This is a genomic window from Lachnoclostridium sp. Marseille-P6806, assembly GCF_964238185.1.
Classification (GTDB): Bacteria; Bacillota; Clostridia; order Lachnospirales; family Lachnospiraceae; genus Brotaphodocola.
The window spans coordinates 57,672-173,014 of sequence record NZ_CAXSLG010000005.1 but is presented as its reverse complement, the minus strand read 5'-3'; the positions used below and the strand labels follow the sequence as shown (position 1 = coordinate 173,014).

The following is a 115,343-nucleotide window of genomic DNA, read 5'->3' as shown; positions in this document are numbered from 1 at the left end:
GTATTAACGCGGCTTGTAATGTGAAGCCCCTGCTCATGAGACATATCCTGTTCAAAAAAGGTGCCTACATGTCCAACAGCAAGCCGGATCAGGTCAGATGGTGATCCAGTAAAGAGGATGGAGCCGTGGTGGATAACAATCAGCTGGTCACAGACAGACTGTACATCCTCAATGATATGGGTGCTTAAAAGTACCAGACGTTCCTGAGCAGCTTGGGAAAATAAATTGCGAAAATGGATCCTTTCTTCGGGGTCTAATCCTACCGTTGGCTCATCAAAAATCAAGAGTTTTGGATTACCTAAAAATGCCTGAGCGATTCCAACACGCTGACGTTGACCGCCGGACAGCGTTCGAATCCGGGCATTGGATTTTTCTGTAAGGTTGACTTCCTGGATCACTTTAGCCAAAATGGTTTTTGTGTTGGATAATCCCTTTAAAGCAGCCATATAGTCCAAGAACTGATAAACAGTCAGCTCTTCATAAAGCCCAAATGTCTGGGGAAGGTATCCCAAATGACTCTTTAGCAGGCGTTCCTGTTTCAAAAGTGGCTGTCCATCTACAAGGATACTTCCGTTTGAAGGAACCAGGGCAGCTGTCAAAAGCTTCATTAGTGTGGATTTTCCAGCACCGTTTGGTCCCAAAAGCCCGATCATGCTGGGAGCTTTTAGTTCCAGATTCAAATTTGAAAGAGCTTGTTTCCCATTGGGATAGGTCATACTTAAATCCTGAATGCGAATGTCCATGTTGTTATATCCTTTCGTTTTTAGATTCCTGCATTTTTAGGTTGGACAGCTTTTGTTCCACCCTGCATTTCACATCATCACTCAGTGGGATGGAATCGGCGGCAGCCTTTAACTGTTCTGCAATATAATCATCCAATGGATCCTGACCGGGAATATAGTTGGATGGAATGGTATTTGGGTTTTCTTTTGTCATAAGCGGCCTCTCTTTCTGTTGGTATTTTATATCAGAGTTCCATGATCCAGTTTCAAAATGTGATCAGCTGCTTGAGCGACTTCCCTGCTGTGGGTAACAACGATGACACATTTACCAAGCTCATGGGCTGTTTGTTTTAGGAGTTCAATAATCTCTCCCGTTGTGGTTTCATCCAGGTTCCCAGTTGGTTCATCAGCAAGAAGAACCTTTGCTTCACTGGCCAGAGCACGGGCAATCGCCACTCTTTGCTGCTGACCACCGGATAACTGGAGGACATTCCGGTTCCAGGCATCCTGTGGGATATTTACTTTGGTGAGAAGTTCTCTGGGATCTTTGGTTCCGCCCAGCTTTACGTTTTCCTGGGCGGTAAGATAATCAATCAGGTTATAGTTTTGAAATACCAGAGAAATATGGTGTCTGCGATGGAAATTAAGTCCACATTTTTGAATATCCTCCCCATCGTATTGGATCACTCCTTCGCCAGGAGTGTCCAGTCCGGCAAGAAGGGAGAGAAAGGTGGTTTTTCCGGATCCGCTGGAGCCTATGATGGAATAAAATCTGCCTGCTTGAAATCCGGCGGATATTTGGTGCAGCACAGGGATGTTTTTTTGTGTTCGGTAAGTATAACTTATATGGTTTGCTTCCAAAATCATTGCAAGACCTCCTAACTCATTTCGCTCAAAATTTCTCTTGGCTTTTTGCGGAGCATCGTAATTCCTGCAAGAGAAACAGATGATAAGGTTAACAGTGTGATGCTGATGCCATCAGCACAGAACATGGATGAGGACAGAGATATCTGTACATCCGTTACTGTCAGCTCTGGGGCAACATATTCAGTCTGTATTTGATTTGCCGTTTGATCTTCTTGAAGCTGTGCCTGTTGTTCCTGTTGAACGACCAGGTATTCAGCCGCAGTTTTGGAAACCATAGGAGCAGCCAGAAAAGAAAGGCTGACGGCAATAATTCCGATGAAAAAGGCCTCCAGAATCATTTGAAAAAGGATTTCCAGCTTTGAGATTCCTAAGGACATCAGGATCCCTATTTCATGGGTTCGGCTTTTCATCCAGAAAACAAAAATAAGGGATAAAATAATGAAACTGGCACCAGCAATAATGAGTAAAAGCATTTGGCTGATATGCTCCAGGTCATTAAAATTGGATGCCATAGTATCCAGATTTCCATTGTTATCAATCAAATCATACCGTTCCCAGTTGATGTCAGTCTGTTGGATTCGTTCCTTTACTGCTTCGTATTCATCGACCTGTTCAACTTTGAAATAGGCTTTTTCAAACAGTGGGGAATCCTGTTCCGCTTTTGCCGGAAAGTCCAGATTTGTAAAAATAATATTTTCGGAGCGGTAGGTGTCGCCGGACATATAAGGAGTCATAGGTTCCCTGACCTGGTAGATACCTACAATCTCTGCATATTGGATTGGACCTTCCTGCTTAACAGGGGAAAAGCCGATCCGGTCACCGACTGTAAGATTATTTAAAAGGGCAAGTTCTTCTGATATTACACAGACATCCTGGTCTTGGGGGACAGTCATACGCCCATCTTTTATGGTTACGACTCCATTTAAGACATTAGAATCCAAATTCATCGTGCGGTTGCCTACCAGGGAAACACCTTTAGAATCATAGGTTTGATCTTTGTCCGGATCTTCAATTCGGGAAAAGCCCTCTGGCTTTACAGGAGTTGGAACCGTTGTAATATTGTAATCAGAGATTCCGGAAGCAGCAGCTATTTTTTCAATGTCTTCCCGGACGAGGGATTCAAAAGAATGATCCGTCCACACATATCCGGAGGGCTGTCCATTGCTGATGATCGTTTCTGCATGAACGCCTTGATAACTGCCGCTTTGTCCGACTCCGAACTTTTCTTCGATTGCTTCAAATGCTTCCTGAAGACGCTTGTTCCGATTTTCCGGGTTCCCTTCTAACAGGAAACCGGCCCCGATTGCCTGCCGGGTGCTGTCTTTTGCTGCAACATTAGCAGAGCGGCTTGCCATACCAGACAGAAACAGAAGACTGATCGTACCGATTACAAGAAGCAGAAGGATGCTTTTGACTGGTTTTCTGAGGCAGGATCGGATGGCTCTTTGAAATAGATTCACATTATCCCTCCATTCTGGATAAGATATCTTTTGGGTTGGTAGTTAAAACGGGAACCAGGGACAGCAGCACTGCTGTCAAAATTACCAGGCTGCCAGTTGCAAACAGAACGACAATTTCTTTCATCTGAAGGCTTGGTGTCATGACAAGTGCGAGTTCCGAGACTGAAAGGATGGCCTGCACTACATTAGCACTGAGAGTTCCAAGACAGCACGCCCCTACGGCAGCCAGGAGAAAGATCATGACAGATTCCAGAAAGGTCTGGAGAAAGATGGCTCCCTTTGACTCTCCAAGACTGATGAGTACAGCCATTTCCATCTGACGGCTTCTCATCCACATACACAGAAGCAGAGAAACAATAACGGTTCCGGACAAAAGTGTGAAGGTCATCATAAGTTTTGTAATCCGAATGATCTGTTCCAGAGGGGCTTTCATCTGCTGGTATAAGAGATCGGAGGATGTAACCTTTGCCTTTTCTCCCAACAATTCCTGCAGTTTCTCAGCCAGAGTCTCTGTCTGCTCTGGCTGATCGGTATAAACAATCAATCGGTTAAACCGATCGGCACCGAATAGGGTTATATAGGATTTGGCATCGATAAAAATCTGATTTTCGATACGGTACAGGGAATTCAGAGTATTGTCCTGTTGGTGTTCATTTCCGGAAAGAAACAGGCCACAGACGGTTGCGGAAATGGTTTTTCCATGCTCATTTTCCAGACGAATCCGATCTCCGATGGAAATACCATTGATTGTGGCAAATGTTTCATTTATGACTGCACTGGAATCAGACTGCGGATTGATCAGTTTTCCACCGGTCAGGCGATAGTTCTGTGTGGCAAAGGGACCATCTTTTTCTAAATCGTCATAAGCGGTTAAACGAATCTGTGAATTTTCCGGTTTCTGAGAATCACTGGCTGTAATGGGTAAGAAATCGGAAAGATAACCTGGGCTTTCTGCATGACGGTTCAGGAATGTGACATGAGGCAGCTGTGTTGCAGCAGAAATATCCTGACTGGAAAGCTGGTATGTATCCTGCGTGATCTCACAGACTGCTTTCGCCTTTGATTTTTCCTGCATAGACACTTTGGTTGTTTGGGCGGCATGAAGAATCATGACAGTGCCGAGGATCATACTGTTTACCAGTAAAAGGATCAGAAATAATAAAACAGTTTTTGACCGTTTGCGGAACAGGTATAAGCAGGCTCTGTGATAAAATGACATGATAGTTTCCTCCCTGCTTATTCGTAACGGATCAGGAAAATCTGCTTGGCCAGAATCGCTCCGGATTCGTCTGCTTCACCATAGACAGCGATAGATGTTTCTTTTTTGATATCTGCGGCACTTGCGGTTTCCAGTGCAAGTGCTCCGGTAGATTGGTTGATGCGGGCAAGCTGGAACGTGCAGTTTTCCAGATAGTTGACAGTAAGGAGATTTTCCGCATTTTCTGAATCAACGGCCATGATGGCAGCCCCGGCATCCGTTACTGAGAGCGGGTTAAGGGTCAGCCCCGTATCGGAAAAAGCAGTTACCTCACCAGAGGTAGTGGCAGAATCCAGTAATTCTTCTGCATTGGCAGGCACATTGTTTGGATGTGTTTCTGAGGATTCCTGTTGAGCTTGTTCTGTTTGGGGCTCAGATACAGCACCGGTCTGCTGCATTTCGGTTTCTGCCTTAACAGGCTGATTCTGAGGTTTACCCTGACACCCAGCCAATGAGAAAATACATAAGAGAGTTGCGAATCCTACTGTTATTTTTGTGTGTTTCATGTGATATCCACCTTTCTGTTATTTCTATAAGGCTTGAAATGCCCATAGATTACTAATTTGATGTTCCAGTGTTTGATAATCCCAAAGCTGATTGCTTCGCTCTTTACTGTTTGGATCCTTTATGATAAATTTTCCATCCTTGAGTCCCGTGATAACAATGAAATGCCCAGTTGTTGTAAAATCACCGGGACGCATACTGCAGATGATTGGCTGTCCAGATGACAAGGCGTTTTCCATTGCTGATTGAGAGAGAGTCAATTCTTCTCCGATAATACCGAAATGGGATGCACCATCGCTCATCAGAGACCAGCTGGTGCCCGAATCTGGGGCATAATACCCTTGCTGCGTGGCATAGCTGGCTATTGTATAGGGGGTAATGGTGTTTTTGCCGGTTAGACCAGCAATTACCATAGACAGGCAAGTAGGACCACATCCGTTTACCGCTATTACATCGTCTCCATAGAATGCGTATCCCCATCGTGGATCGTATTGCAGAAGGAGCGGATAGGTTCCAAGTTTTACATCACCGATGGTATCAGAGAAAACCTCTCCTTTTTTATTGGGATACTCCAACACAAAGTCCAACATATCCAGATTTTTGGATAACATTTCGAGGAGTTCGGAGGGGTATTCCTGAAAGTGATCGATAATGTCCTGTATTTTTGGCTCCTGTTTTTTCAATGTCTGTAGGGTCTGTAGCAGATCCGCATCCGTAGAATCTTCTGTCGGAGTATCGGATGCATTGCTATTTCCATCCGCCGCTATGACCATACAGTCAGAATCTGAACTAGGTGGTGGGGCAGATCGGTTCTTGTAAAAAAGACGGACGGCACATATGCTGATAACCGAAATAAGTGACAGACCTAATATTATGCGGTGGATGTTTCGACTATGGGATTTTCTCCGCCGTTTTCGAGGTCGTTGTTGAGAGTCCAATTGAGTTCCTCCTTTGCTGTTTTCTGCATACCATTTTATTCAAAAACTTATCTAAAACTCCTCTAAGAAAAAGAAAGATTTTGATGGATTTTTAGAGGACTTTTAGAGATTTTCTTTGTTATATTTGATATACTAAACCGTGAAAAAGAAAGGGATGATTTATCGTGAAGATACTTATATTGGAAGATGATATAGAGCTGAGTTTAGCAATGAAGCAGGAACTCCTGAAAAATGATTATATGGTGGATTGCTGCCACGATGGAGAAACAGGGCTTCTCTATGCACTAAATATAGAATTTGGATATGATCTGGCGATTGTCGACCGGATGCTGCCAGTTATTGATGGCTTGACAATTATTAAAGCCATGCGTAAAAAAGGCATTTCGATTCCGGTAATCATTATTACAGGGATGTCCTCTATTGATGATCGGATTGACGGTCTGGATGGTGGGGCAGATGACTATCTGGTTAAGCCATTCTATATCCGTGAATTATTGGCAAGAGTACGGGCTTTGACTAGAAGACCCCATGAAATGAAAGAACAGGATACTCTTACCTACCAGGATTTAAGACTGGAACATTCCAACCGGAAACTTCAGGCGAATGGAAAAGAAATCCTGTTGACAGCGAAGGAATCGGAACTTTTGTACACCTTGCTCAAATCACCAGAAACTCTTCTGACAAGAGAACAACTGGTTCTAAAAGTCTGGGGAACTGATTCGGATATTGAACCTGGAAATGTAGATAACTATATTTCCTTTCTTAGAAAACGGTTAAAGGAATTGAACAGCATATGTGAAATAAAAACCATTTATGGAAGCGGCTATCAGTTGAGGTGCGGTCTATGTTGAAGCAATTATATCGAAAACTGCATTTAGTCTTTGTTGTGACAATCATGGCGATTGTTACAGGGGTAATTGGATTTTCCTTTTCTAATCATGTAAAAGTAAGTGAGGCAGAACAAGTAACTCTTTTACAGAGAATGACCTCCTTAATCGTCAGCCAGTTGGAGAAAGAAGGAGCGGATCCTGAAGAAGTTCTTTCTGCCTATGAGAAAGATATGTCTATAACATCAAAATTGACGGATGCATATGGTGAGCTTCTCTATCAAAGTGCAGATGGTCTGGAGGATGTTGAGGGGAAGCTGAATAATGTGGGGATGCAGGTCATTACTTATTCGGCAGAAGGAGACGGTGATCCAGCAGAACTTTCGGTTTCAGAGGGAATGTCTGAGGTGGAAGGTGATAATCATGAGAGATACTTGCTCAATTTGACACATGTTACTTCTGAGGATGATAAAAATCATTCATTGATACTGGTTTATGAGCAGAGACCCATATTTCAAATGCTTTTGGAACAGTTTCCGATGTATCTTGCAGTCTGGATTTTGACCTTGCTTTGCGTTAGCCTGGTCAGCCGATTTCTATTGAAGAAAGCATTTGAGCCAACGGAACGTATGTTGCAGAGCCAGAAAGAATTTGTTGCTTCGGCTTCTCATGAACTAAAAGCACCACTGGCTGTGATCGTGGCCAATGTAGAGAGTATGCAGCATGAGGCACAAAACGAAGGATTTCAGGGAAATCTAAAAGTTATTGATTCGGAGTGTATGCGTATGTCACGTTTAATTAAGGATATGCTTCTTCTAGCGTCATCTGATGCAGAAAAATGGACACTCCATACTTCTGAGGTCAATGTGGATACACTTCTGATTTCTTTGTATGAAGCCTATGAGCTGCGGTGTATGAAAAAGAAGATAAAATTGGTTTTGGATCTGGGAGAAAATCTGTTTCCAACTATTACGACAGATCAAGAGCGGCTGTTTCAGCTGCTTAGTATCTATCTGGATAATGCATTGCATTATAGTCCAGCAGGAAAAGAAATTCAGATTCGAGTGGATGTGTCTTTAAAAGAATTGACATTCTGGATTGTAGATCATGGAATCGGTGTGGAAGAAAAGGACAAACCGTTTATTTTTGATCGGTTTTATTGTGCAGACCAGTCGCATACGGATAAATCGCATTTTGGGCTGGGGTTAAGCATTGCAAAGGAACTGGCGCAGATGTTGCATGGAAAGCTAGGTATGGAAGATACGACAGGAGGAGGAGCATCCTTCTTTTTCACATTGTCATTGAAATAAGAAATATAGGATTTATTGAAGGGTGGAGTTATATGAATAGTATTGATTGTAGATGATGATAACGAACTCTGCACTTTGATTAAACAAAGTGTGCAAGTGGAAAACATAGAAGCAGATTATATTGTTCAGTCTGCTGGTTCCATAGCGCTTACCGGAAATTCATCCTTACAAGGTACGAAAGAAAAAGGAATTAATGATTATACCAGAAGCTATACAGTCAACTATGAGGATTTTTCAGATACAGAGTATTTGTTCGGAGGAACTTCCATAAAGAGAGAAGCCAGTAAGGAGCTGTCTATTGATTGCACTTTGGAGATTATGGAAGGTACTGCAAAAGTATTTTGGATTTCTGGATCGGATGAAGCAATCACTTTGATTGAAGCAACCAGAACTTATAGTGACACAATTACATTTCCTGCTGGTGGAAATTATATCGGCATTGAGTGTGAGGACTTTACTGGAAACATTGAATTGAATATTGAATAACATTCTGCCGGACGACGGCAAAAGAAAAAAGCCGTCGTAAAGCAGACACATTTCCACGCGCCTATGAAGCGGCGGTTTTGAGAAATCAGAGCCGCCGTTTCTTTTCGTCTACGCTAAACCAACGACGACCTAACACCGTGTAAATCCACGGCGGCACATAGGAGGATTGCCGCCGTGTCTATTTTTGCCTTTTTTCACAGTGCCCATGATCTGCACCAGCTAAAAAAAGCCTGTTCCCAGCAGCGGAGCAATGCGGTCAGAAGTATGCACTATACCATGTAACTAAACAGCAAAATATACCCTATTACGCTCGTATGGCTTTATGCCGTCCGGGCGATTTTTTGTCCCTATGGAGCCGGAACATCGGGTCAGCATGGCCCGAACTTTATCCCCGGTGCCGTTCTCCGCCGCCCCATTCAGATTTTCCCGAAAAAATCTGAATGGAGGAAAGGCAGATGGAAGTTACCATCAATTATAACGGACAAGCTGTGGCCGTGGAGGTCACGCTGGAAGTCTATGAATTTCTTGACCGGGCCGATCACAAAACGGAGAACCTGTTCCATGAACAGCGGCGGCATTGGGATGGCCGGGAGTTTGACGAGTACATCATTACCACCGAGGGCGTAGGAGCCTACGGCGAAACGCCGGAAGAATACCTTTGCCGCATGGAAACGCTTCATGAGCTGATGGCTGTTCTGGGCACCTGTACCGAGGCCCAGCGCCGCCGCTTCCTGCTCTATGCGCTTGACGGGCTGAGCCTTGCAGAGATCGGTGTGCTGTGCGGCTGCTCCAAAGTGGCTGTGTATCAAAGTGTGGAGGCGGTCAGAAAAAAATTTATAAATTTCTTTGAGAACAGGCTTAACGAATGACCTGTTTTCTGGCTACCAAGTGAAAGGGATCATTTCCCTTATCTCAGCGAGGGGCGGACAGCGGACGAGCTGCCCGCCTCTCCGATTTTCAGGAGGTAAGCCTATGAAAACAATCAATCTGCGGTGGATGTATCCCCACTACCGGCATGACGAGTTTGTGGATGTTACAGACGAGGTATGGGCAGCGATGTATCAGGCCCAGCGGGAGATGGAGAACTATGAGCGCCGGAAAGTCTACCACCGCGCCTACTACTCTCTGGACGCATACAGCTGGCTGGAAAATTACGCACTGGAACACAGCAGATCGCCGGAAGATATTTTGCTGGAACGAGAAGAAATGACCACCCGCCTGCACCTGATAGCAGCTCTGCCGGTGGCTCTGGCTCATGCCACTCCGACACAGGCCCGCCGTGTTCACGCCTACTATATTGACGGTATCAAGCAGCCGGAAATCTCCCGGAGAGAGGGTATCCATAGCAGTAAGGTCAGCGTTGCCATCCACCGGGGGCTGCGGAATATGCGCCGTTGCTATGATGACCTTTTTCAAACAGAGTGAGGGCGTGCCTATGCAGACCATCAATCTCAAACAATATTATCCATTTTGCAAAGAGGACATTTTTGTGGAGGTGTCCGATGAGATCGTCGAAGCGTTTCTTCTGGATAAGAGAGCCGAGGCCGCCAGAGAACGCAAGATGTTCCGGTATAAGGCGTTTTACTCCCTCGATTGTAACGACGGAATCGAAAATGCCGCAATCGGCTGGGCGCAGCCATCGCCGGAGGATTATCTGATAGAAAAAGAAGAATTAGCCGAATACGAAGAACTGATACGGCGATTGTACGAAGCCATTTCTTCCCTGCCACCTATGCAGGCCCGCCGTGTCCATGCCCGCTATATGCTGGGTATGAAAGTGAAAGATATTGCCGCAATGGAGGGTATCACACCATCACAGGCGGGAAAATCCATCCACGCCGCACTGCGGAGGCTGCGCCGGTACTTTGCGCGTCAGAAATGGACGGTCAATCTATGAGCGTTTCCAAAGAAAAGAGGTGCATGACATGAACGAAAAAATTACAGCACACCCCCAAAAAGAAGAACGAGAGAAAGTCCTGAAGGAGATCCGGCAGCTTGAAAACCGAAAGAAGATTTTGGAGAACAAGCAGCGGAACGAAGAACGCAGGGTTCGCACCCGCCGTCTGATTGAGCGTGGAGCCATTTTGGAGGGGATTTTCCCGATGGCTCCCAACCTTTCCGGCGCAGAGGTCAAAGCATTTTTGATTGCCCTGTCCCATCTTCCGGGGGCTGCGGAATTAACCGCAAATCTGCCAAAATCCGGGGACACACCATAAGTCCCTTGTTTACAAGGGCGCACTTATACACCGTCGCCGGTGCTGTGCGCCCTGCCGGGGGCGTTGCGTACTTCGTCCGCGATGGGAAGCTACGCTCCCCAAACCCCTTGTGCGCTCTGCGCAGCCAAACACCCGCTTTGCGTTTGTCCGGCTCCACAGAGCCTGTTATCCACTCACTGAAAGGAGGTGTTCCCCATAGATTTCTGTCATATCCCCGTCAGTATCATCAAGCGCAGCGAGGGCCGTTCCGCTGTTGCCGCAGCCGCCTACCGCAGCGGAACAAAGCTGACGAATGAATGGGACGGCCTTACCCACGATTACACCCGCAAGGGCGGCGTTGTCCATGTGGAGATCATGCTGCCCGCCCACGCCCCGCCGGAATTTGCAGACCGCTCCACCCTTTGGAACAGTGTGGAGCAGATCGAGAAAGCCAGGGACAGCCAGCTTGCCCGCGAGATCGAGGCGGCTTTGCCCCGCGAACTGTCCAGGGAACAGCAGCTTGCCCTTGTGCGTGCCTATGTGAAGGACAACTTTGTGGACAAGGGGATGTGCGCTGATTTTTCCATCCATGACAAGGGAACCGGCAACCCCCATGTCCATATCATGCTGACCGTCCGGCCCTTAAAAGAAAACGGCGCATGGGGCGCGAAGTGCCGCAAGGCATACGACCTGGACGAAAACGGCCAGCGCATCCCGGACGAGAGAGGCGGCTGGAAGAACCACCGGGAGGACACCACTGACTGGAACGACAAAGGGAATGTGGAGATTTGGCGAGCAGCATGGGCGGCTTATATCAACCGGGCATTGGAGGCGGCCGGTCAGCCTGCCTTGGTAGACCACCGCAGCTACAAGCGACAGGGCATTGATAAAATCCCCTCTGTCCACCTGGGGCCAGCGGCCAGCCAGATGGAGAAGCGCGGCATCCGCACCGACAAGGGGGAAGTCAACCGGCAGATCGCCGCCGACAACAAGCTGCTGAAAGAAATCAAGGCCCGCATTACCCGCCTCTACAACTGGTCGAAGGCCGAGGCCGAGAAGCCGGAGGGCCAGCAGCCCAGCATGATTGACTTGTGGGAGGCCCAGCAGCAGCTCAAGCGGCCCGACACCCGCACCGGCAAAATCCGGGCTTTACAGGAGAGCGCCGCCCTGTTCAGCTTTTTGCAGGCAAACGGCATCCAATGCATGCAGCAGCTCCATGAAAAAATCGCAGATATGAACACCCGTTACTATGACCTGCGGCGAGAGATCGTCAAGGCTGAGCGCCGGATCGCTGTCCTCACCGAGCGCGGGGAGATGTGGGCGCAGTACAACGAGTATAAGACTGTCCACAAGCAGCTTGCCAGGGTAAAGCCGGAGAAGCGGGAACTGTTCGAGCAGCGCCACAGCCGGGAACTGATCCTGTATGATGCAGCAGCCCGGTATCTGAAAGAACTGAAAGACAGCGGCGAGGGGATAACCACGAAGGCATGGCAGCGGGAGATCGACCAGCTGACTGCCGGAAAGCAGACGGATACGCTTGCCATGAAATCCATGAGGGAGGATTTGAAATCAGTGGAACGGCTCCGCAAAACCGCCGAGCAGCTGTCCCGACAGGAAAGGGACAAGTCTCACGACCGTGGGCTGGAGCGGTAAAGGCTACCGCGTTTTGGCGTACCCCTGTCAAGTGTGTCGCGTTTCACGACATACCTTTGCATACAGAAAAACCGCCGTACAGGTTTCCCCATACGGCGGCAGACTGTTTATTTGCCGAACAAGTCGCTGTGTGTGCCGGTGCGGGCCAGCGTCAGCACCAGAACATCATCCTCTATGCGATAGATAAGCAGCCAGTCCGGGAGAATATGACATTCCCGATGACCTGCCCAATCGCCGGACAGGTCATGGTCGCGGTTCTTATCCGGCAGCGGTTCGCCCATTGCCAGCAATGCTACGACCTGCTCCAGCAGCTCGATCTTCAAGCCACGCTTGATGGCTCGTTTGTAGTCTTTTTTGAAACTGGTCGTGTACTTGACGGTATATTTGGTTTCTTTCATCTTTTCAGGTCAGCAAACAACTCGTCAAGGTCATTATAGCCCTTTACAGACGGGTCTTTTGCAATCCTTTCCGCTTCCAGCATGGCAGCAACCGTTTCTTTGTTCGGCTGTTCCAGCCTTACCTCAAAGGGAATACCGCCTTCACGAAGCGACTGGCGCACAAAGATGTTAAACGCCGTAGTCAGGTTCATGCCAAGTTCCGTAAACAGTGCGTCCGCCTGCGCTTTCAAATCTGCGTCCATGCGGATACTGATGTTTGTGGTATTTCCAGCCATACGATCAACCCCTTTCTGCTGGCAATTATAGTATATGCCATTTGCACGAAGAAAACAATACTTTGCACGAATATTTAACAATAAATTCATTCAAGGAGGTTAGCTGCACTATGAAAGAAATCATTTATGAAGAACAACAAGACTGAACCTATCCCCGTCATGGATTACCGCCAGTACCGCAGAGCGCGGAGGCTGGTGCATGAGTGCTGCAACTACATCGACGGAAACTGTATCGCTCTGGACGATGGGGAGGAATGTGTTTGTGTCCAGTCTATTTCCTACTCCCTGTTGTGCAGGTGGTTTCGGGCGGCGGTATTACCGCAGGATAAGGAACTGGAAACGGCGCTGTTCCACCGGCTGAATGCTAAGAAATGCTCCGTATGTAGGGCGCTGTTTACCCCCGGTTCCAACCGGGCCAAATACTGCCCGGAATGTGCCGCACGCATGAAGCGGATCAACGCCGCAAAGCGCAAGCGGAAACAACGGGAGAAATGTCACGCTTTAGGGGCTGAAAAACCCTTGTAAATCAAGGCTTTCTTCGGGGGTGTCAAAGGCAGTCTGATAGATTTATCCTCTGCCCCCTAAAATAGCCTTAAAATGCGTACAGAATCCCAAGAGAACCCCAAGGAGGAACCCTATGTCAGACAATCGAAAATATTATTACCTGAAACTCAAAGAAAACTATTTTGATGATGATTCCATCGTGCTGCTGGAAAGTATGCAGGACGGTGTGCTGTATTCCAACATTCTGCTCAAGCTGTATCTGAAATCGCTGAAACATGGCGGGCGGCTCCAGCTTGACGAGGACATCCCTTACACGGCGCAGATGATCGCCACCATTACCCGCCAGCAGATCGGCACTGTTGAGAGAGCCTTGCAGATCTTTTTGAAGCTGGGTCTTGTGGAAGTGCTGGACAGCGGCACATTCTACATGAGCAACATCGAACTTTTAATCGGCCAGTCCTCTACCGAGGCTGAGCGAAAGCGGGCTGCGAGGCTCCAAAACAAGGCTCTTTCTGCGCTCCGGATAAGTGGCGGACATTTGTCCGACATTCGTCCACCAGAGATAGAGATAGAGTTAGAGAAAGAGATAGAGATAAAGAGAGAGATAGAGAAGGTACGCCCTGAAACGGGGCACCCTTCCCACACTTATGGCCATTACCAGAATGTTTTCCTGACGGACGGGGAACTGGCAGACTTACAGGCCAGCTTTCCCACTGTATGGGGCCAGTACATCGAAAAGCTGTCCGAGTACATGGCTTCTACCGGCAAGCGTTATCAGAGCCATGTCGCCACCATCCGGCGCTGGGCCGGTGAGGACGCGAAGAAAGCAGCCCCGCCCTCTCGCAACCGGGATTACAGCGTAAAGGAGGATGAAACCGTATGATTGAGATTACCGCAGAAATCCGGGCGCTGATTGACAAGGCAGCCGCCGGTGTGGAACTGGCTGAGGACGAGTATATAGACCTGTCAGACGGTCTCATCCACTGTAAGAAATGCGGCGGCCAGAGGCAGACCGTTGTGCCATGCTTCGGGAAATCCGGCTACTTTATGCCGCGCTGCATCTGCCAGTGCCAGCGGGAGGCTGAGGAGCAGCGCAAGGCTGCTGAAGAACGGCAGCGCCGCATGGAGCGTATCAAACGCCGAAAGGCACAGGGTTTGCAAGACCGTTATCTGTACGACTACACATTTTCCAATGACAACGGCCAAAATCCCCTGATGGACAAGGCCCGCGCCTATGTGGAGAACTGGAAGGAGGCATACAGGAACAACACCGGCCTGCTGTTGTTTGGGGATGTGGGAACCGGCAAGTCCTTTTTCGCCGGTTGTATCGCCAACGCCCTGCTTGACCGGGATGTGCCGGTGCTGATGACGAACTTTCCTACCATCCTGAACCGCCTGACCGGGATGTTCTCTGAGGACAGGTCGGAGTTTATTGCCAGCTTTGATGAGTATGACTTGCTTATCATTGATGATCTGGGTGTAGAGCGCAGTACCGAATATGCTATGGAGCAGATGTTTTTTGTCATCGACAGCCGCTATCGCAGCCGCAGACCCATGATTATCACAACAAACTTGAAACTGTCCGAGTTGAAAAACCCGCCTGATCTGGCTCACGCCCGTATCTATGACCGTATTCTGGAACGGTGTGCGCCGATTCTCTTTGACGGGAAGAATTTCCGGGAAGAAAATGCCGGTGCTACCCGACAGGCAGCAAAAGACATTGTAAACAGTAAGCACGATTGATTTTTTACCGGGCGGCACAGACCCGTTCGGAGAAAGGAGCGCCATGAACAAAGAACCCCGTACTATGCAGGTGGCAGACGCCGCTACTGCGTCCAGAGCGCCGGAAAACACGCCAGCGATGGTAAAGAAAATCGGCAAGACGACCTACAAGGTTCATGTCCATTTCAGCAATACCAGCACAGAAACCATGAGCGATAAAATCAAGCGTATGCTCAAAAATGAAATTCAGCAGATGTGACAGACTGATAAACGAAGCCGCCTTGTGCTAAACTGATGATGGTACACACCAAAATTTTTGTCAAGGAGGACACGAAAATGCTTTACACAGAAAAAGAGAAACATGAAATTGAGCGAGTAAAGGAGGCCTTTGCGGAACATCTGCGGCAAAGCCCTGATTTTGAACTGCTCTGGTCGGATAAGGTGGGCTATGTCTGGCTGACGATTGGCGTAAATCCGCTTTATGTGGATACCGGTATCAGGATAGAATCAGCCGCCGATCTCTGCGGCAGGTGTTTGGACGATGTTGCTACGGATGTTTTGTATATGACGGGCAACGATCATGCACTGGAAGCAGCCGACCCGCTGGAATTGGCCGAAATCAAGCGGCGTTGGGAGCCATATATCAACCAGCTGCCAGACTACGCGTATCTCTGCAAAGACCTGCTGAACGGAAAAATGTAATCTGTCAAACGAGGTGTCAGGAGCCATACAGTGCTTCTGGCACCTTTTTTGTAGATTTTTTGTGAATTTGATGAAAAAGTCCTTGACAATTTGTCTCTGGAAAAACAGCCAAGTCGATCCTGATTTCCTGTGGTGCGCGCCTTGCGGTATTCGACATTGCAGAGCTGCGTGAGGTCACGGCCTATGATGAGCTGGAGCTGGACACTCTGGGAGACCGGAAAACTGCCCTGTTCCTCATCATGAGTGATACTGACGATAGCTTCAACTTCCTTATTTCCATGTGTTATACCCAACTTTTCAACCTGCTCTGCGAAAAAGCCGACGATGTGTATGGCGGCAGGCTCCCGGTCCATGTGCGCTGTCTCATTGATGAAGCCGCCAATATCGGGCAGATTCCTCGTCTGGAAAAGCTGGTCGCCACCATCCGAAGCCGTGAGATCTCCGCCTGTCTGGTGTTGCAGGCGCAGAGTCAGCTCAAGGCGATCTATAAGGACAATGCAGATACCATCATCGGCAACATGGATACTTCCATTTTCCTGGGCGGTAAGGAGCCAACCACCCTCAAGGAGCTGACTGCCGTGCTGGGCAAGGAAACCATTGACACCTACAACACCGGAGAGAGCCGTGGACGGGAAACTTCCCACTCGCTCAACTATCAAAAATTGGGGAAAGAGCTGATGAGCCAGGATGAGCTTGCGACGATGGATGGAAACAAGTGCATCCTCCAGCTGCGTGGCGTGCGTCCTTTCCTTTCGGATAAGTACGACATTACCAAGCACCCCAATTTCAAGTACACTGCCGACGCGGATGACAAGAACGCTTTTGACATTGAAGCATTCCTGTCCGCAAGGCTGAAACTCAAGCCCAATGAGGTCTGCGATGTATATGAAGTAGACACAAAGGGCGCTTAACTTCGTTCCGCTTTTGAAAGGAGTGATCTTATCTATTCGCCGCACCTGCCCTCTACGGGCCATTGGCGTACAAAGCGGACAATCGCAAGAAAAATAATGAAAAAGGAGGACAGCCGGAATCATGCCCCCGGAAACCGGGCGGCAGATTGTTCCGGCTTTTGTATGCCTATGAAACATGACAAACCTATTTTTTAATCAGATTCCGGCTAACAAACTATATGGCATTTTTTGAACAGGCAATCACCGTTCTTCAGACCCTCGTTATCGCGCTCGGTGCCGGTCTCGGTATCTGGGGCGTTATCAACCTGCTGGAAGGTTACGGCAACGACAACCCTGGTGCAAATGCTCATGTGCGGTAAAGTAACACACAAGAATTTGAACAGGCAGCAGCCCATTATTCCTAAAAAATCTTGACAACTATTGAACAGATGATTATACTTATCCTGTAAATTGAATAAAATCTTCAGGGCAGGGTGCAATTCCCTACCGGTGGTATAGCCCACGAGCCGCAAGGCATGATTCGGTGAAACTCCGAAGCCGACAGTATAGTCTGGATGAAAGAAGATTAAGAAGCGCAGGAAAGTTTTCTTTTCTGCGTGTAAAGCGATTGCTCTGGGATATTTTATATTCCAGAGCTTTATATTTGCACAGGTATTCCCTGCGCTCTTTTGCTTTTGCCTTGAACGATTTTGTTCAAGGCATTTTCTATTTGTGGAGGTGATACTGTGAATGACAGTGATTATATGAAAATCGCATTACAGCTTGCAAAAAAAGGATGCGGTTTTACTTCTCCTAACCCTATGGTAGGAGCTGTCATTGTAAAGGAAGGACGGATAATCGGGCAGGGTTGGCACGAAAAATATGGCGAAGCTCATGCAGAACGTAATGCGTTAGCGGCATGTACAGAAAATCCAAAAGGTGCGACCATGTATGTGACTTTAGAACCTTGCTGCCATTATGGAAAGCAGCCGCCCTGCATCAATGCAATCATGGAAGCAGGCATTGAACGGGTAGTAATCGGTTCTGGTGACCCCAATCCCCTTGTCAGCGGAAAAGGAATACAAATTCTAAAAAAACAAGGGATTTTGGTGACAGAACATATTTTACAGGAGGACTGCGAGAGGCTCAATGAAGTGTTTTTCCATTACATTCAAACCAAGCGTCCTTTTGTAGTGATGAAGTATGCCATGACAATGGACGGAAAAATTTCAACTAAAACAGGAGCGTCAAAATGGGTCACGGGCGAAACGGCACGACGCCATGTCGCACAGCAGCGTCACCGATATGCTGCAATTATGGCAGGAATCGGAACAATATTGACAGACGACCCACAGCTTACCTGCCGGATAGAGGGTGGAAAAAATCCGATTCGCATTATTTGTGACACCACGCTTCGCATACCTCTAAGTGCGAACGTTGTTTCCACAGCAAAGCAGATTCCTACAATAATTGCAACCTGTTGCAGGGACGCAGAAAGATGTGCCTTGTATGAGAAAAAAGGCTGCCATGTCCTGCTTGTCGAGGAAAGAAACGGTCATGTGGATTTAGAACAGCTTATGTATTTATTAGGGGAAAAACAGATTGACAGCATTTTGCTGGAGGGTGGAGGGACGTTAAATTGGGCAGCTCTTTCCAGCGGTATTGTACAGAAAGTGCAGGCTTATATCGCACCTAAATTATTTGGTGGACAGGCTGCAAAAACTCCGATAGAGGGAGAGGGCATTTGCTATCCTACTGCGGCTTTCCGATTAAAGAATAGCTGTGTTCTTCCGCTGGGTGAAGATTTTCTGATTGAAAGTGAGGTAGAGCAAAGTGTTTACGGGAATCATTGAGGAAATCGGAACGGTTCATAAAATCAAAAAAGGACAGCTTTCCGTCGTCCTTGAAGTTTGTGCGAAAACAGTGCTGGAGGATATGAAAATAGGGGATAGTATTGCAGTAAATGGAGTTTGTCTAACTGTTACAGCCCTGTACTCAGGCTCATTTGTTGCGGACGTTATGCACGAAACCTTAAACCGTTCTGCACTGGCAGCCCTTATCCCTGGTGGTCATGTGAATCTGGAACGAGCAATGTCGGCAAGCGGAAGATTTGGAGGACACATTGTCTCCGGACATATAGATGGCACAGGCAAAATCGTGTACATACAAAAAGATGATAATGCGGTCTGGTTTACCATACATACAAACCCGGAAATCATGAGGTATGTTGTAGAAAAAGGTTCTGTTGCAATCGACGGTATCAGTTTGACAATTGCCAAAGCCGACAGAGATAGATTTTCTATTTCAGCGATTCCCCATACCGTCAGACAAACAGTATTGAATGAGCGAAAAGAGGGTGATTCTGTCAATCTGGAAGCAGATATAGTTGGAAAATATGTTGGAAAATTCTTGTCTTTCAAACAGAACACGGACAGTCATATCACAAAGGAATTTTTAGAGAAATATGGTTATTAGGAGGATGTCGCATGGCAGCGTTTCATAAAATCGAAGAGGCACTTGAAGATTTGAAAAAAGGAAAAATAATTTTAGTAACAGATGATGCGGAACGGGAAAATGAAGGGGATTTTATCTGCGCAGCACAATTCGCAACAACGGAAAATATTAACTTTATGGCGACCTACGGAAAAGGGCTGATTTGTATGCCTATGTCAGAGGACTATGTAAGCAAGCTCAAAATTCCGCAAATGGTAGAAAGAAATACCGATAACCATGAAACGGCTTTTACTGTTTCTATTGACCATGTAACAACTTCTACCGGAATTTCTGCTGCTGAACGCTCAATCACCGCCCTTGCATGTGTGGAGGAAAATGTAAAGCCAGAGGATTTCCGTAGACCTGGACATATGTTTCCACTGCTTGCAAAGAAAAATGGTGTGTTAGAGAGAAACGGGCACACGGAAGCAACTGTAGATTTATGCCGGTTGGCTGGATTAAAAGAATGTGGATTATGCTGTGAAATCATGCGTGAAGATGGAACGATGATGAGAACAACAGAGCTTTTTGAACTGGCAGAGCGTTTTGGAATAAAATTTATTACCATACAAGATTTGCAAAATTACCGTAAGTGCCATGACCATTTGGTCGAGCGGGTAACAACTGTAAAAATGCCGACCAAATATGGGGATTTTATCGCATATGGTTTTGTAAATAAGCTAAATGGAGAACATCATATTGCTCTTGTAAAAGGGGAAATCGGAGATGGGAAACATATTCTATGCCGTGTTCATTCGGAATGTTTGACCGGTGATACCTTTGGCTCCCTACGCTGTGATTGCGGACAGCAATTTGCTTCAGCCATGACGCAGATTGAAAAAGAGGGACGGGGTATCTTGCTCTATATGCGGCAGGAAGGACGGGGTATCGGGCTTATCAATAAGCTGCGTGCCTATGAGCTGCAAGAGCAGGGAATGGACACGTTAGAAGCAAACCTTGCATTAGGCTTTTCAGGCGATGAACGGGAATATTATATCGGCGCACAGATTTTACGGGATTTGGGCGTATCAAGTATGCGGCTTTTAACGAATAATCCAGATAAAGTTTATCAGCTTGCGGAATTTGGGCTTGAAATCACGGAACGTATTCCGCTCCAAATGGACGCTACGGCGCACGATTTGTTATACCTCAAAACCAAGCAGAAACGTATGGGACATATTCTAAAATACTAAATCGCAGGAGGAAAATACGATATGAAAACATTTGAAGGAAAACTTGTGTCAAAAGGAATCAAAGTTGGGATTGTAGCGGCAAGGTTTAACGAATTTATCACTGCTAAGTTGTTGGGAGGGGCTATGGACGCTTTGCTCCGTCATGACGTAGAAGAAAAAAATATTCATGTGGCGTGGGTTCCCGGAGCATTTGAAATCCCTCTAATTGCGTCCAGAATGGCAAAAAGCGGAAAGTATGACGTAATAATTTGTTTGGGGGCGGTTATTCGCGGCTCAACCAGTCATTATGACTATGTATGCAGTGAGGTGGCGAAAGGGATTGCTACTGTTTCTCTGGAAAGCGGTATACCCGTACTGTTTGGTGTACTTACTACTGACAGTATTGAACAGGCGATTGAGAGGGCAGGAACAAAGGTGGGAAATAAGGGATATGATTGTGCTGTCAGTGCAATCGAAATGGTAAATCTTATTGAGGAAATTGAAAAATAAATATTTTTCCATAGCAGAATCAGCCGAGCCAGTCAACGGCAAGTGAATGGGCTGCGCCCACCGTTGACAGCCCCGTCTGTCCTTGCTGGTGGGTAATCAAGGGGCGACAGTAAAAAGTGCTACCGCCCTTTCCCATAATCGAAGAAAGGGGGATTTTCCATGACTGAACAGGAATCCTATCAAGAACATATCCGCTATACCCATGATACCTATTGCCGGATTGTTATTCGCCATGCGTCCTTTGACGCTGCCCGTATGCTGGCGGCGAGGTGGAAACGGGAAATCTCCCTTGAATATCTGACCGAAGAAAAGTTTGTCCAACTAAGCACCACAGACGAGTATTTTCAAGTGCCGGACTATGGCGAAACTTATCCGTTCTCTGTCCGGGGGAAGACGATATTTTTAGATAGCTATTCCCTTGCGGCGGCTCTTGTCGAACTGCCGGAACAGACGCAGGAGGAAATCTTTTTGTATTACTTCCAGCACTTGACACAGAAAGAAATCGGAGAACAAAGCGGCTGGACACGCAGCACAATCGGGCGGCATATCCAGCTTGCCTTAAAGCGGCTGAAAGAAGAAATGGAGGTGTTGTTCCATGAGCAACCGACTTCTCCCCTATGACACGATAATAAAAGCACATGAAGGCGACCCCATAGCGATACAAACTGTCCTTGACCGATATGCCGGATATATCCGCTATTTCTCCAAAATGAACGGCTATTATAATTCTGATATGGAGGACTACATTAGAACAAAGCTGATTGAAAGCCTGTTCAAGTTCCGGCTGGACCGATAACATAAAAACTGAATATCCCGCCGCCCCGCAGCGGCACACGAAGCAGTAAATCCGAAAAAGATTTGCTGCTTTTTTTGCGCCCATTTTTGGCAAATTTCCAAAAGTTCCGTATTAGATAGTGAAACCAAAAAAGGCTGCCGTTTTTTCAGACAGCGGGCAAAACGCAGCTTCCGAAACGCCTTATTGTCGGGAAAGACCGAGCCGCTGGAAAAGTTCTTGCCGGAAAGTCCGTCCATTCTGCTCTTTTGTGGTTTGTAGGGAGTAAGGGGAAGAACGCCAGCCCGCAGCCTTTTATAAAAAAGCTGGTTATAGATTTCCCGAAAAAGTGGCAGTAGGAAGTGAACGGCAGTCCGGCAGTTTCTTAGAGCAAGATTCTACCGCAGTACCAAAATTCGCTTATCGCTCATTTTGCCCCTGCGGGAATCTTGTTGGGGAGTGCCTTCCCCAAACCCTGCCATGCGGCTTACGCCGCTTAAAAATCCCTCAAAATATTTTTTCGGATTTTTCAAAAACAGTTCCGCTTTACACCCTGTTTTTCTCCTATTAGTGAGAGAACACCACGCACAGAAAGGAGGTTTTACCATGCGAAAACGATACAACACGCCCCACCGCAGCCGGGTAGTCAAAACACGCATGACCGAGGAAGAATACGCCGAGTTTGCGGAAAGGCTTTCTGCCTGCAACATGAGCCAAGCCGAGTTTATCCGGCAAGCCATAACCGGGGCAGCCATACGCCCCATCATAACTGTTTCCCCCGTCAATGACGAGCTGCTTGCCGCTGTCGGGAAGCTGACCGCCGAATACGGCAGGATCGGCGGCAACTTAAACCAGATAGCCCGGACGCTGAATGAGTGGCACAGCCCCTACCCGCAGCTTGCCGAGGAGGTACGGGCGGCGGTTTCCGACCTTGCTGCCCTGAAGTTTGAAGTTTTGCAGAAAGTGGGTGACGCTGTTGGCAACATTCAAACATATCAGCTCTAAAAATGCCGACTATGGCGCAGCGGAAGCCTACCTCACATTTGAGCATGACGAGTTTACCATGAAGCCCACCCTTGATGAAAACGGGCGGCTGATACCGAGGGAGGATTACCGCATTTCTTCCCTCAACTGCGGGGGCGAGGATTTCGCTGTTGCCTGTATGCGAGCCAATCTCCGCTATGAGAAAAACCAAAAACGGGAAGATGTGAAAAGCCACCATTATATCATCAGCTTTGACCCACGGGACGGGACAGACAACGGCTTGACCGTAGACCGGGCGCAGGAGCTGGGCGAGCAGTTCTGTAAAGAGCATTTCCCCGGACACCAAGCCCTAATCTGCACCCACCCGGACGGGCATAACCACAGCGGCAATATCCATGTGCATATCGTCATCAACTCCCTGCGGATTTATGAAGTCCCGCTTCTGCCCTACATGGACAGACCAGCCGACACACGGGAGGGCTGCAAGCACCGCTGCACCAATACCGCTATGGAATATTTCAAGAGTGAAGTCATGGAGATGTGCCACCGGGAGGGGCTTTACCAAATCGACCTCTTGAACGGCAGCAAGGAACGGATAACCGAACGGGAATACTGGGCGGCAAAGAAAGGGCAGCTTGCCCTTGATAAAGAGAACGCCGCCAGAGAAGCCGCAGGACAGCCGACCAAGCCCACCAAGTTTGAAACGGACAAGGCGAAGCTGCGCCGGACGATACGGCAGGCACTTTCCCAAGCTGGCAGCTTTGACGAGTTTTCTTCCCTTTTGCTGCGGGAGGGTGTGACCGTCAAGGAGAGCCGAGGGCGGCTTTCCTACCTCACGCCGGACAGGACAAAGCCTATCACAGCCCGGAAGCTGGGGGACGATTTTGACAAGGCTGCTGTCCTTGCCCTGCTCACGCAGAACGCCCACAGAGCCGCCGAACAGACCAAAGCCATACCCGAATACCCTGTCGCAGTTAAAAAGCCGTCACAAGGGGAAAAAACCGCAAAAACCACCCCGGCAGACAACACCTTGCAGCGCATGGTTGACCGGGAAGCCAAGCGAGCCGAGGGCAAGGGCGTGGGCTATGACCGCTGGGCGGCAAAGCACAACCTAAAGCAGATGGCGGCTACCGTTACCGCCTACCAGCAGTACGGCTTTTCTTCCCCGGAGGAACTGGACGAAGCCTGTTCTGCCGCCTATACCGCCATGCGGAAAAGCCTTACGGAGCTGAAGCAGGTGGAAAAGACACTGGACGGGAAAAAGGAGCTGCAACGGCAGGTGCTTGCCTATTCCAAGACCCGCCCTGTCCGGGACGGGCTGAAACAGCAGAAAAACGCCAAAGCAAAAGCAGCCTACCGACAGAAGCACGAAAGCGACTTTATCATAGCAGACGCAGCCGCCCGCTATTTCAGGGAGAACGGCATTTCCAAGCTGCCGAGCTATAAAGCCCTGCAAGCAGAGATTGAAACCCTTATCAAAGAGAAAAACAGCGGCTACAACGATTACCGGGCAAAACGGGAGGAATACCGCCGCTTACAGACTGTCAAGGGCAATATCGACCAGATTTTACGCCGGAGCGAGCCGCAGCGCAGAAAGGAGCAGAGCCATGAACGGTAATATCCCCCGCATGGACTACCGCCAGTACCGGGCAGCCCGCCGCCTTGTGCATGAGTGCTGCAACTATGACAGCGGGAACTGCCTGCTGTTGGAGGACAGTGAGCCTTGCGTGTGTGTGCAGAGTATCAGCTATTCGCTGCTCTGCCGCTGGTTTACTGCCGCTGTCCTGCCCCTTGATGAAGCACTGGAAGCCGCCCTTTTGCGCCGGGAAAGCCGGAAACGCTGCGCTGTCTGCGGGGCGTTCTTCTTCCCCAAGTCCAACCGGGGGAAATACTGCCCGGACTGCGCCGGACGCATGAAGCGGATAAATGCCGCCAAACGGAAGCGGAAACAAAGGGGGAAATGTCACGCTTTAGGGCATTTCAAACCCGCATAAATCAAGGCTTTTTTGGAGGGTGTCAAAGGGTGCGTGATACATTTATCCTTTTCCCTTAAAAACGCCCCCTAAAAGCGTAACAGAACCCACAGACAGACACCACAAGGAGGTGAACCCTATCGCCGATTATATGACCGCAGGAACGGAGCTGCCCGCTTACCTGCCTTACCCCCGTTTCCTGCTGGAAACAGACCTATCCCATACCGCAAGAGAGTTATATTCGCTGCTGTTAGACCGTTCCACCCTTTCACAGAAGAACGGCTGGCAGGACAGCGAGGGGCGGACATACATTGTCTACCCCATAGCGGAAATGGCGGAAGTGATGAAAAAAGGCAGCACCACCATAAAGGGGGCACTGAACGAACTGGACGCTGCGGGGCTGTTGGAGCGCAGGCGGACGGGCTTCTCTTGCGCCAACCGTCTGTATGTGAAAGTGCCTGCCCCAGTGGTACAGTTTCCCGACCAACTGACGGACGGAAAACCGACCCTCATAAGGGCAGGAAACCGACCAACTGACAGCCGGAAAACTGACCTTATGACGGTCGGAAAACCGTCCCCTAACCAAACTAATATAAACAACCTAATAGAGAGCCAAACAAAAAGAGCGAGTGAGGGGCAGCCCCCTGCCGCTTATGGCAGATATAAAAATGTATTCCTTTCTGACGCAGACCTTTTGGGACTGGAAAAGGACTTTCCCGGCAAGTGGGAGTATTACCTTGACCGCCTATCCTGCCATATCGCTTCTACCGGGAAGCGGTATAAAAGCCATGCAGCCACCATTTACAAGTGGGCGCAGGAGGACGCCGCCAAAGGGAAGCCCAAGAAAGGCATACCGGACTATTCATTCAAGGAGGGAGAAAGCCTATGACCGATACAATCCACAACACCATACTGCCTATGACTGATACCACTGTCACACCGGAGGATTACACCGGGGAGGACGGGCTGTTATACTGCGGCAAATGCCACAAGCCCAAAGAAGCCTATTTCCCGGAGGGCAAGACCTTTTTCGGGCGTGACCGCCACCCGTCAGAGTGCGACTGCCAGCGGGCAGCCCGCAAGGAACGGGAAGCTGCCGAAAAGCAGCGCAGCCACCTTGAAACGGTGGAACGACTGAAACGGCAGGGATTTACCGACAAGACCATGCAGGACTGGACATTTGCCAACGATAACGGAAGCTGCCCGCAGATGAAGAACGCCGCCGGATATGTGGCACGCTGGGAGCAGATAAAGGACGGGAACTACGGGCTGCTCTTGTGGGGAAAGGTAGGCACTGGAAAAAGCTATTTTGCCGGGTGTATTGCAAATGCCCTCATGGAGCAGGAAGTCCCGGTGTGCATGACAAACTTTGCAGCGATACTCAACGACCTTACCGCCAGCTTTGCGGGCAGGAATGAATATATTTCCCGGCTTTGCAGCTTCCCCCTGCTCATCATTGACGATTTTGGAATAGAGCGTGGCACAGAATACGGACTGGAACAGGTCTATAACGTGATTGACAGCCGCTACCGGAGCAGGAAGCCGCTGATTGTGACGACCAACCTCACGCTGGAGGAATTGCAGCACCCGGAGGACACCGCCCACGCCCGGATTTATGACCGGCTGCTTGAAATGTGTTCCCCCCTCTGCTTTACCGGGGAGAATTTGAGGAAAGCCGCCGCACAGGGGAAAATGGAACGGCTGAAACGGCTGCTTGCCGGAAAGGAGATTTGCCTATGACCGACACCCAAAGAAACAAACGCCCTGCCCGCCGCCCGGACTGCGTGACCGAAACAAGGATAGGCAACACAATCCTTGTGGTGTCCGGCTTTTTCAAGGAGGGGGCGACCGACACCGCCGCTGACAAGATGATGAAAGTGCTGGAAGCAGAAGCCGCCGCCGGATATTTGAGCTGCGAGAAGCCTAATTGAAAAACCGCCATTTTTACCGACTGTAAAGAAGCAGATTTGACGCTTTTGCCGCTATACAGACAGCCGCCCCATGTGGTACAATCAAGGTACGGAATAGTGGGGCTTGCTGTCGGAAACGGAGGAATTTATGTTAAGACAGACCACCCAGCAACTCATTACCGCCCTTTACCCAAGACTTTCCCATGAGGACGAACTGCAAGGCGAGAGCAATTCCATTTCCAACCAAAAGCGGATTTTGGAAACCTATGCCAAACAGAATGGATTTTCCAATCTGCGCTGGTACACCGACGACGGTTATTCCGGTGCAAACTTTCAAAGACCCGGATTTCAAGCCATGCTTGCAGACATTGAAGCCGGGAAAGTCGGGACAGTTATCGTCAAGGATATGTCGAGGTTAGGGCGAAACTACTTACAAGTGGGAATGTACACCGAAATGATTTTCCCACAGAAAAACGTCCGTTTTATTGCTATCAATGACGGCGTTGACAGCGCACAGGGGGAAAATGACTTTGCCCCTCTGCGGAACATCTTTAACGAATGGCTGGTGAGAGATACGAGCAAGAAAATCAAGGCAGTAAAACGCTCTAAGGGCATGAGCGGCAAGCCCATCACAAGCAAGCCTGTCTATGGCTACCTCATGGACGAGGACGAAAACTTTATCATTGACGAGGAAGCCGCCCCGGTGGTACGGCAGATTTACAGCCTTTGCCTTGCCGGGAACGGTCCGACCAAGATAGCCCGTATGCTGACCGAGCAGCAAATCCCCACGCCGGGGACACTGGAATACCGCAGGACGGGAAGCACCCGCCGCTACCACCCCGGCTATGAGTGCAAGTGGGCGACAAATACAGTGGTTCATCTGCTGGAAAACCGGGAATATACGGGCTGTCTGGTAAACTTTAAGACCGAGAAACCGTCCTACAAGCTGAAACACAGCATAGAAAATCCCCCGGAAAAACAGGCAGTTTTTGAGAACCACCATGAGCCTATCATTGACCGGGAAACGTGGGAACGGGTGCAGGAGTTACGCAAGCAGCGCAAACGCCCCAACCGTTATGACGAAGTGGGCTTGTTCTCCGGCATACTCTTTTGTGCCGACTGCGGCAGCGTCATGTACCAGCAGCGGTATCAGACGGACAAGCGCAAGCAGGACTGTTATATCTGCGGCAGCTACAAGAAGCGCACCGCCGACTGTACGGCGCACTTTATCCGCACCGACCTCTTGACTGCCGGTGTACTCTCCAATCTGCGGAAAGTTACCAGCTATGCGGCAAAGCATGAAGCCCGGTTTATGAAGCTCTTGATTGAACAGAATGAGGACGGGGACAGACGCAGGAACGCCGCCAAGAAAAAGGAACTGGAAACGGCTGAAAAGCGTATCAGCGAACTTTCTGCTATCTTCAAACGGCTGTATGAGGACAGCGTGACCGGGCGCATATCGGACGAGCGTTTCACAGAGCTGTCGGCAGACTATGAAGCCGAGCAGAAAGAACTGAAAGAACGTGCCGCCAAACTGCGGGAAGAACTTTCCAAAGTGCAGGAAGCCACCGAAAACGCTGAAAAGTTTATGAACGTGGTACGCAGGCACACCACCATTGAAGAACTTACCCCTACTCTGCTGCGGGAGTTTGTGGAGAAAATCGTTGTCCATGAAAGCGTTGCCCTTGACGGGAAACGCCGGGGCAAGTTACGCAGACAGGAAATTGAAATCTATTATTCTTTTGTCGGCAAGGTAGAATTGCCCGACACCTAACCGCCCGACCTATCCGACATACCTCATGTGCCGGATAGGAACGGCAAAATTTTTTACACTTCTTTTACTTCTTTATCTCACATGAACTAAATCACAGGGCATGAAGCAGCTCATGGCCGGCGCTGGTGTAGCCGTAGTCGGCATGGTTCTTGTACCTCTGCTCTCCGGGCTTTTCTCTGTCTAAGCGTCCCTGTATGAAATCCTTGCCGCTCCCGCAGTTTTGCGGGGGCGGTGGAAAGGAGGTTGACACCGTATGGATTTCTTACTTGAAGCCCTGACAAATTGGCTGAAAGAAATGCTGGTGGGCGGTATTATGAGCAACCTTTCGGGGATGTTTGACAGCGTAAACCAACAGGTCGCGGATATATCCGTACAGGTCGGCCAGACCCCACAGGGATGGAATGGCAGCATTTTCAGTATGATTGAGAATCTGTCCAACTCCATCATGGTGCCGATTGCAGGCGTGATCCTGGCTATTGTGATGACCGTAGACCTGATCCAGATGATCGCAGACAAAAACAACCTGCATGATGTGGACACCTGGATGATTTTCAAGTGGGTGTTCAAGAGCGCCGCCGCTATTTTGATTGTCACTAACACTTGGAATATCGTGATGGGCATCTTTGATATGGCGCAGAGCGTGGTGGCACAGGCGGCAGGGATTATCAATTCGGATGCGTCCATTGACATTTCCTCAGTTATGACCGATCTGGAACCGAGGCTGATGGAAATGGATTTGGGACCGCTGTTCGGACTGTGGTTCCAATCCCTCTTTATTGGCATTACCATGTGGGCGTTGTATATCTGTATCTTTATCGTTATTTATGGCCGTATGATCGAGATCTACCTTGTAACTTCGGTGGCTCCCGTTCCAATGGCTGCCATGATGGGCAAGGAATGGGGCGGTATGGGACAGAATTACCTCCGATCCCTGCTGGCGCTGGGTTTTCAGGCGTTTCTCATTATTGTCTGCGTGGCAATTTATGCTGTGCTGGTGCAGAACATCGCTCTGGAAGATGACATCATCATGGCAATCTGGAGCTGCGTGGGCTACACCGTACTGCTATGTTTTACGCTGTTCAAAACCGGCAGTCTCGCCAAATCAGTCTTTCAGGCGCACTAAAACGGAAGGAGGTTTCTACATTGGCTTATGTACCCGTACCCAAGGACTTAACAAAAGTCAAAACAAAGGTCATGTTCAATCTGACCAAGCGGCAGCTTATCTGCTTCACGGGCGGATCGCTTATTGGCGTACCGCTTTTCTTTTTGCTCAGAAAACCTACCGGAAACAGTGTAGCGGCTATGTGTATGATGCTGGTTATGCTGCCCTTCTTTATGCTGGCTATGTACGAAAAGCATGGACAGCCCCTGGAAAAGATCGTGGGCAACATTCTCAAAGTAGCTGTGATCCGTCCAAAGCAGCGACCTTACCAGACCAACAACTTTTATGCCGTATTAAAGCGGCAGGAAATGCTCGATAAGGAGGTGTATGACATTGTTCACCGCAATGAAAAGCTGGCTGCGCCGTCTGCTGGGAAAACCGGAAGAAAAGACCGTGCAGCCGGTAAAGACAAAGAAAAAGCTGTCCCGCGCCGATAAGAAGCAGATTGAAGCGGCCATTGCCCGCGCCAACCGCACGGACAAAAAAGGAAAATCGGCACAGGACAGTATCCCCTATGAACGGATGTGGCCGGACGGGATCTGCCGTGTATCGGACAACCACTACACAAAGACCATTCAGTTTCAGGACATCAACTATCAGCTCTCCCAAAATGAAGATAAGACCGCGATCTTTGAGGGCTGGTGTGATTTCCTCAATTATTTCGACAGCTCGATTCACTTCCAGCTGTCTTTTTTGAACCTTGCGGCATCGGAGGAGACCTTTGCAAACTCCATTTCCATCCCTCCCCAGGGGGATGCCTTTGACAGTATCCGTGAGGAATACACCACGATGCTGCAAAATCAGCTGGCCAGAGGAAACAACGGTCTCATTAAGACCAAATACCTGACCTTTGGTATCGACGCTGACAGCATCAAAGCTGCCAAGCCCCGTCTGGAGCGTATTGAGACCGATATACTCAACAACTTCAAGCGTCTTGGCGTAGCCGCCAGAACACTGGACGGTAAGGAAAGGCTTTCCCAGCTTCATGCGGTATTCCACATGGATGAACAGCTCCCGTTTCAGTTTGAATGGGACTGGCTGGCTCCTTCCGGTCTGTCCACGAAAGATTTTATCGCACCAAGCTCCTTTGAGTTCCGCACCGGCAAGCAGTTCCGTATGGGCAAGAAATACGGGGCTGTTTCTTTTTTGCAGATCCTTGCACCGGAGCTGAATGACCGTCTGCTGGCTGATTTTCTGGATATGGAAAGCTCGCTCATTGTGAGTATGCACATTCAGTCGGTAGATCAGGTGAAAGCCATCAAAACGGTAAAGCGCAAGATTACCGACCTGGACCGCAGCAAGATTGAGGAACAGAAAAAAGCAGTCCGCGCAGGGTACGACATGGACATCATTCCAAGTGACCTTGCCACCTACGGTAGCGAGGCGAAAAAGCTGTTGCAGGATTTGCAGAGCCGAAACGAGAGAATGTTCCTGGTCTCCTTTTTGGTGCTGAACACAGCGGACAATCCCCGTCAGCTTGGCAACAACATCTTTCAGGCAGGCTCCATTGCCCAGAAGTATAACTGCCAGCTGACCAGACTGGACTTCCAGCAGGAAGAAGGGCTGATGAGCTGTCTGCCTCTGGGACTCAATCAGATCGAGATCCAGCGAGGGCTGACCACCAGTTCTACGGCTATCTTTGTACCGTTCACCACACAAGAATTATTCCAGAACGGCAAGGAGGCGCTGTACTACGGCATCAATGCTCTGTCCAACAACCTCATCATGGTGGACCGAAAGCTGCTGAAAAACCCCAACGGCTTGATTTTGGGTACGCCGGGTTCCGGTAAGTCCTTCAGTGCAAAACGAGAAATCGCCAACTGCTTTTTGCTTACCAGTGATGATGTTATCATCTGTGACCCGGAGGCGGAGTACGCACCTCTTGTTGAGCGTCTGCATGGGCAGGTCATCAAGATCTCGCCTACCTCAACCAACTACATCAATCCGATGGACCTGAACCTGGACTACTCGGATGATGAAAGCCCGCTGTCCCTCAAGTCTGACTTTATCCTCAGCTTGTGTGAGCTGATCGTGGGCGGTAAGGACGGATTGCAGCCGGTGCAGAAAACCATCATCGACCGTTGTGTGCGTCTGGTCTATCAGACCTACCTCAATGACCCGCGCCCGGAGAATATGCCCATACTGGAGGACCTATATAACCTGCTCCGTTCACAGGAGGAAAAGGAAGCCCAGTATATCGCCACGGCCCTTGAAATCTATGTAACCGGCTCCCTCAATGTGTTCAACCACCAGAGCAATGTGGACATCAACAACCGCATTGTCTGTTATGACATTAAGGAGTTGGGCAAGCAGCTGAAAAAGATCGGTATGCTTGTGGTACAGGATCAGGTATGGAACCGAGTTACCATCAACCGTGCCGCCCACAAGTCCACCCGTTACTACATCGACGAGATGCACCTGCTTTTGAAGGAGGAGCAGACCGCCGCTTATACGGTGGAAATCTGGAAGCGATTCAGAAAATGGGGCGGCATCCCCACCGGAATCACGCAGAATGTCAAAGACCTGCTTTCCAGCCGTGAGGTGGAGAACATCTTTGAAAACTCGGACTTCGTGTATATGCTCAACCAGGCAGGCGGAGACCGTCAGATTCTCGCCAAGCAGCTGGGCATTTCCACGCACCAGCTTAGCTATGTGACCCACTCCGGTGAGGGCGAGGGTCTGCTGTTCTATGGCTCCACGATCCTGCCGTTTGTAGACCACTTCCCGAAGAACACCGAACTTTATCGCATTATGACCACCAAACCCCAGGAACTGAAAAAGGAGGATGAATGATGATGAACCCCAACATTTTGAATAAAAACCCGCTGATGTTTTTTGACAGGGCGGTAAATGCCCAGCGCAGCCAGCTGCTTACAGTCATGGCCGATGCGGTAAGTGAGTGCCGCACGGCGGCAGATCAGGCAGCCGAACTGAATGAGACCGGTCAGGTGGGGCTTCTCCGTCTGGCAGAGGTCTGGAGCGCCATCCGTGCCAAGGAAGGCATGGGCGGTCTGGTTCTGGAAGGAACCGAAGCGAAGATCCTGTCCGATGTGGTGGCACAGTTTTATGCCTACCTGTCCGGCTGTATGTTCAATGATCCTGTGGGGATGGCCATTTATGCAGAGCTGCACTACATGATGTCCTCCCTCATGCTGGGAGAATGGTTTGAATAAGGAACTGCGCCTGCGTTTTACCGATGAGGAACGGGCTGACCCTGCACTGGAAAAGCCAATCCGTAAAGCGGAGAAAGCTGCGGCCAGAGCAGATAAGGCGCAGGCCAATATTCCAAAGAAAAAGGTCATGCAAACGGTCATTGACCCGGATACCGGAAAAAAGACCTCGAAGCTGACCTTTGAGGATAAGAAAAAGCCACCCTCCAAAGTTTCTCAAGGGGTCAAGGAAGCACCCATCCATCTGGTCGCAGGCAAGCTCCACAAAGAGATCCGGGAAACAGAACAGGACAATGTGGGCGTGGAAAGCGCCCACAAGTCCGAGGAGGCGGTGGAGACCGGCGCTTATCTGGTGCGGGAGGGCTACCGTAGTCACAAGCTGAAGCCGTACCGCAAAGCAGCCCAGGCAGAGCGTCAACTGGAAAAGGCTAATGTAAATGTCCTGTACCAGAAATCTTTGCAGGAAAATCCTCAGTTTTCCAGCAATCCTCTTTCCCGCTGGCAGCAAAAGCAGGCCATCAAAAAGCAGTATGCCTCCGCCAAGCGCACCGGTCAGACTGCCGGAAATACCGCCCAGGCTGCGTCCAAAACAGGAAAGGCCGCAAGGACGGTAAAAGAAAAGGCACAGCAGGCAGGGGCATTCGTCATGCGCCACAAGAAGGGCTTCCTGATCGCAGGAGTTTTGTTCCTCATCGCCTGTATGCTGATGAATACCATGTCCTCCTGCTCCATGATGGCGCAGAGCATCGGTTCCGTTCTCTCCGGCACCACCTATCCGTCAGATGACCCGGAAATGCTGGCGGTGGAGGCAGATTATGCAGCCAGAGAAGCCCAGTTGCAGGAGGAAATTGACAACATCGAAAACAGCCACCCAGGGTATGACGAGTATCGCTATGACCTTGGCATGATCGGCCATGACCCTCATGAGCTGGCGGCATTTCTCTCTGCTGTCTTGCAGGGCTATACCCGGCAAAGCGCCCAGGCAGAGCTGGCGCGTGTGTTTGCAGCACAGTATCAGCTGACGCTTACCGAGGAAGTGGAGATCCGCTATCGCACGGAGACCGCCACCGACCCGGAGACCGGCGAGACCACCTCAGAAGAAGTCCCCTATGAGTATTACATTCTGAATGTGAAACTCACCAGCAAGCCCATTTCCGCTGTGGCGTCGGAGCTATTGACCCCGGAGCAGATGGAAATGTATCAGGTCTACCGACAGACCATGGGCAATAAGCCGCTGTTGTTTGGCGGCGGTTCCCCTGATACCAGCGGCTCGGAAGATTTGTCCGGTGTGCAGTTCATTAACGGCACCCGCCCCGGCAATCCGCAGCTGGTGGAACTGGCGAAAAGTCAGGTGGGCAATGTGGGCGGTTATCCCTACTGGAGCTGGTATGGCTTTGACAGCCGCGTGGAATGGTGCGCCTGCTTTGTATCCTGGTGCTATAACCAGGCAGGAAAAAGTGAACCGCGCTTTGCAGGCTGTGAGTGGCAGGGTGTTCCGTGGTTCCAGTCTCATGGACAGTGGGGCGCAAGAGGATATGAAAACATCGCTCCCGGCGATGCCATTTTCTTCGATTGGGATCTGGACGGTTCCGCAGACCATGTGGGAATTGTTATCGGCACCGATGGCAGCCGTGTTTATACCGTGGAGGGAAATTCCGGCGATGCCTGCAAGATCAAAAGTTATGACCTGAATTATCAAAGTATCAAGGGCTACGGCCTAATAAACTGGTAACAGAGATTTTTTAGAAGGAGTGATAGACGATGGCAAAGAACAAAATTGAACGCATTGACCAGGAGATTACAAAGGTCCGCGAGAAGATCGCAGAGTATCAGGAAAAGCTCAAGGCGCTGGAGGCACAGAAAACCGAGGCGGAAAATCTGGAGATCGTCCAGATGGTGCGCGCCCTGCGTATGACCCCGGCTCAGCTGAGCGCCATGCTGTCCGGCGGCACAATTCCCGGTAGTATGGTGGATGACAACAACGAACAGGAGGAAAACAGCTATGAGGAATAAACGATTGCTCCGAACACTTTCCGCCCTTTGCCTGACGCTGGTTCTGGCATCGGGCTTTACCATTCCCGCTTTTGCCCAGGGCGCAGCGCCGCCTCCGGCAGAGGATACCACCAATGACAGCAATGTAGTGGTGGAAGAAACGGAAAAAGCACCTCCGCTGACCCCGGATGGCAACGCCGCTCTGGTGGATGATTTTGGAGGCAATAAACAGCTCATTACTGTTACCACCAAGGCTGGCAACTATTTTTATATCCTGATCGACAGGGCCAACGAGGATAAAAAGACTGCTGTTCACTTTCTGAATCAGGTGGATGAAGCGGACCTGATGGCGCTGATGGAAGATGGAAATGCCAAAGAGGAGCCACCTGCTGTGTGCAGCTGCACAAAGAAATGTGAAGCAGGGGCAGTCAATACGACCTGTCCGGTCTGTGTAACTGATAAGAGTAAATGTACGGGAAAAGCACCGGAATCTCCGGCAGAAACACCGGAGCCAGAAAAAGAGAAGCCTGCCGGACTGAACCCGGCTGCCCTGATCCTTCTGCTGGCTCTGCTGGGAGGCGGTGGCGTATTTGCCTACTTGAAGCTCGTTAAGAATAAGCCTAAGACCAAGGGCAATGATAGTCTGGACGATTATGATTATGGCGAGGAAGATTCCGAGGAATGGGAAACCGAGGATGAGGAGTCGGACGAGCCTGACGCTGACGGGGGCAGCGCAGAAGAAGATGACGAGGACAGCGTGAAATGACCCGTTTCACAGACAGTCCCTATGAACGCATGATGACACGCAGGCCGGAGGGCGGGAAGGAAACTTCCCGTCCTCCCTCTTTACCCCAAAGCCACCCCTGTTATGGCTGCGGGAATTATGGAAGTCCCTGCGTAGGCGTCTGCCATCGTGAGATGGAACGCTGGATCAAAGAAAGGAAACGAAAAAAATGAGTGTTCTGATTACATTTATCAAACTGATTGCTGTTTTTGACCTGCTGGTGATCGCCGTGTATTTTGGCGGTGACATTCTTTCTACCATGTTAAACAAACTTCGGAGAAAACCGAAGCAGGAAGATTTCTTTGATTTCTCCCAGAATGCCATGACAGTTTCATTATCCATAGATTCCATTCGTCAGCTCTGTTCCGGCGATGCGGCAGATTTTGTGGAAGATAAGATTCTGCCAAATGCGGAGAAAACGATGGCTGTTTTGACACACCAGGAACAGACAGCAGCCCGTCTGCTCTTATCTGCCCTGATCGGTTTTCTTGCAGCAGAAGCTCCTATGGATGAACAGAGCTTTCCTATGGTAATGGAACTTCTGAACTGTATGGAGGGTGAAAAAGAGGATGGTTGTCAGGATGCAGTAGAAAGTTTGCTTGAAGATGCTGTCCGCAATACCCACCGCCATGAAGAATATTACAGCAATTATCAACGCTACCAGCTGATGCAGGTGGATAAAACCCGTGTCATTTTGGCTTGCCGCATCATCATCAATGACCTGCTGGGGAAACTGTACCGCTATGACTACCGGTTTGGCTATAACCTGCTTCTGGATGAGGAAAACAGCATAGAGAAAAAACTGCACACGCCTGTGCGGGAAGAATGGGAGGTTGAAGAATATGAAGCTGGTGATTGCTGAAAAACCATCGGTTGCACAAAGTTTGGCTGCGGTAATCGGTGCAACCGCCCGTAAGGACGGGTATCTGGAGGGCAACGGCTGGCGTGTCAGCTGGTGCGTGGGCCATCTGGCCGGTCTTGCAGATGCAGACAGCTATGACCCCAAGTATGCCAAGTGGCGATATGATGACCTGCCTATTCTGCCGGAGCATTGGCAGATGGTGGTGGGAAAGGATAAGAAAAAGCAGTTTGATATTCTCAAAAAGCTGATGAACGCCCCGGATGTGACGGAGGTGGTAAATGCCTGTGATGCCGGACGCGAGGGCGAGCTGATCTTCCGCAGCGTCTATGAGCTGGCAGGCTGCCAAAAGCCTATGAAAAGGCTCTGGATTTCTTCGATGGAGGACTCCGCCATAAGGGAGGGCTTTGCAAACCTGCGCCCCGGTGCAGACTATGACGGGCTTCGGGATGCTGCCCTCTGCCGTGCCAAGGCCGACTGGCTGGTGGGGATCAATGCCACAAGGCTTTTTTCTGTGCTGTATCACCGCACCCTCAACATCGGGCGCGTTATGTCCCCAACGCTGGCGCTCATTGTCCAGCGAGAAGCTGAGATCGACACCTTTAAGCCGGTTCCCTTTTATACCGTGGCGCTGGAGCTGCCTGGTCTTACCGTATCCGGGGAGCGCATGGCGGATAAGACCGCTGCCGAGCAGCTGAAAGAAGCCTGTCAGGGTGCAGCTGTCACAATCAAAAAGGTGGAGCGCAAGGAAAAGTCCGAAAAGCCGCCTGCCCTCTATGACCTGACTACTCTGCAAAGAGATGCCAACCGCCTGCTTGGATTTACAGCCCAGCAGACCCTGGACTATCTGCAAAGCCTGTATGAAAAGAAGCTCTGCACCTATCCCCGTACTGACAGCCACTATCTGACCGGTGATATGGCAGACAGCCTGCCGGTGCTGGTGAATCTGGTTGCCAATGCTATGCCGTTTCGCAAAGGGATCGCCATTACCTGTGATTCGCAGACGGTCATCAACGATAAGAAAGTAACCGACCACCACGCAGTAATCCCTACCAGAAATCTCAAGGATGCAGACCTTTCTGCCCTTCCTGCGGGAGAAAAAGCGGTGCTGGAGCTGGTGGCCCTGCGTCTGCTGTGCGCCGTAGCCCAGCCCCATATCTATTCGGAAACCGTTGTGATTGCAGCGTGTGCCGGTGGGGAGTTTACCGCCAAAGGAAAAACGGTGAAGCATCCCGGATGGAAGGCTCTGGAGGACGCTTACCGTGCCAAAATGAAGGATGCAGAGCCGAAAAAAGAGGGCGCAGAGAAAGCCCTGCCGGAGCTGACTGAAGGACAGACCCTTTCGGTTGCTGCTGCAATCATCAAAGAAGGCAAAAGCAGTCCGCCTCAGCACTTTACGGATGTGATATTTTGTGAGCGTAAGGAGTGGATAGGAATTGAAGAAAGGAGTTCAGCATGAGAAGAAAAAAAGATAGAAGCAATGGCATTACTGCTTTGTATGAAAGACTGTCTCGTGATGATGATAATGCTGGCGAGAGTAATAGTATCGTTCATCAAAAGCAAATGCTTGAAGATTATGCTATAAAACATGGCTTTACGAATCTTGTTCATTTTACCGATGATGGTTGGAGTGGAGCGACTTTTGACAGACCTTCATGGAACAGACTTGTTGAAGGTGTTAAAAACGGAGAAATCACTGCCTGTATCTGCAAAGATATGTCCAGAATCGGCAGAGACCATTTGCAAGTAGGTTTTTTCACTGACATTCTGTTTAGAGAAAAGGAAGTTCGATTTATAGCAATCAATAATGGTATTGACAGTGACCGTCAAGAAACCAGTGAGTTTGCCCCTTTTCTGAATATCATGAATGAGTGGTTTGTCAGGGATACAAGTAAGAAAATTAAAGCTGTACTGAAATCCAGAGGTTCTTCCGGCAACGCTCATACAAGTAATATCCCACCATACGGCTATTTGAAAGACCCAGAAAACCCCGACCATTGGATTATTGATGAAGAAGCTGCTGAAGTAGTCCGCAGAATTTATCGTATGACTATTGAGGGAAAAGGACCTTATCAGATAGCAAGAGAACTTTCAGAAGAAAAAATTGAAAGACCATCTTATTATCTTGGCAAAAAGGGACTTGGAAATCATGCAAGCAATTATGACAAAGAAAATCCGTATATGTGGCGAGGCAATCAGGTTACTACTCTGATTGCCAGACCAGAGTATATTGGAAAGACTGTCAACTTCAGGACATTCAAAAATTCCTATAAGGACAAAAAGACGAAAAGGGCAGATAAGGAAGATTGGGTGGTTTTTGATGATACACAAGAGCCTATTGTCGATGAAGAAACATGGATGCTTGCTCAAAAGCTAAGACAGAATGTAAGAAAAGCCGATCCTATGGGCGAACCTAATGTTCTAACCGGAAAGATTTACTGTGCTGACTGTGGTGCGCCGATGTATAATCACAGGCAACGAAAAGGGCGTGAAAGAATATACTATACTACCAAAGGCGAAAAGCGGATAAGCCATTCAAGTCCGGCAGATTGTTATGAATGTTCCACTTATAATCTTGCTTATCAGAAGTATGACCGGCATTGTACTTGCCACCATATTTCAACAAAAGCACTTAAAAGCATCATTCTGAAAACCATACAAGAGACTTGCCATTATGTTTCTTTGAATGAGCAGGAGTTTGTCTATTCTCTGCAAGAAGAATCGGCGATGAAAGATATTGCTGTTTCTGAAACTGTAAAAAAACGCATTGAAAGAAATCAGAAGCGAGTTCACGAACTGGATATGCTTATCAGGAAAATCTATGAAGATAATGTAATTGGAAGATTGCCGGACAGGCTTTTTCAGAGTATGCTTACTGATTATGAAAATGAGCAGAACGAGCTAAACAAGATTATTGAGACTGACACCGCTGATATGCAACGAATTATAGGCGGTCAAAATAATGTGGAGCGTTTTCTAAAGCTGGTTAAAAAGTATGAGAACATTACAGAGCTTACTCCTGCCATGATAAATGAATTTATAGATAAAATACTGGTTCACGAGCCACAGGGAAAAGGTGCAGACCGCACCACAGAGGTGGAGATATATCTTAACTATGTCGGGCAATTTCAAGTACCTGTGGAGCAGCATGAACCAACAGAGGAAGAAAGGATTGCTGCTGAAAAAGAAGCAGATCGACTTCGCAGAAAACGAGAATCCAATCGTAAGTATATGAAAAAGATTCGTGAGAAATCAAAAAAATTTGCGGAGCATGAGCGTATAGCAGAAGAAAAAAGTTCTGATAGCAAGCTGTGTGCTGAGCAGAACGCCACAAGCAAATCAAATCGGCAAAAAGTGAAAGGAGAAAAAATAGCATGACAGAATTGAAACCACGAATCCATGATGAAAGCAACGGTCTGGACTATGTTCTTGTGGGTGATTACTATGTGCCGGACTTGAAGCTGCCGGAGGAACACCGCCCTATCGGTATGTGGGGCAGACTGCACAGGACATATTTGGAGCAGTACCGCCCTGCAAGGTTCTCTGCCCTCTGTTTATCCGGCGAACTGCATACTTACCTTGCTGACCTGAACGAACAGGCAACGGAAAGGTGCAGCCTTATCATTGAGCAGATGAAACAAGCCGAGGGTGTGACCGAAACCATGAAAGCAGACAATCAGATATTGTGGGTACAGTCCATGAACTCTATCCGTAACCGAGCCGAAGAAATCATCAGACAGGAAATGATTTACTGCTGATTTTATCAAGTCCAAAACCAACAAATTTATATCGTAAACGAAGCGACAGGTATTTCCTTATGAAGTGTCTGTCGCTTTTCATTTATCAAATTTTAAGGAGGAAAACACAATGAAGATGAACCGGAATGAAATGGAAACCCTTTATGCCTTTGGCTGTCCGAACCTGAAAGCAACTGTCGAGCGTTTGCGTATGGTGGCTGCCCTTGCACCCGATCCAGCGGCGAAGAAGCTGTTTTATATGCTTTCTGTCAAGCTGAGTGCTGAGGGTGTTGAAAGGTGGTATCGCTGCTTTTACCGCAGGCTGAGGGTGTTGAAAGACCGCAGGGAGGGCTACTATGATAAGACTGACGAAGATTGAGAAAGAAACAATCGTTCTCTTTAATGAGGGCGAGGACAAGGCAAATATCTACACCCACAACGCCGGATTGAAAAAGAGGTTGGCTGCTTTTGCTAAGAAGTACCCTGACCTTTGCCGACTGGAAAAATCTAATGTTCAAGGCGGTGTTTCTTATGTGCTGGCAAAATCCCGTCTGTCTATCCGCTTCCTGCCGCCTTACAGTGAGGAACGCAGACAGAAAGCCAGCGAATATGCGAAAAAGCATGGGCTGAACAGCCAGCAGGGATAATGTGATAATCAGGGCTGATATGCGGTTAAAATGTCAGGTACAGACCTGATGTTTTGACCGTTGCCTATCGCCTGTGAGGAAAGTATCGGGGACTATGGATTTTGCGGAAATGTGCGTTACGGGTAGCAAGATAAAAAGCTGTGAAAATTTAATGCCACTTCGGAATTATTAACACTTATTTGTAGATTTATAGTAAGGAGATATGATAAAATAATAGTTCAGAAAGTTTCCTTGTAAAGTGTAGGAGGGATAAGATGCAATTCTTAATTAGTTTATATGATGTTTTTGGAAGTTATCTTTTCTTCATAGGAATACCTATGTTATTTGAACTTAGTTCATTTTTTATCAAATATATCAAGTACAAGAAGAAAACTACTATTTTTGTAGAAAAGTGCAAACTGTTAATTAAGTTTGTTTATGTCTGTGTTTTTGTGTTTGGATATTTATTGTTCATTTTTTTTATAGCAGATACTCAATCGAGAGCTACATTTATTAAAATAAGTGGTTCTATTATTCCGATAGCTTCTGTAACAGGTGTTTTAGGATATATTGCTAAAAAAAAGCATAATAAACAGGTTCAAAATCAAAATAGAGTTTCTAATAGTTATATTATAAAAAGTGATAGTTTTTTACTTTATGTTTTTATTATTGGTAGCATAATTTGTGGTGCTTTCGAAATTTTTGCTATTTTAGAGAAAGCAGAACTATGGGTACATTCTATATCGTTAATATTTTTATTAACTGGAATTTTGGGGATTTTAAATATTGGACTATGGAGGATTGAAGTAGACAATATGGAAATCACTTATCGTTCTACATTTGGTCGTGTAAGAAAATATAATTTCAAAGATATAACGAAAGGTGTCTATAAAAAAAGCGGGGCATTTCGTGTCTATATAGGAGAGAAAAGGATATTTACATTTGATGATAATATGGAATTTTCGTTGTTTATAGCACAAATGAACCGACTGCACATTCCAGTGTGGAGCTATGAATTTTCCGTAAAAATGAAAAATAAATCTAAGTAATTTAGAATTTATGTTCATCTATTTGTAGATTACCTGTAATCTGCCACAACTGAATATGACTGTCAAGGTCAGATGAAGAAACCGATGTATTGAGCGTAAAGCGATCATGCGTCGGTTTTTCTTTTTGCAAAATAGTCCGGTGGACTGTTTTGTAAAACCGAAGGAACTGACAGAGCTTGGGACGGGGCGAAGTCAGTTTGTTCGGGCGGGAGTACAGAGGGTGCAACCCTTTGTGCATGGGTACAGGGAATGCAATACCCCTGTGCAGGTCAAGGGCGGCAGCCTTGCCCAGTTAAGTGGCGTTTCGCCACTTAGTACTGGGTATTACTTGACGCAGAAAGCCGCAAGGAATCAGCTTCGCTGCCCTTCTCCCCTGTCGGGGAAATCAAAAAGAAAAGGAGGAACTCATGTGAAATTAACAAGGCACAATGGACGAGCCGGAAAGAATGGCGTTTATAATCCGAAGCACAATGACCGCAGTTTTGACATTGCCAACAGCGAACACATTGACGAAGAACGAGCCAAACAAAATCTCTATTGGGACTGTTACAATGGCTTCCGCAATTTCAAAAATCCCGAAAAGGAAAATGAGCTGTCTGCCACTTTTGAAGATGTGGAACATCTTTTTTATCGTCAGAGGTATCGTGATTTTGTAACCGGACAAAACGAAAGAAATGTGAAGAACCGACACCCTGAAAGAAATAAGGAAACCGGAGATTTGCTCAAAAGCAAAAAGACCTGTCCAGAGGAAACGGTCTATCAGATTGGAACGCTTGACAATCATGTTCCGCCGGAACTGCTCATTGAGATCGTCACAGAATTTATGGGAATCATAAATGAGCGTTTCGGCTCTCATGTCCATATCCTGAATTGGGCGCTGCACTTGGATGAAAGCACCCCTCATATTCACGAGCGTCATGTGTTCGACTGTGAAAATCAATATGGGGAGATTGCCCCACAACAGGAAAAGGCTTTGGAAGCACTGGGGTTTGAACTGCCGGAACCGGAGAAGCCTGTCGGAAGAAAAAATAATCGCAAGATGACTTTCGATTCGGCTTGCCGAGTGCTGCTGTTTGATGTGGCGAAAAAGCATGGCTTACAACTGGAAGAAGAACCGGAATATGGTGGTCGTGCATATCTGGAAAAACAGGACTATATTCTTTTCAAGCAAAAGGAGCAACTGGCAGCACAGGAGCAAAAGCTGGAAGAACTCACCATGAAGATTGAAGATGTGGAAGCTCTGGTGGACGAGGTTGCCGATATTGCTTATGACAAGGCGGTTGAGGTCGTTGCTGATACTGTGAAACTGGAAACGCACAAGGAGGATATTAAGCTGGTGGAGCAGTCTAAGGCATGGGTTCTCTCCCCTGAGCGTAAGGCTTCAAAGAAAGAAGTTGAGTATGCAGTGAAACGATTGGATGGCGTGATTGCCAGAATCACAAACGCTATGAAATCAACCATTCAGAAAATTCAAACCACGCTGATGAAACCGGAGGTCAAAAAAGCCGGAACGGAGCAAATCAAGAAGAAAGCCAAAAGTTCCATTATAGAGCAGTTGAGCCGCAAAAAGAAAGAAATAGCAGAGCGTGAAGTCAGCCGGACACTTCCGGCGAAAAGCAAAAAACAGGATATGGAACTCTAAGGCACTTGCTGTTTTCGCTTTGAAAATGACAGGTGCTTTTGCTTTGGGAGGCAAAAAAAATCTTCCATTCTTTAGGTTGATGAAGTATAATGAACACAGTATATTTTTGGGAATTATAATTATGGAAACTGAGATGAGGAATAAATATGAAGCATTATTTATTTTGGGAAAAGCAATCTATAAAAGAGTTTTGGGAAAAGGGATTATTTATAGATAAGGTATTTATGATTACCTATTCTATCCAAATGTTATTTTTTTTCGTTGCTTTCATTGTCATGAGTTTAAGCACTGACAATCCATTATTTACAGGAATGTTGCTTGGTATTCTTTGGATAGTTATATTTTTAGGGATACCTTTTTTGGGACATACAATAGAAAAATCATATTGGGTAAAATTTGAAGATACTTATGTGCTGCGTCATGAAGCTTCTGGATATAGGAAAAAAATTTTTTATAAAGAAGCAAAATATATTGTAATAGGAGAACCTTATGTTCGTCCTAATAGGTCATTATCGGAAGCGTTTTATGAAAAATTGGGTAATTATATCAATGTTTTATCTTCGGACAAGAGGATATTATTTTCTGTGCGCTATTCTGAAGAACTATTAAAAATGCTTCAGGAACGATGTGAAAATATAGAAATTATAGAAAAATAAGAGTTTTACTAAGCAGGAAATCTGAAAAGGTCTCCTGCTTTTTTGCACCTAAAATTGAATATGGAACTTTAAGGCACTTGCTATTTTCGTTTTGAAAATGACAGGTGCTTTTTTCGTTTCAGGAAAGGAGTCACATGAATGTATTTGAAGTTGTAAAAGAAAATGTTACTGCCCGACAAGCCGCAGAAGCCTATGGCTTGAAAGTGGGTCGCACAGGTATGGCGTGCTGTCCGTTTCACTCGGATAAGTCCCCCAGTATGAAGCTGGATGAACGCTATTACTGTTTTGGCTGCGGAGCAACCGGAGACGCTGTTGATCTGACTGCGAAGATATTCGGTATCGGGCTGAGGGAAGCTGCTGTCAAACTTGCTGAAGATTTTGGTCTTAACTATGACAGCCGACAAAAGCCCAGTGTCCGCCCTCGTATTCGTGAGCCGACACCGGAACAGAAGTATCAAAAAGGAGAAAATCATTGCTACAAGGTGCTGACGGATTATTTTCATCTTCTTAGAGAATGGGAAAAGAAATACGCTCCTAAACAGCCGGATGAGGAATGGAATCCCTTGTTTGCAGAAGCACTGCATAAGAAGAACTATATCGAATATCTGCTTGATATTCTTCTGTATGGTTCATTGGAGGAACGAAAAGCACTTGTGGCAGAACAGAGAAAGGAGGTGTTGAAACTTGAACAGCGAATTGCAGAACTGTCAGCAGACAGAACCATGCACAGTAGAAGAAATCCGAAACAGCTTAGAGCAGAGCGAGAAAGGTAAGGTTTATAATACTGCCGCAAATTATAAGCGTGTTCTGCAATATGATCCACTTTTGAAAGGGGCTATCCGAAAAAATCTTCTGACCGAAAGAATCGATATTGTGAAGCCCCTCGGCTGGTATCGTGATAGCCCGACATTGACAGATGTGGATGTGAAATATCTGCTCCTATATTTTGAAGAAAACTATGGATTGACCGTAGAGAAGAAAATCATAGACGCAGTTGCGGTTATTGCCAATGAAAACCGTTACCACCCTGTCTGTGATTTTCTCAATGCCCTGCAATGGGACGGAACAGAACGCATACGCTTCTGTCTGCACCGCTTTCTCGGTTCTGATACAGATGATTACACCTATGAAGCATTGAAGTTGTTTCTGCTGGGTGCTATCTCACGAGCCTTTAAGCCGGGGTGTAAATTTGAGGTAATGCTCTGTCTTGTAGGCGGTCAGGGAGCCGGAAAGTCCTCTTTCTTCCGTTTGCTTGCGGTCAATGATGATTGGTTCTCTGATGACTTGAAAAAGCTGGATGATGAAAATGTGTACCGCAAAATGCAGGGGCATTGGATTATTGAAATGTCGGAAATGATTGCAACCGCCAACGCTAAGAGCATTGAAGAAATCAAGTCCTTTCTGAGCCGCCAAAAGGAAACCTATAAGATACCCTATGAAACACATCCGGCAGACAGAAAACGACAATGTGTGTTTGGAGGTTCTTCTAATACCCTTGACTTTCTTCCCCTTGACCGAACAGGCAACCGCCGCTTCGTTCCGGTTATGGTCTATCCTGAAAGGGCTGAGGTTCATATTTTGGCGGATGAGCAGGCTTCCAGAGAGTATATCAATCAGATGTGGGCAGAAGCTATGGAGATTTACAGAAGCGGCAATTTCCGTCTGAGATTCAGTCCGGCTATGAACGATTATCTGAAAGCCCACCAAAAGGATTTTATGCCAGAGGACACAAAGGCAGGACAGATTTTAGACTATCTGGAACGCTATTCCGGCAGCATGGTCTGTTCCAAACAGCTTTATAAGGAAGCACTGGGGCATGATTATGACGAACCGAAACAATGGGAGCTGCGAGAGATCAACGACATTATGAATAACGCTGTCACAGGCTGGAGGGCGTTCAGCAATCCGAGATATTTTCCAGAGCCTTACCGCCGACAAAAGGGCTGGGAGCGTATCAGGAACGACAACGAGCCTGACAACAGCATGGATGGTTTTCAGGAAATCCCGACAGAGGAAATGGAACAGTTAGGGCTTCCGGAAGAATGGTTAAAGCAAAAATAAAAGTCCGTTGTCGCTTCGGTTGTCGAGCCGGTTGTCGGTCTGGTTGTCGGGCAAAAATCCCGAAAGCCTTGATATTGCGGCACTTTTCCCTTTCTGACAACCATGACAACCAATATTATAAAGAAAAAGGAAATAGTAAAAAGATAGTATCGCCCGATAAAGAAAAAAGGTTTTCTGATGTCCGTTGTCGGAACTTCGTTGTCAGACCTTTCCTTGTCGGGCTTTTTTCATTCAAGGAGGATTATCGTATGACAAATATTATGAACAGTACACTACCCACCCAAAATAACCATTCGGAGAAAAACAAACCGGATGGAGTTTTTGTGATTAAGCAAGGCAAAACAAATTATAAAGTCAAAGTGTTTTTTGACCATAGTAGCGGTTTGACTGCTGAGGACAGATTGAAACGCATTATTCAGGCAGAAGCAGAGAGAGAATCTGCGTAAATAATATGAAAAATATCCACGCACCCCCTTGACAAAAGCTTTCAGAGGACACCCTATTGTCCGCGATGGAGACTGCCGGAAAAGAGGATATGCCGGAGGATGCCGAGAGAAAAGGTCTGGGGACACCGGCCACCCGTGCCGGTATTTTGGAAAAGCTGGTATCTGCCGGTTTTCTGGAACGAAAAAAGAGCAGGAAAACGGTGCAGCTTCTCCCTTCCCACGATGCAGTCTCCCTGATCACCGTTCTGCCGGAACAGCTGCAATCGCCGCTTTTGACTGCCGAGTGGGAGTACCGCCTGGGCGAGATCGAGCGCGGGCAGCTTGCCCCGGAGGAGTTTCTGGACGGGATCAGCACTATGCTGGGAGACCTGGTGGGAACTTATCAGGTCATCAAGGGAACTGAGTACCTGTTCACTCCGCCCCACGAGGTGGTGGGCAAATGCCCTCGCTGCGGCGGTGAAGTGGCAGAACTGCAAAAAGGCTTCTTCTGTCAGAATGATTCTTGTAAATTTGCAATCTGGAAAAACAACAAATGGTGGGCTGCCAAGAAAAAACAGCCGACCAAAGCTGTGGTGTCTGCGCTGCTGAACGATGGCTGTGTCCGTGTGACGGGGCTATATTCGGAGAAAACCGGCAAGACCTACGATGCCACTGTGGTTTTGGAGGACGATGGACAGTATGCCAACTTCAAGCTGGAATTTGACCAGCGGAAAGGAGGCAGTCGATGAAGCTCTCTTTAGTGGAACGGGAAACCATTCTCCTCTATAACCAGGCAGAACCAATGGCTGAGGTCTACACCCACGATCCCCGTCTGATGGAGAAGCTGGAACTGCTGGCAAAAAAGCACCCCGACCAGATCACCCGAAAGGACGCCCATAACTTTACCGTCCCCAAGCGGTGTGTATCAGTCCGGGAGCCATACAGCGCCGAGCGTCGCAAAGCTGCCAGTGAACGGGCGAAAGCCGCCGGATACCAGCCCCCTGTGAGAAAGTCCGGCAGTTAAAGGCACATGGCAGAGAATGTATTTGAAGCGGTCAAGCAGTCGGTCAGCACCAGAGAAGCGGCAGAGTTTTACGGGATAAAAGTCAGTCGAACTGGCATGGCCTGCTGTCCCTTTCACGATGATAAGAACCCCAGCATGAAGGTAGACCAGCGGTTCCACTGCTTTGGCTGTGGTGCAGATGGGGATGTGATCGACTTTATCGCAAAGCTCTTTAACCTCTCCCCAAAAGAAGCGGCAGAGAAACTGGCACAGGATTTTGGCCTGATCTATGACAGTCAGGCCCCGCCCCGCAGGAGATATGTCCGGCAAAAAACCGAGGCACAGAAGTTTCGGGAGGATCGACAGCGCTGTTACCGCGTACTGTCCGATTACTACTATCTGCTGAAAAAATGGGAAGCCGACCGTTCTCCCAGGACACTGGAGGAAGAACCGCACCCCCGCTTTGTGGAAGCAATCCAGAAGAAAGCCTATGTAGAGTACCTGCTGGACCTTTTCCTTTATGAAAGTGAAGAAGAACAAAAGGCATGGATTGCGGAACACACAGCAGAAATCACACACTTGGAAAGGAGATTGAAAATCATGGCTGAGAACAAACCCACCAATCGAGAACGGCTAAGGGAAATCACAGATGGCATCGAGCAGGGTATCAAAGAATTGTTTGAAAGCGAAAAGTATATGCGTTATCTGTCCGTCATGTCCCGATTTCACCGCTATTCGGTAAACAACACTATGCTCATCTATATGCAGAAGCCGGACGCCACTTTGGTAGCCGGATACAATAAGTGGAAAGACCAGTTTGAGCGTCATGTAAAAAAGGGCGAGCATGGCATTACCATCATCGCCCCAACACCGTACAAGAAGAAAATCGAGGAGCAGAAGCTGGACCCAGATACCAAGGCTCCGATTCTGGATAAAGACGGAAAGATCGTCACAGAGGAAAAAGAAATCGAGATTCCCATGTTTCGCCCTGTCAAGGTCTTTGATGTGAGTCAGACCGACGGGAAACCTTTGCCGGAGCTTGCTTCCTCCCTTTCCGGCAATGTGCCAAATTATGAGGCATTCATGGAGGCCCTGCGCCGCAGTGCACCGGTACCGATTACTTTTGAAGCAATGGTCGCCGATACGGACGGCTATTTTTCTGCTGATCATCAGAAAATTGCCATTCGTCAGGGCATGAGCGAGGTGCAGACGGTTTCGGCCACGGTTCACGAGATTGCTCACAGCAAGCTCCATGACCCTAAAAAATATGAAATGCTACCGTCATGGAAGGTTGTGCTGGAGAGTGAAGGTGGAACCAAGCATGATTTCAAGCTGGATTTTGCCACAGAAAAAGAAGCCGAACAGTTTGCTTCTGATATGGATTGGCGCTATGTGGACGAAAATCAGTTTGAATGGCGTCTTGCAGTTGAGGAAGATGCAACCGCAGAAAAACAGGCAATCAAAAACCGTCACACGGAAGAAGTGGAGGCTGAAAGCATCTCCTATGCAGTCTGCAAATATTTTGGAATTGAGACAGGAGAAAACAGCTTTGGCTATATTGCCAGTTGGAGTCAGGGCAAGGAACTGAAAGAGCTGAGAGCCAGTTTGGAGACCATCAACAAAACCTCCGGCACTTTGATCTCCGACATTGAGCGCCACTATAAGGAAATCTGCAAAGAGCGTGGAATTGACCCCAATGCAAAGGCAGAGCCGGAAACCGCCCCGATAGAGCAGCCGACCGGCAATCTAACCTACTATGTAGCAGAGTGCATGGAGTTTCCAAACCTCGGAGAATACCACGATAACCTGTCTTTGGAGGAAGCGGTTCGCATTTATCAGGAAATTCCGGCAGAGCGAATGAACGGGATCAAAGGAATTGGTTTTGAGCTGAAAGACGGAAGCGACTATGAAGGACCGTTTCCGATTTTGACCGGGCAGACCATTGACCTGGATACCATCCAGGCAATCGACTATTACCGTGACAATCCGCTGGTACAGAAAGCGGTAAAGGAACTGGCTGCGGCCATGCCGGAAATGGAGGTGCTGGGGGCGGATGCCAACCAGCAGGAGGCTTTGTTTCTGATCGACGATGCCACCTATCTTCATATCCAGCCCTGTGACAGCGGCTGGGACTACACCCTTTACGATGTTGCATCCATGAAAGAGCTGGATGGCGGTCAGCTGGATATGCCGGAGCTTTCCCGCATGAAGGCAGTTCTTCAGATTTGTGATGACAACGATTTGGGCAAAGACTCGGTAAAATACGCACCGTTGTCTATGATCGAGACCTTGCAGGAAGCGGCCTATCAGCAGATGCAGGAAGAGGTCAAGCAGGAAAACACTTCTGTCCAGCTGCCGGAGGCACAGGAGCAGGCACTGGATGAATACCCCATGCCGGATGAGCAGGTCTCTACACCGGATATGCAGGAATACGGCTACACCTATGATGGGATGCTCCCTGTTACCAGAGAACGGGCGCTGGAACTGGATGCCGCCGGTTTGACTGTCTATGTGCTGCATGAGGACAATACGGAGAGCATGGTGTTTGACCCACAGGAGATCATGGAGCATGGCGGTCTTTGCGGTGTGGACCGTGAGGAATGGGAGAAAAGCCCTCAGTTCCATGAAAAGGTCATGGAGCGTCAGGAACATCAGCAGGAACGAGAACAGGCATTTCTCTCCCAGAACAGAGATTGCTTTGCCATCTATCAGGTAAAGCATACCGATGAATTGCGTGACATTCGCTATGAAGGGATGGACTGGCTTCACTCCATTGGACAGACGGTAAAGCGTGAAAACTATGATCTGGTCTATACTGCGCCGTTGGAACCCTGCAAGTCTCCGCAGGCCGCTGTTGAACAGCTTTATCATCAGTTCAACAACGATCATCCGGCAGACTACCACCATCCTTCCATGAGCGTCAGCGACATCGTTGCGATCAAGCAGGACGGTAAGGTATCCTGTCATTACTGTGACAGCAGTGGTTTTACCCAGATTTCCGGATTCCTGCCGGAAAATCCGCTGAAAAATGCGGAGATGGCCGTAGAGGACGATTACGGCATGATTGACGGTATCATCAACAATGGCGCAAAAGAGCTTACGGTGGCAGAGCTGGAACAGCAGGCCCGAAGCGGTCAGCCCATTTCCCTGATGGACTTGGCTGATGCCGTTCATCGGGAGGAACGGGAAAAGAAAAAGTCCGTTGTGGATCAGCTGAAAAGCCAGCCCAAAGCAGAACACAAAAAGACAGCGCAAAAAAAGAGCGTGGAAAGGGAGATTTGATATGGGAAACTTTACTTTTGAGGAAATGAACCTGATGTGCATTTACAATACCGGCAACCGCACCGGATTGATCGACAGCCTGCGTGAGATGCGCGGCGAGCTATCACCGGAGGAAACGGAACTGAGGGAGCTGACCGACAGCGCCCTTACGAAGCTCTGTGCGATGACCGATGAGGACTTTGCCCAGTTGGAGCTGTATCCGGATTTTGACCAGTAAACACCATAACCGCAGGGATGGGGTGGCAAATTGCCACCCCACCTCTTTACCCCAAAACCGAAAGGAGGACAGAACACCATGCCAACCAAAGCTGAACTATATGCACAGATGGCGGACAAGGTGGCAACACAGCTCACGGGGAGCTGGCAGGAATGGGCAGGGTTTCTCACCACTGCTTCCCGCCTTTACAAGTACCCGTTCCATGAGCAGTTGATGATCTATGCCCAGCGACCGGACGCCACCGCCTGTGCAGAGTACGATTTGTGGAATGAAAAGATGGGCCGCTATGTAAGGCGCGGTTCCAAGGGAATCGCTCTGGTGGACGATTCCGGGGACAGACCTCGCCTTCGCTATGTTTTTGACATTTCCGACACCGGAACCCGTGAACATTCCCGCACTCCCTGGCTGTGGCAGCTGGAGGAGCGCCATCTGGATTCCGTGCAGGCCATGCTGGAGCGCACCTATGATGTTTCCGGTGATGACCTTGCCGGACAGCTCACTGAGGTAGCCGGAAAACTGGCTGAGGAATACTGGACGGAGCATCAGCAGGACTTCTTCTATATCGTTGACGGTTCCTTTTTGGAGGAATATGATGAGTATAACATCGGAGTGCAGTTCAAGGCAGCCGCCACCGTCAGCATCACTTACGCTTTGATGTCCCGCTGCGGACTGGAGCCGGAACGCTACTTCGACCACGAAGATTTTATGGCGATCTTTGATTTCAACACCCCGTCCACCATCGGGGCGCTGGGAACAGCGGTCAGCCAGATCAACCAGCAGGTGCTGCGGCAGATCGGCGTCACCGTCCGAAATGCAGAGCGCGAAGCCAACCAAGAAAGGAGCAAACAAGATGAACAATCCCATGACCTATATCCAGAACGGAGACTATCTGATTCCCGACCTGAAGCTGAGCCAGCAGCCGGAGAAACCCCTGGGCAAGTACGGCAGGATGAGGAAAACCTACCTGAAGGAACACCGTCCCATCCTCTACAACCAGATGTTGCTGAGCGAGAAGCTGTACCCGCACCTTCTGGAGATCGACGAGACCGCCCAGAACAGACTGGAGCAGATGATACCCCAGCTGGCGAAGGAAGCGGGAGCCACCGAGGAACTGAAAGCCAGCGATCCCATGAAGTGGGTGGGGCTGATGAACACCTGCAAAGCCCAAGCCGAGGAGATCCTGATGGCGGAGCTTATCAACAGCTGACCCTAAACCTGTTCCTCTCCGAAGCAGAACAGATCCAATCCATAGATGAAGCAGAGAATGTAGCGCATACATCCTCTGCTTTTTCTTTTGCCCAAAATGATATTGACCATGTGCTGCGTTTGGGCGGCAATACAGACCGCCAGAGGGAGCGTGTGGTTGCAGCCTTTGAAAAGCAGAAAACCACCGCTGAGATTGCCGAGATACTGAAAACGCTGTACCACGGCGGCAACGGCCTTGGCAGTGTGAGCGCATGGTATGCCGAGGATGGTATCCATCTTTCTCATGGGAAGTCTGTCCGTTATGATAGGTCTGCCCAGGTCATTTCCTGGGAGAGCGCCGCAGAGCGTATCGGGGAGCTTTTGGAGAGCGGCCAGTTTGCCTCCAATGTGGAGCTTGCAGAAGCGGCAGGCTATGAACGCTCCCTCCTTTCAGAAAAGCTCTGGTATCTGTATCACGATCTCAGCGAGGACGCCAGAGAAGCCAGATATTTGTCCTGCCTGTCAGAGATCAAAGGCAATGGGTTCCCGGAGGAGACCCGCCGTCTGACGGAGCAGCTGAATGACCCGGCCTTCCGTCAGACCCTCAAGGAAGAATACGCCGCCTTCTGGACTGCCTATCAGCAGGATCGTGACCTGTTGCGCTTTCACTACCATAGGCCAAGGGAAATCTGGGAGAACCTGAAAGACCTTGACCTGCCCCACAGGACTTTTTCTTCGGACCTTTCTCAAGTGCCAACCGTCCAGCACTTCATTACCGAGGATGAGATCGACGCCGCCATGACCGGCGGCAGCAGTTTTGCCGGAGGAAAAGGCCGTATCTATACTTTCTTCATGGAAAACCATACGGATAAGGAAAAAGTGAGATTCCTCAAAGACGAGTATGGCATTGGCGGACGCTCTCATGCCCTGTCTGGCGCAACACACAGCGGCGAAGATCACGACGGAAAAGGACTGCACTATAAAAAGCAGGACTGCCCAGATGTTCACTTGAACTGGGAAAATGTTGCCAAGCGCATTACCTCTCTTGTTCAGAAAGGCCGCTATCTTACCGAACAGGAACAGGCGCAGTATGACAAAATCCAGGCTGAAAAGGAACTGGCCGAAGAAGATGCCATCCAAGCCCAGCAGCCGGAGGTGGAGGAAGAAACGCCAAAGCCTACCCTTCGGGAGCAGTTTGAGCAGTATAAGCCTGTGGTAACTGCCGCCATTTCCGAGGATGCCGCATACCGCAATGCCTGCGGTCATTCTGACTGTGAAAATGCTGTCATCGAGGGCAATGCCGCTGTGCGCCGTGCGGTCCTTGGTTCTAAGGATATGGAGCTGATCCGCCTTTATTCTGATATACCGGAGTTCCGCCAGCGTCTGCACCGGGAAGTGATCGACGAAACCTATCCAAAGCTCCATGAACTTCTGCGCCCTCTTTCTCAGGAAGATATTGATACTGCCCTTTGTGCATGGAACGGCAATATTGAGAGTAAACACGCTGTCGTCCGCTACATGAAAGACCATGCAAGAGAGAAAGATACCGCTGCATGGCTGGCTCAGGAATACGGCGGCAGTAACAGCCTGTTCGTTGTCCGTGCCGGCAGCCCGGAGGAAACGCAGCTGCCCTGGCCGAAGGTACAGCGCCGGATTGCCCAGCTCATTCAGGAGGACCGGTTCTATACCGAAGAAGAACAGGACCGTTTTGACGACATCGACCCAATCGCCATCCGGGAAGCTCTGGGGGAAAGAGGAATCGTCAACGGACAGGTGGCAGACCCGGAAAAACTGGAGAATGACCCGTTTATCCAGCGGGTGATGTCGGATGCAGAGCAGATTGCAGCTGCCGAGACAGAGCAGACTTCCGAAGTTTCCATTTCCGATGAGGAATATGATGCAGTTCGCTGCCCAACTCCGCAAAGAACCTCCTATGACCCTGCCGCCCCGGTCTATGCCGTGGGCGATACCGTGTATATCGAGGATGACGCCTATCAGATCACCGAGCTGCGGGATGACACCGTACAGCTTCTGCCCACCGGTATGGTATATCCCATCTACCGGGCAGAGCGCAAAGAACAGTTCGAGCAGTTGCTTCGGGCAGACCGCCGCAATGCTTACTATACTGAGTTTCTTCCCATTGACCCGGACAATGCAGATCAGGACCTGCGGGATGTATTGGCCCATGGACTGATGGATGAAGCGGATAAACAGCAGATTTCCACGCTGCTGCAATCCGGCAGGAGCAACAGTGAGATCGCTTACTGGCTGAGTAGAGCCTATCCCCATGAGATCGAGACGCTGAATCTGGAGACCGGCGATATTGCCGATTACCGCACCACGGCACAGGGCATGGAGCTGGAAGTCCTGGACGCAGAGGAAAAGCGTCTGGCTGTGCTGTATTTTCGCTGGGATGAGGTTGCGCCTTTGCTGCGCGGGATGTATGCCCGTCAGCTGGATGGCTTTGGACAGGAACAGCCCCAACCGTCTGTCAAATCCCCGGCCTTCCACTCCGAGACCGTGGCCGTCTATCCGGGAGACAAGAACAATCTGCCTTATGATGTGGTGGTGGAACGGCTGCATATCGAGGAGCCGGAGCCGCCAGCACCTGTGACTGAGCCGGAGAAAACCTTTGAGGAAGTGCTGGACGAACATCCGGTTTCCATTCAGGTCAATGGACAGTGGCAGACCTTCCCCAATGCCAAAGCTGCCGAGGAAGCCTCCTATGAGGAATACAAGGCAAACCTGCGCCGAAATGCACAGAACTTCCGTATTACCGATGAGCATTTGGGAGAAGGTGGTCCGAAAGCCAAGTTCCAGGCCAATATCGAAGCAATCAAGCTGCTGAAATACCTGGAGGAAACCACCGGACAGGCAACGCCGGAACAGCAGGAAGTCCTATCCCGCTATGTGGGCTGGGGCGGTCTTGCCGACGCCTTTGACCCGGAAAAAACGGCATGGGCTTCCGAGTATGCCCAGCTGAAAGAGCTGCTGACTCCGGAGGAATATGCCGCCGCCAGAAGCTCCACCCTCAATGCTCATTACACCAGCCCTACGGTCATTCAGGCCATCTATGAAGCGGTGGGCCGTATGGGATTTGAGACCGGAAATATTCTGGAGCCGTCTATGGGTGTGGGCAATTTCTTCGGTATGCTGCCGGAGGAAATGCGAAACAGCCGTCTGTACGGCGTGGAGCTGGACCATGTTTCCGGGTGCATCGCAAAGCAACTCTATCCCAAGGCGGACATCACAGTAGGCGGCTTTGAGACTACCGACAGGCGTGACTTCTATGACCTTGCCATCGGCAATGTACCTTTTGGTCAGTATCAGGTCAACGACAAAGCCTACAGCAAGCTGAATTTTAGTATTCACAACTACTTTTTCGCCAAAGCACTCGACCAGGTGCGTCCCGGCGGTGTGGTGGCTTTTGTGACTTCCCGCTATACCATGGACGCCAAGGATTCCACCGTGCGCCGCTATCTTGCCCAGCGTGCCGAGCTGCTGGGAGCTATCCGTCTACCTAATGACGCGTTCAAAAAGAATGCCGGTGCCGAGGTGGTATCGGACATCATTTTCCTCCAAAAGCGGGACCGCCCGCTGGACATCGTTCCGGAATGGACCCAGACCGGACAGACGGAGGACGGGTTTGCCATCAACCGGTATTTTATCGACCACCCGGAAATGGTGCTGGGCAGACAGGAGCCGGTAAGCACTGCTCATGGCATGGACTACACCGTGAACCCTATCGAGGGACTGGAGCTTTCCGACCAGCTGCATGATGCGGTGAAGTATATTCATGGCACTTATCAGGAGGCAGAGCTGCCGGAGCTGGGCGAAGGCGAAGCTATTGACACCTCCATTCCTGCCGACCCCAATGTGAAGAACTATTCCTATGCCATTGTAGACGGGCAGGTGTACTACCGGGAAAACAGCCGTATGGTGCGCCCTGACCTCAACGCCACCGCAGAAGCCCGCGTGAAAGGTCTTGTGGGACTGCGTGATTGTGTGCAGGAACTGATCGACCTTCAGATGGACGCAGCTGTCCCGGACAGCGCTATTCAGGAGAAACAGGCAGAGCTGAACCGGCTCTATGACAGCTTTTCTGCCAAATACGGTCTCATCAATGACCGTGCAAACCGTCTGGCCTATGCAGATGATTCTTCCTATTACCTGCTCTGTGCGCTGGAAGTCATCGACGAGGACGGAAAGCTGGAGCGCAAGGCGGATATGTTCACCAAACGGACCATCAAGCCCCATCAGGCGGTGGCTGTGGTGGATACGGCAAGTGAAGCGCTGGCGGTGTCTATCTCGGAAAAAGCCTGCGTGGATATGGGTTATATGAGCCAGCTTACCGGAAAAACAAAAGAAGAACTGGCCGGAGAACTGCAAGGGGTGATCTTCCGTGTACCGGGACAGTTGGAGAAAGACGGCACACCCCATTATGTGACAGCTGATGAATACCTTTCCGGCAATGTACGCCGCAAACTGCGTCAGGCGCAGCGGGCGGCACAGCAGGACCCGGCTTATGCAGTCAATGTGGAAGCTCTTACCGCCGCCCAGCCCAAAGACCTGGATGCGTCGGAGATCGAGGTGCGTCTGGGCGCTACCTGGATCGACAAGGAATATATCCAGCAGTTTATGTACGAGACCTTCAACACTCCGTTTTATCTCCAGCGCAGCATCGAGGTCAACTATTCGTCCTTTACCGCTGAATGGCAGATCAAGGGAAAATCTTCTGTATCCTACAACGATGTGGCAGCTTATACCACCTACGGGACCAGCCGCGCCAATGCCTATAAGATTTTGGAGGACAGCCTGAACCTGCGGGATGTCCGTATCTATGACACCATAGAGGACGCAGACGGAAAAGAGCGCCGCGTGCTGAACGCCAAGGAGACCACCCTGGCTGCCCAAAAACAGCAGGCTATCAGGGAAGCCTTTAAGGACTGGATCTGGAGAGACCCGGAGCGCCGCCAGACTTTGGTGCGCCAGTACAACGAAGAAATGAACTCTACCCGTCCCCGCGAGTATGATGGCAGCCATATCACTTTTGGCGGCATGAACCCAGCCATTACCCTGCGGGAACACCAGAAAAGCGCTATCGCCCATGTGCTGTATGGCGGAAACACCCTGCTGGCACATGAGGTGGGCGCGGGCAAAACCTTTGAGATGGTGGCCGCTGCTATGGAAGCCAAACGCCTGGGTTTGTGCCAGAAATCTCTTTTTGTGGTTCCAAACCACCTGACCGAGCAGTGGGCGTCGGAGTTTCTGCGCCTCTATCCTTCCGCCAACATCTTAGTTACCACCAAAAAGGAATTTGAGACCCATAACCGCAAGAAGTTCTGCGCCCGTATTGCGACCGGTGACTACGACGCCATCATCATGGGACACAGCCAGTTTGAGCGTATCCCCATCAGCCGGGAGCGTCAGGAACGGCTTATCTATGAGCAGATCGACGAGATCACCGAGGGCATCGCAGAGGTGCAGGCCAGCGGCGGTGAGCGTTTTACCGTCAAGCAGCTGGAGCGTACCAGAAAGTCTCTGGAAGCCAGACTGGAAAAGCTGCAAGCCGAGGGGCGAAAAGACGATGTGGTAACCTTCGAGCAGCTGGGTGTGGACCGTTTGTTTGTGGACGAGGCCCACAACTATAAAAACCTGTTTCTATACACAAAAATGCGGAATGTGGCTGGTCTTTCCACATCGGACGCGCAGAAATCCTCCGATATGTTTGCCAAGTGCCGCTATATGGATGAGATTACCGGAAACCGTGGCGTGATTTTTGCCACCGGCACACCGGTCAGCAACTCCATGACCGAGCTTTACACCATGCAGCGTTACCTTCAGTATGAACGCTTGCAAGAGCTGGACATGACCCACTTCGACTGTTGGGCTTCCCGATTTGGGGAGACTGTCACAGCATTGGAGCTGGCACCGGAAGGCACCGGCTACCGGGCAAGAACGAGATTCAGTAAGTTCTTTAACCTGCCGGAGCTGATGAACCTGTTCAAAGAAGTGGCCGACATTAAGACTGCCGACCAGCTAAATCTGCCTACCCCGGAAGTGGAATACCACAACATCGTGGCGCAGCCTACCGAACATCAGCAGGAAATGGTCAAGGCCCTTTCGGAACGCGCATCGCTGGTACACAGCGGAACCGTTGACCCGTCCCAGGACAATATGCTCAAGATTACCTCGGATGGCCGCAAGCTGGGGCTAGACCAGAGGAGCGTCAACCAGATGCTGCCGGACGAACCCGGCACAAAGGTCAATCAGTGCGTAGACAACATCATGCAGATCTGGCGGGATGGCGAAGCTGACAAGCTGACCCAGCTGGTATTCTGCGACATTTCTACCCCGCAGGCAAAAGCTCCTGCAAGCAAGGCGGCGAAAACGCTGGATAATCCACTGCTTCACGCACTGGAAGGCGCTGTGCCTCTGCCGGAGCAGGAACCGGTCTTTACGGTATATGACGATATTCGTCAGAAACTCATTGCCCAGGGGATGCCTGCCGACCAGATCGCTTTTATCCATGAAGCCAACACCGAAGTACGGAAAAAAGAGCTGTTCTCCAAAGTTCGTACCGGTCAGGTGCGTGTACTTATGGGCAGCACCACCAAGATGGGCGCAGGCACCAATGTGCAGGACCGTCTGGTGGCACTTCATGACCTGGACTGTCCGTGGAGACCGGGAGATGTAGGACGGATTTTGCGGACATTCAAAATAAAAAAGAATGTGGAGGTAACAGACAATGGCAAAATCATTATTTGAGGAACTGGGCGGCAAATACGAAAGGCAAGGGGATTATTTGATACCGTGCTTAACTGTACCCGCCGAAGAAGAACAGGCAATAGGCATCTGGGGGCAACGGCATTTAGATTATCTAAAACAGTACCGTAAAGTTACATACACCAATCTTCTTACAAGCGGCAGGCTAAACGCCTACCTTGCCGACATCAACAGACAGGCACAGGAACGCTTTGAAAGGCTCATAGAGGGTATGAAACAGGCACAGGGCATAACGGAACAGCTAAAGGCAGAAAACGCCTTAGAATGGACAGGATGCCTCAATAACATAAGGGCTTGTGCGAGGGAGATTGTGGAAAAGGAAATTATTTTTGCATAAACAGATGATTAGTGGCAGGGGGAAATCCTGCCGCTTTTTCTGCTTTAGTTTGTCAGCTTGACAAATAAAGGGTTAAGGAATATAATTAGATTCAGTATTATACAAGGAGTTAATAAATATGCGGCAAGGTATTCTTAAATAAACTGTCAATTTGATAGTGGGAACAAAAAGTAGCAGTCCCGTTTCACTTTTAATATGGGGCTTAGTTTTTTGTACCCAGTTTAAGAATACTTTTATCATGTAATTTTATATGCCCGAAAACATATAAGTGTTTTGGGGCTATTGGAGTTATTTACCCAGTGATAGGAGTATTTATCACTGGGTATTTTTATGCCCTTTTTTGGGTGTTGATAGGAGGAAAATCACATGAAAATAATTAACTTAGGCATTCTGGCTCACGTTGACGCAGGAAAGACAACATTAACGGAAAGTTTATTGTATACCAGTGGTGCAATTGCAGAACTAGGGAGCGTAGATGAAGGCACAACAAGGACAGATACAATGAATTTGGAGCGTCAAAGGGGAATCACTATCCAGACAGCAGTGACATCTTTTCAGTGGGGGGATGTAAAAGTCAACATTATAGATACACCAGGCCATATGGATTTTTTGGCGGAAGTATACCGTTCTTTATCCGTATTAGACGGAGCAGTATTATTAGTTTCTGCAAAGGATGGCATACAGGCACAGACCCGTATACTGTTTCATGCACTACAGACAATGAAGATTCCGACAATTTTTTTCATCAATAAAATTGACCAAGAGGGGATTGATTTGCCAATGGTATATCGGGAAATGAAAGCAAAGCTTTCTTCGGAAATTATAGTGAAGCAAAAGGTTGGGCAGCATCCCCATATAAATGTAACGGACAATGACGATATGGAACAGTGGGATGCGGTAATTATGGGAAACGATGAACTATTAGAGAAATATATGTCAGGGAAACCGTTTAAAATGTCAGAACTGGAACAGGAAGAAAACAGGAGATTCCAAAACGGAACGTTATTTCCCGTTTATCACGGAAGCGCTAAAAACAATCTGGGGATTCGGCAGCTTATAGAAGTGATTGCCAGTAAGTTTTATTCATCAACGCCTGAAGGTCAATCTGAACTATGCGGGCAGGTTTTCAAGATTGAATATTCAGAGAAAAGGCGGCGTTTTGTTTATGTGCGTATATATAGCGGAACATTGCATTTGAGGGATGTTATTAGAATATCTGAAAAAGAGAAAATAAAAATCACAGAGATGTGTGTTCCGACAAACGGTGAATTATATTCATCCGATACAGCCTGCTCTGGTGATATTGTAATTTTACCAAATGATGTTTTGCAGCTAAACAGTATTTTGGGGAACGAAATACTGTTGCCGCAGAGAAAATTTATTGAAAATCCTCTCCCTATGCTCCAAACAACGATTGCAGTAAAGAAATCTGAACAGCGGGAAATATTGCTTGGGGCACTTACAGAAATTTCAGATGGCGACCCTCTTTTAAAATATTATGTGGATACTACAACGCATGAGATTATACTTTCTTTTTTGGGGAATGTGCAGATGGAAGTCATTTGTGCCATCCTTGAGGAAAAATATCATGTGGAGGCAGAAATAAAAGAGCCTACTGTTATATATATGGAAAGACCGCTTAGAAAAGCAGAATATACCATCCACATAGAAGTCCCGCCAAATCCTTTCTGGGCTTCTGTCGGGTTGTCCATAGAGCCGCTCCCTATTGGAAGCGGAGTGCAGTATGAAAGCAGAGTTTCACTTGGATATTTAAACCAATCGTTCCAAAATGCGGTTATGGAGGGGGTTCTTTATGGCTGCGAGCAGGGGCTGTATGGATGGAAAGTGACAGACTGTAAAATCTGTTTTGAATATGGATTGTATTATAGTCCTGTAAGTACCCCCGCAGACTTTCGGCTGCTTTCCCCTATCGTATTGGAGCAGGCTTTAAAAAAAGCAGGGACAGAACTATTAGAGCCATATCTCCACTTTGAAATTTATGCACCGCAGGAATATCTCTCACGGGCGTATCATGATGCTCCAAGGTATTGTGCAGATATTGTAAGTACTCAGATAAAGAATGACGAGGTCATTCTGAAAGGAGAAATCCCTGCCAGATGTATTCAAGAATACAGGAACGATTTAACTTATTTCACAAATGGGCAGGGAGTCTGCTTGACAGAGTTAAAAGGATACCAGCCAGCTATTGGTAAATTTATTTGCCAACCCCGCCGCCCGAATAGCCGTATAGATAAGGTTCGGCATATGTTCCACAAGTTAGCTTAACAGCTTGCAAAAGTCATATAAAATGAGATTTGAAAGGATTAGAGACTAATTATGATGAAATGCGAATGGATATTGTGTCCTGTTTGTGGGAGCAAAACCCGTAATAAAATTAGGAAGGACACTGTTTTGAAGAATTATCCCCTTTATTGTCCAAAATGCAGACAGGAAAGATTGATTAAAGTTGACAACTTGAAGATAACTGTCATCAAAGAGCCAGACGCTTAAGACGCAGAGCCGATGAAATTGTGGAACAATTCACGAATCATCGGCTCTTTTTGTTTCGTATTTGAAAGAACAAACTCACCAAATAAAAAAAACGATATTCGGGTGGGTTATTTTGTTATACCCTAAATTACCCTCTGAATTTGTTTTTAAATTTGGAGGGATTTTTTTATGTTCTTTTTTCGGGCAGTTATCTATCTGCTCACACGAAATAAAGTTTATTCATACATAGCACATCGGGGAAAGGCAGAAAACCCCTTAAAAAAATTTCTGTCAGTGCAACGGGACTTCTCACCATGAAGGTAGAAGTAGAATCTCCATACAACAGAATTATTATTTCCCATAACCGTAAAGGTCACAGAGCCTTTGCGGTTTTTCTTTTGTCGATTTTTGTTGGAAAGCGCCGCAGGGGTGTTTCTGATGTGCGTTGCCGTTCTCCGCCTCTCCATCTGGATTTTAAGAATTTCAAAAATTCAGATAGGAGGTACTTACGGTGAAGTATGCACCAAGAAAAGTATATATCAAAGAAAGCGGCGGTTATGTGGAATTATCTTACACGGACTTCTGCCGCCGCAGGCAAGCCGACCAGACCTATATGGACAAGCTGTTTATCCCCATTCAAGGCTGTCTGCTTGAGGTAGTAAGGGAGCAATACACGGACTTCTACCGAGATAAGGAACGGTGGCGTTATCTGCAAAAATTAGATACGAAGAACAGCCTGCTTTCTCTGGATGGATTTACGGACAGCGAGGGGAATCCTCTGGACTTTATCGCTGATGAAGCGGCGGACATTGCGGAAACCGTTGTCAATGCGGTTATGGTGGACAGGCTGAAAGCCGCCCTGCCTTTGCTGTCGGATAGTGAACAGGAGTTGATACAGGCAATCTTTTTTGACGGACTTTCCGAGCGTGAAGTCGGGGCGAGGTTCGGCATAACCCAGAGCGTTGTGAACAAACGCAAAGCCAGAATCCTAATAAAACTAAGAAAGATAATAGAAAATTAAATTTTAAGGCGTTCAGCCCCCTTGTTTTTTCCTTTGGGAAAATGAGGGGGCTTTTCTCTGCCCTCTCAATCAATTCTGATTGGAGGAAATAAGAATGGCATACAACCACGGACGGGAGGACAGGAAATGGCGTATCTGGAAAGAAGCGGAGGAAAAGCTGCTGCGTGAGTGCGGCGTTGATGAAGCGACCATTGAGCAGATACGCATAGCGGACAGGGCAGACTTCAATTCCAACAGGCGGTTTTACCGATGGACGAATGACGTTGCGGAATACCTTGAGGATATGGCAGACAGGGAGCGGCAAGCGGAAGTGGGTACGGTTGCGGAGTTACTGGACGAGATTGAGAGCGAAAATCTCTATCAACTGTTAGTGACAGTAGACGGGCGTACCTTGAAAATCGTCCTGCTGAAAATGCAGGGGTATTCCACAAAGGAGATTGCCCCGCTTGTGCATTTGACGGCTGGGCCATCTATGCGAGGTTAGACCATCTTCGGAAGAAGCTGCGGAAAATTTTGTAAGCGTCTAATACATCCCATTATCCTGCGGGCTACTGGGTGGGGAGTGGAATCTCCCCGCTTATTTTTTGGCAGGAGGACAGAGGGATGGCATATAAGGCTAAGGCGTACACGCTTCGGGAGGAATCCACGGAAAGCGGAACAAGGTATTTTATCAGCTTCAAGGACGGGCAGGGGGAACACCATGAACTGGAAGTATCGGAGAATCTTTTCTTTGAGTTTCGGCAGATGGAACGGAAAAACAGAAACCTTCAGCAATGGAATCAACGCCACAGAGAGTTTAACGAGGTATGGGACGAAACCCTTTACAGACGGGCGTTGCGTGTGCCTAAGAGCCTTGATGAATGCATGATTGAAGAAGAACGGAATGAAACGCTCCGTAAGGCGGTTGAGAGCCTGCCAGAGATACAAAGGCGGCGTTTCCTGCTTTATTACGAGCATGATTTCAATTTTTACCAAATCGCTGCGATGGAGCATTGCACCGCTTCAGCAATACAGAAATCTGTTGCGATTGCAAAGGAGAAAGTAAAGGCGGAAATGAGGAAATATCTCCAACCGTGACTGATACCGCCCGAAAAAGAAATCTGTTTTTTATTTGTGTGGGATTGGCGGCATTACATACTCTCACTTTTTTTCGTGGGAGTAAATCTATTTCTAAGGAGGTCAACGCCTATGTGTAACGAAAACAAAGACACCGCCCGAAAGGAGGAAAGCCATGCAGAAGTTACAGACAGTCAACGCCGAAACGCTCCTTTATGAACCGCTTGAGAAGCCGTCCTTTGTGGTGGACAGCCTTATCCCCACAGGATTGTCGCTGTTCTGCGGCTCACAGAAGATAGGCAAGAGCTGGCTCATGCTGAAACTATGCCTATGCGTGTCGCAGGGACTTCCCTTGTGGGATATGCCGACAATGGAGGGCGACGTGCTTTACCTCTGCCTTGAGGACACGTTCTGCCGCATACAGGACAGATTATTCCGCTTGACGGACGAAGCAAGCGGGCGGCTTCACTTTGCCGTGGCAAGCTGCAAGCTGTCAGACGGTCTTATCGTGCAGCTTGAGGATTATCTGAAAGATTACCCAGACAGCAGGCTCATTGTGATTGATACCTTGCAGAAAGTCCGTACAGCTTCAAAAGACAATGCCTACGCAAGCGACTATGGGGACATCTCCCTCATCAAAGACTTTGCCGACAGGCACTCTCTGGCGGTCATTGTCGTACACCACATCCGAAAGCAGAATGACAGCGACGTGTTCAACAAGGTGTCTGGGACGACAGGATTAACGGGGAGTGCGGACGCTACCTTTGTTCTGGAAAAGGAGAAACGTGCGTCTGACACCGCCAAGCTGTATGTGACGGGCAGGGACACGCCTTATCAGGAATACACGCTGCGTTTCCGTGATTGCCGTTGGGAGCTTGTGGAGCGGAAAACGCAGGAGCAGCTTGCGAAAGAAACGATACCAGATGTCCTTTTTCGGTTGGTGGATTTTATGAGGGATAAGGAAGAATGGATAGGCACGGCAACGGAACTGTTAGCCGCTATGGGGGAAACGGAAACCATACCCACGGTGATTACGAAATGGCTGAATGAATACCGCACCACATTTTTAAGCGAGAACCGTATCTGCTACCAGTACAGCCGCAGGAAAGACGGCAGGCGGATTGCCCTTGCAAGGAGGGCGGGTGACAGCGGTGACGGTGGTGACAGCGATATTAGGATACCCCCCTGTTACTGTCATTGACGCTTAAAGCCATGTAAAGCTGGCGGCTCTGCCCTGCGGGTGACAGCAGTGACGGTGGTGACAGTGATTTTAGGATACCCTGCCGCTGTCATCCCTACGGGAGAACACCCCGTAAACGCAAAATGCAGGCGTGAGATTTACTCGCCCTTTTCGGTCGTGTAAAACCACTCCTGCGGTCAGAAAAATCATTCCGATTTTTCCGACTGCGTTTACAGGGTGTAACACACTACACTTTGCCCTGCAAAGTCGTGTGCCAGACGTTCCCTCTGGACTCCCTTAAGGCAGGGCTGTGCCCTGCTATCCTACGCCTTACGGCTTCGGATAAAAGAATGGCGGCATGACGGTGACGGCTCTTGCGAGGGGGGGGGGGTATCCCAAAAACACCGTCATCATCGACATGACCGTCATGCAGGGGGTGAGGGTGACAGTTGCGGCAGTCGGCAGGGGGTATCCCAAAACTGCTGTCACCACCGTCACCGCTGTCACCCCAAAGGACGGTCACCCGCCGAAAGAAAGGAGGAATCCGCCTATGCCTTATGCAATCCTGCGTTTCCAGAAACGAAAAGCGGGCGGCGTTGCGGCTTGTGAACGCCACAACGAGCGGAAGAAAGAAGCCTACAAAAGCAACCCAGATATAGATATGGAACGCTCTAAAAACAATTACCATCTCATAGCACCACCAAAGTACACCTACAAGAAAGAGATTAACCGCATGGTAGCCGAAGCGGGGTGCAGGACAAGGAAAGACAGCGTGATGATGGTGGAAACGCTCATCACAGCTTCACCAGAATTTATGAACCAGTTACCGCCCGAAGAACAAAAAGCGTATTTCCAGACGGCTCTTGACTTCATTTCGGAGCGTGTTGGAAAGCAGAATATCCTCTCCGCTGTCGTCCATATGGACGAGAGAACGCCCCATATGCACCTCTGCTTTGTGCCGATTACGCCAGACAATAAGCTGTCAGCGAAAGCTATCTTAGGCAACCAGAAATCATTATCCGAGTGGCAGACCGCCTACCATGAGCGGATGTCCTCACGGTGGAATCAGCTTGAACGGGGGCAGTCCTCAATGGAAACCAAGCGGAAACACGTCCCCACATGGCTCTATAAATTAGGCGGTAGGCTTGATAAACAGTATGAAGAAATCGTGTCTGCCCTATCCGACATCAACGCCTTTAACGCAGGGAAGAAAAGGGATAAAGCGTTAGATTTACTCTCTGCATGGCTGCCAGACGTGGAGAAATTCTCTAAGGAAATCGGGAAACAGCAGGCGTATATCGACAGTTTGAAAGAGAGAATTGGGCAGGAATCAGACTATGCGGGGCGTATGCGTGATGAAAAGTACGAGCAGGAACTAAAGGTGCAGAAAGCGAATCAGAAGATATTTGAATTGCAGAGAACCAACGAGCAGATGGGGCGGCTGCTGTCAAAAATACCGCCCGAAGTGTTGGAAGAATTGCAGAAAAATCATAGAAGCAGAGCGAAAGAAAGGTAGATATGTGAATGAAGAAACAGGATTTTAAGGTGTTAAAGACCAAAGATTTGTACCCGTTCCCCGACAATCCGTTTCATGTGGCAGAAGATGAAACACTGTCAGAGTTAGCGGAAAGCATCAAGGAATTTGGCATTGTCACGCCGATAATCACACGCCCGAAAGAGGACGGGGACGGTTATGAAGTGATTGCAGGACAGCGGCGTGTCCGTGCTTCTGAACTTGCAGGGATAAATACCGTGCCTGCGTTTGTCCTGCCCTTAGACCGTGACCGAGCCATCATCACCCTTGTAGACAGCAATTTGCAGCGTGAGAATATCCTGCCATCGGAGCGGGCGTTTGCTTACAAGATGAAATCCGAAGCCATGAAGCGGCAGGGTTTCCGCACAGACTTAACCTCGTCACAAGTTGTGACGAAGTTGCGGACGGACGACAAGGTGGCACAGGGCTTCGGCGTGGGCAGGATGACCGTGCAGCGTTTTATCCGCCTGACGGAACTGATACCGCCGATTTTGCAGATGGTGGACGAGGGGAAAATCGCCCTCACGCCTGCGGTGGAACTGTCCTTCTTGAAGAAAGACGAGCAGGAAAACCTCTTTGCCACGATGGAGAGCGAAGAAGCAACGCCCTCACTCTCACAGGCACAGCGGATGAAACAGTTAAGCCAGAGCGGGCGGCTTGACATGGATACGATATTTGCGATTATGACGGAGGAAAAGGGCAACCAGAAAGAAACCTTGAAAATCAACACAAGCAAGCTGAAAAAATACTTTCCGAAGAACACAACGCCGAAGCAGATGGAGGAAACCATCATCAAACTTTTGGAGCGTGAGTTGCAGAGGAAACGCAACCGTGACAGCCGCTAATCTTCTTTTTTCGGGAAGTAAATACAGAGAGTTGAGGTATGGAGAATGAGAGAAATCCAGTATGAAATCGTAAAGGAAATCGCAGTATTGTCTACGGGCGACAGTGGCTACACAAAGGAAATCAATCTCATTTCATGGAATGGGAAAGAGCCGAAGTATGACATCCGCAGCTTTTCCCCGAACCGTGAAAAGTGCGGCAAGGGAATCACGCTGAACGCTGATGAAGCGGCGGCACTCCTTAAAGCATTACAGAAAGAATTAAACAGCGAGGATTAATGGTATCTGATTGGCAGGGCGGGGACATTTCCAAACTCTTCCCTGCCCTGTCTGGAAAGGAAGATTTAAGTATGGGCGAGGATAAGAAAGCAGATAAAAAGAGAAAGCGTATCGTGCCAAAAGCACCAGTGCAGATGATAATCAGCCGTGAATATGTCGGCACACAGACCGTTACAGAAGCGTTTGTCCCGATTATCTCCGAGGATATTCGGAAGAAGATTGCCGAGGGCGACACCTTCGACAATGAGGGGCTGTCCGCTTAGAATGTACGCAATGGGACATGAAAACAGATAGGACAGATACGGAGGTTTTACAGTATGGCAGGAATCAAAGAAGAAAAGAAAATCTATTTAGTCGGCATTTATTGCCGCTTATCTAAAGACGATGGTACGGATAACGAGAGTGCGAGCATTGCGACACAGAAATCCATCCTCACGGATTATGTGAAAAAGCAGGGATGGCACATAGCAAAAACGTATGTGGACGATGGTTATTCTGGTACAAATTTCCAAAGACCAAGTTTCCAGAATATGATAAAAGACATTGAAAGCGGTCTGATAAACTGCGTGATTACGAAAGATTTATCCCGTCTGGGGAGAAACTATCTTGATTGTGGGTTATATCTGGAAGTTTTCTTCCCAGAGCATAACGTGAGGTATATAGCGGTCAATGACGGCGTAGATACCTTGAATAAATCTGCTATGGACATCACGCCTTTCCGCAACATTTTAAACGAAATGTATGCCGCTGACATATCTGTTAAGATAAAATCGGCATATCGGGCGAGGTTTCAACAGGGGAAATTCATGGGAACTACCGCCCCTTATGGCTATATCAAAGACCCTGCCGACCACAACCATCTGCTGATAGATGATAAAGTGGCACATGTTGTAAAAGAGATATTCGACCTTGCATTAAAAGGGAATGGAGTTGCCAAAATTTGCAGACATCTTAATAAACAGCATATCCTACGCCCTGCCGCTTATGCGGCGGAGCGTGGCGAAACAGGCTTTGAACGTCATTTTGAGGGGAACGAGGACAAACGCTATATTTGGAGTGGGAACAGCGTGAGGAGCATTTTAAGAAGCCCGATATATGCGGGAAATCTTGTAGGCTACAAACGGATTGCCGCCAATATGAAAAGCAAGAAACGCCCCTCTAAGCTGCCCGAAGAATGGGAAGTGATACCCAATACCCATGAGGGAATAGTCACGCAGGAGGAATTTGATATTGTCCAACAGCTTATTACAAGTCGTAGGCTTCCACAGAACAAGGGAGGATTTGTAAATATTTTTGCAGGCGTTATCAAGTGTGTGGACTGCGGATGTGCTCTGCGGGCAATGAACGTACACAGGAGGAAACGCCCAGAGATTATCGACTGTGTACAGTATTCATGTAATAATTATGCAAGAAACGGAAGAAGCGAGTGTAGTGCCCACAATATAGAAGCAAGGGATTTATTCAATGCCGTTCTTGCCGACATCAACTGTTTTGCGGATATGGCAGTGAATGATGAAAAGGCGGTCAGGGCCATAGAAAAGCGGCTCACGGAAACAGACCAGAGCAGGGCGAAAGCATTAGAGAAAGAACGTAAGAAGCTGAACAAACGCCTTGCGGAACTGGACAGGCTGTTTTCCTCTCTCTACGAGGATAAGGTCATGGAGCGTATTACCGAGCGGAATTTTGAGATGATGTCGGGGAAATACCAGAAAGAGCAGCTTGAAATTGAAGCAAGGCTGAAAGAGGTGACGGAAACTCTTAATGAAAGCTACGAGAAATCACGGGGAATCCGTGACTTCCTCGCCCTTATCCGAAATTATCAAGGCTTAAAAGAACTGGATGCAACAGTTATAAACGCACTCATAGACAAGATACTTGTTTCGGAGCGTGAGAAGATGGCAGACGGAACAGTGAAGCAGGAAATCAAGATTTACTATAAATTCATCGGCTTTGTCGATGAATTACATATCATACCTACAAAACGGTGGGCAGCAATGCCCGCTAAAAATTGTACGGTGTGCGGCGTTGAATATGTCCCGGGCTCTGGTGCATCAAGGTATTGTCCTGTTTGTGCCAAGAAGATACGGAGGGAGAAATCAAACGAGAGCAAACGCAGGAGCAGAGAACAGAAAAGGATAGCATGTATGAACTGTCCGCAAAAAATGACCGACTGACCTTGCCCAGCGTAAGGGTCGTATCGAGCGTCAGGGCAACCAGAATCCTCTTGTTCATGTGTACCGTTATGTCACCGAGGGGACTTTTGATGCCTATCTGTGGCAGACGGTGGAGAATAAGCAGAAATTCATCAGCCAGATCATGACCTCTAAATCGCCGGTGCGGTCCTGCGATGATGTGGATGAAACCGCCCTCAGTTTTGCCGAGATCAAGGCTCTGTGTGCCGGAGATCCCCGTATCAAAGAGCGTATGGATTTGGATGTGGAGGTATCACGCCTGAAGCTGATGAAAGCCGACCACCAGAGCAAGCAGTATCGTCTGGAGGACCAGCTGCTCAAATATTTCCCGGAGGAGATTGAAAAGCACAAGGGCTTTATCAAGGGCTTTGAATCTGACCTGGAGGTTTTGGCAGCTCACCCGCACCCAGAGGACGGCTTTGCCGGTATGGAGATCCGGGGCGACCTGCTGACCGATAAGGAGAACGCCGGTGCAGCCCTTTTGGATGCCTGCAAGGAGGTCAAAACCTCCGATCCGGTGCAGATCGGCAACTATCGGGGCTATGCCATGTCCGTGGAATTTTCCGCTTGGAAACAGGAATATACGCTCCTGCTGAAAGGACAGATGACCCACAGGGCAACCCTTGGTACAGACCCTCGCGGAAATCTTACCCGTATCGACAATGCCCTCGCCCAGATGCCCCAGCGTCTGGAGGCGGCAAAGGCCCAGCTGGATAACCTCTATCAGCAGCAGGCTGCCGCAAAAGAGGAAGTTGGAAAGCCATTCCTTTATGAAGAAGAACTGAGAAGCAAAAACGCCCGTCTGGTGGAGCTGGATACCCTGCTCAACATCGACGGAAAGGGACAGGCACACGATGAAGCTGTCGTTGCCAAAAGCACACGGCCTTCGGTATTGAACCATCTGAAACGCCCGGTGCCGTCCCGCAGTACAGACAAGAAACCAAAACAGCATGAGGAGGTGCGATAACATGAATACCAACGATCTGAATACGGCTCTTTATGAAAAGATGGCTGCTGAGCAGGACAAATACAGGGACTGGCTGAAAAGCCAGCCCCCGGAAGAAATCCTGAATCACACCTATGAGTACACCATCCGTGAGGACATCGTGATGGCGATGGAGGAACTGGAGCTGACCGACGCCCAGGCCAAGGCGCTTTTGGAATCTCCCTCGCCGCTGGCGGATGTGTACCGCTATTTTGAAAAGCTGGAGACCGGCTATATGGATGTGATCCGGGACAGCATTGAAAGCCGAGCCAATGAGGTATGCAGAGAACCAGAAGAACTTAATCCTATGGTAGTTTATCTTCATTCTGCTTCATACGCGACTAAGCATGGAGAAACAGACGCATATTGGATGTCTGACCAGGCGAATTTTTCCTGTAAAGTTGCCATTGAGCAGGCAATCAGCACCCACTACGGAGACAACCGACTGGATACCTCTTCTGCGGTGCAGGAGGTCATGGAGAAATTCGGACCGGAGCGAATGAACTTTATTCTCGCCAATACCATTCAGCATAAGGATGCAGATGGGCGGATCTCCCGTGACAACAAAGCATGGGCAAAGACCATTCCTATGCCGGAGGATAGTGCTTCTTCCCAACAATGTGCAGATCTGGTAGTGGATCGAGTCAATCCGGGACTTGTAGACCTGTTTACAAGACAGGCTCGAAAGATCGTTCAGGAGAAAGAAAAAGGCTCTGTCCTGCAAAAGCTCAAGCAGGAGCTGCCTCCCCATAAGCCTGCCGCCCCAAAGAAACAGGAACCGGAGAGATAACTATGGCAAAGCGTAAGAGGGATATGCAATTAAACTTTAGAGTTTCATCGGAGGAGCTTGCTGTAATTGAGCAAAAAATGTCTCAGTTTGGAACCTCAAACCGTGAAGCCTATCTAAGAAAAATGGCACTGGATGGGTATGTGGTCAAGCTGGAACTGCCGGAGCTGAAGGAGCTGGTCTCCCTAATGCGCCGAAGCAGTAACAACTTGAATCAGCTGACCCGCAAAGTGCATGAGACGGGGCGGGTTTATGATACTGACTTGGAGGATATATCCCAGCGGCAGGAACAGTTATGGGAGGGTGTGAGGGAAATCCTTACCCAGCTTTCTAAACTTTCATAACAGGGATAAATACTCCGTTTGCGGAGGGAGGAACGGCGTTTCTTCGCCGCACCTCCCTCAGCTTTTTCTTTTTGCCGGTATCCTTGTCTTTTGCCTGTCCGTACCGGATAATATGAGTAGAATAAAAAGTGTAGCAAAGGAGTGGAAAACAGATGCTGACCTTTGAAAAAGTGCTGGGGATTTTTGCGGACTACCTGGACGCAGACGAGACCACCGAAGTTTATATCAGCCGTCACGGATGTGTAAGGGTTGAGTTTGGCCAAGACTTTCACTATTGCACCGGCGAGGTGTGCCATACTCCCAAGGAACTGTTCGACCTCTTAGCCGATGATTACCGGACTTATCTGGAGATTGAACTGACCAAAGGCAAACGGGAAGTGACGGAAGATGATGAGAGAGAAGCGGATGCCCTGTGCAAACGGCATCTGGATCGCTGGAAGGAGGAACTGGAATGAAGATTTTGAAATGCCTGCTGATGATCGTAACTGCACCGGTCATTTTGGTACTGACGCTTTTTGTCTGGCTCTGCACGGGGCTGATCTACATATCCGGTCTGGTGCTTGGCCTGCTCAGCACTGTAATTGCTCTGCTTGGCGTGGCTGTGCTGATTGCCTACTCCCCACAGAATGGTGTAATCCTTTTGGTTATGGCATTTTTGATTAGCCCTATGGGACTGCCGCTGGCTGCAATCTGGCTGCTGGGCAAGGTGCAGAGTTTGAAATTTGCGATCCAGGATAAGGTGTATGGATAAAGAAACAGGATGTCAGATTTAACATCCTGTCTTTACAAAATCGGAAGTGAAACTGCAATATTTTCGGAAGTCAAAAAGGTTAAAAGAACGCGGTCTGCTACGACAGGCCGTTTTCTTTTCGGAAAGGAGGTCTGACCTATGGCAACCACAAGAATCATGCCGCTTCATGTCGGCAAGGGCCGCACAGAAAGTCGGGCGATCAGTGACATCATCGACTATGTGGCCAATCCAAAGAAAACAGATAACGGCAGGCTCATTACCGGCTATGCTTGTGACAGCCGGACTGCGGATGCAGAGTTTCTTCTGGCAAAGCGGCAGTACATTGCCGCTACCGGACGAGTTCGCGGTGCGGATGATGTGATTGCCTATCATGTGCGCCAGTCCTTCCGCCCCGGCGAGATCACTCCGGAAGAAGCCAACCGGCTGGGCGTAGAATTTGCAAGGCGCTTTACCAAGGGTAATCATGCCTTTGTGGTCTGCACTCATATAGACAAGTCGCACATTCATAATCACATTATCTGGTCATCGGTCAGCTTAGAATATGACCGGAAATTCCGAAACTTTTGGGGCAGCACCAAGGCAGTCCGACAGTTAAGTGACACCATCTGCGTCGAAAACGGACTGTCCATTGTGGAGAATCCGAAACCTCACGGAAAGAGCTATAACAAGTGGCTGGGCGATCAGGCAAAGCCCTCTCACCGAGAGCTGCTGCGTGTAGCGATTGACAACGCATTATCACAAAGTCCTACTGACTTTGAGGCGTTGCTGAAGCTGCTGCAAGAGTCCGGCTGTGAGGTATCAAAGCGCGGAAAATCATATCGCCTGAAGCTCCCCGGTTGGGAGAAAGCCGCCCGAATGGACAGCCTGGGCGAAGGATATGGATTGGAAGATTTGCAGGCAGTTCTCTCTGGGAAGAAAACGCATACCCCACGAAAGAAAACGGTCACACAGGCAGAGCCGCCGAAGGTCAATCTGCTGGTGGACATTCAGGCAAAATTGCAGGCCGGAAAAGGTGCTGGCTATGCTCGATGGGCTAAAGTTTTCAATCTGAAGCAAATGGCACAGACCATGAATTACTTGTCAGAGCATAACCTGCTGGAGTATGCGGTTTTGGAAGAAAAGGCTGCGGCTGCCACGGCACATCACAATGAGCTTTCGGCGCAGATCAAAGCGGCTGAAAAGCGCATGGCAGAGATTGCTGTTCTGCGTACGCACATCGTAAATTATGCCAAGACCCGTGAGGTCTATGTGGCATACCGCAAGGCGGGATATTCTAAGAAATTCCGGGAAGAACATGAGGAAGAAATTCTGCTCCACCAGGCTGCTAAGAATGCCTTTGATGAAATGGGAGTCAAGAAGCTTCCTAAGGTCAAAGAGTTGCAGATGGAGTATGCGAAATTGCTGGAAGAAAAGAAAAAGACCTATGCCGAGTACCGGCGTTCCCGTGAGGAAATGCGGGAGCTTTTAACGGCAAAGGCCAATGTGGATCGGGTGCTGAAAATGGAGGTAGAACAGGATGTTGAAAAAGAAAAAGACCACGGCCAGCGATAAGCTGGTCCTGGTCAAAAGCGTTCGCAGAACGCGCAGCCACAGAATGAAATTCTGTGTTCAAAGGGGCTTGGGGGCACTGCCCTCAACAAGCAGTTTGTGGCGAAATGGATAGCCACAAGCATTGCTTGCCACAATATGCTGCGCATAAAATAAAAAACTAACGACGGGACGCTTACTGCCTCCTATCGTTAGTTTTCTGTGTTTAAGCGACTTATAAAACCAATCAGCATAATCAGATCGTCATCTGACATCTTTCTCATTCCGTCCAAAGCCTTCTTGATAAGCTGAGGGTTATTCTCCTGTGCATCAAAAAATTGAAGCGGCGTGATTTCAAAATACTCACAGATGTTGAGAAACTGCTTCATAGACGGCATAGAACGCCCGGAAGAAATCGCCTGAATATAGCTTCTGTTCTGCCCTAACTCCATGCTCATCTGATATTCTGAAACGCCTTTTTTCAATCGTAATTCTGTGATTCGATTGCGGATAAATTCTTCGTCCATACGCTCACCTCTTTGCTCTTTTAGCATAGCAGAAAGCAATTCTTGATACTTCGTATGTGTTGTGTTATAATTTTGTAATATAACCTTTATACGCATTATTATTTGCGTTATTTTTGCTTTATATGCGTAATCAAGGCAGTTATCAAGGGTGATTTGTATGAATCAGTATGCCTGTGCCATTACCGGCCACAGACCAACAAGATTTTGCTTTGGATATAATGAGGAAGATCCTCTATGCCAAAAGCTAAAAGAATGTCTCCTGGAGCAGTTTCGGATACTCCATGACGAGAAATTTGTCCATACTTTTTTTGTCGGTGGTGCTCTTGGTGTAGATATGTGGGCTGGAGAACAGCTGCTAACATTGAAAGCACAAACAGGATACGAGGATATTAAAATTATCGTTGTAATTCCCTTCATCGGCTATGACTCTAAATGGCCGGATCAGAGTAGACAGAGATTGAAAAAGCTGATCCAAAACGCAAACGATTCTATTGTTATTTCACATTCTGCGGATGTTTCCAGTTATAAAAAAAGAAATTATTATATGGTCGATCATGCAGAGTACATCATCGGTGTGTTTGATAATCAGAAAAAGCTGCGCTCAGGCACAGCACAGACAGTCAACTATGCCTTACGAAACGGAAAAGCAATCACTCTGATCCATCCAGATACTATGGAAATAACAGCCCCTGCGCCTTAACAAATTCACAAAAATTTTTCATTGGCATTTCCAACAAAATATTTTCATTGAAGGAGTGCTGTGATATAATAAAATATAAAACTATGCTCAGAACAAATGGTGCCGCTATGAACAAATATATTGGACAGCAATTTGCTGCTTTAAGATACGAAAAAAATATTTTGGTTGTTGAAGAAACTACATCCGCTGGTGGATGCGGCTCCTTCAACGCGGCTTCTTCATGCCCTGCGTCAGCCTGTCTTTATGACAGTGCGGCGTGGGGCATTTTTTATTGTTCGGAAAGAGGTGGCCTGATATGAATTTACCAAAACGAAATAGTGCGGACGGGCGCTGTTACTGGATGAAGCTCGAGGTGCAGGAAGAACTGCAACCGCTCTTTGACCAGTGTATCCAGGATGCCATTGACGGGAGAATCACGCGGCTTGATTCCCTCTGGCCGCCGGTAGTGGTCAGCAGCGAAGGCGCGCCCTTTGAGGTGTGGCAACTGCTTCGGACATGGACCGAAGCGCAGCGGGCTGAGACCCTTGACGCGGAAAAGGCCATCGCCTTCAGCGAAAACCTGCGCCGCCAGAGCCGCTGGGGTGAAATTGACCACCATCTACTTGATATGCTGAAACGGGAGCTACAAGAGAAGTATTTTGTTGCAACAGGCGATGAAGATGATCGCTTCTGGGATCGGGAGTATTCCCTGAAACCAGGTATTCGTGCAGAGCAGGTCCCGGAGCCGTTGCTGCGTTTTGCCTGCTATGTGGCGGTGAGCTATAAAGTGTATGGTTTGGACTTTGAGTATCTGGACACCAATTACCTCTTTGGATTGGTGGAGAAAGTCCGTCCTGATATGGTGAAAAAGCTCCGGGAACATGGGACCGGCAGGCTGCCGATCTCTCTGCAAAAGAGGAAAACAGAGCACTTCACCGCATCGGCCAACGATGCCTTTGCCGTGATCCGCATCACTGCCAAGGACAGCACAGAGGAATGCTGCTGCGAAGTGATGAACTACCTGTGCGAGCTTCTTTCCCAGGAGGATTTTCCCCGCAGCTATGCGGTGGAGTTCAAAGGTCCGGAAAAGAGGTATCTTCCCATTACAGGACTGCCCAAAAAGGGAGTAAACCAGCTCTTTGCCTGTGCCGTGCAGTACCCCGGCCTCCACCCCCTGATGGAACGGTACGCCCGGCTTGCTATGCGGCAATATGAGCAGTACACCAATCTCAGCGATGAGCAGTGCGCGCTCCCCGGAAGTTTTGCTGTGTTCGCCCTGGGAATGCTGGGGCAAGAGTGGCGGCAGCTGGTATGGGATTATCTCGATCTCTGTGATGATGAGCACTCCCACTTACAGGAAAAATTCCTCCGGGAGTATGTGAAACAGTTCGGATTTACCGCCGATACCGTCCCTGTATTTGTCCGTGGGGTGCTGTCCATGCAGAACATGAAGTATTCCAAGGACTATGCCGCGTGGATGGCAAACGCAGAAAGCCTGGACGCTCTGCTGGAGGCAAAAATCCACCTGTCTGAGATCGTTCCAAGCGGTTTTTCCTCCGACGAGGATGACGATGATGACGAGGACGAGAAACCCGCAGAAGAAACAGAAGCCAGCCCGGAGGAAGTGCTGCAATACGCATGGGAAACGGTCTGCTATGTGATCTGGGGCAAAGCCAGCGCCAAGGGTGGTCAGAAAGTGGTGGAAGCAGCTTCGGAGGAACTGAAGGAACTTTACCGACAGATTTTTATTCCGATAACGAAGAACCTGGAAGGAAGTGGTGGCCTGCTATGAGTTTGCCGAAACGCGACGGCGTACAAGGCCGTTACTATTTGATCCAGAAACCAGATACGAACCCCGAAGTGCTGGAACACGCCGATCAGTGTATTCAGGATGTGTTGAATGGAACCGCAAAAGAAAATCATTCCAGCTACCCGATGGTAGTTCAGAACCAAAGCGGAACGCCCTTTCTTCCCAGCCAGCTGCTGGATCGGTATCTGTCCAAACTGCCTTTGAAGGGATTCCCCTACGAGGAGGCGGTTGTATTCTGCGATGCACTGCGGCGGTTGGTGGGTTGGAAAGAGATTGGTTACACACTGGAGCAATACATCAAACACAAAGTGCAGGAGAGGTATTTTGAGGCTGGAGAAAAAGAGGATGATTTTACGCCTTACCCGCCTTGTACTGTGTGGCCGGAGCTGCGGCTGGAGGATGTAGACGAGAACCTGCTGCGCTTTACTTGCTATGTGGCGGTCTGTTATACGGTGTATGGAGCCAGCTATAATACCATTACAACTGAACACTACCTTGATCTGGTTTCCCAGCTCCGCCCAGATATGGTGAAGCAGCTGAAAACCAATGGCAGCGGCAAATTGCCAAAGGACATTCAGCGGCGTAAGACGGAGCATTTCACCGCATCGGCCAATGATGCGTTTGCTACCATCCGCATCACCGCCAGGGACTCCACCGAGGAGTGCTATGCTGAAATCCTGGACTACCTGTGTGCGGTGTTGGAGCAGGAGGAATTTCCCCGCAGTTACTCGGTGGAGTTCCGTGGGAAGGAAAAACTCTATCTGCCTATTCCCGGCCTGCCCAAAAAGGGAGTCAATCAGCTCTTTGCCTGTGCTGTGCAGCACCCTGATCTTCATCCGGCTATGGAGCGATACGTTCGTCTGGCTATGCGGGAGTTTGAGTGGTACCAAAACCTCGCAGATGAAGCCTGTGCGATGCCCGGCACCTTCGCCGTGTTTGCCCTGGGGCTGGAGGGAGAACCGTGGGCGCCGCTGGTGACGGAGTATCTGGATCTCTGCGACGACGAGCACTCCTCCCTGCAAGGAAAATTTCTTCATGCCTTGATTCGGAAGTTTGGGTTTCAATTATGGACACTGGGGGTATTGGTGCGGGGCGCATTATCTATGCAGTGGCTGGAGCCTGCCAGAGAATTCCGCAGCCTGATCGCCAATGGGGAAAGCCTGGATGCACTGCTGGCAGTCAAGCGCCGCTTTTCCGCTTATCTCCTGCCGGAAGAAAACGAAGACCCGAAATTCCGGGCCATCGCTTGGCAGAGCCTGCTCTGGGCCATCTGGGGGCAAGCCTCTGAAAACGGCGGCAGCAAGGTCATTAAGACGGCTCCGAAGGAACTGAAAGAGCGGTATTCTGAAATTTTTCGATCACAGGATGCGTAAAGAGATCTGCGAAATCTTTTACTACAAGGAGGCTGCCCAATGGCATTAACATTAAACTTTCGAGACATCACCCCTGAAGACACCAGAATCCTCCGTATGGTAGCACTGAGAAACGGAAAAGCGGAAGATTATCTCTGCTGCGATGTTACCAATGAGGACGGCGTAACCCAGACTACCTGGTACAGCAAAGCGGATGTGGCCCTCTGGGGCGAGGATTATATCCGGGCGCACACCACAATGGAGTACAGCGATTATACGGGATGGATCATCAGCCTGGATATGGAGCCGTGGAACGATGCACAGGCGTCGCCCGCCAACCAGGAGAAAGGGGCGTCCCTTCCCCAAATTCCCACCTGGCTGGAGGGCCATGTTAAGGAACAGGCACAAAAGCGCCTGCCCACCGTGACCCTCTGCTCCTCTGCTGGAAATGAACTGCTGGAAGTTTGGTATTACGGAGAGTTGTTCACGGTGAAGGGAGAGCCCCAACCCTATATCATAGATGGCGAAGAGGCCCCTGGATTGGTGGCAGCCCGTGACCCGGAGAGCGGCGAGACATTTGTCATCTTCGACAACGGGCGGCATGGCTATAACAACCTGTTCTGCGATGAGCATGATCCGGCAGAACTGGAACACCGCCCCCTCAAGCGGTATGAAATCCCTGCCTCCAAGTTGGTGCTGGAGCTGGGCTGCGGCAACGACTATGAGAACGAAAAAGAGGACTTTGAGGTGGACGAAGCGGATACCGTAGAACTGATCAACGGTGAGCGGATGCCCTGGGAGCAGGTCAAGCGGGACGGCATCGACTACATTGCACTTTACTATGTGAATGAAAAAGGGCAACAGGTGCAGATTCTGGATGCGGAACTGGCATGAGTACAACAGGACTGTTTTGGTAGCAGAATAAGGAGAGAAGCAAAATGGAACAGGCATATTGCACCGCAGTTTTCTGGCGCGGCGGAGAAAAGATTGATCTGAATGGGCGAAAGCCGGATGCGGTACGGTGCCTATCTGTGACGGGAGAGCGGAAGGTGAATCTGTCCTTCCTGCGAGATTATCCCAATCTGGAGGAACTGATCTTAATGGAAAAGTGTGAGGGTGTGGAAGTTCTCTCCGAGCTAAAGCAGCTTCATACACTGTCCCTATGGCTGTCGGCCCCTGTTTCCTGGGACAATGTTTCTCTCCCCGGCCTGCGTGTTCTCCACCTGCGTGGAGAAAAGAATGGCGACATTACCCCACTTCTCACCAGCATTACCTATCTCCATTTGGAGGAAATGCGGAAAACGGAAGATCTTGCCCCTTTCCTGACTCCGGCGACCCGGCTTCAGAAACTCTATCTCCAGTCACTACCAGCTGTGCAGAAACTACCGGCTCTGGATGGGCTTCCATCCCTTTATGCTCTGAAACTCTATGAGCTACATAAACTCAGCGATTTGTCCGCCCTCTCCCTCAGCCATTTACGCTACTTTGCCGCCTCTCTGATCGGGGATAAACTCTCCGCCCAGGCGCTGGCAGATGCTGTGATGGCGATTCCCGATTTGGAGGCAGCCGCGCTCCAGCTGGCGGATCGCTCCGAGCGGCGCTATGGCGGTGTCCAAAAAGCCTTTGCCGCCGCTGGCAAGTCCCCGCTGCTACGGGAGGAAATCAGTGCTTTGAGTACATGGTTGTTGTTGTAACTCTTGCAAAGGGAGACACATTATGATAAAAGAAAGAATTTCGCTGTCTGGCGATCTCAAAAGCAAAGTCAAACAGCTGATGATATATGCTGGCTGGTATGAAGGTCGAAAAGTTGATATTTCCATTGCATCGCAATACTACGCCGAGCGAGGCGTTCCAATGATGAAAAGCACCCAGCGTTTTTACCACAAATACTTTGGGTTATGCTGTCAGTGGTACTTTTCTGGTGGAATGAAACGCGCCGCAGATTTTGAGTTTGGTCTGTTTCCATACCTTATTAACGGAATCAAAGACCATTTGGAGGATACCTATTTCCGGAATATGTCTGGAGCAGAACTCGATGAAATCGAACAGATTGCCGGTGAACAATGTCAACCGATTGGACAAATTGGCTACTACTACCCAGCACAGGTTTGGATCTCAGAATTTGGAAAACTATACGCAAAATATGAGTATCAGGATGAGATTGAGTGCTTTTCAGATATTTTTGCCTTGATTGAGCGAGAACTAAAAAAATGCACGATTGATTCCGTTGCTATGAAAACTGTTGAAGCACTGGATAATAAACTTTGAAACCCTCATGGCTGTCGCTGTAACCTGGGGATTGAGGGAAGAATGATATGGAACAGTTTTTTGAACATTCCGATTTGGGATTGGGAACACTGACCTTTCAGAAAGGACCGGGGACCATCCACTGCTGGACTGGAAGAATAGCAGACACAGAGATCCTGTTTTCCATTATTTTGAACACATCTGAACTCCGGTCGGCAAACCTGGATTTTATCCGTTCTGTGCTTCAAAACTGGCGGGAGTATCTTTCAAAAGCGGAGCATGAGATTCAGGCGCAGATTGGTAAAAGCCCTGAGAAGTTTGGATTGCAGCGCGCACCATTCCCTGAAACGGAGATTCCCGCCGAGCAGCCGCAATTTCTGTTTTATGATGAGACAGAATGGGGCCTGCACTTTGAGATTTGTACCCTTCCTGTGGGGGAGCCATTTGGACTTATGGTTGAGTTTTCAGGGGATACGCCAACGGATGTATATGGCTTGTCGGAAGCGGAAGAAATAGAAGCGGACATGGAATAATATAAAGGAGGCGATCAGATTGTGTGAGAATGCGAAAATTCTTTGTCCTTACTGCTTGACGAGAGAAATTGACCCGGCACAGGCGATATGCTCTGCTTGTTATTCAAAAGAGGATAAATGGGAGCGAGGCAGTTGGGATGACCTGCGCAAGCGCAAGAATGCCGATGAAATCCAGATGTTTACCATAGCCAAAAAAGTAGATGAAGCGTTCCAGATACCAGAAAATGAAGCTTATGCCTGTATAGAGAAACACGAAATGATTCAGGCTGAGGCCTTGGAACGGGAAATGGAGGCTTTTCACCGGCGGCGCATCCTTTGTATGGTGGAGATATTTTCCAAGATTGATTGCGGCATCCTCTTTTCTGGCTATGTAGAACTGGATACCTATTTCAAGAATGTGTGGGATTATGCCCATCAGCGCATTGCCGCAGAACAGCTCAGAGAGGTTCAGGAGTATCTGCGGTCACAGATTCCATGGAAATCCCTATCCAGTCAGCGGATGGATCTGGGGGCAGAACTTCTCAACTTTTGGTGCGGAGAAGATGAGTTGGATTGGGGCTATTCTCAATATTTTGAGATTGCAGCAGGTAATCTCAAACCGTTTCTTGCAATGACCTTATTCACAAAGATTCTGTGTAAGCATTTTCCAGATGTAATGTCTGCGCCAGTCAAGCGGCTGAGCAGCAAACTTTGAGTCACTAAAAAGGGGGTACTTTCATGCCAGACTGGGCACAAATCATATTCGATGCGCTGGACATTCTGAAATTTGACGGAGCCGTACAGGACACTCTGGCGGAACTGCGAGAAAAATGGGGCGCGCAGGTCCCGGCGCTGCTGGATGAACGCTTTGATGCCGTTGGCGTTCAGTATATGAAGCTATCCCATGAAAAAGGGGCGGCGGCATTGGGGCAGGAGCTGTCTGCCTTCGGCTGGGCGCTGTATAACCTGGATGATGAGGACGAGTATCTGTTTGCCTTGATCCCAGAGGAAGAACGCAGCGAATGGGAACGCTACTGCAAAAAGCAGGGGCAATATTGTCACCTGATGAAACAGCAAGGACGAAAATGGGGCGACCATGCCAAGGAGCAGGACCCTGGAAAGCTAATGCCCTGCGAGGAATACATACTTCAGGATGAGTACGATTATTTCTTCAACTCCCTGGCGGGTGATTTTGCGGCGGGCGAATGGAAAAACCAGGATGCAGAAGAATGGAAAAACGGCTGTGTGGCCGACCTGCGCCAGCGTCCGCCCCAGGTGACCCGCGCCCACAGTTTGCCGCATCTTGGGTGCCTCACTTATTCCGCAGAAAATGGACTCTATGCCGCGTCCAGAGCCGCTGGCAGCGGGACTATTGGGCGGGCATTACTGAGCAAGAATCCGGCTACCCTCAACTGGTTCGAGCCGTCCCCCATTGGATATGACGGTCCGCCCCAGACCCTGTGCTGGGCTGACCATTCCCTATGGGTGGGCGATCCCACCAACGCCACACGGATTGAACTCACCGACCGGGGCACCTGTCAGGATGTGAAAAACTGGCCCCTGCCGGAAGATGGATGGAGCACCAAATACCATTGCGGCATTACGACAGATGGTCTGGGCCGGGTCTACTTTTCCAATGAGTGGTACAAGGGGCAGATTTACCGCTGGGAAAACGGCAAGGTAACAAAACACACCTTCTCTCTGGATGGATACGACCATCTCTCTGAGGCTGTTCCCGTTCCCGGCACAGGCCGCATTACCATGATCCACGCCGTCAGCGGAAAGGGACGGGTGGAAGAATGCCTTCTGGAACTGGACATGGACACCGGGCGGTGCCGCATCGCCCCCCTGCCCGGAATGGGCGAGGGGCTGAAACTACGCTGGTTTACCGGGGACTGGCTGCTGGTGCAGGGAAACGGCGAAATCCTCTCCGATGACTTTGCCCAGCTCATCAACATGAACACCCGTGAAGTGCTGCGTATCCGTCCGGAAATGTTCGGTGGGGAGAAAATGCAGCACATTGGAATACTCACCGATGGCACGGTGGTCATCGTCACCCGGCGGGACAGAGTTGGGCCGGTATTTCGTTATCCCATCGACTTCTGGGGCTTCCTTCGGACGGCAAACAAGTCCAAAAAGCTGGAATGGCGGGAGTACAAAGAAGTGTACCCGAATCTGCCCATCTTTCTACCGTCCAAGGCCACGGAGCGAAAAATCATTCTCAAAAAAGACAGCCTGACAATCCTGGGGGCGGTATTTACGCCGCCGCTTACTCTGTCGCAGCTGGCGGAAAAGTTGGGGCCTGCCCACATTGTCCTGCAAAATGGAACACGAAAAAGCCCCATTACAGGCCGAGAGAGTCCCTATACCCAGGCACTTGCTTTGTGGGACGAACTTGGACTACAGGGCTGGTTGGACGAAGATGAGCAGACCATCAAAACCATTGGTGTCCGGGTAGCGGCACAGGGAGAGTATGCGGTCCGGCAGACATTTGACGGAGCGGTTTGGATCGGGTCCAAGGACTACCGGGAGGCCAGCTGGAAGGATTTCGCCGGATTTGCCCATACCCTCAAATTAGGCGGCTTTACCGTTTATACCCGCTTGCCGGGTCCTGTTCCAGAGGAGCAGTCAGCGCAGAAAGCAAAGCTGGAGGCCCTCTCCGCCATGGTGCAGATCAGCTGGAAAGAGCCAGAGAAAAAGGCGGCGAAAGCGCAGAAATACAAGTTATCCAAGCCGACTGAACCAGTGCTCACCTTTACCAGCTTCAACTTCAAGCTGGCGGTTATGGAAGTCCTGATGTACGAGAAAGGCTTACTGGCTCCTAAACTGGATGCACATGAGTTTGCCAGAGAGTATAGCCGACGCAAGATCGACATTGACGCGGAAGGGTATGAACCCATCCCAGAGATTCGGAAGTGGCTGGAGAAATACCCTGTCCCGGAGCGGCTGGCCCCGGAGGTCACAGAAATTGAGATGGATGGCGGCAGCGAGATTTATACCCAGCTCTGTCCGTTCTGGGATGGCGAGGATGGAGCCTTTGATCTTAATACCATTACGGAGGCGGAACTGCGCCAGTTCCCCAATCTCAACCATATTACTCTCATGTCCTCCAAGCCGGAACAGGTGCTGCCGGTTCTGGAACGGTGCAGTATCAAGGTAGACTTGCTGTGAGGTGAAAGCATGAAAGCGAAACTAAAAGTGATAAAGGACTGGGAGTTCGAGGAATTTGAACTGACGGGAACTTCCTTCAAATACAGCCCGACTGGATGCAAAGGTATGGTGGCCCGCAGCGAGGATGAAATTGTGTTTTGGACCTATCATCTCGCGCAAAAGTGCAGCGGCGTTTTGTGGGTCAAAGGCGAAGTTTCCAGGTGGATTCCCAGCCCGGAGCCGAAAGAGCAGCAAGATGTTTGGGAAGATCCTGTCTTGCTCTCATGCGACAGAGGAATACTGTTGGTTTGCCCGGCCAGTAAATCCCTTTGGTGGATGCCGCAGATGGATGGAGAGTGGATTCCGATCCCCATGGATAACTGGTGTGCCCAGGGTATTCCCAAGCCGGTAGCAGTCACCGGAAGCCAGGGCGTTTTCCCTATTGTGTGCCGAGTGGACAACTCCGCTGATGCGACCAACAGTTTTACCAGCCTGACGGTAGACCTTGAAACCATGACTGCACACTGGGCAGAAAGCGGCTCTTGTGTATACAGCAAAGCAGGAACCCGACAGACCCATTTGGCGGCAGTAGAGCGTGCTGGCGGAAATTTTGCCCAGGCAGACTTTCACTACAACTATCCTATGATTGGCTCTATACTGGAACAGAATGGACAGTTTTATGCCTTTTTGGAAAGCAGCACCATCAATCCGGCAGGTCTTTCTCTCATGGGCTACTATTGGTATCTGGAACTGGAGGAAAACGGACTATTCAAAAAGAAACTGTGGGGCAAAGATAATTTAAGCCGCCTGCCCGGAAAACACGGGATGCGCGGAAAATTCTCCGGTGACAGGACTTGCCTGATCCTGTCTCCCATTTTTAAGAATGATGACTGGAAGGGTAAACAAAAGGTGCTGCGCCTTTCAGATTTGGTGCTGATCGACCTTGCCATGCCCCGTGGATACGCTTCCTTCCATGTGCTGGATGTATGGGGAAACCGGGCATTTCTCAGCGATGAGAAAAACAAGCTGGTTCTTTGTGAAATGACCTTGGAACAGTTATGAGGTAAACCAATGGAATTATTTGCAAAAAGAATGACTTGGGAGCTGGACAATGAGGAAGGACTGTCCTGCCTGTCCTTTGAACTGGAGGATGGCTACTTTACACTCTCCCGCAAGACCGGCGCGGAAGCACTCCGCTTGGAAATGAATGATCCAGCCAATGGTCAGTTGATTGACCCGGACTGTTTTGAATATGCCCTTGATAATACCAGGTTTCGTCTAAATATCGTGCGGAACAACCGAAAAGTTCTGCGGTATCTGGAAGAACACCACATCAACACGGAGTTGTATGGAGAAATCGTCCTTCACTACACTCCTCTCGGCAAGCCACAGCTTGAATCATTATCTGCCGTGATGCTCAGGCTGTTTTTCGGTGAACTGCTTTTTTAGGCGGAAACAGAAGTGTCGTTGGCAGAAATCATGCGAGGGGATAACTATGGTTAAAATTCATCGTATTTGGTTCAATACGGAGAGAATGGACAGAGAGGATCACTACAAAATCACATTATTCAGTCGCCCTCGTGTATCTATTCATGTGGACGAGTACATTTGGAGTTTCATCGAAGAAAACATTGTGAAGCCACACAAGCTTATGCGCAGTGAGAAGCATGGGTATCTGTTGGACATTTCGTTTGACCAGTTTGACCCAGCAAAACACCGATATTATCCACTTTCCCCGTACAACGGGCCGCTTCGGGAAGGTGTCGAGATGGACAGCGCAAACAGAAGCTATTTCCGTGAGGACTTTGCAGGCGGCAAGGATCGGACTACCTGGTTCTCTCCCAATAAAATATGGACAAACTGCGGCGACAAGGTCCTGAATGTGGACATCAAAGCCGCCAATGTAAGCGAGAGCATCACCCCCAGAGAATACGCAGACTTGCTGTTCGATGGGATTGGGGCAGCATTGGTGTTTAACTTCAAAAGGCTCAAGCGCGAGGAGTTTGATGGGCTGAAGCCCAAGATTGACTGGAGCATCGTAGAAAGCTTCCCCTTTCCCGCACCCTTTGAGGAACAGCGGTACATTGGGGATGAAGGCGAAATTCATGTGTATTCCTGGGATGGCCGAAAGGAAACGACCCTTGTTGGTCCCTATTCCGTGCGGAAGTTGTACCTGGAGCATTTCGGAGAATCGTGAGGAGGAATTTTGCCGTGCAAGTCTGGTCAAAGATAGATTTTGACACTGGAAAGGTCATTTTTCTGGATGCCACGCGAAAAGAAGATATGCTGCAAGTGGAATATCCGAACTGCTTTCTGCTGGATATGGGCTGGTATCAGGACAGATACATCATTTCTGTCATTCATAACTTCGATTGGGCGAATCCAGTCCAGCAGTATGAAACGACAGAAACAAATCAGCTTCCCAAGCTGTTGACGGAGGCGGTTCGCCTTGTGGAAAAGGAATCACAGTCTGCCGGAGCAAATTGAAAGAGGTCTTGTTATGAACGAGAATTTATTTCGCCCACAATTTGATACATTAAAACTGTCAGATAAGCTCTGGCTGATGCAGACGCTGGCGACTCGTTATAATTTGACATTCAAAGAACTATACGCCTTTTCCCGCTGGGGACAAAGCTGCACCACCGGCCTGTTTGAAAAAGGTGGCCGGGAGTTTGTCTTTGTCCCAGGTGATACCGTGATTCTTGGCTGGGAGAGCTTTGTCCAAGGGATGGACAAGGCCAACCAAGAGGAACTGGCGGATATTTTTGCAGAAATCGAATATGAGGGCTCTGTGGAGGAATTTCTCCGGCAGGGCATGACCCCAGTACGCCAGGTGACCATCGGCCCCATGTTCGTAGGCAGAAAACTGGAGGAGATCGGCTGGGAAAGCGTACCTATGAACGACCCTCGCATCACCGCCCACCCCGACTGGCTGGAGAACTTGCAGAAGTGGGCGGGCCAGAACAGCCAGAGTTTTGAGATACATGAAACTGTCCGCTTTGAACGCAATGGTGATAGCTGGCGAGCGTGGCTGTGCCATCCCATGACCTACGCAGAGTTTCAGCGATTCCTGTTGTGGGAGGTGGCAGCCAGCCTTCCCACGCCGGATGAGTGGGCCTATCTGTGCGGAGGCGGATGCCGCACCCTGTTTCCCTGGGGGGATGGACTGGACCACAAGATGAAACTGCATCACTTTGAAAGCGAGGAAGATCAGGGCAAGCCATACAACATGGAGCAGGCTAACTTCTTTGGTCTGTCTATTGCCTACGACCCCTATAAGCGAGAGTTGGTAGACGGGAAAACATTGACCACCTGCGGCGGTGACGGTGGCTGCAATGTCTGCGGTGGCATGGGTCCTTTGCTTGGATATTTACCCTGTTCCCCTCATTGTAAACCGGAGGTTCGGGAAGATAATGAGATTCACAATGACTATGACTTTTTCCGTCCTGTTATCCGGGTGCAGACATCCGGGTGGAGAATGGTATCACCCGAAAATGAGAGGTGATATTGATGAAAAGCCGATTGGAGCAATTATTGGACGAGCTATTAAGACAAATTGATATACCTGCGATGGAGCAAGCCATGTCCAAGCAGTATAAGAGCCAGATCCGCAGACGCTGGGAACTTCCGGCAGACTATTGGATGCTGTTGGAGCGCTGCTGTGGACTGCGAACCGTGTGGAGCAATGATACCTATGAGGCCCTGGAACTGTGGGGACTGGATACCCTTGTGAAGGGCCAGGAGGGATACGCCTATAATCCTGTGGAACAAAAGGTAATTAAAGATTGGGACGAGCATCTTGTGGTGATTGCGTCTGATGCTGGTGATCCATACTGCCTGGACCTGCGACGGAACGATACATCCGTGTTCTGGGCAGAACATGGCGCCGGAACTTGGGACTTTCAGCCTGCCTTTGATTGTTTGGAAGATTTTCTCGAAAGCGTTTTGGATGTACCCAAAACGCAGGAATATGAAACAGCATATCCCTATCACTACATCCGCCTGATTGTAACCGGGATTTCCGACACCAAAAAGGCTCTGGTGTTTCTAAAACAGCATTTTGGCGACAGCAGCTTTCAGCAGACAAAAGACAGGCTGAAAGAACTGCCGCTCTTGATCTATTCCGGTCTTGATACCGGAACCGCCCCGCAGGAAAACTCTCTTGACCGCTGGGGATTGATGTACGAAAAGCAGCAGATTTCGTTGGAAAAGTTTCTGGAAGATCAAGCATATATCCGCAATCTGTAAGGTCGAAGCTGCGTTGTGCAGGTGCGATTCATCGGCATTGGAGCCCGCTAAAGACAATCCAAATGAGCAAAGTACACAATGATGTGATTTTTGGAGGAAGTCATGATCAAAGCAATTATGAAAATCCATACCACTTCTTCTTCGGTTACATTTGTATGTGGCGATGTTGCTATTATTGGAAACGGTGAGTTTCGGGCTTCATCAGGAAAAGTGGATGGCTTTATCCTGTATGCCGACACTTTACAGTATGAAAACGGGGCGAAGCTCTCACGGGATGAACAGGAAAATTTGAAGTGCCTGTATCAGCACTTTGTATTGAACCGTGAAGATTTCATAGACTGGGATATTTGAAAAGAGATTTCCCCATGAAATGTTAGCAGATTGAGCACAGGAGTAAGGAGGAAAGCTATGGAATGGCCAAAACGGGCGCGGACAGCGGATTGGGAAAATGGTGTCCTGGCCTTAGATAGAGAGAAACAATTTGAAGTCCCGAAGCTGACCGCAGAGATCATGGAGCGGTTGGCCGGTTACACCCTGGTGGGCTTCCATGTGAAAGGGTATCCGGTGACGGATGAACTGCTTGCCCCCTTTGCCGGGCATAAAAGTATGGTCAACTTCGGCGTGGAGAACAGCGCCCTTACCGACGCCTGTTTCCCCGTTTTTTCCGCCATGTCCAAGCTGCGCATCCTGCTGCTGACCGGGAACTCCGGAATCGACGGAAGCGGCCTGTCCGCCCTGCAAAGCTGTAAGCTGGACCTGCTGGCCCTTGACCACACTGGGCTGGATGATGCCGGTCTGCTCCAGGCGGCTTCCATCCCCAAGCTATCCCATATCTGGATCGACCATACTGCTGTCACTTATGAGGGCTTGCTGGCTGTCGCCGGCAACAACTACATCAAGCCGGTGGTCCATGTGCAGTTCACCAAGGAGCAAATGGAACACTTCTCTCAGTTCCAGCGAGAAAAGGCCAAAAAGCCCGTCCAGCTGGATGAGCAGGCAGCGTCGGAATGCCGCAGGGTGTTGTCTGCCTTCTTTGCCGAGATGACAGAATGGGAGCAGTACATGGAGCAGGCTGGGTTTGAAGATCCCGAGGCTGTGCCCCGCCTGCTGGCGATCTGGGAGAAGTATGTGAGCGAAAAACCCCGTCCGGGCTATCTGCCTCTGGACCTCTCATACAGTGCCCAGGGCACCTACAAGGGGGAAGAATTCCTTGACGCGGAACAGATCACTAAGAACAAGCTCTACATCTACACCAGAGAGAAAAATACCAGCTTTGACCGCCGCTTTCTCATGAAGCGCGTGGGCGAGGGTTGGATGATTGACGCGGTGCAGGAGCGGCTGGACGGCTGGCAACGGACAGGATTGTAAGGGAGGCATAATGGATGATATATAGGTTTACGGAAGTATTAAACGATCTTGTTAATTATTTTCTCCTTGGTGACATTTTGTTGCTGGAGGACTGGAAGCAGGCAAATCATCTTTCAGATGATTTAGCGATGGAGTTTACCACAAACGAAAGCGGCGACAGGATATTTGCCGAAGGAATTGTAATCCCAATGACCGGTATTGAAAACTATCCCTATACCATATTGTTCAATCTCTCTGGTGATAGACCGGAGCTGTGCAAAGAAAGAAACCGATTGCAGCTTAGAAAAGGTGGCTATTCCCTCAAAGTAGATCATAATATGCTGATGCTTTTTACATGGCCAATATTGGAACAGTTTACGCCTGAAAAGGTGAAAGATCTGATTTCTTACTATAGAGTGCATAAGAAGCCGATGATTGAGCTTGCAAATGGCTGGTATCATATCGAGATTTTGGGTGGAGAAACCTTGCAGGACGGGGACTATGAACCTACATTTGAGTTTGTGATACAACCAGCCACAAATGAAGAAGCCACCATAAATGCAGATATGAATTTTAGCTTTGAAATTACAATCTCTGCTTATTAGTGAAACCTATCCCTACCGAAGATGGAAAAGGAGGTCATGATATGGATTTATTGAAACAATGCCAGCAATGGTTTGAACAGGATGAAGCGCAGAAGGTAATCGACACCCTGGAAGCGATTCCTGCCGAGGAGCGCACCCCGGAACTGGACAGCGAATTGGCCAAGGCATATATTGCTGTTGCACATATAGGAGAACGGGAGCCTTTTGAAAAGGCGCTGGAACTTCTGGCTCCCCATGAGGAGTATTTTGCCGAAGATCACTGCTGGAATTATCGGATCGCTTCCGCTTATTATTTTCTGGATGAGGAAGGCCCTGCCCTTCGTTACTTTGAAAAGGCTCTGAAAGCCCGCCCCGGAGACAAAGATACTCAGGAGTACATAAACGATTGCCGCCGTCGTTTGTCCCTGCCCCGCTTTGAAAAGAACTTCCGTGAAAGGACGCAGGAAGCATGGGCAGCCTTTTCTCAAATTGAGGCAGAACTGCGTCAAATCATAGATACTGACGAAACACATCAGCGCGGCGAAGAACTGGTTGAAAAATGTGGGAATGCACTCAAGACGGCCCTGCGTGATACTTCCTTTGAACTGGGCTTCAATGGCGAAAAGCATGAATTGATCCTCAGTCCAGAGGGGCTTCGCTCCCGCCTGTTCCCGTTGGTGTACTTCCAGAAGCAGGCCCCGGAATCGGTGCTTGAGCATTGGAATATCTGGGTAGGCCGCCAGCCCTGTGAGGGGTTCGAGCTGCGGGCTGGAGAGATCGAAGTTCGGGCTGATGATGTGCAGATGTGGGCAGAGGAAACAGAGGATCATCAGGTAAGTCTGGTCCTTTACTGTGAAAAGCTGACCCCGATCTTGAAAGAGGACACAGACAAGGTCTGGTGGGCACTCTCTATGCTGGTGGATCAAACTATCGGAGAAGTTTCCGCTATCGCCTTTGTTGCTGGGTTTGATGTTTATGCTCAGCCGAAAGACGAACCGGCCAAGCTGCTTTCTGAACTGCCGGAGTTGCTGCAAAGCATGGGACTTTTTCTCTGGCGGGATGGCAGCGACTACCTGGAAAACAGCTACCTTGCCTATGAACTGAAACTGGTGGAGGACCCGGAGGCTGACTGGCGGCTGGATGTTTATACTGGAAGCTGCCGCCTGCCGGTGCTCATCAACGACTACCTGACTGCTCGCAGTGATATGGTGGATGAGTACCACAAGGATGGCATTGCCGCTGGATTCCTCCTGTACCCGCTGTCCGGTTTTACCGGTGAGGAACGAGTGAAAGCTATTCTGGATTTCCGGGATAACCTGCGGGATGCCATCCTACGGGATGCAGGAGAGGAAGCCGTGACCTTCCTGGGTGGGGCCACTGGTCTGTATTGTGGGTATCTGGATTTTATCGCCTGGGATCTACCCGCTGTACTAACAGCGGCACAGGCATTCTTTGAGGGAAGCGACCTGCCCTATGCTCACTTCCACGCATTTCGGCGGGATGTGGGCGGTGTGCCGCTACTGGACGAGAAAGAACCGGAGCCTGATATTCATGAGGAAACTGGCTCCCTGCTCTCGACAGAGGATATTGAAATACTGGAGTCCTTTGACGAAGGAACTGCCGCTTACTTTGGGAAAATGCTCGACTGGCTGGAGAATTTTATCAAAAGCGGCGTAGAAGAAGGACGATTCAGCGAAAAACAGGCTCACCAGGATTTACAGATTGCCCTCTGGTATGCCTTTGCCTGCCTTAACCTGGACGATTACATCCACTACTACCGCGCTGCGGAATGGATGAAGGATTCGGAGAAAAACGCCACGGGCTGCGCTACCTGGTACTACCGGTATTCTGTGGCGTTGATGTATTGCGGCAGGCTGGAAGAAGCACTGGAATATGCGGAGCGGGGCGCTCTGGAGGAGCCGGACTACCCCTGGATCTGGCTCCATCTGGGCAAGCTACGGGCGCATTTTGGCGATAAATCCGGTGCGCTGGATGCCGTCAAGCAAGGATTAAAACTGGAACCGGGAGATTATGAGTTCCTGACCTTAAAAAAAGAGATCAAAGCCGGAGCCACCCTGGAACAGATGGAATATCATTGGATCAATCCCGATGCTGACCAAACGCTCCAGCGGGGACTGGACGAGAATGCGGATGATAAACAATGCGCCATAGCCTGCATTCGGGTGGACGAAGCGGGACTTGCCGAATTTTATGAACTGTTCCACCCAGAGCGGTATAGCTATAAGAAAAATTCCCCCTGCTGTGAATTCCAATACCCGGTGAAGGAACATCTTGTGGAGCTTTCCTTCCGTATGAACGAAGCTGGACTCTCCAAGATGGGAACCGACTGGCTGCGGCAGCTCAAGGAACGGCTGGACAGCGGTGAATGGCTAACCCACACCCCTGAAGGAGAACCAGAGGGCATTCTAACAGGTGTGTTTGTGGACCAGACCCGCCGCATTGGTCTTGTCTATCAACAGCCGGGAGACGATCAGTATTTTCAGATTTTCCTGAACCCGGACGGCACGAAGGCGGATGCCTTCTGGTCCTCAAGAAAAAACAGCGAGCCGGAGGTTTATTCGGAGGATGAGATGTCTGCGATAGAGCAGCACATCAAAAACACCTTTGGTGAGTTTGAGAATGTGTTCCATGAGCTGGTTTCCCCTGACATCCATGTGGACATCTGCGTTGTTCCTCCCTCTGATGAGCGGGACTATTACACACTGGTAACGATGGGCATGGGTGCTCACCGGATGAATGTGCCGGAGGAACTGGCGGAATACAAGCTGGAGCGAGCAGAGCTGGCCATCGCTCTGCCACCGGATTGGAAACTGGATGAGGAATCCCTGAAGGATGAGCGGTGGTACTGGCCGATTGGTCTCTTGAAAGTGTTGGCACGCCTGCCTATTTCCAACGATACCTGGCTGGGCTTTGGCCACACAATGGATAAGCAATCGCCGTTTGCAGAGGATACGGAACTCTGCGCCGCACTTCTGGTAGGTCCGCAGGATGTTGTCTGGAACGGAGGTGAAGTCTGCACTTTGCCGAGCGGCGAGGAGGTCAACTTCTATCAGGTGATCCCGCTCTATCAGAATGAGATGGAGTATAAGATGGAGCATGATGCGGACGCTCTGCTTAAAAAAATGGCAGGCATCAGTTTTGTGGTTAATCCCACCCGCCAGAATGCCATCACCAGAGGCACCCTTGGCGGGGATGAAGAAGATGACTATGTGGTGGAAATGGACGATGCTGCCTGGCATCTGGAAACCATTGAAGAAAAGAACCTGCCGGTGGATGAAAACAACGCCTACAACCACATGGCCATTTACCTGCGTTGGTGCATGGAGCATGACCTAGTGGGCGAAGAATTCCTCGCTGAGTACGGATCTGTGGTAGAAAAGGTAAAAGCTGATCCTGCCAATGTGGATCTGCGTGAGTTTATCCGGGATGAGCTGGATGGGCAGCTGGTCGGCCCGCTGTTCAATAAGATTGGCCGAGCATTTGCTTCCTACTACTATGGGGAGGCAGACAGCCCTTACTTCCCCGGCGACATTGACAACTATGCCTTAGAATATTTTGGCTCAGAGCAATATTATTCAGATAAGTTCCAGGACGAAGCCTACCTGTTCATTCCCTTTGATGAAAACTATTACCAGGCTATGGCAAAGGTCATGGAAAAACGGTTCGTCAACTGGCAGGGACAGAGTTTCGATGAGGCCACTCTGGAACCTTCCGAGGTGGCTCAGGCCATCATGGAGTATCTGGACTGTGAATGTACCTATTTCCCCTCAATGACGGATGATGACCCCATCATGTCGGCATATAACTATGCCAAACGGGAAAGTCTCAAAGAGGGCTTTGTGCCGGTTCTCATTAAGGCGGATGACGAAACGCTGTTGGAATGTCTGGTGATGAACGCCGACCCGGATAATGATGCGGACATTTACGAATTTGACCTCAAAACCGTAACGGAGTACCGGAAGAAGATGCTCTCTGCGCCCATCAAGGACGGAAAGGCAGTTTTGGAGGAATTGACCGGCCAGCGCAAGGAAGAAGCTGAGGATGACGATATGGACTGGGATGAGGAAGTCCTGGGCGAGATGGAGGGCGGATATGATAACCGTCGTTTTTCAAGCTACTGGAATTCCGATAATGATATGACCTATCCTCTCATTCTGGCTAAAATCCCCGTGAAGAACCCTTGGGAGCTCTTCGCCTGGCTGCCCTTCGGAAACTGGAACGAGTGCCCAGACACGCCGGAACTGATGGCGGTGGCCAAATACTGGTTTGAGCAGCATGGGGCGGTGCCCGCTGCAATGAGCCACGATGAGTTGGAATTCCTGCTCCCGGCCCCTGTTTCCCAGGAGAAGGCCATGGAGGTCGCCGCAGAGCAGTACGGTTTCTGCCCGGACATCGTGGATCAAGAACAGGATGACCCCACTGTGGGCAATCTGGCGGATGTCCTGAGGCAGTCTACCGTCTGGTACTTCTGGTGGGATTGAGCAGAAGGATATGTCTATGAAGGAATATTTGAATACAAATTTTTCAGATATAGTTTATGGCGAAAATGGATTTCTTGTGGAACTGCGTTGTAATAACACATTTCAGGTGCAGTTGTTTGGAAAAATAAAAGCCTATCTTCTTGAAAATCAACCAGCATGGAAGGCAGCGGGAGCTATCCCCATCCCTGACGCAGTCGCCATATTTAATCTAATTGATCAGTTAGCTGGGGGAAATCGGTTTTGGGGCGAGGAAACAGGCCGCCAGGCAGAAGATGCGCTTTTTGAACTACAGGAAATAATCGGTTCATTAGAGGAATCGCCTGAGTGTGAGTGAAAGGAGGATTTTATGGGATACGATGTGAGTTTTCACCCGATTTCCCCAGAAGAAATGCAGGAATGGTATTTTACCCCGCTTTCCTGGGTCCAGCAGGGGCAGGAAGAAAAGGTGCTGGCTCTTGCCGCACAGAATGGGATAGAGGATTTCTATGCGGAAAAATATCTGGATACCTTGCGGGTCGGTGCGGGGACAGAGCCGGATGAATTGTTTGACAAGAGCCACGGCTTTTATATTGCGGTGATCCAGGGATTTTTCCGGGATTACTATTACACTAGAGGGAGCGGTTTTTCCTTTTTGATAGAGGAGAAGCCAGAATATGCGCGCTACTTTACCTCATGGGAACAGGTGGTGCCAACAGCTTTTCCAAATCCGGCAGAAAATCAGATCATCGAAAATTACTGCTCCGGTGTGTACCTGTCTCCGGAACAGGTCACACAACTTCTCCGGGATCTGGAACTGGAGCCAAAGGTACGGGAAGACCTGGAGGGGCTTTGGAGCGATGGACAGTTTGCAGTGCTGAAAAAGGCCCTCACTGCCGCGGCGGAACTGGGTGTCGGCCTGCTGGAAGCTACCGAGGTGGTGGAACCAAACCCCATCTCCCCCAATGAGAGTACCAGCTATTCCAACCTGTACCACTGCGACCGGGACGGGGTATATCTCTACATAGATACTGTTAGTGGTCAATTGGCGGATGCGATTGGGAAAAGCGAAGGACGAACATAAGCAGTTGGCGACATTACGGCGCTCCAGATGGCCAAGGAGTTCTTCGAGGGCAGCGACATCCCCTGGGCCAGCTTCCACACCTTCCGTCGGGAAGTAGGCATTGTTAATCTGAAAACGCCGTCCGAGGAGGAACCGGACGCTGATGGGCATGGACTATAAGGAGCAGTCATGATAGAAAGAACCTTTATTAACCCCGCCACAAACAAACAGTGGAGGATTGAAATTGACGGATATACCATCCGAACCTGTTTGAATGGCAGGAAGGTCAAGGAGATTCTGTGCGACTCCACCTTCCAGGTCAAGAGCAAGGCGGCCAGCGCCATGATGAGCCAGATGCGGAAAGGATTCGTCTATCAGAATCCGGATGCCGCCGTTGGCGAAGCGCGGTGCCATCGGTTTATTGGAAAGGACAGCAACGGCTTCATGCCTTTGGCTGCCGCCCTCACACGGGATGACTTCTTCCTGACGCGGGTGGTGGGCGATTTTGAGGATGAGATCCTCTATCACTTCGATGGCAGCGGGGAGATCCTTGAAACGGTCTCTCTGGGCGGCAAGCGGATGACCTATGAACAGGTTCTCTGTCCCAATGATACTCTGCTGCTGAACAATAGCTATCTTTTGGAGCAGTTCTCCCTCCGCACCCATGAAATTACGCCTTTTGCCAATAAGAAAAACAGCATGAAGGCCATGCTGGATGCCAGCAGCGACCTGGCCCTGTGGTACACGGGCGAGGAGATCGTCATCTTTGACTTTGGCAGCAACACAGAGGTGTGGCGGGAAACGGTAAAATGCAAGAAGTCTAAGAACCCAAATTTTGCCTATTGCTGCTTTGGGATGCTCTCTCCTCGGCAAAGCAAAGCGGCCTACCGTGTTACCGAGGGTGAGTATGTGCTGGTCGATTTGAAGTCCGCCCAAAAAGTAGTGATCCCCAATGAGGGCGGGCATCCCTTCTTCTCCCCGGATGACCAGTGCTTCTCGGTGGGCGGCAGGTTCTATCTGATCCAGACCGGAGAGGAGATGGACAATCCTTTCCCGTTTTCTGTCCGGCAGGGGCTGGTTTTTTCGGATACCTGCACGGCGCGGACAAGGGGCAGTCTGATGGCCGTTCAGCAGGATCGGGGCAGCTCCCCCATAGAGCTGTGGGATACCGGCAGCGGCCAGCTGCTGGCTACCATTGATGACCCCTTTGTGGTGCGGCAGGTGAATTTTGCCTTTACCAAGAGCGGTCTTGTCCTGCACACCGATTACGGGGCCATGAGCATCTATTCCTGCGCCCTCTGAAACGGAGGAATGAATGATGGATCATGAGAGGAAAGAGCTTTTGGCTCAGAAAAAAGCGCAACTTAAAGTAAAGCAGCAAAGAGCAGAAATACAGCAATACAAGGACCATTTCACGAAAAGTATCCAATATTTTTCTCAAAAATACCGATACGCAGATGAAGCGGAAGCAATCAAACTGGAAGCTGTTTCCGGAAAAGAAGGAACAATCCAGCTGCCCAGAGGGGTGCTGGACATCCACATGGGGAACTATGCCTCGGGAGGACGCTGAATGAACGGCGTTGTGCTCCTGGTGGGCGGACTGCTGCTTGTGGCGGTAATCAAGCTGATTATGGATCGAAATTGGATTGGCCTACTTCTCTGTGCTGTCGCCCTGCTTCTGGTCTTTGGGGCTGGACACCATACAAAATAGGCCATTTTAAGAATCGAGGAGGTGAAGTATGCAGAATTCAACAAATATGAGGATACTGGAATTACTCCGGTTTCTCTATGCGCGGACCGACGAAAATCATCCCGCCACAGTATCTGACATCATTGCCCATCTGAATGTAAAAGGAATTCAGGCAGTGCGGCAGACTGTTTACGCGGATACCAATACTCTGATCGATGCAGGGATTGATATTGTGGTGGTCAAGAGTACCCAAAACCAATATTTTATGGGAAGCCGACTGTTTGAGTATCCAGAACTAAAAATGCTGACAGACGCAGTAGCTTCCTCAAAGATTATTTCTGCCAAGAAATCCGAGGAGCTGGTGCAGAAATTATGCTGTTTAGCCAGCACACATCAGGCAGAGCAGCTTCAAAAATTTGCTGCTTTATCCAGCCGTGTCAAACCGCATAATGAAAAGGTTTACTATATCATTGATAATATCCAAACAGCGATTGGAAACCATCAGCAAATTCGGTTCCAATACTATGAATATACTCAGGAAAAAAAGAAAATCTTAAAGCACGATGGATATTATTATGTCGTAAATCCCTATGCGCTTGAATGGAAAAATGACCATTACTATTTGATTGGATTTTCTCTGAAGCATCAGAAGATTGCTCACTTCCGTGTAGATCGGCTAACAAGTGTAGAAAATCTGGAAACTTACTTTATGCCGATAGAGGGATTTGATGTAGCCTCCTATACAAATAAAATGGTTGATATGTTTACATCGGAGTCATCGAAGGAAGTAACCCTTCTATGTGAAAACGAATTGATGAGAGTAATTATAGATCATTATGGAGAAGATGCTGCTGTTGATAGGTATGATGATACACACTTCACAGCCAAAATTGAAGTGAACCCCAGTGGAACTTTTTATGGCTGGATATTCAAATTCAAAGGGAAAATAAAAATTCTCTCTCCCAAAGAGTGCATTACGGAAATGCAGCAAATCGCTCAGGAATTTATATAGTGCAAAAGAGGTGTTATTGATTTTTAACACCTCTTTTCAAATGGAATTTTTGTCCTTGAAGTGAACGGATGTTCGATATACAATATAAGCAAGATGTTCGCAGTTCGTCGAACAAATGAGAGGTGAATGCTGTGGGCAATATAACTTTTGGATCATTTATAGCTGAGAAACGCAAGGCACATAAATTCAATTTACGCGATACAGCCAAGCATTTGAATATTGCTTATGGCTATCTGTGTGACATTGAACAAAGCCGCCGTCCTGCTCCCACTGGAGATTTTGTGGAACGCATCTCTGCCTTTCTGAATTTGGATAAATCAGAACATGAGTTGCTTTTGGATCTGGCCGCAAAATCACGCAATACAGTATCTGCTGATTTGCCAGACTATATCATGGAAAAAGATATTGTTCGGGCGGCCTTGCGTGTGGCAAAAGAAGTAGACGCTACCGATGAAGAATGGCAGACATTTATGAAAATGCTAAAGGAGCGTAAACGATAGGGGGGATAGCTTTGTCAATTCCACAAATCCGTACAGAAGCAATCGAAGCGGTAGGGCGAAAAATCTTGATGGAATATGATCCCTCTCTGCTATCCGGGCAACCATGTCCTGTGCCAATCGAAACCATTATCGAGACAAAGTTTGATCTAATCCTGGAGTTTCATACACTAAGAAAAAACCCCAAGATATTAGGGGAAACAATTTTCGATGACGGTGCCGTTGTTTTATATGACCAGATACAGAGACAGTATCGAATGATTGCAGTAAGATCCGGTACAATCTTAATTGATGAACGGCTTTGTGATCCATCAAAATTAGGGCGGCTCCGTTTTACCTGTGCCCATGAGCTGGCTCATTGGGTACTACATAAGAAGTTGTACTCCGGTACAGGAGATGTTGCTGCATATAACGGAAATGTTTCTTCCGATGAAAGTCATGGCATAATTGAGCGCCAGGCAGATACTCTGGCTTCTGCTCTGCTGATGCCTTTACCGCAGATCAAAAAATGTTTTTACCGACTTAGAATGGGTCGGACAGATGAACAGCTCATTGCTGAAATGGCAAACATTTTTGAGGTTTCCAAGCAAGCAATGCAGATTCGTCTAAAATCCAGGAACCTGATATAACCAAAGAGCGGGAATAGAGAGAGGTTCTCCCCTCTCTCTATCTCCTCCGCTATGCTATTTTGTACCTAATATGTTCGCAATATTGCGAACAAGGAGGAATATTCTATGAGGAAAGAAAGCACAACAATTCAAAAATGTAACAGCAGACTAACAGCTTTAGGGCTTAACAGCGACGCTGCGTTTCATAGAAGCAGGCTGATTCTAAAGATTTACCGGGATGTAGTCTGGGTTCTGAGTGAACGGGCAGAAGAATTGCAAGAAGCTGCTTGGATTATGGGAGAACAAGATATAGAGTCTGGCCTCTGCTATCTTGAAAATTTTGCACCAGATATTGAACTACAAGCCTTTGAAGAAAAAGTGTGCTGCCTTGTTCAAAATCAAATGCTGGTCAATATTATTGACCGTGCGCTCCTTCGTCTGAAACGGTATCCAGATCGAGGAGAACTTTACTATGAAATTTTGACTAAGCAATTCATCTATCGGTTCAACAGTACAGAGAAAGAATTGCTGGAAGAACTAAATATAGAGCGCAGCGTCTTTTATGACCGAAAACGAGAAGCTATCTATTTATTTTCTGTTTGCTTGTTTGGATATTCTATTCCAGAAGTCCTAGAGGAACTGCCCCGACTAAATCCCGACTAAATTCCGACAAATCCCCGACCTAATCCCTACTCCCTTCCGACTTCCGACCTGCTATACTTGGTATAGTGGCAGGAATGCGCTAAATTGAATACTTTTCTATATAAGGCCCGGCATTAACCGGGCTTTTTTCATTCCTGCTGTAATATGGCGGCAGGAACATGGCTGGAGGTGAAAACACTTCCGGCCTTTTTCTTTGCCCGGTATTAGGAGGCCGGTATGCGCTGGGAGGCGTACATAGCAAAATATCCATGACACCGTTCAAATTCACTGACTACCAAGAATTTGAACGGAGGAAAGGATATGACAAGAGTATTCATTTGGAAAAATAATAGCCCACAGGAATGGGAGGAAATCAGTTTTTCAGCGTTCAGTAAGGCACGCCGCAACGGTTGCTTTACTGGGCGCTTTTTTATTGAGACAACCGAAAATGTTGATGGTCACAACGAAAGAGTTATTACCGAGTGCTCACAAGCTCGTTATAAAACACATCGCCAAGAATTAGGAACTATCAATCAAGATGTGGTTCATACGAACTCTCCCCAAAGACACGATACCTATGTCTACTACTTTGCAGATGGATCGCGTTCTACGCTGGTTTTAGGAGCAGACGATACTTCCTGTGTCAATGGAGCTTGGATTGCCGAATTGCGAGAACTGGATCGCTTGGAATACAATAATCAACACACACAAACACGCCGTCACTGTTCTTTGGATGCTCAGGACCCTGAAGGAATGGGAGGGTACTATACAGGTGATGATATGGAACGCGTGCAGCTTGAATTGGAAGTAGAAGATTTTCTCACTTCACTTCCCAAAGACCTGGAACAAATTGCTCGCCTTTTGTGTGAGGGTTTTTCTGCCGCAGAAATTGCTCGTAAGCAAGGGGTCAATCGGTCCTCAATATGCAGAAAAATTAAGAAGATACAGGATGCCATGATGCACTATAATCCTTAAGCAACAAACCATCGAAAGCACAGCCCTGCCATTTTGGCAGGGCTATGCTACTTTTTGAATTAAATTTCGTAATCTGTGCAACAAACGGCCTCTGCCGTGGCCTACAAGTGAGAGGCACAAATGCCAGGGAAGGGTATTGGGTCCCTCAGTCTCTAAATTAACAGTAATAGGAGCGAACAGGCCATGAAACAAGAAACTGAAAATCGGCAACAGAGGCCGCAGATGATTTGCCTGTGTGCAACTTGTGCCAATGCTTTTTATAATGTGCCAACCATAAGGATTCAGCGTGTGGATCGCTATCAACTTGTAAAAGATACCTGTACTTATTGTGGGGTCCGCAATGGGTATGACTATATCATTACTCCTCGTAAATCGACACGCCACCATTCAGGAAATGAGGCGAGGTTATGAACAAGAAAGATGTCTGTGCAACCCAAATAGCCTATGTACGATTCACGGAAGATGATTTGGCGGATCTGGATAATCAAGTTCGTCGTGTAGGTGCGTCATCCAGAGGCGCATATATCCGCAGTTTAATTAAAGGAGTTCGTCCTGTTGAACTCCCTCCAGCAGACTATGTAGCTCTGATTGATGAATTGGCTAAACTTCGCCGCAGTATTGATACAATGGCAGCTCGCGCGGCAGACAACAAGGCGTCTGCGCTCAGCCCCGTCGAATACTATACATTATCCAGCCTTACGGCGTTGACACTTCAAAAGATCCGGCTTGCAGCATTACCACAACAGCATCACTTACCGGAGGATATGAGCCATGAATGAAACAATTATTGACCGCACTTATGTGTGCTTAAAGCTGATTGATATGCTCTACAAGAAGGGACTTATCAACGAAGCAACCTATTTTAATGTGAAACGAACCTATCAGAACAAGTAGTTTTTTTGCGCTGGGTTGTCAAGGATGTCAGCCCAGCGTCCATATCATTGCAGATTAAAGATTTTTTGAGTATTCTCGTTTTGTCAGAAGAAATCAGGAACACTAAAGGAGGAAGATGCTATGTACAATATGTCTCCGTACTCATTATCTCGATCTTTTCGGGACAAACCCTGTCGGGCAGTCATATATGGCCGTGCCTCAACAGAACACGAGGCCCAGGTCAAAGCCTTGCAAAATCAGATGCAGTGGTATGATGATGTTGCTCGATTTCATCCTCAATGGAATGTTATCAACCGCTACATCGACCAAGGCATTACCGGAACTCAGGTCTATAAGCGGGATGCCTTTATGCGGATGATGGAGGATGCCAAACAGCAAAAATTCGATTTGATTGTCACTCGCGAGGTCTGCCGCTTTGCCAGAAATACGGTAGATGCATTGGTCTGTGTTCGCCAACTCGCCGCCATAGGGATTGAAGTCTATTTTGTGAATGATAACATTTGGACGCTTGACGGTGATGGCGAGTTGCGGCTGACCATTATGGCTACTATGGCACAGGAAGAGAGCCGCAAAATCAGTGAACGCTCTCTTGCAGGACAACGGGTCAGCCGCGAAAAAGGAGTCCTCTATGGAAACGGGAACATTTTCGGATATACCAGGAACAAACTCACCAAGCAGTTTGAAATTGATCCCGATCAGGCGGAAACTGTAAAAATGATTTTTGACCTCTATGATTCCGGCATGGGAGAAACCTTAGTAGCAAAAGAGCTAACCCGCCTTGGACGCAAAAACGGAGTAGGTAAGGTCAAGTGGGATGCCGGAAAAATATCAAAGATCATCAAGCGAAAAAACTATCTGGGGTACACAGTTTACTGTCAGTCCTATTCCAATAACTATTTGGAGCAAAAGAGACTCAAGCGTGACGAGAGCGAGTTTGTCTATGTAAAAGGTGGCTTCCCTCAGATTATCTCGGAGGAACAGTACGAGCGGTGTAATGCCATTCGTCGCAGTAGGACCAAACGGCTGACTGATGAGAAAGGCCGTACACGGAGTTTTGGTATTCAGCAGGCTCAGAATGTGTGGGGCAGAAAAATGAGGTGTCGTTGTGGTTCTCCCATGCTTCGACATCGTTGGAGAACCAATAATGCAGGAAAGCCTATCTATGGATATGAATGCAAGCGACACCATGATACCCCCCGCATCCGCCTTCAGAATGAACAAGGCAATCCAACACCTATCTGTGAGATCAAGCCAGTTGGACAAAGCAAACTGGAACTGATGGCCTCCAAAATATTTGAGAGGGTATGGGGAGACCAAAGAGAAATCGTCCTCCAGACCTGCAAAATGCTGGATGCTTGCTACAAGCCAGACGCAGATCGTCGAGCAGATTTGATGAAAGCGAAAGATGATTCTATTCAGTTGCTCCAACAACAGCTGGATGACTTGGTTGTGGTCCGTGCCCGTGGAGAGATTGAGCAGGATAAGTTCCTCCAGCGGACCATAGAAATTCAGCAGCAGATGGAGGCCCTTCGTCAGAGCAAAGCTCAAATTGCTTCAGAGGACTACAATCCCGGACGCCTGGATATGGAAGCCATTGAAGCAGCGTTGTGCGAGGCAGTTGAAATGCATGACGGTCTGGTAAGCGAGGATTTCATTGATCTCTTTGTTTCACAGGTTACACCACTGTCTGATTCCCGCTTTGCCTGGTGCTTGGACTTTTCTCCGCAGCCCACAGTTGCCTTTCTGAATTTAGCCGGTCAGAGGAAGTACACGACCTGCTCTATGGATAGTAAATTACACTTTGGTCCTTTTGCTGATGAGGAGGGGCACACCATCCCTTTTCCGGGCAGCCTGCGTCGGTGAGCTGCCCGGACAGCTCTAATTCAAAATGTACATCGTTATATACACAAGGTATGTACGGCGCAGGCAGCGATTGCAGAGATGTAAATTACATGTCTAAAGGAATGTGACTACATTCAGTAACTTTAGACTACGTTAAATAATAAAAAAGAGGTATCCAATGAGAAATCATTGGGTATCTCTTTTTGCTTTTTTGGGAAAATGGGCTTAGATTACATGGCTTCAACAACTTTGAGTGGATTTTTAGCGATTGCAGGACTAGCAGCAACGTATAAAAGTGGACTTTTGATGATTTTGGTACTAAAAAAGGATGATAATTTCTTGGACGTGGTTTGAGAGTATTTTGCGTGTGAAAAGCTTGAAAATACAGGAAAAATAAAGTTTTGTGTGTTTTGGGATTGAAAATTAGTCGTTCTTTTTTCTATGGGTATACATGATAAAATGCGGAGCTGAACAGCAAAATATAGAAATTTGCTGTTCAGTCCTGTTTATTCTTTACTTAAATCTAATATTTGTTCATCAATCTAAGCGGTTTACACAGAATGATTTAGAATATTTCTTTCTTATTTATAATAACTGGCGAGGTTAAATAATTTAAGAAAAGGAAAAAGTTTTTTCTGCGGGTTACCGCACATAGCTTGTCGGATGAAGAAATACTGGTTTGTAAAAATTAAGTACTTCATCAATGAAATTAATTACTTTCTGTTTCATATTTCTCATCTCCTTTTGTTTTTCTGAAGTAATCATAACCCCAAATAGGATATATTGCTTGCCAAATTAATTTTAAAAGTGGACAAAAATTGCAAGATAAAGAAATATGTGCAGGTATGACTTTTTAGTAATGCTACGATTCAATACTGTTTCGATACTCAGAAGGAGAAATACCCTTCAATTTTTTGAATGTTCTGCTAAAATATAATGGATTATCATATCCAACAATACTGGCTACTTCTGTGATATTATATATATTGTTTTTTAACAGGGCTTCTGCGTTATATATTCGAATGGATAATATATATTGTAAAGGAGTAAATCCTGTGTATTTCTTGAAGTTACGAATAAACCAACTTGTACTCATATTGTGGCTTTGTGCGTACTTTTCAATGTTTATCTCTTGGTTATAATGTTCGTTAAAATAGAGTGTTGCAGAGTCCATGTCTTCTGCAATCTGGCTGTTACCCGTTTTTGAACTTGTCTGAAAATGTCTGTGTGTCATGATAAATATTTCTCTTAAATGCATTTCTAATATTTCATCATAATGTTCCCGGCACATTTGAAGTTCTTGAATCATTGTTTTAAAGTGATTCTGATATTCTAATCTCTTACCACAGTAATATACATGTTTGCCTTTTGTGAAACCGTAATAGCGAAGGATGTTCGTTACATCGTTTCCTGTAAAGTGAACCCAGTATACTTCGGTTTGATCTTCGCCATAGTACTCATACTTTTGCGGCTCTTTTGGTCTGTAAAGAACTATATGACCGGCTGTAACAATCTCTTCTTTTTGGCTGAAATGAAAGTGGGCTTTTCCAGATGCAATGTACAGTAGCTGAAAGTCACGACGACCACGTGGTCGCCAGGTTGGTAATTTAGGGCGGGTAAACAAGTGATAGGTACCGCAACTGGTTACAATTAATGGTTTCGATTTATCTTTTATGTCCATAGTTGTATTGTTTAGGTAGGCATTGTTGGTGTACATATTTACTTTATCCCTCCCATTTTTCTGACTTGGTTCATTTTTTTGATGTACACTTTGATGAAAAAAACAGATAAAACTTATGTTATTTTAGAAATTGTATCATTTTGTTCATGTTTTGTCAAATTCTTGATATGTATTTTTCAGAGTCGATTTAGTATAATTTCTTACATAAGAAAGACATGATTTGCAACGGCGAGGTTACACATTTATCAAAAGAAAAGGAGATTGTTATTATGGAGCAAAAAAGCTACCTAAAAATGCGAAACATTGTCGGATATGGAACAGGTGATATTGCAGGTAATGTGGTTTATGCATTTTTATCATCGTTTGTAATGATTTATCTGACAAACACGGTAGGATTAAATGCGGGTATTGTAGGAACATTGATTGCAGTATCAAAGCTGTTTGATGGAATCTCAGATGTATTCTTTGGTTCAATGATTGATAAGACAAAGAGCAAAATGGGTAAAGCAAGACCGTGGATGTTCTGGGGCTTCTTCGGATGTGCAATCACATTATTCGGAGTATTTGCAATCCCTACTAATATTGGAAAAACAGCACAGTATGCTTGGTTCTTTATTGCGTATACATTATTGAATGCTGTGTTTTATACGGCTAACAATATAGCATATTCGGCACTTACAGCACTTGTAACAAAAAACAGTAAAGAACGAGTGCAGATGGGGTCTTTCAGATTCATCTTTGCATTTACTACAAGCTTATTTATTCAGACAATTACAGTAAGTGCGGTTGATGTATTAGGTGGTGGAGCAGTAGGCTGGAGAAACATAGCTATTATTTACTGTATTTTAGGTGTTATTACAAATACTCTTGCAGTATTTTCTGTAAAAGAACTTCCGGAAGAAGAACTGAAGGACTGTGAAGATGCAGAGGAAAAAAAGGATGACAAACTTACTTTAATTCAGTCGGCAAAGTTACTGTTCAGCAATAAGTATTACTTAATGATTTGTGGGGTATATATTCTTCAGCAGTTATATGGAGCAATGATTAACATTGGAATCTATTTTATGACATATGTGCTTCTTAATAAAAATTTGTTTGGAGCATTCTCCTGGGCAGTAAATATTCCGTTAATTATAGCATTGGTGTTTACACCTAATTTGGTTTCCAGATGGAAGGGAATGTATAAACTCAATAAGTACAGCTATATGGTAGCAACAGCAGGTCGTTTGCTGGTAGTTGTAGCAGGATACATGGGAAGTATACCGTTGATGTTACTCTTTACAGCAATCGCAGCTTTAGGACAGGGACCTTGGCAGGGCGACATGAATGCGGTTATTGCATCTTGCTCAGAACATACATATTTAAAGACCGGAAAAAGAGTAGATGGAATCATGTATTCATGCACTTCATTAGGTGTAAAACTTGGCGGTGGTCTTGGTACAGCAATTGCAGGTTGGCTGCTCGAAATGAGTGGATTTATCAATGGTGATGCTGCGGTACAGCCAGACAGTTGTATTAATATGATGTATTTTATGTACCTCTGGCTTCCGTTCATTTTTGATTTGGTTATTACAATCATTCTTTCATTTATGAATGTGGAAGAGGCTAATGAAAAATTGAAAGCAGAAAGACAGTAAATAAAAATGGCCTCTAGAGTAAAAGCTTTAGAGGCTATTTCAGAAAGCGAGGAATATTATGCAGGCAGATATTAAATGGTTAGATAATCCGGAAGTGTTTCGTGTAAATCAGATAGAGGCTCATAGTGATCATAATTATTATCTGAATTATGAGGAGTTCAAGAGCGGTAAGAATAAACTGATGCAATCATTAAATGGCGAATGGGATTTTAAATTCAGCATCAATGTTATGGAAAGACCGATGAATTTTTATCAGACAGATTATGATAGAAGTGGTTTTGACAAGATTTTAGTTCCCGGTCACATTGAGCTTGCCGGTTATGATCAGATTCGGTATATCAATACGCTGTATCCTTGGGAGGGGAAAAGATACCTTAGAGGTGCACATAGCATAGATGGTGCTGGTGATGGAGCTGGAATGTTCAGCAAAGCAGAGTATAATCCGGTAGGCTCTTATGTAAAACACTTTGATCTTGATGAGAATCTGGTTGGTAAAAGAATCCATATTTGCTTTGAAGGTGTGGAAGAGGCAATGTATGTCTGGTTAAATGGGGAATTTATCGGATATGCAGAGGACAGTTTTACACCATCGGAGTTTGATTTGACCCCATATATTAAAGCAAAAAATAATGTGCTTGCGGTACAGGTTCACAAGATGAGCACAGCAGCTTTTTTAGAGGATCAAGATTTCTTCCGCTTCTTTGGTATTTTTAGAAATGTGACATTGAAGGCGATTCCGGATGTTCATGTACAGGATATGTGGATTAAACCTACTTTGAACGAGGATAATACAAGTGGTGCAATTAGAGTAGATGTAAAGATTTCTGCTGTAAAGGTAGGAGAAAAGAGTGCAAAATTTATACTTGCTGACAAGAGCGGAAATAAACTTTTATGTAAAGATATCGCTTTAGAAGATACCGCAGGTATAGTACAAGGCTCTATGATGGCAGAAGTAGAAAAAGTAATTCCTTGGGATAATCGCAGCCCTTATCTTTATGAGGCATTTATTGAAGTTTATGAGAATGGACAGCTTGCAGAGGTTGTATTTTACAGAGTTGGGTTTAGAAGACTTGAGATTATTGATAAGGTAATGTACTTAAATGGAAAGAGATTGATTCTGACAGGTGTGAACAGGCATGAGTGGAATGCGAAAACCGGACGGGTGATCGGAATGGACGAGATGATTTCTGATATGAAATGTGTGAAAGGGAATAATATCAATGCAGTGAGGACATGCCATTATCCGGATCAGATTCCTTGGTACTATATGTGTGACGAAGAAGGAATTTATTTAATGTCAGAAACAAATCTTGAAAGTCATGGCTCATTTCAAAAACTGGGAGCCATTGAGCCATCCTGTAATGTACCGGGTTCTATTCCGCAGTGGAAAGAAGCGGTTATTGACAGAGCAAGAAATAACTTTGAAACATTTAAAAATCATACATCGGTTTTGTTCTGGTCTTTGGGAAATGAGTCATATGCCGGAGATAATATTGAGGCGATGAATCAATATTTTAAAGATAAGAAGGATGGAAGATTAGTTCACTATGAAAGTTCTTACTACAACAGGGCGTATGAAGATACCATTTCTGATATAGAAAGCCGTATGTATGCAAAAACGGCTGATGTTGAAGAGTACCTGATTAACAGTGCTAAAAAACCGTATATCTTATGTGAGTTTATGCATGATATGGGAAATTCTATGGGTGGTCTTGGTTCTTATATGGAGCTGATCGATAAATATGAAATGTATCAGGGTGGTTTTATCTGGGACTTCATTGACCAGGCAATTTTAGTAGAAGATGAGGTTACAGGGAAAGAAGTACTAAGGTATGGCGGAGATTTTGATGACAGACCGGCAGACTATGAATTTTCAGGAAACGGAATTCTATTTGCTGACAGAAAAGAAAAACCGGCAATGCAGGAAGTGAGGTATTACTATGGGTTGTACATTTAAAACATTGAGAGTAGTATATGGAGATTTTACACTTGGTGTTCATGGGGAAGGATTTGATTACATTTTTTCTTATGCACAGGGGGGTCTGGAATCCCTTATGAAAAATGGATATGAGTGGCTTTATCGCTGTCCGAAACCGACTTTCTGGAGAGCAACCACGGATAATGATAGAGGCAGTAAGTTCCATATTAAGAGCGGAAGCTGGCTTGCAGCAGATATGTTTATTGAATGTAAAGATGTTGAAGTAATTACCGATGGTAAATCTCAGGGAAAGCCCTGTGCTCCGGAAAACAACAAGTATGGCGGTGATGTATTTGCCGAGAATGTAATTGTAAAATATGTATATGAAACGATAACAACACCTGCTACAACGGTTGAGGTGGTATATAGTGTGGATAACAAGGGAAAGATTGCTGTAAATGTTTCCTATAAAGGAGCAAAGGGCTTGCCGCAGCTTCCGGTATTTGGACTTCGTTTCATTATGCCAACACTTGCAGACAAATATACATATGAAGGACTTTCTGGAGAAACTTATCCGGATCGAATGGCGGGAGCTGAGAAGGGAATCTTTGAGATAGACGATATAAGCCTTACAAATTATCTTGTTCCGCAGGAATGTGGAATGAGAATGGGTACAGAGTGGCTGGAGGTAACAAGGCATACAAGCCTTAATAACTGTAGAAAAGGAAATTCCAATCAGATTCTTAGAATAGAGAAGAAAGACAAAGGGTTCGCATTTTCCTGTCTGCCTTATACAGCTAGTGAGATTGAAAATGCAACTCATCATGAAGAACTTCCGCCGGCAAGAAGAACTGTGCTTTGTATTTATGGAGCGGTAAGAGGTGTAGGCGGAATTGACAGTTGGGGCAGTGATGTGGAAGAGGCTTATCATATTAGTGCAGAGGACGATATAAAATATTCTTTTGTGATTTGTTAAAAAAGAAATGCCTGCTTTAGCATCATAACTACATTGGATGGTAGCATTTATAGTAGTCCTTATAGAAAAACATAACATATTTTAAGTAACTGATAAGTTTTTTCATGGTTATATACCTCCTTTTCTGTTTCCATTATATATAAGAGTGAATTGGAATTCGTGTCATAATAGAATAATATGTGGACAAAAATTGCAACAGGAGTGATTTGATTGATATTAACATACGAAAATAGAAATACGGAAATATCATATGAACGCAAGAAATCTATCCATGTTCCACCACACTTACATGATGCAATAGAAATGGTTTTTGTGACAGAGGGAAGTGTTGAACTAGGAGTTGGAAAGGAATTATATCATTTGGAAAAGGGAGATTTTGGAATTGTTTTTCCAAATGTAATTCATCATTATCAGGTATTTGGAAGTGGAAGAAACAGAGCAATCTATTTGTTCGCAAACCCTACATTTTTTTCATCCTATATTGAAGAATTGCAGAGCAACTGTCCGAGAATCCCGATTATAAAAAAAGATAATATTTCTCCTGATATAGAATATGTTATCAATCAACTGATCAAACAAGAAAAATATAATGGGAGATTGGAAAAGGCATATATGCAAGTGATTTTGGCTCATGTCTTTACAGATATGGAAATTATTCCAAGGGAATCTTCCGGAAAAGATGATGTTATTTATAATGCTGTCGAATATGTTGCAAAGAACTTTAGGGATGAGATTACATTAGAAAAAATGGCTTACGAGTTGTGTGTGAGCAAATATGTATTATCCAGAATGTTTGCAAAGACATTTCACTGTAATTTTAGTAAATATGTCAATGGCATCCGTTTGAATTATGCTCAAGCTTTGTTACAGGATTCAAAGGAATCTATTATAAATATTGCATTGGATTGCGGTTTTGAAAGCCAAAGAACTTTTAATAGAGTATTCAGGGAACGATATAAAATGACTCCGAGAGAATTCCGCAATAGGGCAATGAAGTTACGTGCTGGAGAAGATGGATATGATTGATATACAATAAAATTTTTGAATTTGTGTCGTAGGAGTTGCCAATAGGAAAGGAGAGAAGAAAAATGATTGAACTTTTAAAAATGACTATAAATAAACAAAAAAATATTGCACTCATAGCTCATGATGGAAAAAAGCAAGATATGATTCGCTGGTGTCACAATAATAAAGAAACTTTAAAGAAACATCGTTTGTCTGGTACTGGAACTACTGCGAGAATGATTACAGATCAGGTAGGGTTGAGTGTAAAAGGCTATAACAGTGGTCCGTTAGGCGGGGATCAACAGATCGGTGCTAAAATTGTTGAGGGAAGTATTGATATAGTCATTTTCTTTTCTGATCCTTTGGCTGCACAGCCACATGATCCGGATGTAAAGGCTCTTTTACGAATAGCACAGGTATATGATATTCCGATTGCCAATAATATTGCAACGGCTGATTTCTTAATCCATTCCGCTCTCATGGATGAGGAGTATGTTCATCAAGTAGAGAATTTTAAGAAAACAGTTGAGAATAGAGCGGAGGCATTAGGGAAAAACTGATTCATTCAAGCAATTTTTGACAAAAATACAGTAAAATATATGTGTCAAATGAAAGGCTGGATAACTATGAATCAAGTGTCCTTTATTGAAGTGGAATACTCCAAATGAAATCTTCACAGTTACTATTGTTGCGTCATTCCTATTGATTTTTCTATTTCAAGGTAGTATCGGAGATTTTAGCCTTTCAGATAATGTTACTTTTAATTTGATTAGTGCTGCTACGATTAGTACTTTTTATCTCTTTGACATTGAAACGAAAGATTTAATGTAAGAGATAATGTGAAGTGAGGAAAATATAAACAATAGGGAAGGTGTAAGTGATGGTGATGGAAAATCGAAAATGGATTAGTTGTCCGATTTGTGGAAATAAAACAAGACTTAAAATACGACAAGATACGATTTTAAAGAACTTTCCACTTTATTGTCCAAAATGCAAATTGGAAGGTTTGATAGAAGTGGAAGAATTAAATGTAAAAGTCATCAAAGAGCCAGACGCATAGACGCAGAGCCGATGAATTTGTGGTAAATCACAGTTCATCGGCTTTTTTAAATAGAAAATCAATAAAATCATAAGGAGTTAGTTGTTCTCTTGTAGCGAAGAATGGTCTTGGATTACAGAGGATAACGGACAGAAATACTGCTACTATTTCAATCCGGTATCAGATGGAACAAGAGGAAAGTTATATGTGAATATGACAACTCCTGACGGATACCATGTGGATGAACTGGGACGTTGGGTTCCGTGATTAAAATGGAATTTCGGAGCGAATCAGTAAAACGAGAAAGGATTTCCTGATAAAGGGCAGTCCATATGAAAAAAGTAATTTGATTGTCGCAGAGGGGCATGACTGAAAGGTTATGCTCCTCTGTCTTTTAACTGCTGATTTCCAGTGAGTGATATTTTGCAGAGCGACGGTTCTGATGAGGATCCAGATTTATAAAAAAGAAGTAAATGGTCATTGAGAATCCTTTATATGAGGGGGAAAAGCCTAAATCTGTAAATAAAGATAATATTTCCTGCGAAAAATGAGTTGTGAAAACGAAAAAATAATAGTACAATGAATGTCAGCTTTAGAGATGCGAAACACATGAAAAGGAGATTTGGATGGAGCAGGAGATAATAAGAACACGAGACAGGGGGATGGGGCGTGAACTGGCGATTTCCGGGCTATTTGCTGCTTTGATTGCAGCGGGGGCCTTTATTAAGATCACAATACCGGTACAGCCGTTTCCTATGCATTTTACTCTGCAGTGGTTCTTTGTACTGATGGCAGGTTTTTTGCTGGGCTCCAGAGTAGCGGCAGCCAGTGTAGGAACTTATCTTTTGATCGGTTTGTTAGGGGTTCCTGTTTTTGCTGCAGGAGGCGGGCCGGCGTATCTGCTTCGTCCCACCTTTGGTTTTTTGCTTGGTTTTCTCCTGGCAGCCTGGGTCATAGGAAAGATTTGTGAATGGATGAAGCCGGTGAAAATGACCCGGATGATGATTCCTGCAGCAGCAGGTTTGGCTGTGTATTATGGAGCCGGGATTCTGTATTTTTATTTTATCAGCAATTATGTGATTTCTATGCCTATAGGCTGGAAAGCTGTTTTGATTAATTGCTGTCTGCTTACAATCGGAGAGGATTTTGTGCTTTGCATCCTTGCAGCGGCCACTGCTATGAAAATGCGTCCGGCTGTGCTTCGGATGATGGACTAGAGGCTATGCATTCAGCTGCAGTGCCTCTAATTTTTTTCGATCAAGAAGAACAATGGTTCCGCGGGAAAGGCGAACCATTCCTTCACTCTGGAAGTAGCGAAGCATCCGGGTAATAACTTCACGGTGGGAACCCAGGTGGTTGGCAATGATCTCATGAGTAATTTTCAGCTCATTAGAGTCTTCGATGGCAGATTCTTCCAGAAGAAAAGCGGCTACGCGTTTATCCAGGCTTTTCCAGAGGATCTGCTCGATGAGCCACATGACGTCAGAAAAGCGAGTAGCCATAAGCTCGTTGGTATAGTTTGCTACAGGCGCAGATTCTTCCATAATGCTTTTATATATTTCTGCAGGAATGACCCAGAGCTCTGTATCTTTTTCCGCTTCAATGGTGATCTCAAACTGAATAGAGCGCATGATGCAGGAGGCAGAGAAGAGACACATATCTTGTTCAAACAGACGGTAAATGGTGATCTCCCGTCCTTCGTCGGACAGAATGTATGCCCGAAGAAGACCGGACTTTATGAGAAGCAGACCTGTGCAGTCCATACTGCCATTGTGGATGATGGTGCCTTTTTCTGCTTTTCGTGAAATCAGGCTTCCCAGTATTCGATTTTGCTGCAGAGCAGTCAGCTTGTTCCATATGGGAAAGTAGTCTTGAAAATCCATGTTCCCCTCCTAACTGTTTTACATAGTAGTTTTTATTTAGTATAGGTTATTTGTATCAATGCGTCAATTCCATTCTTGACAGATTCCTATATGAAAAGTATACTGGAAATAGAAAGTAAAAAAAATATTTGCACGGAAATACGCAGGATATATCTGATTTTTCTGAAAATTGAAAAGATATGCTGCGAATGAGGACGAAAGGAGAAGGTTATGAAGACTAAGTTTTATATTTGTCGCCGCTGTGGAAACCTGGTTGGCATGGTTCATGATTCAGGCGTTCCTATGATTTGCTGTGGCGAGAAGATGGAAGCCCTGGTTCCTAACACAGTTGAAGCCAGCGGCGAGAAGCATCTGCCAGTGGCTGTTATGGATGGAAATGTGCTTCGTGTTCATGTGGGAAGTGTGGATCATCCAATGCTTCCGGAACACTTTATTGAGTGGGTTTATGTACAGACAGATCAGGGCGGCCAGAGAAAGGCCTTAAAGCCCGGTGATGCGCCTGAGGTTTCTTTCTGTCTGGGTGATGATAAGGCAGCTGCAGTTTATGCGTACTGCAATCTTCATGGTCTCTGGATGACTGAGTTATGATGATTGATGCCGGATGCCTGTCTGATGGCATTCAGCAGTAAAAGGATAAAGTGAGGGTTTTATTCTGTAGGGGAAATCCGGAAAGAATCTTGTAATTTGTTGATTCTTTCCGGATTTTTTTGTGCATTTTTCTGTCTGCAGAGGGGCGCTTTTCCCTATGGTGATATTGTCACAGAAAGAGAAGGATTTTTTCGCTATA

The 115,343-nt window shown here is 47.9% G+C and carries 120 protein-coding genes, 8 pseudogenes and 1 riboswitch (1 of these 129 only partly in view); of the genes and pseudogenes, 114 read left to right on the top strand and 14 right to left on the bottom strand.

The annotated features are described in order from the left end of the window. The 7 genes in view from ACESON_RS08325 to ACESON_RS08295 are tightly spaced (at most 26 nt apart) and all read right to left on the bottom strand, a layout consistent with a single transcriptional unit that may run on beyond the window. Positions 1–743, bottom strand: partial view of an ATP-binding cassette domain-containing protein gene (locus ACESON_RS08325; RefSeq protein ID WP_373109196.1) — the 5' portion only. The gene continues 118 nt to the left of window position 1, outside the view; only the first 743 of its 861 coding nucleotides appear in the window; it begins with the start codon at positions 741–743; the stop codon falls past the left edge of the window. A 4-nt stretch (positions 744–747) separates the two neighbouring features. Then, a complete protein-coding gene (locus ACESON_RS08320; protein ID WP_066545584.1) occupies positions 748–936 on the bottom strand; it encodes a hypothetical protein in 189 nt (62 codons plus the stop codon). A 26-nt stretch (positions 937–962) separates the two neighbouring features. Beyond that, positions 963–1,589, bottom strand: coding sequence for an ABC transporter ATP-binding protein (locus ACESON_RS08315; protein WP_117498586.1), 627 nt, complete (start codon positions 1,587–1,589; stop codon positions 963–965). Between the two features lie 11 nt (positions 1,590–1,600). Next, complete coding sequence (locus tag ACESON_RS08310; RefSeq protein ID WP_294019487.1) at positions 1,601–3,049, bottom strand: ABC transporter permease; 1,449 nt, start codon at positions 3,047–3,049, stop codon at positions 1,601–1,603. Position 3,050: 1 nt separating this feature from the next. Then, a complete protein-coding gene (locus ACESON_RS08305; RefSeq protein ID WP_294019485.1) occupies positions 3,051–4,268 on the bottom strand; it encodes an ABC transporter permease in 1,218 nt (405 codons plus the stop codon). A gap of 17 nt (positions 4,269–4,285) precedes the next feature. Then, the gene (locus tag ACESON_RS08300) at positions 4,286–4,813 is read right to left on the bottom strand and encodes a hypothetical protein (protein ID WP_294019483.1); all 528 of its coding nucleotides are present in this window, start codon (positions 4,811–4,813) and stop codon (positions 4,286–4,288) included. Positions 4,814–4,837: 24 nt separating this feature from the next. Then, on the bottom strand, positions 4,838–5,584 hold the full coding sequence (locus tag ACESON_RS08295) for a C39 family peptidase (protein ID WP_294019481.1): 747 nt from the start codon (positions 5,582–5,584) through the stop codon (positions 4,838–4,840). A gap of 329 nt (positions 5,585–5,913) precedes the next feature. Between ACESON_RS08295 and ACESON_RS08290 the strand changes: the two genes are divergently transcribed. The 8 genes from ACESON_RS08290 (at position 5,914) to mobQ (ending at position 12,220) form a co-directional block, all read left to right on the top strand. Continuing rightward, positions 5,914–6,600 (top strand): response regulator transcription factor, encoded by a 687-nt coding sequence (locus tag ACESON_RS08290; protein WP_373109192.1) that lies wholly within the window; start codon positions 5,914–5,916, stop codon positions 6,598–6,600. Continuing rightward, the gene (locus tag ACESON_RS08285) at positions 6,594–7,886 is read left to right on the top strand and encodes a sensor histidine kinase (protein ID WP_373109191.1); all 1,293 of its coding nucleotides are present in this window, start codon (positions 6,594–6,596) and stop codon (positions 7,884–7,886) included. Before ACESON_RS08290 ends, ACESON_RS08285 begins: the two co-directional genes overlap by 7 nt. 75 nt (positions 7,887–7,961) lie before the next feature. Next, entirely contained in the window at positions 7,962–8,372 is a 411-nt protein-coding gene (locus ACESON_RS08280) for a hypothetical protein (RefSeq protein WP_373109308.1), read from the top strand. Positions 8,373–8,827: 455 nt separating this feature from the next. Continuing rightward, on the top strand, positions 8,828–9,241 hold the full coding sequence (locus ACESON_RS08275) for an RNA polymerase sigma factor (protein WP_373109190.1): 414 nt from the start codon (positions 8,828–8,830) through the stop codon (positions 9,239–9,241). Positions 9,242–9,344: 103 nt separating this feature from the next. After that, complete coding sequence (locus tag ACESON_RS08270; protein WP_373109188.1) at positions 9,345–9,797, top strand: RNA polymerase subunit sigma-24; 453 nt, start codon at positions 9,345–9,347, stop codon at positions 9,795–9,797. 10 nt (positions 9,798–9,807) lie between these two features. After that, complete coding sequence (locus ACESON_RS08265; protein WP_009589128.1) at positions 9,808–10,269, top strand: RNA polymerase sigma factor; 462 nt, start codon at positions 9,808–9,810, stop codon at positions 10,267–10,269. Between the two features lie 28 nt (positions 10,270–10,297). After that, positions 10,298–10,588, top strand: coding sequence for a DUF3847 domain-containing protein (locus tag ACESON_RS08260; protein WP_015536525.1), 291 nt, complete (start codon positions 10,298–10,300; stop codon positions 10,586–10,588). Positions 10,589–10,774: 186 nt separating this feature from the next. Then, positions 10,775–12,220, top strand: a complete 1,446-nt coding sequence (gene mobQ, locus ACESON_RS08255; protein WP_373109187.1) for a MobQ family relaxase — start codon at positions 10,775–10,777, stop codon at positions 12,218–12,220. A gap of 107 nt (positions 12,221–12,327) precedes the next feature. Here the strand turns inward: mobQ and ACESON_RS08250 are convergent, their stop codons facing one another. Both ACESON_RS08250 and ACESON_RS08245 read right to left on the bottom strand, forming a co-directional pair. Continuing rightward, the gene (locus ACESON_RS08250; protein WP_118012927.1) at positions 12,328–12,618 is read right to left on the bottom strand and encodes a type II toxin-antitoxin system YafQ family toxin; all 291 of its coding nucleotides are present in this window, start codon (positions 12,616–12,618) and stop codon (positions 12,328–12,330) included. Further along, positions 12,615–12,893, bottom strand: a complete 279-nt coding sequence (locus ACESON_RS08245; protein ID WP_005924829.1) for a type II toxin-antitoxin system RelB/DinJ family antitoxin — start codon at positions 12,891–12,893, stop codon at positions 12,615–12,617. The genes ACESON_RS08250 and ACESON_RS08245 overlap by 4 nt, the downstream gene beginning before the upstream one ends. Before the next feature lie 126 nt (positions 12,894–13,019). Here ACESON_RS08245 and ACESON_RS08240 point away from each other — a divergent pair, with 126 nt between their 5' ends. The 13 genes and pseudogenes from ACESON_RS08240 to ACESON_RS08180 all read left to right on the top strand — a co-directional run bounded on the left by ACESON_RS08240 (position 13,020) and on the right by ACESON_RS08180 (position 21,682). Beyond that, positions 13,020–13,418, top strand: a complete 399-nt coding sequence (locus tag ACESON_RS08240) for a cysteine-rich VLP domain-containing protein (protein WP_173902540.1) — start codon at positions 13,020–13,022, stop codon at positions 13,416–13,418. A 112-nt stretch (positions 13,419–13,530) separates the two neighbouring features. Further along, positions 13,531–14,280 (top strand): phage replisome organizer N-terminal domain-containing protein, encoded by a 750-nt coding sequence (locus ACESON_RS08235; protein ID WP_265107712.1) that lies wholly within the window; start codon positions 13,531–13,533, stop codon positions 14,278–14,280. Further along, complete coding sequence (locus ACESON_RS08230; RefSeq protein ID WP_173902987.1) at positions 14,277–15,140, top strand: ATP-binding protein; 864 nt, start codon at positions 14,277–14,279, stop codon at positions 15,138–15,140. Before ACESON_RS08235 ends, ACESON_RS08230 begins: the two co-directional genes overlap by 4 nt. A 43-nt stretch (positions 15,141–15,183) precedes the next feature. Beyond that, complete coding sequence (locus ACESON_RS08225; protein ID WP_014081137.1) at positions 15,184–15,378, top strand: transposon-encoded TnpW family protein; 195 nt, start codon at positions 15,184–15,186, stop codon at positions 15,376–15,378. Between the two features lie 77 nt (positions 15,379–15,455). Beyond that, a complete protein-coding gene (locus tag ACESON_RS08220) occupies positions 15,456–15,821 on the top strand; it encodes a hypothetical protein (RefSeq protein WP_373109186.1) in 366 nt (121 codons plus the stop codon). Between the two features lie 86 nt (positions 15,822–15,907). After that, positions 15,908–16,732: pseudogene (locus ACESON_RS08215) on the top strand (VirD4-like conjugal transfer protein, CD1115 family); the annotation flags it as partial. A gap of 218 nt (positions 16,733–16,950) precedes the next feature. Next, positions 16,951–17,079, top strand: a pseudogene (locus ACESON_RS08210) (Maff2 family protein); the annotation flags it as partial. Between the two features lie 108 nt (positions 17,080–17,187). Then, a riboswitch (FMN riboswitch) is annotated at positions 17,188–17,302 on the top strand. A gap of 173 nt (positions 17,303–17,475) precedes the next feature. Next, positions 17,476–18,564 (top strand): bifunctional diaminohydroxyphosphoribosylaminopyrimidine deaminase/5-amino-6-(5-phosphoribosylamino)uracil reductase RibD, encoded by a 1,089-nt coding sequence (gene ribD, locus ACESON_RS08205; RefSeq protein ID WP_003020242.1) that lies wholly within the window; start codon positions 17,476–17,478, stop codon positions 18,562–18,564. Beyond that, positions 18,545–19,186: a riboflavin synthase gene (ribE, locus tag ACESON_RS08200; protein WP_003020245.1), complete on the top strand. Its 642-nt coding sequence runs from the start codon at positions 18,545–18,547 to the stop codon at positions 19,184–19,186. The genes ribD and ribE (ACESON_RS08200) overlap by 20 nt, the downstream gene beginning before the upstream one ends. Before the next feature lie 11 nt (positions 19,187–19,197). Next, positions 19,198–20,397: a bifunctional 3,4-dihydroxy-2-butanone-4-phosphate synthase/GTP cyclohydrolase II gene (locus ACESON_RS08195; protein WP_003020247.1), complete on the top strand. Its 1,200-nt coding sequence runs from the start codon at positions 19,198–19,200 to the stop codon at positions 20,395–20,397. Between the two features lie 21 nt (positions 20,398–20,418). Continuing rightward, on the top strand, positions 20,419–20,886 hold the full coding sequence (gene ribE / locus ACESON_RS08190) for a 6,7-dimethyl-8-ribityllumazine synthase (RefSeq protein WP_003020249.1): 468 nt from the start codon (positions 20,419–20,421) through the stop codon (positions 20,884–20,886). A 159-nt stretch (positions 20,887–21,045) separates the two neighbouring features. Continuing rightward, a complete protein-coding gene (locus ACESON_RS08185; RefSeq protein WP_025482088.1) occupies positions 21,046–21,507 on the top strand; it encodes a sigma-70 family RNA polymerase sigma factor in 462 nt (153 codons plus the stop codon). Next, positions 21,482–21,682: a helix-turn-helix domain-containing protein gene (locus tag ACESON_RS08180; RefSeq protein WP_081445594.1), complete on the top strand. Its 201-nt coding sequence runs from the start codon at positions 21,482–21,484 to the stop codon at positions 21,680–21,682. The genes ACESON_RS08185 and ACESON_RS08180 overlap by 26 nt, the downstream gene beginning before the upstream one ends. Before the next feature lie 374 nt (positions 21,683–22,056). On the opposite strand, the gene ACESON_RS08175 is transcribed toward ACESON_RS08180, so the two are convergent. After that, positions 22,057–22,191, bottom strand: a complete 135-nt coding sequence (locus ACESON_RS08175; RefSeq protein ID WP_006858065.1) for a hypothetical protein — start codon at positions 22,189–22,191, stop codon at positions 22,057–22,059. 73 nt (positions 22,192–22,264) lie between these two features. Between ACESON_RS08175 and mobC (ACESON_RS08170) the strand changes: the two genes are divergently transcribed. The 32 genes and pseudogenes from mobC (ACESON_RS08170) (at position 22,265) to ACESON_RS08015 (ending at position 50,964) form a co-directional block, all read left to right on the top strand. Continuing rightward, positions 22,265–22,663: a plasmid mobilization relaxosome protein MobC gene (mobC, locus tag ACESON_RS08170; protein WP_025486347.1), complete on the top strand. Its 399-nt coding sequence runs from the start codon at positions 22,265–22,267 to the stop codon at positions 22,661–22,663. Continuing rightward, positions 22,635–24,260, top strand: coding sequence for a relaxase/mobilization nuclease domain-containing protein (locus ACESON_RS08165; protein ID WP_373109185.1), 1,626 nt, complete (start codon positions 22,635–22,637; stop codon positions 24,258–24,260). The genes mobC (ACESON_RS08170) and ACESON_RS08165 overlap by 29 nt, the downstream gene beginning before the upstream one ends. After that, positions 24,250–24,636: a cysteine-rich VLP domain-containing protein gene (locus ACESON_RS08160; RefSeq protein WP_003020269.1), complete on the top strand. Its 387-nt coding sequence runs from the start codon at positions 24,250–24,252 to the stop codon at positions 24,634–24,636. Before ACESON_RS08165 ends, ACESON_RS08160 begins: the two co-directional genes overlap by 11 nt. A gap of 130 nt (positions 24,637–24,766) precedes the next feature. Then, positions 24,767–25,504 (top strand): replication initiator protein A, encoded by a 738-nt coding sequence (locus tag ACESON_RS08155; RefSeq protein ID WP_003020271.1) that lies wholly within the window; start codon positions 24,767–24,769, stop codon positions 25,502–25,504. Then, positions 25,501–26,355, top strand: coding sequence for an ATP-binding protein (locus ACESON_RS08150; protein ID WP_003020273.1), 855 nt, complete (start codon positions 25,501–25,503; stop codon positions 26,353–26,355). The genes ACESON_RS08155 and ACESON_RS08150 overlap by 4 nt, the downstream gene beginning before the upstream one ends. Continuing rightward, a complete protein-coding gene (locus tag ACESON_RS08145) occupies positions 26,352–26,546 on the top strand; it encodes a transposon-encoded TnpW family protein (RefSeq protein WP_003020275.1) in 195 nt (64 codons plus the stop codon). The genes ACESON_RS08150 and ACESON_RS08145 overlap by 4 nt, the downstream gene beginning before the upstream one ends. Positions 26,547–26,673: 127 nt before the next feature. Continuing rightward, entirely contained in the window at positions 26,674–28,299 is a 1,626-nt protein-coding gene (locus tag ACESON_RS08140) for a recombinase family protein (protein WP_003020278.1), read from the top strand. An 88-nt stretch (positions 28,300–28,387) separates the two neighbouring features. After that, positions 28,388–28,483: pseudogene (locus ACESON_RS08135) on the top strand (Maff2 family protein); the annotation flags it as partial. 69 nt (positions 28,484–28,552) lie between these two features. Further along, positions 28,553–29,422, top strand: a complete 870-nt coding sequence (locus tag ACESON_RS08130; RefSeq protein ID WP_278849297.1) for a VirB6/TrbL-like conjugal transfer protein, CD1112 family — start codon at positions 28,553–28,555, stop codon at positions 29,420–29,422. A 20-nt stretch (positions 29,423–29,442) separates the two neighbouring features. Then, positions 29,443–29,898 (top strand): PrgI family protein, encoded by a 456-nt coding sequence (locus tag ACESON_RS08125; RefSeq protein WP_278849296.1) that lies wholly within the window; start codon positions 29,443–29,445, stop codon positions 29,896–29,898. Beyond that, positions 29,855–32,254 (top strand): VirB4-like conjugal transfer ATPase, CD1110 family, encoded by a 2,400-nt coding sequence (locus ACESON_RS08120; protein ID WP_257324896.1) that lies wholly within the window; start codon positions 29,855–29,857, stop codon positions 32,252–32,254. The genes ACESON_RS08125 and ACESON_RS08120 overlap by 44 nt, the downstream gene beginning before the upstream one ends. Beyond that, positions 32,251–32,634, top strand: a complete 384-nt coding sequence (locus ACESON_RS08115) for a DUF3851 domain-containing protein (protein WP_032554564.1) — start codon at positions 32,251–32,253, stop codon at positions 32,632–32,634. Before ACESON_RS08120 ends, ACESON_RS08115 begins: the two co-directional genes overlap by 4 nt. Next, entirely contained in the window at positions 32,627–34,363 is a 1,737-nt protein-coding gene (locus tag ACESON_RS08110; protein WP_278849469.1) for a CHAP domain-containing protein, read from the top strand. The genes ACESON_RS08115 and ACESON_RS08110 overlap by 8 nt, the downstream gene beginning before the upstream one ends. A gap of 29 nt (positions 34,364–34,392) precedes the next feature. Further along, positions 34,393–34,644, top strand: a complete 252-nt coding sequence (locus ACESON_RS08105) for a DUF4315 family protein (protein ID WP_008982919.1) — start codon at positions 34,393–34,395, stop codon at positions 34,642–34,644. Continuing rightward, on the top strand, positions 34,634–35,389 hold the full coding sequence (locus ACESON_RS08100) for a DUF4366 domain-containing protein (RefSeq protein ID WP_278849472.1): 756 nt from the start codon (positions 34,634–34,636) through the stop codon (positions 35,387–35,389). The genes ACESON_RS08105 and ACESON_RS08100 overlap by 11 nt, the downstream gene beginning before the upstream one ends. Continuing rightward, complete coding sequence (locus ACESON_RS08095; protein ID WP_128132670.1) at positions 35,386–35,580, top strand: hypothetical protein; 195 nt, start codon at positions 35,386–35,388, stop codon at positions 35,578–35,580. The genes ACESON_RS08100 and ACESON_RS08095 overlap by 4 nt, the downstream gene beginning before the upstream one ends. Then, on the top strand, positions 35,577–36,269 hold the full coding sequence (locus tag ACESON_RS08090; protein ID WP_278849475.1) for a conjugal transfer protein TraG: 693 nt from the start codon (positions 35,577–35,579) through the stop codon (positions 36,267–36,269). Before ACESON_RS08095 ends, ACESON_RS08090 begins: the two co-directional genes overlap by 4 nt. After that, positions 36,250–37,710 (top strand): annotated as a pseudogene (locus ACESON_RS08085) (DNA topoisomerase); the annotation flags it as partial. The gene ACESON_RS08090 and the pseudogene ACESON_RS08085, both read left to right, overlap by 20 nt. Positions 37,711–37,721: 11 nt before the next feature. Then, on the top strand, positions 37,722–39,644 hold the full coding sequence (locus ACESON_RS08080) for a DUF4368 domain-containing protein (protein ID WP_373109183.1): 1,923 nt from the start codon (positions 37,722–37,724) through the stop codon (positions 39,642–39,644). After that, on the top strand, positions 39,641–40,024 hold the full coding sequence (locus tag ACESON_RS08075) for a TnpV protein (RefSeq protein ID WP_373109181.1): 384 nt from the start codon (positions 39,641–39,643) through the stop codon (positions 40,022–40,024). Before ACESON_RS08080 ends, ACESON_RS08075 begins: the two co-directional genes overlap by 4 nt. A 109-nt stretch (positions 40,025–40,133) precedes the next feature. Then, on the top strand, positions 40,134–40,382 hold the full coding sequence (locus tag ACESON_RS08070; protein WP_373109179.1) for a ferredoxin: 249 nt from the start codon (positions 40,134–40,136) through the stop codon (positions 40,380–40,382). Then, positions 40,360–40,650 carry a molecular chaperone gene (locus ACESON_RS08065; protein WP_373109178.1) on the top strand — a complete coding sequence of 97 codons (291 nt, stop codon included), beginning with the start codon at positions 40,360–40,362 and terminating at the stop codon, positions 40,648–40,650. Before ACESON_RS08070 ends, ACESON_RS08065 begins: the two co-directional genes overlap by 23 nt. A 254-nt stretch (positions 40,651–40,904) precedes the next feature. Continuing rightward, positions 40,905–41,678 (top strand): DUF6560 family protein, encoded by a 774-nt coding sequence (locus tag ACESON_RS08060; protein ID WP_373109177.1) that lies wholly within the window; start codon positions 40,905–40,907, stop codon positions 41,676–41,678. 409 nt (positions 41,679–42,087) lie between these two features. Next, positions 42,088–43,320, top strand: a complete 1,233-nt coding sequence (locus ACESON_RS08055) for a serine/arginine repetitive matrix protein 2 (RefSeq protein ID WP_373109175.1) — start codon at positions 42,088–42,090, stop codon at positions 43,318–43,320. Between the two features lie 146 nt (positions 43,321–43,466). Beyond that, positions 43,467–43,976 carry a hypothetical protein gene (locus tag ACESON_RS08050; protein WP_373109174.1) on the top strand — a complete coding sequence of 170 codons (510 nt, stop codon included), beginning with the start codon at positions 43,467–43,469 and terminating at the stop codon, positions 43,974–43,976. Positions 43,977–44,110: 134 nt separating this feature from the next. Then, the gene (locus tag ACESON_RS08045) at positions 44,111–44,749 is read left to right on the top strand and encodes a CHC2 zinc finger domain-containing protein (protein WP_373109173.1); all 639 of its coding nucleotides are present in this window, start codon (positions 44,111–44,113) and stop codon (positions 44,747–44,749) included. Beyond that, positions 44,661–46,037 (top strand): virulence-associated E family protein, encoded by a 1,377-nt coding sequence (locus ACESON_RS08040; protein ID WP_202215607.1) that lies wholly within the window; start codon positions 44,661–44,663, stop codon positions 46,035–46,037. The genes ACESON_RS08045 and ACESON_RS08040 overlap by 89 nt, the downstream gene beginning before the upstream one ends. A 248-nt stretch (positions 46,038–46,285) precedes the next feature. After that, positions 46,286–46,483: a hypothetical protein gene (locus ACESON_RS08035; protein WP_054330662.1), complete on the top strand. Its 198-nt coding sequence runs from the start codon at positions 46,286–46,288 to the stop codon at positions 46,481–46,483. A gap of 32 nt (positions 46,484–46,515) precedes the next feature. After that, positions 46,516–47,211, top strand: a pseudogene (locus ACESON_RS08030) (DNA topoisomerase); the annotation flags it as partial. After that, a complete protein-coding gene (locus ACESON_RS08025; RefSeq protein WP_118596745.1) occupies positions 47,208–47,486 on the top strand; it encodes an immunoglobulin in 279 nt (92 codons plus the stop codon). The pseudogene ACESON_RS08030 and the gene ACESON_RS08025, both read left to right, overlap by 4 nt. 6 nt (positions 47,487–47,492) lie before the next feature. Then, the gene (locus ACESON_RS08020) at positions 47,493–50,747 is read left to right on the top strand and encodes an LPD16 domain-containing protein (RefSeq protein WP_278849482.1); all 3,255 of its coding nucleotides are present in this window, start codon (positions 47,493–47,495) and stop codon (positions 50,745–50,747) included. A gap of 1 nt (position 50,748) precedes the next feature. Continuing rightward, positions 50,749–50,964: a transposon-transfer assisting family protein gene (locus tag ACESON_RS08015; protein WP_154041810.1), complete on the top strand. Its 216-nt coding sequence runs from the start codon at positions 50,749–50,751 to the stop codon at positions 50,962–50,964. 96 nt (positions 50,965–51,060) lie between these two features. Here ACESON_RS08015 and ACESON_RS08010 read toward each other — a convergent pair whose 3' ends face one another. Beyond that, the gene (locus ACESON_RS08010) at positions 51,061–51,828 is read right to left on the bottom strand and encodes a hypothetical protein (RefSeq protein WP_278849486.1); all 768 of its coding nucleotides are present in this window, start codon (positions 51,826–51,828) and stop codon (positions 51,061–51,063) included. On the opposite strand from ACESON_RS08010, the gene ACESON_RS08005 reads away from it, so the two are divergent. The 20 genes and pseudogenes from ACESON_RS08005 to ACESON_RS07910 all read left to right on the top strand — a co-directional run bounded on the left by ACESON_RS08005 (position 51,815) and on the right by ACESON_RS07910 (position 74,284). Beyond that, positions 51,815–52,171, top strand: a complete 357-nt coding sequence (locus tag ACESON_RS08005; RefSeq protein ID WP_117502907.1) for a TnpV protein — start codon at positions 51,815–51,817, stop codon at positions 52,169–52,171. The two genes, ACESON_RS08010 and ACESON_RS08005, sit on opposite strands and share 14 nt — an antisense overlap. Before the next feature lie 776 nt (positions 52,172–52,947). Beyond that, positions 52,948–58,917 carry an SNF2-related protein gene (locus ACESON_RS08000; RefSeq protein WP_373109306.1) on the top strand — a complete coding sequence of 1,990 codons (5,970 nt, stop codon included), beginning with the start codon at positions 52,948–52,950 and terminating at the stop codon, positions 58,915–58,917. Further along, positions 58,898–59,272, top strand: coding sequence for a TnpV protein (locus ACESON_RS07995; RefSeq protein ID WP_001129922.1), 375 nt, complete (start codon positions 58,898–58,900; stop codon positions 59,270–59,272). The genes ACESON_RS08000 and ACESON_RS07995 overlap by 20 nt, the downstream gene beginning before the upstream one ends. 366 nt (positions 59,273–59,638) lie before the next feature. Further along, positions 59,639–61,558, top strand: a complete 1,920-nt coding sequence (gene tet(O) / locus ACESON_RS07990; RefSeq protein ID WP_008976815.1) for a tetracycline resistance ribosomal protection protein Tet(O) — start codon at positions 59,639–59,641, stop codon at positions 61,556–61,558. A 51-nt stretch (positions 61,559–61,609) separates the two neighbouring features. Then, positions 61,610–61,783, top strand: a complete 174-nt coding sequence (locus tag ACESON_RS07985; protein ID WP_071705139.1) for a cysteine-rich KTR domain-containing protein — start codon at positions 61,610–61,612, stop codon at positions 61,781–61,783. Between the two features lie 490 nt (positions 61,784–62,273). After that, positions 62,274–62,783 carry a sigma-70 family RNA polymerase sigma factor gene (locus ACESON_RS07980; protein ID WP_009320316.1) on the top strand — a complete coding sequence of 170 codons (510 nt, stop codon included), beginning with the start codon at positions 62,274–62,276 and terminating at the stop codon, positions 62,781–62,783. A gap of 94 nt (positions 62,784–62,877) precedes the next feature. Next, positions 62,878–63,302: pseudogene (locus ACESON_RS07975) on the top strand (sigma-70 family RNA polymerase sigma factor). A gap of 84 nt (positions 63,303–63,386) precedes the next feature. Further along, positions 63,387–63,860, top strand: coding sequence for an RNA polymerase sigma factor (locus ACESON_RS07970; protein ID WP_009320314.1), 474 nt, complete (start codon positions 63,387–63,389; stop codon positions 63,858–63,860). A gap of 154 nt (positions 63,861–64,014) precedes the next feature. Beyond that, on the top strand, positions 64,015–65,040 hold the full coding sequence (locus tag ACESON_RS07965) for an AAA family ATPase (protein ID WP_009320313.1): 1,026 nt from the start codon (positions 64,015–64,017) through the stop codon (positions 65,038–65,040). A 529-nt stretch (positions 65,041–65,569) separates the two neighbouring features. Then, positions 65,570–66,535, top strand: a complete 966-nt coding sequence (gene mobV / locus ACESON_RS07960) for a MobV family relaxase (RefSeq protein ID WP_001820668.1) — start codon at positions 65,570–65,572, stop codon at positions 66,533–66,535. Between the two features lie 8 nt (positions 66,536–66,543). Next, positions 66,544–67,398 (top strand): ParB/RepB/Spo0J family partition protein, encoded by an 855-nt coding sequence (locus ACESON_RS07955; protein ID WP_000743700.1) that lies wholly within the window; start codon positions 66,544–66,546, stop codon positions 67,396–67,398. A gap of 45 nt (positions 67,399–67,443) precedes the next feature. Continuing rightward, the gene (locus tag ACESON_RS07950; RefSeq protein WP_001206986.1) at positions 67,444–67,674 is read left to right on the top strand and encodes a YdbC family protein; all 231 of its coding nucleotides are present in this window, start codon (positions 67,444–67,446) and stop codon (positions 67,672–67,674) included. Positions 67,675–67,745: 71 nt separating this feature from the next. Then, the gene (locus ACESON_RS07945) at positions 67,746–67,937 is read left to right on the top strand and encodes a hypothetical protein (RefSeq protein WP_001820669.1); all 192 of its coding nucleotides are present in this window, start codon (positions 67,746–67,748) and stop codon (positions 67,935–67,937) included. A 54-nt stretch (positions 67,938–67,991) separates the two neighbouring features. Continuing rightward, positions 67,992–69,848, top strand: coding sequence for a recombinase family protein (locus tag ACESON_RS07940; protein WP_373109171.1), 1,857 nt, complete (start codon positions 67,992–67,994; stop codon positions 69,846–69,848). Then, positions 69,841–70,833 (top strand): annotated as a pseudogene (locus ACESON_RS07935) (helicase); the annotation flags it as partial. The gene ACESON_RS07940 and the pseudogene ACESON_RS07935, both read left to right, overlap by 8 nt. Before the next feature lies 1 nt (position 70,834). Then, positions 70,835–71,641: a DUF3848 domain-containing protein gene (locus ACESON_RS07930; RefSeq protein ID WP_154042065.1), complete on the top strand. Its 807-nt coding sequence runs from the start codon at positions 70,835–70,837 to the stop codon at positions 71,639–71,641. A 2-nt stretch (positions 71,642–71,643) separates the two neighbouring features. Then, the gene (mobC, locus tag ACESON_RS07925; RefSeq protein WP_154250784.1) at positions 71,644–71,982 is read left to right on the top strand and encodes a plasmid mobilization relaxosome protein MobC; all 339 of its coding nucleotides are present in this window, start codon (positions 71,644–71,646) and stop codon (positions 71,980–71,982) included. Between the two features lie 152 nt (positions 71,983–72,134). Next, the gene (locus ACESON_RS07920) at positions 72,135–72,437 is read left to right on the top strand and encodes a hypothetical protein (protein ID WP_154042062.1); all 303 of its coding nucleotides are present in this window, start codon (positions 72,135–72,137) and stop codon (positions 72,435–72,437) included. Then, positions 72,434–72,733 (top strand): CD1845 family protein, encoded by a 300-nt coding sequence (locus tag ACESON_RS07915; RefSeq protein WP_154250786.1) that lies wholly within the window; start codon positions 72,434–72,436, stop codon positions 72,731–72,733. The genes ACESON_RS07920 and ACESON_RS07915 overlap by 4 nt, the downstream gene beginning before the upstream one ends. A gap of 138 nt (positions 72,734–72,871) precedes the next feature. Then, positions 72,872–74,284 carry a relaxase/mobilization nuclease domain-containing protein gene (locus ACESON_RS07910; protein WP_177303725.1) on the top strand — a complete coding sequence of 471 codons (1,413 nt, stop codon included), beginning with the start codon at positions 72,872–72,874 and terminating at the stop codon, positions 74,282–74,284. A gap of 188 nt (positions 74,285–74,472) precedes the next feature. Here ACESON_RS07910 and ACESON_RS07905 read toward each other — a convergent pair whose 3' ends face one another. Further along, entirely contained in the window at positions 74,473–74,787 is a 315-nt protein-coding gene (locus ACESON_RS07905) for a helix-turn-helix domain-containing protein (protein WP_002576937.1), read from the bottom strand. Positions 74,788–74,944: 157 nt separating this feature from the next. Between ACESON_RS07905 and ACESON_RS07900 the strand changes: the two genes are divergently transcribed. The 32 genes and pseudogenes from ACESON_RS07900 (at position 74,945) to ACESON_RS07745 (ending at position 104,438) form a co-directional block, all read left to right on the top strand. Further along, positions 74,945–75,487, top strand: a complete 543-nt coding sequence (locus ACESON_RS07900) for a DUF1273 domain-containing protein (protein ID WP_373109167.1) — start codon at positions 74,945–74,947, stop codon at positions 75,485–75,487. 295 nt (positions 75,488–75,782) lie between these two features. Further along, positions 75,783–77,258, top strand: coding sequence for a DUF6138 family protein (locus ACESON_RS07895; RefSeq protein WP_343214674.1), 1,476 nt, complete (start codon positions 75,783–75,785; stop codon positions 77,256–77,258). Next, complete coding sequence (locus tag ACESON_RS07890; protein WP_097777475.1) at positions 77,255–78,649, top strand: DUF6138 family protein; 1,395 nt, start codon at positions 77,255–77,257, stop codon at positions 78,647–78,649. Before ACESON_RS07895 ends, ACESON_RS07890 begins: the two co-directional genes overlap by 4 nt. 39 nt (positions 78,650–78,688) lie before the next feature. After that, positions 78,689–79,522, top strand: a complete 834-nt coding sequence (locus ACESON_RS07885; protein ID WP_097777476.1) for a hypothetical protein — start codon at positions 78,689–78,691, stop codon at positions 79,520–79,522. Positions 79,523–79,566: 44 nt separating this feature from the next. Further along, complete coding sequence (locus ACESON_RS07880; RefSeq protein ID WP_097777477.1) at positions 79,567–80,322, top strand: hypothetical protein; 756 nt, start codon at positions 79,567–79,569, stop codon at positions 80,320–80,322. A gap of 22 nt (positions 80,323–80,344) precedes the next feature. Further along, positions 80,345–80,896 carry an SUKH-3 domain-containing protein gene (locus tag ACESON_RS07875; RefSeq protein ID WP_097777478.1) on the top strand — a complete coding sequence of 184 codons (552 nt, stop codon included), beginning with the start codon at positions 80,345–80,347 and terminating at the stop codon, positions 80,894–80,896. A gap of 47 nt (positions 80,897–80,943) precedes the next feature. Next, on the top strand, positions 80,944–81,408 hold the full coding sequence (locus ACESON_RS07870; RefSeq protein WP_087307946.1) for a hypothetical protein: 465 nt from the start codon (positions 80,944–80,946) through the stop codon (positions 81,406–81,408). Between the two features lie 19 nt (positions 81,409–81,427). Next, positions 81,428–82,102: a hypothetical protein gene (locus ACESON_RS07865; RefSeq protein ID WP_278849507.1), complete on the top strand. Its 675-nt coding sequence runs from the start codon at positions 81,428–81,430 to the stop codon at positions 82,100–82,102. Between the two features lie 23 nt (positions 82,103–82,125). Next, positions 82,126–84,558 carry a hypothetical protein gene (locus tag ACESON_RS07860; RefSeq protein ID WP_373109165.1) on the top strand — a complete coding sequence of 811 codons (2,433 nt, stop codon included), beginning with the start codon at positions 82,126–82,128 and terminating at the stop codon, positions 84,556–84,558. 9 nt (positions 84,559–84,567) lie between these two features. Then, positions 84,568–85,599: a hypothetical protein gene (locus ACESON_RS07855; RefSeq protein WP_015565828.1), complete on the top strand. Its 1,032-nt coding sequence runs from the start codon at positions 84,568–84,570 to the stop codon at positions 85,597–85,599. Between the two features lie 9 nt (positions 85,600–85,608). Further along, positions 85,609–85,986 carry a hypothetical protein gene (locus ACESON_RS07850; protein WP_148337535.1) on the top strand — a complete coding sequence of 126 codons (378 nt, stop codon included), beginning with the start codon at positions 85,609–85,611 and terminating at the stop codon, positions 85,984–85,986. A 46-nt stretch (positions 85,987–86,032) separates the two neighbouring features. Next, positions 86,033–86,734 (top strand): hypothetical protein, encoded by a 702-nt coding sequence (locus ACESON_RS07845; protein ID WP_148337536.1) that lies wholly within the window; start codon positions 86,033–86,035, stop codon positions 86,732–86,734. Between the two features lie 14 nt (positions 86,735–86,748). Then, on the top strand, positions 86,749–87,024 hold the full coding sequence (locus tag ACESON_RS07840) for a hypothetical protein (RefSeq protein WP_227898881.1): 276 nt from the start codon (positions 86,749–86,751) through the stop codon (positions 87,022–87,024). A gap of 13 nt (positions 87,025–87,037) precedes the next feature. Further along, entirely contained in the window at positions 87,038–88,042 is a 1,005-nt protein-coding gene (locus tag ACESON_RS07835) for a hypothetical protein (protein ID WP_373109163.1), read from the top strand. 5 nt (positions 88,043–88,047) lie between these two features. After that, the gene (locus tag ACESON_RS07830) at positions 88,048–88,785 is read left to right on the top strand and encodes an SMI1/KNR4 family protein (protein ID WP_278849519.1); all 738 of its coding nucleotides are present in this window, start codon (positions 88,048–88,050) and stop codon (positions 88,783–88,785) included. A 102-nt stretch (positions 88,786–88,887) separates the two neighbouring features. Beyond that, on the top strand, positions 88,888–89,136 hold the full coding sequence (locus ACESON_RS07825; protein ID WP_006354168.1) for a hypothetical protein: 249 nt from the start codon (positions 88,888–88,890) through the stop codon (positions 89,134–89,136). Between the two features lie 57 nt (positions 89,137–89,193). Then, the gene (locus ACESON_RS07820) at positions 89,194–90,153 is read left to right on the top strand and encodes an NTF2 fold immunity protein (RefSeq protein ID WP_278849521.1); all 960 of its coding nucleotides are present in this window, start codon (positions 89,194–89,196) and stop codon (positions 90,151–90,153) included. Between the two features lie 14 nt (positions 90,154–90,167). Continuing rightward, the gene (locus ACESON_RS07815) at positions 90,168–90,737 is read left to right on the top strand and encodes a hypothetical protein (RefSeq protein ID WP_278849523.1); all 570 of its coding nucleotides are present in this window, start codon (positions 90,168–90,170) and stop codon (positions 90,735–90,737) included. 2,540 nt (positions 90,738–93,277) lie between these two features. Next, positions 93,278–95,218 (top strand): annotated as a pseudogene (locus ACESON_RS07810) (suppressor of fused domain protein); the annotation flags it as partial. A gap of 16 nt (positions 95,219–95,234) precedes the next feature. After that, positions 95,235–95,552 carry a hypothetical protein gene (locus ACESON_RS07805; RefSeq protein ID WP_117929925.1) on the top strand — a complete coding sequence of 106 codons (318 nt, stop codon included), beginning with the start codon at positions 95,235–95,237 and terminating at the stop codon, positions 95,550–95,552. 12 nt (positions 95,553–95,564) lie between these two features. Continuing rightward, positions 95,565–96,278, top strand: a complete 714-nt coding sequence (locus ACESON_RS07800) for a hypothetical protein (protein ID WP_278849528.1) — start codon at positions 95,565–95,567, stop codon at positions 96,276–96,278. A 168-nt stretch (positions 96,279–96,446) separates the two neighbouring features. Then, on the top strand, positions 96,447–97,559 hold the full coding sequence (locus ACESON_RS07795) for a hypothetical protein (RefSeq protein ID WP_278849529.1): 1,113 nt from the start codon (positions 96,447–96,449) through the stop codon (positions 97,557–97,559). A 13-nt stretch (positions 97,560–97,572) separates the two neighbouring features. After that, positions 97,573–97,827, top strand: a complete 255-nt coding sequence (locus tag ACESON_RS07790) for a hypothetical protein (RefSeq protein WP_278849530.1) — start codon at positions 97,573–97,575, stop codon at positions 97,825–97,827. Continuing rightward, positions 97,828–97,968, top strand: coding sequence for a hypothetical protein (locus ACESON_RS07785; RefSeq protein WP_165860625.1), 141 nt, complete (start codon positions 97,828–97,830; stop codon positions 97,966–97,968). It abuts the gene before it with no gap. A 28-nt stretch (positions 97,969–97,996) separates the two neighbouring features. Beyond that, complete coding sequence (locus ACESON_RS07780) at positions 97,997–98,959, top strand: YafY family protein (protein WP_227116958.1); 963 nt, start codon at positions 97,997–97,999, stop codon at positions 98,957–98,959. A gap of 131 nt (positions 98,960–99,090) precedes the next feature. Continuing rightward, positions 99,091–99,459 (top strand): helix-turn-helix domain-containing protein, encoded by a 369-nt coding sequence (locus tag ACESON_RS07775; RefSeq protein ID WP_117504955.1) that lies wholly within the window; start codon positions 99,091–99,093, stop codon positions 99,457–99,459. Positions 99,460–99,470: 11 nt separating this feature from the next. Continuing rightward, positions 99,471–100,085, top strand: a complete 615-nt coding sequence (locus tag ACESON_RS07770) for an ImmA/IrrE family metallo-endopeptidase (RefSeq protein WP_227130135.1) — start codon at positions 99,471–99,473, stop codon at positions 100,083–100,085. 105 nt (positions 100,086–100,190) lie between these two features. Next, on the top strand, positions 100,191–100,727 hold the full coding sequence (locus ACESON_RS07765; protein WP_373109158.1) for a hypothetical protein: 537 nt from the start codon (positions 100,191–100,193) through the stop codon (positions 100,725–100,727). A 300-nt stretch (positions 100,728–101,027) separates the two neighbouring features. Further along, entirely contained in the window at positions 101,028–101,681 is a 654-nt protein-coding gene (locus ACESON_RS07760; protein ID WP_057571414.1) for a helix-turn-helix domain containing protein, read from the top strand. A 407-nt stretch (positions 101,682–102,088) separates the two neighbouring features. Beyond that, positions 102,089–102,460, top strand: coding sequence for a hypothetical protein (locus ACESON_RS07755; protein ID WP_154250682.1), 372 nt, complete (start codon positions 102,089–102,091; stop codon positions 102,458–102,460). Further along, positions 102,453–102,575, top strand: a complete 123-nt coding sequence (locus tag ACESON_RS07750; protein WP_256318028.1) for a hypothetical protein — start codon at positions 102,453–102,455, stop codon at positions 102,573–102,575. Before ACESON_RS07755 ends, ACESON_RS07750 begins: the two co-directional genes overlap by 8 nt. Before the next feature lie 120 nt (positions 102,576–102,695). Further along, the gene (locus ACESON_RS07745; protein ID WP_373109155.1) at positions 102,696–104,438 is read left to right on the top strand and encodes a recombinase family protein; all 1,743 of its coding nucleotides are present in this window, start codon (positions 102,696–102,698) and stop codon (positions 104,436–104,438) included. An 841-nt stretch (positions 104,439–105,279) separates the two neighbouring features. On the opposite strand, the gene ACESON_RS07740 is transcribed toward ACESON_RS07745, so the two are convergent. Next, entirely contained in the window at positions 105,280–106,134 is an 855-nt protein-coding gene (locus tag ACESON_RS07740) for a helix-turn-helix domain-containing protein (protein WP_177958408.1), read from the bottom strand. Between the two features lie 233 nt (positions 106,135–106,367). Here ACESON_RS07740 and ACESON_RS07735 point away from each other — a divergent pair, with 233 nt between their 5' ends. The 8 genes from ACESON_RS07735 to ACESON_RS07700 all read left to right on the top strand — a co-directional run bounded on the left by ACESON_RS07735 (position 106,368) and on the right by ACESON_RS07700 (position 113,890). Then, a complete protein-coding gene (locus tag ACESON_RS07735; protein WP_373109154.1) occupies positions 106,368–107,735 on the top strand; it encodes an MFS transporter in 1,368 nt (455 codons plus the stop codon). A 58-nt stretch (positions 107,736–107,793) separates the two neighbouring features. Then, positions 107,794–109,692: a glycoside hydrolase family 2 TIM barrel-domain containing protein gene (locus tag ACESON_RS07730; protein WP_373109153.1), complete on the top strand. Its 1,899-nt coding sequence runs from the start codon at positions 107,794–107,796 to the stop codon at positions 109,690–109,692. Then, positions 109,676–110,629 (top strand): beta-galactosidase small subunit, encoded by a 954-nt coding sequence (locus ACESON_RS07725; protein WP_373109151.1) that lies wholly within the window; start codon positions 109,676–109,678, stop codon positions 110,627–110,629. The genes ACESON_RS07730 and ACESON_RS07725 overlap by 17 nt, the downstream gene beginning before the upstream one ends. 210 nt (positions 110,630–110,839) lie before the next feature. After that, on the top strand, positions 110,840–111,655 hold the full coding sequence (locus ACESON_RS07720; protein ID WP_177958412.1) for a helix-turn-helix domain-containing protein: 816 nt from the start codon (positions 110,840–110,842) through the stop codon (positions 111,653–111,655). A 65-nt stretch (positions 111,656–111,720) separates the two neighbouring features. Continuing rightward, a complete protein-coding gene (locus tag ACESON_RS07715; RefSeq protein WP_373109304.1) occupies positions 111,721–112,194 on the top strand; it encodes a methylglyoxal synthase in 474 nt (157 codons plus the stop codon). A gap of 326 nt (positions 112,195–112,520) precedes the next feature. Then, the gene (locus ACESON_RS07710) at positions 112,521–112,694 is read left to right on the top strand and encodes a cysteine-rich KTR domain-containing protein (protein WP_373109302.1); all 174 of its coding nucleotides are present in this window, start codon (positions 112,521–112,523) and stop codon (positions 112,692–112,694) included. Positions 112,695–112,775: 81 nt separating this feature from the next. After that, positions 112,776–112,940, top strand: a complete 165-nt coding sequence (locus ACESON_RS07705) for a hypothetical protein (RefSeq protein WP_373109149.1) — start codon at positions 112,776–112,778, stop codon at positions 112,938–112,940. Positions 112,941–113,299: 359 nt separating this feature from the next. Further along, complete coding sequence (locus ACESON_RS07700) at positions 113,300–113,890, top strand: biotin transporter BioY (protein ID WP_373109147.1); 591 nt, start codon at positions 113,300–113,302, stop codon at positions 113,888–113,890. A 3-nt stretch (positions 113,891–113,893) separates the two neighbouring features. On the opposite strand, the gene ACESON_RS07695 is transcribed toward ACESON_RS07700, so the two are convergent. Then, on the bottom strand, positions 113,894–114,556 hold the full coding sequence (locus ACESON_RS07695) for a Crp/Fnr family transcriptional regulator (RefSeq protein WP_373109145.1): 663 nt from the start codon (positions 114,554–114,556) through the stop codon (positions 113,894–113,896). A gap of 210 nt (positions 114,557–114,766) precedes the next feature. On the opposite strand from ACESON_RS07695, the gene ACESON_RS07690 reads away from it, so the two are divergent. Further along, positions 114,767–115,144, top strand: coding sequence for a desulfoferrodoxin family protein (locus ACESON_RS07690; protein WP_177958416.1), 378 nt, complete (start codon positions 114,767–114,769; stop codon positions 115,142–115,144). Positions 115,145–115,343: the final 199 nt, after the last annotated feature.

Bases quoted from the DNA above. Each gene is read 5' to 3' on its own strand.
- ACESON_RS08320 (WP_066545584.1), bottom strand. From the start codon at position 936: ATGACAAAAGAAAACCCAAATACCATTCCATCCAACTATATTCCCGGT.
- ACESON_RS08315 (WP_117498586.1), bottom strand. From the start codon at position 1,589: ATGATTTTGGAAGCAAACCATATAAGTTATACTTACCGAACACAAAAA.
- ACESON_RS08305 (WP_294019485.1), bottom strand. From the start codon at position 4,268: ATGTCATTTTATCACAGAGCCTGCTTATACCTGTTCCGCAAACGGTCA.
- ACESON_RS08300 (WP_294019483.1), bottom strand. From the start codon at position 4,813: ATGAAACACACAAAAATAACAGTAGGATTCGCAACTCTCTTATGTATT.
- ACESON_RS08295 (WP_294019481.1), bottom strand. From the start codon at position 5,584: ATGGTCATAGCGGCGGATGGAAATAGCAATGCATCCGATACTCCGACA.
- ACESON_RS08285 (WP_373109191.1), top strand. From the start codon at position 6,594: ATGTTGAAGCAATTATATCGAAAACTGCATTTAGTCTTTGTTGTGACA.
- ACESON_RS08275 (WP_373109190.1), top strand. From the start codon at position 8,828: ATGGAAGTTACCATCAATTATAACGGACAAGCTGTGGCCGTGGAGGTC.
- ACESON_RS08270 (WP_373109188.1), top strand. From the start codon at position 9,345: ATGAAAACAATCAATCTGCGGTGGATGTATCCCCACTACCGGCATGAC.
- ACESON_RS08265 (WP_009589128.1), top strand. From the start codon at position 9,808: ATGCAGACCATCAATCTCAAACAATATTATCCATTTTGCAAAGAGGAC.
- ACESON_RS08260 (WP_015536525.1), top strand. From the start codon at position 10,298: ATGAACGAAAAAATTACAGCACACCCCCAAAAAGAAGAACGAGAGAAA.
- ACESON_RS08250 (WP_118012927.1), bottom strand. From the start codon at position 12,618: ATGAAAGAAACCAAATATACCGTCAAGTACACGACCAGTTTCAAAAAA.
- ACESON_RS08245 (WP_005924829.1), bottom strand. From the start codon at position 12,893: ATGGCTGGAAATACCACAAACATCAGTATCCGCATGGACGCAGATTTG.
- ACESON_RS08240 (WP_173902540.1), top strand. From the start codon at position 13,020: ATGAAGAACAACAAGACTGAACCTATCCCCGTCATGGATTACCGCCAG.
- ACESON_RS08235 (WP_265107712.1), top strand. From the start codon at position 13,531: ATGTCAGACAATCGAAAATATTATTACCTGAAACTCAAAGAAAACTAT.
- ACESON_RS08230 (WP_173902987.1), top strand. From the start codon at position 14,277: ATGATTGAGATTACCGCAGAAATCCGGGCGCTGATTGACAAGGCAGCC.
- ACESON_RS08225 (WP_014081137.1), top strand. From the start codon at position 15,184: ATGAACAAAGAACCCCGTACTATGCAGGTGGCAGACGCCGCTACTGCG.
- ACESON_RS08220 (WP_373109186.1), top strand. From the start codon at position 15,456: ATGCTTTACACAGAAAAAGAGAAACATGAAATTGAGCGAGTAAAGGAG.
- ribD (WP_003020242.1), top strand. From the start codon at position 17,476: ATGAAAATCGCATTACAGCTTGCAAAAAAAGGATGCGGTTTTACTTCT.
- ACESON_RS08195 (WP_003020247.1), top strand. From the start codon at position 19,198: ATGGCAGCGTTTCATAAAATCGAAGAGGCACTTGAAGATTTGAAAAAA.
- ribE (WP_003020249.1), top strand. From the start codon at position 20,419: ATGAAAACATTTGAAGGAAAACTTGTGTCAAAAGGAATCAAAGTTGGG.
- ACESON_RS08185 (WP_025482088.1), top strand. From the start codon at position 21,046: ATGACTGAACAGGAATCCTATCAAGAACATATCCGCTATACCCATGAT.
- ACESON_RS08180 (WP_081445594.1), top strand. From the start codon at position 21,482: ATGAGCAACCGACTTCTCCCCTATGACACGATAATAAAAGCACATGAA.
- mobC (WP_025486347.1), top strand. From the start codon at position 22,265: ATGCGAAAACGATACAACACGCCCCACCGCAGCCGGGTAGTCAAAACA.
- ACESON_RS08160 (WP_003020269.1), top strand. From the start codon at position 24,250: ATGAACGGTAATATCCCCCGCATGGACTACCGCCAGTACCGGGCAGCC.
- ACESON_RS08155 (WP_003020271.1), top strand. From the start codon at position 24,767: ATGACCGCAGGAACGGAGCTGCCCGCTTACCTGCCTTACCCCCGTTTC.
- ACESON_RS08150 (WP_003020273.1), top strand. From the start codon at position 25,501: ATGACCGATACAATCCACAACACCATACTGCCTATGACTGATACCACT.
- ACESON_RS08145 (WP_003020275.1), top strand. From the start codon at position 26,352: ATGACCGACACCCAAAGAAACAAACGCCCTGCCCGCCGCCCGGACTGC.
- ACESON_RS08140 (WP_003020278.1), top strand. From the start codon at position 26,674: ATGTTAAGACAGACCACCCAGCAACTCATTACCGCCCTTTACCCAAGA.
- ACESON_RS08130 (WP_278849297.1), top strand. From the start codon at position 28,553: ATGGATTTCTTACTTGAAGCCCTGACAAATTGGCTGAAAGAAATGCTG.
- ACESON_RS08115 (WP_032554564.1), top strand. From the start codon at position 32,251: ATGATGATGAACCCCAACATTTTGAATAAAAACCCGCTGATGTTTTTT.
- ACESON_RS08105 (WP_008982919.1), top strand. From the start codon at position 34,393: ATGGCAAAGAACAAAATTGAACGCATTGACCAGGAGATTACAAAGGTC.
- ACESON_RS08100 (WP_278849472.1), top strand. From the start codon at position 34,634: ATGAGGAATAAACGATTGCTCCGAACACTTTCCGCCCTTTGCCTGACG.
- ACESON_RS08095 (WP_128132670.1), top strand. From the start codon at position 35,386: ATGACCCGTTTCACAGACAGTCCCTATGAACGCATGATGACACGCAGG.
- ACESON_RS08090 (WP_278849475.1), top strand. From the start codon at position 35,577: ATGAGTGTTCTGATTACATTTATCAAACTGATTGCTGTTTTTGACCTG.
- ACESON_RS08080 (WP_373109183.1), top strand. From the start codon at position 37,722: ATGAGAAGAAAAAAAGATAGAAGCAATGGCATTACTGCTTTGTATGAA.
- ACESON_RS08075 (WP_373109181.1), top strand. From the start codon at position 39,641: ATGACAGAATTGAAACCACGAATCCATGATGAAAGCAACGGTCTGGAC.
- ACESON_RS08070 (WP_373109179.1), top strand. From the start codon at position 40,134: ATGAAGATGAACCGGAATGAAATGGAAACCCTTTATGCCTTTGGCTGT.
- ACESON_RS08065 (WP_373109178.1), top strand. From the start codon at position 40,360: ATGATAAGACTGACGAAGATTGAGAAAGAAACAATCGTTCTCTTTAAT.
- ACESON_RS08060 (WP_373109177.1), top strand. From the start codon at position 40,905: ATGCAATTCTTAATTAGTTTATATGATGTTTTTGGAAGTTATCTTTTC.
- ACESON_RS08050 (WP_373109174.1), top strand. From the start codon at position 43,467: ATGAAGCATTATTTATTTTGGGAAAAGCAATCTATAAAAGAGTTTTGG.
- ACESON_RS08045 (WP_373109173.1), top strand. From the start codon at position 44,111: ATGAATGTATTTGAAGTTGTAAAAGAAAATGTTACTGCCCGACAAGCC.
- ACESON_RS08035 (WP_054330662.1), top strand. From the start codon at position 46,286: ATGACAAATATTATGAACAGTACACTACCCACCCAAAATAACCATTCG.
- ACESON_RS08025 (WP_118596745.1), top strand. From the start codon at position 47,208: ATGAAGCTCTCTTTAGTGGAACGGGAAACCATTCTCCTCTATAACCAG.
- ACESON_RS08020 (WP_278849482.1), top strand. From the start codon at position 47,493: ATGGCAGAGAATGTATTTGAAGCGGTCAAGCAGTCGGTCAGCACCAGA.
- ACESON_RS08015 (WP_154041810.1), top strand. From the start codon at position 50,749: ATGGGAAACTTTACTTTTGAGGAAATGAACCTGATGTGCATTTACAAT.
- ACESON_RS08005 (WP_117502907.1), top strand. From the start codon at position 51,815: ATGAACAATCCCATGACCTATATCCAGAACGGAGACTATCTGATTCCC.
- ACESON_RS08010 (WP_278849486.1), bottom strand. From the start codon at position 51,828: ATGGGATTGTTCATCTTGTTTGCTCCTTTCTTGGTTGGCTTCGCGCTC.
- ACESON_RS08000 (WP_373109306.1), top strand. From the start codon at position 52,948: ATGACCGGCGGCAGCAGTTTTGCCGGAGGAAAAGGCCGTATCTATACT.
- ACESON_RS07995 (WP_001129922.1), top strand. From the start codon at position 58,898: ATGGCAAAATCATTATTTGAGGAACTGGGCGGCAAATACGAAAGGCAA.
- ACESON_RS07985 (WP_071705139.1), top strand. From the start codon at position 61,610: ATGATGAAATGCGAATGGATATTGTGTCCTGTTTGTGGGAGCAAAACC.
- ACESON_RS07970 (WP_009320314.1), top strand. From the start codon at position 63,387: ATGGCATATAAGGCTAAGGCGTACACGCTTCGGGAGGAATCCACGGAA.
- ACESON_RS07965 (WP_009320313.1), top strand. From the start codon at position 64,015: ATGCAGAAGTTACAGACAGTCAACGCCGAAACGCTCCTTTATGAACCG.
- mobV (WP_001820668.1), top strand. From the start codon at position 65,570: ATGCCTTATGCAATCCTGCGTTTCCAGAAACGAAAAGCGGGCGGCGTT.
- ACESON_RS07955 (WP_000743700.1), top strand. From the start codon at position 66,544: ATGAAGAAACAGGATTTTAAGGTGTTAAAGACCAAAGATTTGTACCCG.
- ACESON_RS07950 (WP_001206986.1), top strand. From the start codon at position 67,444: ATGAGAGAAATCCAGTATGAAATCGTAAAGGAAATCGCAGTATTGTCT.
- ACESON_RS07945 (WP_001820669.1), top strand. From the start codon at position 67,746: ATGGGCGAGGATAAGAAAGCAGATAAAAAGAGAAAGCGTATCGTGCCA.
- ACESON_RS07940 (WP_373109171.1), top strand. From the start codon at position 67,992: ATGGCAGGAATCAAAGAAGAAAAGAAAATCTATTTAGTCGGCATTTAT.
- ACESON_RS07930 (WP_154042065.1), top strand. From the start codon at position 70,835: ATGAATACCAACGATCTGAATACGGCTCTTTATGAAAAGATGGCTGCT.
- mobC (WP_154250784.1), top strand. From the start codon at position 71,644: ATGGCAAAGCGTAAGAGGGATATGCAATTAAACTTTAGAGTTTCATCG.
- ACESON_RS07920 (WP_154042062.1), top strand. From the start codon at position 72,135: ATGCTGACCTTTGAAAAAGTGCTGGGGATTTTTGCGGACTACCTGGAC.
- ACESON_RS07915 (WP_154250786.1), top strand. From the start codon at position 72,434: ATGAAGATTTTGAAATGCCTGCTGATGATCGTAACTGCACCGGTCATT.
- ACESON_RS07910 (WP_177303725.1), top strand. From the start codon at position 72,872: ATGGCAACCACAAGAATCATGCCGCTTCATGTCGGCAAGGGCCGCACA.
- ACESON_RS07905 (WP_002576937.1), bottom strand. From the start codon at position 74,787: ATGGACGAAGAATTTATCCGCAATCGAATCACAGAATTACGATTGAAA.
- ACESON_RS07900 (WP_373109167.1), top strand. From the start codon at position 74,945: ATGAATCAGTATGCCTGTGCCATTACCGGCCACAGACCAACAAGATTT.
- ACESON_RS07895 (WP_343214674.1), top strand. From the start codon at position 75,783: ATGAATTTACCAAAACGAAATAGTGCGGACGGGCGCTGTTACTGGATG.
- ACESON_RS07890 (WP_097777475.1), top strand. From the start codon at position 77,255: ATGAGTTTGCCGAAACGCGACGGCGTACAAGGCCGTTACTATTTGATC.
- ACESON_RS07885 (WP_097777476.1), top strand. From the start codon at position 78,689: ATGGCATTAACATTAAACTTTCGAGACATCACCCCTGAAGACACCAGA.
- ACESON_RS07880 (WP_097777477.1), top strand. From the start codon at position 79,567: ATGGAACAGGCATATTGCACCGCAGTTTTCTGGCGCGGCGGAGAAAAG.
- ACESON_RS07875 (WP_097777478.1), top strand. From the start codon at position 80,345: ATGATAAAAGAAAGAATTTCGCTGTCTGGCGATCTCAAAAGCAAAGTC.
- ACESON_RS07870 (WP_087307946.1), top strand. From the start codon at position 80,944: ATGGAACAGTTTTTTGAACATTCCGATTTGGGATTGGGAACACTGACC.
- ACESON_RS07860 (WP_373109165.1), top strand. From the start codon at position 82,126: ATGCCAGACTGGGCACAAATCATATTCGATGCGCTGGACATTCTGAAA.
- ACESON_RS07855 (WP_015565828.1), top strand. From the start codon at position 84,568: ATGAAAGCGAAACTAAAAGTGATAAAGGACTGGGAGTTCGAGGAATTT.
- ACESON_RS07850 (WP_148337535.1), top strand. From the start codon at position 85,609: ATGGAATTATTTGCAAAAAGAATGACTTGGGAGCTGGACAATGAGGAA.
- ACESON_RS07845 (WP_148337536.1), top strand. From the start codon at position 86,033: ATGGTTAAAATTCATCGTATTTGGTTCAATACGGAGAGAATGGACAGA.
- ACESON_RS07835 (WP_373109163.1), top strand. From the start codon at position 87,038: ATGAACGAGAATTTATTTCGCCCACAATTTGATACATTAAAACTGTCA.
- ACESON_RS07830 (WP_278849519.1), top strand. From the start codon at position 88,048: ATGAAAAGCCGATTGGAGCAATTATTGGACGAGCTATTAAGACAAATT.
- ACESON_RS07825 (WP_006354168.1), top strand. From the start codon at position 88,888: ATGATCAAAGCAATTATGAAAATCCATACCACTTCTTCTTCGGTTACA.
- ACESON_RS07820 (WP_278849521.1), top strand. From the start codon at position 89,194: ATGGAATGGCCAAAACGGGCGCGGACAGCGGATTGGGAAAATGGTGTC.
- ACESON_RS07815 (WP_278849523.1), top strand. From the start codon at position 90,168: ATGATATATAGGTTTACGGAAGTATTAAACGATCTTGTTAATTATTTT.
- ACESON_RS07805 (WP_117929925.1), top strand. From the start codon at position 95,235: ATGAAGGAATATTTGAATACAAATTTTTCAGATATAGTTTATGGCGAA.
- ACESON_RS07800 (WP_278849528.1), top strand. From the start codon at position 95,565: ATGGGATACGATGTGAGTTTTCACCCGATTTCCCCAGAAGAAATGCAG.
- ACESON_RS07795 (WP_278849529.1), top strand. From the start codon at position 96,447: ATGATAGAAAGAACCTTTATTAACCCCGCCACAAACAAACAGTGGAGG.
- ACESON_RS07790 (WP_278849530.1), top strand. From the start codon at position 97,573: ATGATGGATCATGAGAGGAAAGAGCTTTTGGCTCAGAAAAAAGCGCAA.
- ACESON_RS07785 (WP_165860625.1), top strand. From the start codon at position 97,828: ATGAACGGCGTTGTGCTCCTGGTGGGCGGACTGCTGCTTGTGGCGGTA.
- ACESON_RS07780 (WP_227116958.1), top strand. From the start codon at position 97,997: ATGCAGAATTCAACAAATATGAGGATACTGGAATTACTCCGGTTTCTC.
- ACESON_RS07765 (WP_373109158.1), top strand. From the start codon at position 100,191: ATGAGGAAAGAAAGCACAACAATTCAAAAATGTAACAGCAGACTAACA.
- ACESON_RS07760 (WP_057571414.1), top strand. From the start codon at position 101,028: ATGACAAGAGTATTCATTTGGAAAAATAATAGCCCACAGGAATGGGAG.
- ACESON_RS07755 (WP_154250682.1), top strand. From the start codon at position 102,089: ATGAACAAGAAAGATGTCTGTGCAACCCAAATAGCCTATGTACGATTC.
- ACESON_RS07750 (WP_256318028.1), top strand. From the start codon at position 102,453: ATGAATGAAACAATTATTGACCGCACTTATGTGTGCTTAAAGCTGATT.
- ACESON_RS07745 (WP_373109155.1), top strand. From the start codon at position 102,696: ATGTACAATATGTCTCCGTACTCATTATCTCGATCTTTTCGGGACAAA.
- ACESON_RS07740 (WP_177958408.1), bottom strand. From the start codon at position 106,134: ATGTACACCAACAATGCCTACCTAAACAATACAACTATGGACATAAAA.
- ACESON_RS07735 (WP_373109154.1), top strand. From the start codon at position 106,368: ATGGAGCAAAAAAGCTACCTAAAAATGCGAAACATTGTCGGATATGGA.
- ACESON_RS07730 (WP_373109153.1), top strand. From the start codon at position 107,794: ATGCAGGCAGATATTAAATGGTTAGATAATCCGGAAGTGTTTCGTGTA.
- ACESON_RS07725 (WP_373109151.1), top strand. From the start codon at position 109,676: ATGGGTTGTACATTTAAAACATTGAGAGTAGTATATGGAGATTTTACA.
- ACESON_RS07710 (WP_373109302.1), top strand. From the start codon at position 112,521: ATGGAAAATCGAAAATGGATTAGTTGTCCGATTTGTGGAAATAAAACA.
- ACESON_RS07700 (WP_373109147.1), top strand. From the start codon at position 113,300: ATGGAGCAGGAGATAATAAGAACACGAGACAGGGGGATGGGGCGTGAA.
- ACESON_RS07695 (WP_373109145.1), bottom strand. From the start codon at position 114,556: ATGGATTTTCAAGACTACTTTCCCATATGGAACAAGCTGACTGCTCTG.
- ACESON_RS07690 (WP_177958416.1), top strand. From the start codon at position 114,767: ATGAAGACTAAGTTTTATATTTGTCGCCGCTGTGGAAACCTGGTTGGC.